At 45.0% G+C, this 115343-nt stretch carries 98 protein-coding genes and 2 riboswitches (1 of these 100 running past the window's edge); of the genes, 41 read left to right on the forward strand and 57 right to left on the reverse strand.

What is annotated here, in order from left to right:
• The coding region (locus BLR43_RS01440; protein WP_167669369.1) for a transposase at window positions 1–263 on the forward strand (263 nt) is incomplete at its 5' end.
• A 13-nt stretch (window positions 264–276) separates the two neighbouring features.
• Here the strand turns inward: BLR43_RS01440 and dapD are convergent.
• From dapD to BLR43_RS01455, 3 genes are all read right to left on the reverse strand, one after another.
• The gene (gene dapD, locus BLR43_RS01445; protein ID WP_058025115.1) at window positions 277–1098 is read right to left on the reverse strand and encodes a 2,3,4,5-tetrahydropyridine-2,6-dicarboxylate N-succinyltransferase; all 822 of its coding nucleotides are present in this window, start codon (window positions 1096–1098) and stop codon (window positions 277–279) included.
• Between the two features lie 247 nt (window positions 1099–1345).
• Window positions 1346–2302 (reverse strand): alpha/beta fold hydrolase, encoded by a 957-nt coding sequence (locus tag BLR43_RS01450; protein WP_093068004.1) that lies wholly within the window; start codon window positions 2300–2302, stop codon window positions 1346–1348.
• Between the two features lie 365 nt (window positions 2303–2667).
• Window positions 2668–3552: a LysR family transcriptional regulator gene (locus tag BLR43_RS01455; RefSeq protein WP_075106643.1), complete on the reverse strand. Its 885-nt coding sequence runs from the start codon at window positions 3550–3552 to the stop codon at window positions 2668–2670.
• 164 nt (window positions 3553–3716) lie between these two features.
• Here BLR43_RS01455 and BLR43_RS01460 point away from each other — a divergent pair, with 164 nt between their 5' ends.
• The 4 genes from BLR43_RS01460 to BLR43_RS01475 all read left to right on the forward strand — a co-directional run bounded on the left by BLR43_RS01460 (window position 3717) and on the right by BLR43_RS01475 (window position 9030).
• On the forward strand, window positions 3717–4856 hold the full coding sequence (locus BLR43_RS01460) for an alkene reductase (RefSeq protein WP_093068008.1): 1140 nt from the start codon (window positions 3717–3719) through the stop codon (window positions 4854–4856).
• A 602-nt stretch (window positions 4857–5458) separates the two neighbouring features.
• Window positions 5459–6478 carry a TAXI family TRAP transporter solute-binding subunit gene (locus BLR43_RS01465; protein WP_093068013.1) on the forward strand — a complete coding sequence of 340 codons (1020 nt, stop codon included), beginning with the start codon at window positions 5459–5461 and terminating at the stop codon, window positions 6476–6478.
• Complete coding sequence (locus tag BLR43_RS01470; RefSeq protein ID WP_093068016.1) at window positions 6456–7016, forward strand: DUF1850 domain-containing protein; 561 nt, start codon at window positions 6456–6458, stop codon at window positions 7014–7016. The genes BLR43_RS01465 and BLR43_RS01470 overlap by 23 nt, the downstream gene beginning before the upstream one ends.
• On the forward strand, window positions 6988–9030 hold the full coding sequence (locus BLR43_RS01475; protein WP_201587703.1) for a TRAP transporter permease: 2043 nt from the start codon (window positions 6988–6990) through the stop codon (window positions 9028–9030). The genes BLR43_RS01470 and BLR43_RS01475 overlap by 29 nt, the downstream gene beginning before the upstream one ends.
• A gap of 128 nt (window positions 9031–9158) precedes the next feature.
• Here the strand turns inward: BLR43_RS01475 and lipA are convergent, their stop codons facing one another.
• Both lipA and BLR43_RS01485 read right to left on the reverse strand, forming a co-directional pair.
• Window positions 9159–10202: a lipoyl synthase gene (gene lipA, locus BLR43_RS01480; RefSeq protein WP_093068020.1), complete on the reverse strand. Its 1044-nt coding sequence runs from the start codon at window positions 10200–10202 to the stop codon at window positions 9159–9161.
• A gap of 117 nt (window positions 10203–10319) precedes the next feature.
• A complete protein-coding gene (locus BLR43_RS01485; RefSeq protein ID WP_093068025.1) occupies window positions 10320–10730 on the reverse strand; it encodes a carboxymuconolactone decarboxylase family protein in 411 nt (136 codons plus the stop codon).
• A 335-nt stretch (window positions 10731–11065) separates the two neighbouring features.
• Here BLR43_RS01485 and acnB point away from each other — a divergent pair, with 335 nt between their 5' ends.
• Complete coding sequence (acnB, locus tag BLR43_RS01490) at window positions 11066–13669, forward strand: bifunctional aconitate hydratase 2/2-methylisocitrate dehydratase (protein ID WP_093068028.1); 2604 nt, start codon at window positions 11066–11068, stop codon at window positions 13667–13669.
• A 229-nt stretch (window positions 13670–13898) separates the two neighbouring features.
• Window positions 13899–14342, forward strand: a complete 444-nt coding sequence (locus BLR43_RS01495; protein ID WP_201587712.1) for a PACE efflux transporter — start codon at window positions 13899–13901, stop codon at window positions 14340–14342.
• A 120-nt stretch (window positions 14343–14462) separates the two neighbouring features.
• On the opposite strand, the gene BLR43_RS01500 is transcribed toward BLR43_RS01495, so the two are convergent.
• Window positions 14463–15260, reverse strand: a complete 798-nt coding sequence (locus BLR43_RS01500; protein WP_093068033.1) for an enoyl-CoA hydratase/isomerase family protein — start codon at window positions 15258–15260, stop codon at window positions 14463–14465.
• 372 nt (window positions 15261–15632) lie between these two features.
• Between BLR43_RS01500 and BLR43_RS01505 the strand changes: the two genes are divergently transcribed.
• Window positions 15633–16445, forward strand: a complete 813-nt coding sequence (locus BLR43_RS01505) for an alpha/beta fold hydrolase (protein WP_093068037.1) — start codon at window positions 15633–15635, stop codon at window positions 16443–16445.
• A gap of 129 nt (window positions 16446–16574) precedes the next feature.
• Here the strand turns inward: BLR43_RS01505 and BLR43_RS01510 are convergent, their stop codons facing one another.
• The 7 genes from BLR43_RS01510 to BLR43_RS01540 all read right to left on the reverse strand — a co-directional run bounded on the left by BLR43_RS01510 (window position 16575) and on the right by BLR43_RS01540 (window position 24813).
• Window positions 16575–17654 (reverse strand): HpcH/HpaI aldolase/citrate lyase family protein, encoded by a 1080-nt coding sequence (locus tag BLR43_RS01510; protein ID WP_093068042.1) that lies wholly within the window; start codon window positions 17652–17654, stop codon window positions 16575–16577.
• Between the two features lie 70 nt (window positions 17655–17724).
• Entirely contained in the window at window positions 17725–18906 is a 1182-nt protein-coding gene (locus tag BLR43_RS01515) for a cysteine protease StiP domain-containing protein (protein WP_093068045.1), read from the reverse strand.
• A 102-nt stretch (window positions 18907–19008) separates the two neighbouring features.
• On the reverse strand, window positions 19009–19827 hold the full coding sequence (locus tag BLR43_RS01520; protein WP_093068049.1) for an HAD hydrolase family protein: 819 nt from the start codon (window positions 19825–19827) through the stop codon (window positions 19009–19011).
• 42 nt (window positions 19828–19869) lie between these two features.
• A complete protein-coding gene (locus BLR43_RS01525) occupies window positions 19870–21186 on the reverse strand; it encodes a phosphoribosyltransferase domain-containing protein (protein WP_093068053.1) in 1317 nt (438 codons plus the stop codon).
• Between the two features lie 48 nt (window positions 21187–21234).
• On the reverse strand, window positions 21235–22323 hold the full coding sequence (locus tag BLR43_RS01530; RefSeq protein WP_093068056.1) for an NYN domain-containing protein: 1089 nt from the start codon (window positions 22321–22323) through the stop codon (window positions 21235–21237).
• Window positions 22324–22383: 60 nt separating this feature from the next.
• Window positions 22384–23607 carry a S1 family peptidase gene (locus BLR43_RS01535; protein WP_093068060.1) on the reverse strand — a complete coding sequence of 408 codons (1224 nt, stop codon included), beginning with the start codon at window positions 23605–23607 and terminating at the stop codon, window positions 22384–22386.
• A 66-nt stretch (window positions 23608–23673) separates the two neighbouring features.
• Window positions 23674–24813: an ATP-grasp domain-containing protein gene (locus tag BLR43_RS01540; protein ID WP_093068064.1), complete on the reverse strand. Its 1140-nt coding sequence runs from the start codon at window positions 24811–24813 to the stop codon at window positions 23674–23676.
• 293 nt (window positions 24814–25106) lie between these two features.
• On the opposite strand from BLR43_RS01540, the gene BLR43_RS01550 reads away from it, so the two are divergent.
• On the forward strand, window positions 25107–26354 hold the full coding sequence (locus tag BLR43_RS01550) for a TerD family protein (protein WP_093068068.1): 1248 nt from the start codon (window positions 25107–25109) through the stop codon (window positions 26352–26354).
• Between the two features lie 152 nt (window positions 26355–26506).
• Here the strand turns inward: BLR43_RS01550 and BLR43_RS01555 are convergent, their stop codons facing one another.
• The 12 genes from BLR43_RS01555 to queC all read right to left on the reverse strand — a co-directional run bounded on the left by BLR43_RS01555 (window position 26507) and on the right by queC (window position 40191).
• Window positions 26507–27115 (reverse strand): TerD family protein, encoded by a 609-nt coding sequence (locus tag BLR43_RS01555; RefSeq protein ID WP_058024749.1) that lies wholly within the window; start codon window positions 27113–27115, stop codon window positions 26507–26509.
• Between the two features lie 57 nt (window positions 27116–27172).
• A complete protein-coding gene (locus tag BLR43_RS01560; protein WP_093068073.1) occupies window positions 27173–27925 on the reverse strand; it encodes a TIGR00266 family protein in 753 nt (250 codons plus the stop codon).
• Window positions 27926–28135: 210 nt separating this feature from the next.
• On the reverse strand, window positions 28136–28711 hold the full coding sequence (locus BLR43_RS01565) for a TerD family protein (RefSeq protein WP_093068076.1): 576 nt from the start codon (window positions 28709–28711) through the stop codon (window positions 28136–28138).
• Window positions 28712–29473: 762 nt separating this feature from the next.
• On the reverse strand, window positions 29474–30394 hold the full coding sequence (locus BLR43_RS01570; RefSeq protein WP_093068079.1) for a glutaminase: 921 nt from the start codon (window positions 30392–30394) through the stop codon (window positions 29474–29476).
• 229 nt (window positions 30395–30623) lie between these two features.
• Window positions 30624–31685 (reverse strand): DUF475 domain-containing protein, encoded by a 1062-nt coding sequence (locus tag BLR43_RS01575; RefSeq protein ID WP_071001908.1) that lies wholly within the window; start codon window positions 31683–31685, stop codon window positions 30624–30626.
• Between the two features lie 222 nt (window positions 31686–31907).
• Window positions 31908–32483: a TerD family protein gene (locus BLR43_RS01580; RefSeq protein ID WP_058024753.1), complete on the reverse strand. Its 576-nt coding sequence runs from the start codon at window positions 32481–32483 to the stop codon at window positions 31908–31910.
• A 259-nt stretch (window positions 32484–32742) separates the two neighbouring features.
• Window positions 32743–35037: a bifunctional 23S rRNA (guanine(2069)-N(7))-methyltransferase RlmK/23S rRNA (guanine(2445)-N(2))-methyltransferase RlmL gene (gene rlmKL, locus BLR43_RS01585; RefSeq protein WP_093068083.1), complete on the reverse strand. Its 2295-nt coding sequence runs from the start codon at window positions 35035–35037 to the stop codon at window positions 32743–32745.
• A 175-nt stretch (window positions 35038–35212) separates the two neighbouring features.
• Complete coding sequence (locus BLR43_RS01590; RefSeq protein ID WP_227674252.1) at window positions 35213–36397, reverse strand: mechanosensitive ion channel family protein; 1185 nt, start codon at window positions 36395–36397, stop codon at window positions 35213–35215.
• A 147-nt stretch (window positions 36398–36544) separates the two neighbouring features.
• Window positions 36545–38035, reverse strand: a complete 1491-nt coding sequence (locus BLR43_RS01595; RefSeq protein ID WP_093068090.1) for a dihydrolipoyl dehydrogenase — start codon at window positions 38033–38035, stop codon at window positions 36545–36547.
• A 116-nt stretch (window positions 38036–38151) separates the two neighbouring features.
• Window positions 38152–38649: a peroxiredoxin gene (locus BLR43_RS01600; RefSeq protein ID WP_075106620.1), complete on the reverse strand. Its 498-nt coding sequence runs from the start codon at window positions 38647–38649 to the stop codon at window positions 38152–38154.
• Between the two features lie 187 nt (window positions 38650–38836).
• The gene (locus BLR43_RS01605) at window positions 38837–39166 is read right to left on the reverse strand and encodes a hypothetical protein (protein ID WP_093068095.1); all 330 of its coding nucleotides are present in this window, start codon (window positions 39164–39166) and stop codon (window positions 38837–38839) included.
• A 275-nt stretch (window positions 39167–39441) separates the two neighbouring features.
• Window positions 39442–40191 (reverse strand): 7-cyano-7-deazaguanine synthase QueC, encoded by a 750-nt coding sequence (queC, locus tag BLR43_RS01610; protein ID WP_201587727.1) that lies wholly within the window; start codon window positions 40189–40191, stop codon window positions 39442–39444.
• A gap of 309 nt (window positions 40192–40500) precedes the next feature.
• Between queC and ttcA the strand changes: the two genes are divergently transcribed.
• On the forward strand, window positions 40501–41643 hold the full coding sequence (gene ttcA, locus BLR43_RS01615; RefSeq protein ID WP_093068104.1) for a tRNA 2-thiocytidine(32) synthetase TtcA: 1143 nt from the start codon (window positions 40501–40503) through the stop codon (window positions 41641–41643).
• 105 nt (window positions 41644–41748) lie between these two features.
• Here ttcA and BLR43_RS01620 read toward each other — a convergent pair whose 3' ends face one another.
• From BLR43_RS01620 to ccoN, 6 genes are all read right to left on the reverse strand, one after another.
• A complete protein-coding gene (locus BLR43_RS01620) occupies window positions 41749–42330 on the reverse strand; it encodes a FixH family protein (RefSeq protein ID WP_093068108.1) in 582 nt (193 codons plus the stop codon).
• 193 nt (window positions 42331–42523) lie between these two features.
• Window positions 42524–43936 carry a cytochrome c oxidase accessory protein CcoG gene (gene ccoG / locus BLR43_RS01625; RefSeq protein ID WP_093068113.1) on the reverse strand — a complete coding sequence of 471 codons (1413 nt, stop codon included), beginning with the start codon at window positions 43934–43936 and terminating at the stop codon, window positions 42524–42526.
• 419 nt (window positions 43937–44355) lie between these two features.
• A complete protein-coding gene (ccoP, locus tag BLR43_RS01630; RefSeq protein WP_071001899.1) occupies window positions 44356–45501 on the reverse strand; it encodes a cytochrome-c oxidase, cbb3-type subunit III in 1146 nt (381 codons plus the stop codon).
• Window positions 45501–45680 carry a CcoQ/FixQ family Cbb3-type cytochrome c oxidase assembly chaperone gene (locus tag BLR43_RS01635; protein WP_058024764.1) on the reverse strand — a complete coding sequence of 60 codons (180 nt, stop codon included), beginning with the start codon at window positions 45678–45680 and terminating at the stop codon, window positions 45501–45503. The genes ccoP and BLR43_RS01635 overlap by 1 nt, the downstream gene beginning before the upstream one ends.
• The gene (gene ccoO, locus BLR43_RS01640; protein WP_093068117.1) at window positions 45680–46318 is read right to left on the reverse strand and encodes a cytochrome-c oxidase, cbb3-type subunit II; all 639 of its coding nucleotides are present in this window, start codon (window positions 46316–46318) and stop codon (window positions 45680–45682) included. Before ccoO ends, BLR43_RS01635 begins: the two co-directional genes overlap by 1 nt.
• A gap of 9 nt (window positions 46319–46327) precedes the next feature.
• Window positions 46328–47809: a cytochrome-c oxidase, cbb3-type subunit I gene (ccoN, locus tag BLR43_RS01645; RefSeq protein WP_071001897.1), complete on the reverse strand. Its 1482-nt coding sequence runs from the start codon at window positions 47807–47809 to the stop codon at window positions 46328–46330.
• A gap of 855 nt (window positions 47810–48664) precedes the next feature.
• Between ccoN and BLR43_RS01650 the strand changes: the two genes are divergently transcribed.
• The gene (locus BLR43_RS01650; protein WP_071001896.1) at window positions 48665–49054 is read left to right on the forward strand and encodes an SCP-2 sterol transfer family protein; all 390 of its coding nucleotides are present in this window, start codon (window positions 48665–48667) and stop codon (window positions 49052–49054) included.
• 176 nt (window positions 49055–49230) lie between these two features.
• Here the strand turns inward: BLR43_RS01650 and BLR43_RS01655 are convergent, their stop codons facing one another.
• Complete coding sequence (locus BLR43_RS01655) at window positions 49231–50202, reverse strand: hypothetical protein (RefSeq protein ID WP_093068121.1); 972 nt, start codon at window positions 50200–50202, stop codon at window positions 49231–49233.
• A gap of 449 nt (window positions 50203–50651) precedes the next feature.
• On the opposite strand from BLR43_RS01655, the gene BLR43_RS01660 reads away from it, so the two are divergent.
• The 3 genes from BLR43_RS01660 (at window position 50652) to BLR43_RS01670 (ending at window position 53086) form a co-directional block, all read left to right on the forward strand.
• Window positions 50652–51887, forward strand: a complete 1236-nt coding sequence (locus tag BLR43_RS01660) for a lipoprotein-releasing ABC transporter permease subunit (RefSeq protein ID WP_071001894.1) — start codon at window positions 50652–50654, stop codon at window positions 51885–51887.
• A 44-nt stretch (window positions 51888–51931) separates the two neighbouring features.
• Window positions 51932–52612 carry a lipoprotein-releasing ABC transporter ATP-binding protein LolD gene (gene lolD / locus BLR43_RS01665; protein WP_093068124.1) on the forward strand — a complete coding sequence of 227 codons (681 nt, stop codon included), beginning with the start codon at window positions 51932–51934 and terminating at the stop codon, window positions 52610–52612.
• A 168-nt stretch (window positions 52613–52780) separates the two neighbouring features.
• The gene (locus BLR43_RS01670; RefSeq protein ID WP_058024771.1) at window positions 52781–53086 is read left to right on the forward strand and encodes a hypothetical protein; all 306 of its coding nucleotides are present in this window, start codon (window positions 52781–52783) and stop codon (window positions 53084–53086) included.
• 68 nt (window positions 53087–53154) lie between these two features.
• Here BLR43_RS01670 and BLR43_RS01675 read toward each other — a convergent pair whose 3' ends face one another.
• A complete protein-coding gene (locus BLR43_RS01675; RefSeq protein ID WP_223335218.1) occupies window positions 53155–53730 on the reverse strand; it encodes a DUF2062 domain-containing protein in 576 nt (191 codons plus the stop codon).
• Between the two features lie 298 nt (window positions 53731–54028).
• Between BLR43_RS01675 and BLR43_RS01680 the strand changes: the two genes are divergently transcribed.
• The 4 genes from BLR43_RS01680 to BLR43_RS01695 all read left to right on the forward strand — a co-directional run bounded on the left by BLR43_RS01680 (window position 54029) and on the right by BLR43_RS01695 (window position 60141).
• Window positions 54029–56986, forward strand: coding sequence for a ComEC/Rec2 family competence protein (locus BLR43_RS01680; RefSeq protein WP_227674253.1), 2958 nt, complete (start codon window positions 54029–54031; stop codon window positions 56984–56986).
• Between the two features lie 196 nt (window positions 56987–57182).
• A complete protein-coding gene (gene sppA / locus BLR43_RS01685) occupies window positions 57183–58238 on the forward strand; it encodes a signal peptide peptidase SppA (RefSeq protein ID WP_071001891.1) in 1056 nt (351 codons plus the stop codon).
• Window positions 58239–58392: 154 nt separating this feature from the next.
• The gene (locus BLR43_RS01690) at window positions 58393–59283 is read left to right on the forward strand and encodes an alpha/beta fold hydrolase (protein WP_071001890.1); all 891 of its coding nucleotides are present in this window, start codon (window positions 58393–58395) and stop codon (window positions 59281–59283) included.
• Window positions 59284–59352: 69 nt separating this feature from the next.
• Window positions 59353–60141 (forward strand): CPBP family intramembrane glutamic endopeptidase, encoded by a 789-nt coding sequence (locus tag BLR43_RS01695; protein ID WP_071001889.1) that lies wholly within the window; start codon window positions 59353–59355, stop codon window positions 60139–60141.
• 66 nt (window positions 60142–60207) lie between these two features.
• On the opposite strand, the gene dusA is transcribed toward BLR43_RS01695, so the two are convergent.
• The 3 genes from dusA to BLR43_RS01710 form a co-directional block, all read right to left on the reverse strand.
• Window positions 60208–61191, reverse strand: coding sequence for a tRNA dihydrouridine(20/20a) synthase DusA (gene dusA / locus BLR43_RS01700; RefSeq protein ID WP_071001888.1), 984 nt, complete (start codon window positions 61189–61191; stop codon window positions 60208–60210).
• Window positions 61192–61300: 109 nt separating this feature from the next.
• Window positions 61301–62605, reverse strand: a complete 1305-nt coding sequence (locus BLR43_RS01705; protein ID WP_093068129.1) for an MFS transporter — start codon at window positions 62603–62605, stop codon at window positions 61301–61303.
• 222 nt (window positions 62606–62827) lie between these two features.
• Window positions 62828–64471 (reverse strand): phospholipase D family protein, encoded by a 1644-nt coding sequence (locus BLR43_RS01710; protein WP_071001886.1) that lies wholly within the window; start codon window positions 64469–64471, stop codon window positions 62828–62830.
• A gap of 437 nt (window positions 64472–64908) precedes the next feature.
• Here BLR43_RS01710 and BLR43_RS01715 point away from each other — a divergent pair, with 437 nt between their 5' ends.
• The 4 genes from BLR43_RS01715 to BLR43_RS01730 all read left to right on the forward strand — a co-directional run bounded on the left by BLR43_RS01715 (window position 64909) and on the right by BLR43_RS01730 (window position 68812).
• Window positions 64909–66201 carry an O-succinylhomoserine sulfhydrylase gene (locus BLR43_RS01715; RefSeq protein ID WP_071001885.1) on the forward strand — a complete coding sequence of 431 codons (1293 nt, stop codon included), beginning with the start codon at window positions 64909–64911 and terminating at the stop codon, window positions 66199–66201.
• Between the two features lie 80 nt (window positions 66202–66281).
• Window positions 66282–66611, forward strand: a complete 330-nt coding sequence (locus BLR43_RS01720; RefSeq protein ID WP_025651278.1) for a YbaB/EbfC family nucleoid-associated protein — start codon at window positions 66282–66284, stop codon at window positions 66609–66611.
• Between the two features lie 118 nt (window positions 66612–66729).
• Window positions 66730–67323 (forward strand): recombination mediator RecR, encoded by a 594-nt coding sequence (recR, locus tag BLR43_RS01725; RefSeq protein WP_071001884.1) that lies wholly within the window; start codon window positions 66730–66732, stop codon window positions 67321–67323.
• Between the two features lie 136 nt (window positions 67324–67459).
• Window positions 67460–68812 carry a ribonuclease D gene (locus BLR43_RS01730; protein WP_227674254.1) on the forward strand — a complete coding sequence of 451 codons (1353 nt, stop codon included), beginning with the start codon at window positions 67460–67462 and terminating at the stop codon, window positions 68810–68812.
• Here the strand turns inward: BLR43_RS01730 and BLR43_RS13555 are convergent.
• Complete coding sequence (locus BLR43_RS13555) at window positions 68805–68963, reverse strand: hypothetical protein (protein ID WP_156770969.1); 159 nt, start codon at window positions 68961–68963, stop codon at window positions 68805–68807. The two genes, BLR43_RS01730 and BLR43_RS13555, sit on opposite strands and share 8 nt — an antisense overlap.
• Window positions 68964–69017: 54 nt before the next feature.
• The gene (locus BLR43_RS01735; protein ID WP_227674255.1) at window positions 69018–69722 is read right to left on the reverse strand and encodes a lipase family alpha/beta hydrolase; all 705 of its coding nucleotides are present in this window, start codon (window positions 69720–69722) and stop codon (window positions 69018–69020) included.
• A gap of 349 nt (window positions 69723–70071) precedes the next feature.
• Here BLR43_RS01735 and BLR43_RS01740 point away from each other — a divergent pair, with 349 nt between their 5' ends.
• Window positions 70072–70455, forward strand: coding sequence for a hypothetical protein (locus BLR43_RS01740; RefSeq protein WP_093068134.1), 384 nt, complete (start codon window positions 70072–70074; stop codon window positions 70453–70455).
• 113 nt (window positions 70456–70568) lie between these two features.
• Here the strand turns inward: BLR43_RS01740 and gcvP are convergent, their stop codons facing one another.
• The 4 genes from gcvP to gcvT form a co-directional block, all read right to left on the reverse strand.
• Window positions 70569–73466 carry an aminomethyl-transferring glycine dehydrogenase gene (gene gcvP, locus BLR43_RS01745; RefSeq protein ID WP_093068138.1) on the reverse strand — a complete coding sequence of 966 codons (2898 nt, stop codon included), beginning with the start codon at window positions 73464–73466 and terminating at the stop codon, window positions 70569–70571.
• 85 nt (window positions 73467–73551) lie between these two features.
• A complete protein-coding gene (locus tag BLR43_RS01750; RefSeq protein ID WP_093068143.1) occupies window positions 73552–74310 on the reverse strand; it encodes a nitroreductase family protein in 759 nt (252 codons plus the stop codon).
• 315 nt (window positions 74311–74625) lie between these two features.
• Window positions 74626–75006 (reverse strand): glycine cleavage system protein GcvH, encoded by a 381-nt coding sequence (gene gcvH, locus BLR43_RS01755; RefSeq protein ID WP_071001880.1) that lies wholly within the window; start codon window positions 75004–75006, stop codon window positions 74626–74628.
• A 119-nt stretch (window positions 75007–75125) separates the two neighbouring features.
• Window positions 75126–76307 (reverse strand): glycine cleavage system aminomethyltransferase GcvT, encoded by a 1182-nt coding sequence (gcvT, locus tag BLR43_RS01760; protein WP_093068147.1) that lies wholly within the window; start codon window positions 76305–76307, stop codon window positions 75126–75128.
• Between the two features lie 150 nt (window positions 76308–76457).
• A riboswitch (glycine riboswitch) is annotated at window positions 76458–76606 on the reverse strand.
• A 66-nt stretch (window positions 76607–76672) separates the two neighbouring features.
• Window positions 76673–76811, reverse strand: a riboswitch (glycine riboswitch).
• A gap of 260 nt (window positions 76812–77071) precedes the next feature.
• Here gcvT and BLR43_RS01765 point away from each other — a divergent pair.
• The 4 genes from BLR43_RS01765 to BLR43_RS01780 all read left to right on the forward strand — a co-directional run bounded on the left by BLR43_RS01765 (window position 77072) and on the right by BLR43_RS01780 (window position 80775).
• Window positions 77072–77392, forward strand: a complete 321-nt coding sequence (locus tag BLR43_RS01765; protein WP_071001878.1) for a YcgL domain-containing protein — start codon at window positions 77072–77074, stop codon at window positions 77390–77392.
• A 276-nt stretch (window positions 77393–77668) separates the two neighbouring features.
• On the forward strand, window positions 77669–78337 hold the full coding sequence (locus BLR43_RS01770) for a hypothetical protein (protein WP_227674256.1): 669 nt from the start codon (window positions 77669–77671) through the stop codon (window positions 78335–78337).
• Between the two features lie 308 nt (window positions 78338–78645).
• Window positions 78646–79494 (forward strand): AAA family ATPase, encoded by an 849-nt coding sequence (locus tag BLR43_RS01775; RefSeq protein WP_071001877.1) that lies wholly within the window; start codon window positions 78646–78648, stop codon window positions 79492–79494.
• Window positions 79495–79551: 57 nt separating this feature from the next.
• The gene (locus BLR43_RS01780) at window positions 79552–80775 is read left to right on the forward strand and encodes a vWA domain-containing protein (RefSeq protein WP_093068151.1); all 1224 of its coding nucleotides are present in this window, start codon (window positions 79552–79554) and stop codon (window positions 80773–80775) included.
• Between the two features lie 156 nt (window positions 80776–80931).
• Here BLR43_RS01780 and BLR43_RS01785 read toward each other — a convergent pair whose 3' ends face one another.
• The 6 genes from BLR43_RS01785 to BLR43_RS01810 all read right to left on the reverse strand — a co-directional run bounded on the left by BLR43_RS01785 (window position 80932) and on the right by BLR43_RS01810 (window position 87714).
• The gene (locus BLR43_RS01785) at window positions 80932–81741 is read right to left on the reverse strand and encodes a phosphodiester glycosidase family protein (RefSeq protein WP_093068155.1); all 810 of its coding nucleotides are present in this window, start codon (window positions 81739–81741) and stop codon (window positions 80932–80934) included.
• A gap of 74 nt (window positions 81742–81815) precedes the next feature.
• Window positions 81816–83639, reverse strand: coding sequence for an FMN-binding glutamate synthase family protein (locus BLR43_RS01790; RefSeq protein ID WP_093068160.1), 1824 nt, complete (start codon window positions 83637–83639; stop codon window positions 81816–81818).
• 121 nt (window positions 83640–83760) lie between these two features.
• Complete coding sequence (gene rtcA, locus BLR43_RS01795; RefSeq protein WP_093068163.1) at window positions 83761–84864, reverse strand: RNA 3'-terminal phosphate cyclase; 1104 nt, start codon at window positions 84862–84864, stop codon at window positions 83761–83763.
• A 343-nt stretch (window positions 84865–85207) separates the two neighbouring features.
• The gene (locus BLR43_RS01800) at window positions 85208–85666 is read right to left on the reverse strand and encodes a DIP1984 family protein (RefSeq protein ID WP_071001872.1); all 459 of its coding nucleotides are present in this window, start codon (window positions 85664–85666) and stop codon (window positions 85208–85210) included.
• An 11-nt stretch (window positions 85667–85677) separates the two neighbouring features.
• Window positions 85678–86406: a hypothetical protein gene (locus BLR43_RS01805; RefSeq protein ID WP_071001871.1), complete on the reverse strand. Its 729-nt coding sequence runs from the start codon at window positions 86404–86406 to the stop codon at window positions 85678–85680.
• Between the two features lie 75 nt (window positions 86407–86481).
• Window positions 86482–87714 (reverse strand): RtcB family protein, encoded by a 1233-nt coding sequence (locus BLR43_RS01810; protein WP_071001870.1) that lies wholly within the window; start codon window positions 87712–87714, stop codon window positions 86482–86484.
• A gap of 286 nt (window positions 87715–88000) precedes the next feature.
• On the opposite strand from BLR43_RS01810, the gene BLR43_RS01815 reads away from it, so the two are divergent.
• The 6 genes from BLR43_RS01815 to BLR43_RS01840 are packed head-to-tail and all read left to right on the forward strand — an operon-like array spanning window position 88001 to window position 94220.
• Window positions 88001–88888: an alpha/beta hydrolase family protein gene (locus tag BLR43_RS01815; protein ID WP_167669370.1), complete on the forward strand. Its 888-nt coding sequence runs from the start codon at window positions 88001–88003 to the stop codon at window positions 88886–88888.
• Between the two features lie 45 nt (window positions 88889–88933).
• On the forward strand, window positions 88934–90595 hold the full coding sequence (rtcR, locus tag BLR43_RS01820) for an RNA repair transcriptional activator RtcR (RefSeq protein ID WP_071001868.1): 1662 nt from the start codon (window positions 88934–88936) through the stop codon (window positions 90593–90595).
• Window positions 90596–90613: 18 nt separating this feature from the next.
• A complete protein-coding gene (locus BLR43_RS01825) occupies window positions 90614–91603 on the forward strand; it encodes a Hint domain-containing protein (RefSeq protein ID WP_093068166.1) in 990 nt (329 codons plus the stop codon).
• A 29-nt stretch (window positions 91604–91632) separates the two neighbouring features.
• The gene (locus BLR43_RS01830; protein WP_071001866.1) at window positions 91633–92454 is read left to right on the forward strand and encodes a hypothetical protein; all 822 of its coding nucleotides are present in this window, start codon (window positions 91633–91635) and stop codon (window positions 92452–92454) included.
• A gap of 29 nt (window positions 92455–92483) precedes the next feature.
• Entirely contained in the window at window positions 92484–93467 is a 984-nt protein-coding gene (locus BLR43_RS01835; protein WP_093068169.1) for a Hint domain-containing protein, read from the forward strand.
• A 57-nt stretch (window positions 93468–93524) separates the two neighbouring features.
• Window positions 93525–94220 (forward strand): haloacid dehalogenase type II, encoded by a 696-nt coding sequence (locus BLR43_RS01840; protein ID WP_071001863.1) that lies wholly within the window; start codon window positions 93525–93527, stop codon window positions 94218–94220.
• A 96-nt stretch (window positions 94221–94316) separates the two neighbouring features.
• Here the strand turns inward: BLR43_RS01840 and BLR43_RS01845 are convergent, their stop codons facing one another.
• Window positions 94317–95222, reverse strand: coding sequence for a LysR family transcriptional regulator (locus BLR43_RS01845; protein ID WP_083328836.1), 906 nt, complete (start codon window positions 95220–95222; stop codon window positions 94317–94319).
• 236 nt (window positions 95223–95458) lie between these two features.
• On the opposite strand from BLR43_RS01845, the gene BLR43_RS01850 reads away from it, so the two are divergent.
• Both BLR43_RS01850 and dld read left to right on the forward strand, forming a co-directional pair.
• On the forward strand, window positions 95459–97162 hold the full coding sequence (locus BLR43_RS01850; RefSeq protein WP_093068174.1) for an L-lactate permease: 1704 nt from the start codon (window positions 95459–95461) through the stop codon (window positions 97160–97162).
• A 26-nt stretch (window positions 97163–97188) separates the two neighbouring features.
• The gene (dld, locus tag BLR43_RS01855) at window positions 97189–98931 is read left to right on the forward strand and encodes a D-lactate dehydrogenase (protein ID WP_025645843.1); all 1743 of its coding nucleotides are present in this window, start codon (window positions 97189–97191) and stop codon (window positions 98929–98931) included.
• Window positions 98932–98975: 44 nt separating this feature from the next.
• On the opposite strand, the gene BLR43_RS01860 is transcribed toward dld, so the two are convergent.
• Window positions 98976–99806, reverse strand: coding sequence for an IclR family transcriptional regulator (locus BLR43_RS01860; RefSeq protein WP_093068178.1), 831 nt, complete (start codon window positions 99804–99806; stop codon window positions 98976–98978).
• Between the two features lie 205 nt (window positions 99807–100011).
• Here BLR43_RS01860 and BLR43_RS01865 point away from each other — a divergent pair, with 205 nt between their 5' ends.
• The 3 genes from BLR43_RS01865 to BLR43_RS01875 all read left to right on the forward strand — a co-directional run bounded on the left by BLR43_RS01865 (window position 100012) and on the right by BLR43_RS01875 (window position 102949).
• Window positions 100012–101196, forward strand: a complete 1185-nt coding sequence (locus BLR43_RS01865; RefSeq protein ID WP_093068181.1) for an acyl-CoA dehydrogenase — start codon at window positions 100012–100014, stop codon at window positions 101194–101196.
• Between the two features lie 217 nt (window positions 101197–101413).
• Entirely contained in the window at window positions 101414–102631 is a 1218-nt protein-coding gene (locus BLR43_RS01870) for a CaiB/BaiF CoA transferase family protein (protein WP_093068186.1), read from the forward strand.
• Between the two features lie 102 nt (window positions 102632–102733).
• Complete coding sequence (locus tag BLR43_RS01875; RefSeq protein WP_071001858.1) at window positions 102734–102949, forward strand: hypothetical protein; 216 nt, start codon at window positions 102734–102736, stop codon at window positions 102947–102949.
• A gap of 8 nt (window positions 102950–102957) precedes the next feature.
• On the opposite strand, the gene BLR43_RS01880 is transcribed toward BLR43_RS01875, so the two are convergent.
• Window positions 102958–103722 (reverse strand): IclR family transcriptional regulator, encoded by a 765-nt coding sequence (locus BLR43_RS01880; protein WP_071001857.1) that lies wholly within the window; start codon window positions 103720–103722, stop codon window positions 102958–102960.
• Window positions 103723–103946: 224 nt separating this feature from the next.
• Between BLR43_RS01880 and BLR43_RS01885 the strand changes: the two genes are divergently transcribed.
• The 3 genes from BLR43_RS01885 to BLR43_RS01895 all read left to right on the forward strand — a co-directional run bounded on the left by BLR43_RS01885 (window position 103947) and on the right by BLR43_RS01895 (window position 108588).
• Entirely contained in the window at window positions 103947–105410 is a 1464-nt protein-coding gene (locus BLR43_RS01885) for an NAD-dependent succinate-semialdehyde dehydrogenase (protein ID WP_071001856.1), read from the forward strand.
• A 177-nt stretch (window positions 105411–105587) separates the two neighbouring features.
• Window positions 105588–106847, forward strand: a complete 1260-nt coding sequence (gabT, locus tag BLR43_RS01890) for a 4-aminobutyrate--2-oxoglutarate transaminase (RefSeq protein WP_071001855.1) — start codon at window positions 105588–105590, stop codon at window positions 106845–106847.
• 301 nt (window positions 106848–107148) lie between these two features.
• Window positions 107149–108588 (forward strand): APC family permease, encoded by a 1440-nt coding sequence (locus BLR43_RS01895; RefSeq protein WP_093068191.1) that lies wholly within the window; start codon window positions 107149–107151, stop codon window positions 108586–108588.
• Between the two features lie 88 nt (window positions 108589–108676).
• Here the strand turns inward: BLR43_RS01895 and BLR43_RS01900 are convergent, their stop codons facing one another.
• The 6 genes from BLR43_RS01900 to BLR43_RS01920 form a co-directional block, all read right to left on the reverse strand.
• Window positions 108677–110050: an NAD-dependent succinate-semialdehyde dehydrogenase gene (locus BLR43_RS01900; protein ID WP_093068195.1), complete on the reverse strand. Its 1374-nt coding sequence runs from the start codon at window positions 110048–110050 to the stop codon at window positions 108677–108679.
• Window positions 109983–110360: an agmatine deiminase family protein gene (locus BLR43_RS13765; protein WP_227674257.1), complete on the reverse strand. Its 378-nt coding sequence runs from the start codon at window positions 110358–110360 to the stop codon at window positions 109983–109985. The genes BLR43_RS01900 and BLR43_RS13765 overlap by 68 nt, the downstream gene beginning before the upstream one ends.
• Window positions 110361–110427: 67 nt before the next feature.
• Window positions 110428–111804 carry a glycosyltransferase gene (locus BLR43_RS01905; protein ID WP_093068198.1) on the reverse strand — a complete coding sequence of 459 codons (1377 nt, stop codon included), beginning with the start codon at window positions 111802–111804 and terminating at the stop codon, window positions 110428–110430.
• A 153-nt stretch (window positions 111805–111957) separates the two neighbouring features.
• Window positions 111958–112830 carry a TIGR03915 family putative DNA repair protein gene (locus tag BLR43_RS01910; protein WP_071001852.1) on the reverse strand — a complete coding sequence of 291 codons (873 nt, stop codon included), beginning with the start codon at window positions 112828–112830 and terminating at the stop codon, window positions 111958–111960.
• Between the two features lie 318 nt (window positions 112831–113148).
• Window positions 113149–114417, reverse strand: coding sequence for a putative DNA modification/repair radical SAM protein (locus BLR43_RS01915; protein WP_071001851.1), 1269 nt, complete (start codon window positions 114415–114417; stop codon window positions 113149–113151).
• A 237-nt stretch (window positions 114418–114654) separates the two neighbouring features.
• Window positions 114655–115343: the 3' portion of a hypothetical protein gene (locus BLR43_RS01920; protein ID WP_071001850.1), read on the reverse strand. It continues 214 nt past the right edge of the window; the window shows 689 of its 903 coding nt (coding positions 215–903); its start codon lies off the right edge, out of view; the stop codon is at window positions 114655–114657.

Here is a 115343-nt window from a genome sequence, read left to right on the forward strand (position 1 = left end):
CATTGCTTGCTGATAGAGCCTTTGACACGGATTGGCTACTGCTAGACTTAGAAGAGCGTGGTAGCAAAGCGGTCATACCCCCTAAAAGCTCTCGTTTAAAGCAACGAGATTTCGATAAAGAAATGTACAAGTGGCGTCACTTAATCGAGAACTTCTTCTGTAAGCTGAAAGATTTCAAGAAAATTGCCATGCGTGCTGAAAAAACGGATGAGTCGTTTGCTGCTAATATCTATTTAGCAGCGACGATTATCCATTTACGGTAATTGTCAACACACCCTAGTCTAAACGTAATAGCTCATTCACAGCAGTTTTTGCACGCGTTTGCGCGTCTACCTTTTTCACGATGATGGCAGCGTACAAGCTGTGTGTGCCGTCTTCTGATGGTAAGCTACCTGGTACGACAACAGAGCCTGCTGGTACACGGCCACGATGGATCTCGCCAGTCTCACGGTCATAGATGCGTGTAGATTGACCAATATAGACACCCATAGAGATGACAGCGCCTTCTTCGACGATCACGCCTTCAACGATTTCAGAGCGCGCACCGATAAAGCAGTTGTCTTCGATGATGGTTGGGTTGGCTTGTAACGGTTCTAATACGCCACCAATACCAACACCGCCTGATAGATGCACGTTTTTGCCGATTTGCGCACATGAGCCAACGGTCGCCCACGTATCAACCATCGCGCCTTGATCGACATACGCACCGATGTTGACATAAGAAGGCATCAATACCGCACCCGCTGCGATATATGAACCTTTGCGAGCAACGGCTGGTGGTACCACACGGACGCCTGCTTCTTTGAACTGTGCTTCGGTCCAATCTGCAAATTTCGTTGGCACTTTGTCATAGAACTGCACATGCTCGCCCGCTGCTTGAACGTAGTTGTCGTTCAAACGGAACGATAGCAGTACTGCTTTTTTGGCCCACTGATTGACGACCCATTCGCCATCTTTCTTTTCGGCAACGCGTAGGCTGCCGTTATCTAACTGCTCGAGTACTTGCTCAATTGCGTCACGCACGTCTTGTGGCATGTTGCTTGGGCTGTATTCGTTGCGGTTTTCAAAAGCTTGTTCGATGGTTTGTTGTAATGACATAAAGATTCCTAAAATAAGTAAAAGGGAGAGGTGACTCGTATTTATAGTGACATAACTTGGGCGGACCCGCTTAAAATACAATACTTGTAAAATATGGACGATTGTACAAGATAACTGGGCCAAAAAACTTGCTTGCCATATTGTCGCTAATTTGACCACTTTTAGCAAACAAGTTCAGTATTTCATTATGGCAGTGCTTGAGGAAAAGCGCTCACAAGACTGCTCAAGATGAATTGTTTATCGTGCTTTAAGCGTCTGGTGCAATGTTTTTTATCCACGCTAAAATGTCTTGATAAACCGTTTGATTGTCTGTTTCGTGTAATACTTCATGGCGCATATTGGAATACAGTTGAATGTCAACATGGTTAAATTTTTGTTTATGTAGGCGTTTGACCACGCGGCGAATACCGCGTCCCATGTTACCAATAGGATCATCTTCACCGCTGATAAATAGCATTGGGAAGTTTTTGGCAATGGTGGTGGCCCAGCCTTTATTTAGTCCAGTATCCATCAAAGTAAATAATGTCATAAAGCCATTATTGGTAAAGTCAAAACCAGTCTTTGGATCAGCTTCATAGGCTTCAATATTTGCAGTATTTTCACTCAACCAAGCAAACTGTGAGGATGCGGTGCGTTCCTTTAGTTGACTGTTCAATACCTTATTCATGGTATTGGCAAGTACTGAGTTCGGCTGTCTAGGTGCTACTTTTGCCAATACTTTATTGATAGGTAGCAAAACTTTGGTCAATGGATTGACGTCTGCTGAGCCCATTAATATTGCGCCTGCAAAATTATGCGCATGATGCTTAAGTACGTTACGCACGATAAACGAGCCCATGGAGTGGCCCATCACAAAATGCGGTACATCGGGGTGACGTGCTTTTAGGCTATCTGCCATGACAATCACATCTTTTAGCAGCGACTGCACGGGATGCTCTTCACCAAAAAACCCTAAATCTGCTTTGGTTTTGATGGTTTGACCATGACCAAGATGATCATAGGTTGCGACAGCGATGCCATTGTCCGCCAAGAACTGTGCAAAATCTGCATAGCGACCACTGTGCTCTGCCATCCCATGCACAATCAATAGCGTCGCGCTGATGGCAATATTTTTGTCACTTGGCTCAAAAAAGTTGTGGTGCAAGTAGTGAGTGTTGTCGGAGGAGAGAATGTTATCATTACTGGTATCGAGAGTGTTACTCATATAAGCTTCCTTGACAGGTTTTAATGGTCTATAGTCAATCCACTATAAAAGCGTTACAGCGTTAACCTTGCTTGAATTATGACAGATACATCTGCACTCGGTTGCCTTGTACCGCTCTTAAATTGGATCAACTATATATTTTTTATGGATCGTTATTTCAAAAATGTCGATCAGTTAGGTGGCGTCGTTATGATTTTATTTTACTAGGCGCTGATTGGTCGACCATTTTACCTTATTTTTTTGTGTCACGTGACAGGGTAATGAAATCTATATTTGCTAGCACCATTTAACGACAAAAATGAATGTGATCAATATTCTCTACGCCATTTTTAAGTGGGATTGGCTATACTAACTACTCCTACCCATTATAAATCTCGTAATTGCTCGATTAGCCAACGGTGAATGCCACTGTCATTGGTACGTGGATGCCAAGCGGCTATTATCTTAAAGGTAGGCGGTAGGGCTTCTACTTTAAGCGCTTTAACTTTACTGTTTGGCAGTAGTCGCGCGGGATAAAAAGCAATCATGTCAGTGGTATGCAAAATATCTGGCACAGCTGAAAAGCTAGGCACTGACATCACAATGTTTCGCTTAAGCCCTTTTTCGGCAAACCACTGATCATGAGAACCGCGCAAGTTGGCACGCGAAGGCGATACCACCAGCTGCGGGTGTGCTGCAATTTGTGCCAGTGTTAACACCTTTGTTGCGAACTCGTTTTTATAACCTGTAATGCATAAATGTTGTTCTTCAAACAAAGTGACATAAGATAAATTATCAGGGATAAACTCTGGAAAGGTAAGCAGTAAATCAAGTTCGCCTGCCGCAATAAGCTGATTGATGTTGTCTGAGGCAAAATCTCGCACTATCAATTTTAAGTTAGGCGCTTCACGGCGCGTTAGATTAAACAACTGCGGTAATAATGCCTGCGTCGCATAATCGGTCGCACTAATCGTAAAAACACCTTTATAGGTTTGCGGCGTAAACACATCCGGCTCCAAGAGCACCTCTAACTGTCTTAATATATCGTTAATAGGTTGCTGCATCGATAGTGCTTTTGGTGTGGGCACCATGCTATTTCCTTGACGAATAAACAGACGATCATCAAATAGATCACGTAGCTTACGCAGCTGCTCACTGATAGCTTGTTGGGTTAAGCCCATTTTGCGTGCAACTTTTGATAGGTTCTTTAGATCAAGCAATGCCTGTAGCACTCTGAGCTGTTTGATATCAAGCCGATTTATACCATTCATCATCTGTACCATTAATAATTGTATCTTCAACAAGAAAACGTTGTTTCTAATTGTACCTCTAAAACTTTATGCTTACTCATATTACTTAAGTGATCAATCAAACCTTAAAACAACGGATAAATTTCAAGTAATAAGCCTATCTGTTTGCTATAAAAGAGAATGTTATGAAACAAACTATTCCTAATACCAGTGCACTGTTTTCGCCTGTAAAACTTGGGCCTTATACGCTTAAAAATCGTATTGTGATGCCACCATTGACGCGCTCTCGTAGCACGCAACCTGGCAATATTCCTAATGATTTAATGGCAAGTTATTATGCCCAGCGTGCTTCTGCAGGCTTTATGGTGACGGAGGGGACACAGATCGAACCTAGAGGCCAAGGTTATGCATGGACGCCAGGTATTCATACGCAAGCACAAATTGAAGGCTGGAAAAAAATCACGCAAGCGGTACATGCCAAGGGCGGTATTATTTTTGCTCAGCTATGGCACGTTGGCCGTGTGTCTCATACTAGCTTACAACCCAACCAAAATCAGCCTGTAGCGCCCTCTGCTATTACTGCTGATAATGTCAAAGTATTCATTGAAACAGGTCCAGGCGAAGGTGCTTTAGCTGATCCAAGTGAGCCGCGGGCACTGAGCACAGAAGAGGTGAGCGAGTTGATAACGATGTACGCTCAAGCCGCTCGCAACGCCTTAGAAGCGGGTTTTGATGGGGTAGAGCTGCACTGTGCCAATGGTTATTTAGTGAACCAGTTTATCTCTGAGCATAGCAATAAACGTGATGACCAGTATGGTGGCTCGCTAGCGAATCGTTTGCGGTTCCTAAAAGAAGTGGTTGCTGCTGTGAGTGATGTGGTCGGTGCTGATCGTTTAGGCGTCCGTTTTGCGCCTTTGTTTGCTAGTACCGGTGAGGATCGTGTGTACTTAGGGCTGGTAGAATCAGATCCTCATCATACTTATATTGAAGCGGTTAAAGTACTTGAGAAAGCGGGCATCGCTTATTTGTCCATTGCAGAAGCTGATTGGGATAATGCACCTGATTTACCAGAGCCCTTTTATCAAGCGGTTAGAGCTGAGTTTTCAGGACGTATTATTTATGCGGGAAAATACACTGTAGAGAAATCGCTCAATATGTTATCTAAAGGTTATGGAGATTTATTTGCTTTTGGTCGTCCTTTTATTGCTAATCCTGATTTACCAGAGCGCATAGCTCATCATTGGCCGCTCAATGAGGTAGATCCAGCCACAATGTATGGTGGCACGGAAATAGGCTATAGCGATTATCCTTATTATCAAAAGTAGCTATTGAAAAAATAAGGCCATTCGTGGCCTTATTTTTTTATAAAGTGAATACTGGATTATGAAAATAATCGAAAATGGCGTAGATAATCTTAGTAGTGTTAAACATTGGCGACAAATTAATGGCAAAAAATAGCGAACGGTTAATCTTTAAGTCCTCACACAAAAAAGATATCGTTCGCTATGCCTCGCACCATGCTCAAAGATGAACACTGGACAAGACTGAAACCTATATTACTAGAACTTAATATCTATGTCATACTTCAAGCGAGGTTAACGCTGTAACGCTTTTATAGTGGATTGACTATATACAGCGTAATGCATGCACATAAACCGTGATAAAGGTTTACAACAGCATCGAAATTTGGTTAAATAAAGTTGAAACTAAGTTTCACATAGCGAAACAATATAAGTTTTGGCTATGATAAAAGATGCAAGTATTTTCTCAAAAAGCCTGAAATATAAGGCATTGAAAGCAAAAGAGAAAACAGTCTTTTGTTTATTTATCACAAAAATTGCTATATTATTACTCAGGTGTAACGGATTAATACCTATATATTAATGCCGTTTATTGTATTAAATCGATTATTTCAAGGATGAACTTAATGCTCACTTCTCTAAAATCTCCCTTACTTTTTTCAGCGATATTAAGCGCCATGCTAGGCTTAACCGCCTGCTCATCGCCAAGCTCAGAAGGCAATGAGACGGCTGCTGCGGATAGTACGTCAGCTGATGCGGCTACCGATACACTCGATACTAAGTTCCTAACCATTGCCACAGGCGGTGCGTCTGGCCCTTATAACATCATCGGCACTGCATTGTCCGAAGTCTATGTAAAAAACTTTGGCGTTAACTCAAAGACACAAACCACGGGCGCATCGGTCGAAAACGTCAATCTATTGACCCAAGGCAAAGTCGATATGGTCTTGGCGCTCAGTGATGTGGTCACGGACGCGGTCGAAGGCAAAAATAACTTCGATAAGCCTATTGACAACATCCAGCAAATTGCCGTTTTGTATCCTAACGTCGTGCAAATCGTGACCACGAAAGACACGGGTATCAAAAATATTGAAGATTTGAGAGGCAAGCGCATCGCAGTTGGTGATCAAGGCTCTGGTACCGAAGTCAATGCGCGAACCCTACTAGAAGGGTTTGGTATCACTTATGATGACATCACTGTCGATTACTTGAGCTTTGCTGAAGCAGCTGATGGTATGAAAGCGGGCAAGATTGAAGCCGCATTCTTTAGTAGTGGTCTGCCAAACTCATCGCTTATGGAGCTAGAGCAAGGCGTGGATTTGCAGTTGGTTACTATTGATCAAGACAAGCTAAAAGAAATCATTGCAACCAAGCCTTATTTCAATACCTTTGAGATTCCTGCTGGTACTTATGGCAATGATGCTGCGATTCCAACTGCCGCAATCATGAATGCGCTATTGGTGAACTCTGATCTGTCTGAATCTGATGGCTACAAATTGACTAAGGCGTTATTTGATAATCTGGACGGTCTAAAAACGGCACACCAAGCGGCCAACGATATCAGTTTAGAAACCGCTCGTGACGGTATGGTTGCCCCAATCCATCCTGGCGCTAAAAAGTACTATGACGAACAAGCCGCCAAATAATTTATTATGGTTATCGACTGGCGCTGCAGGACTTGCCGCGCTGGTTTTTTTGACCCTATGGATAGGTGTCGCGCGTCAGTCTGTGGTCGAAGTGCGTGTTGCGATAGCGGGTAGCGACGACAAGGTATGTTATTTCACTGACCCTGACTTTCAGCTGCGCTGGATACATTCTGTAGAAAAGCAGTGGTGGGAAGAGCAGTACCAACGCATAGAAAAAAGCAGCACAGAAGAGGCTATGCTACTCCTCACCACCACATACTTTGAAGCATTTGGTGCTGGTACGCCTTCGACCGAACCCCTGGCCCCCATACAAAAACTTGGCTATCTGGGTTACCAAATCAATGAAAAACTACCTAGCCTAAATTGGGTAGTCTCTAGACTGACCAAAGGCGAGATCGATTATACTGGTCACCGTTTTTTGATTCATCAGTGGGTGCCGGATTATTCTGAAGTGGTGATCATGCCTAAGACGTATGGTTTAATTGATAGATTTAAAAAGGACTTGTGTCATGAACTCCCAAGTGACGGATCACGGTAGCGTGAATACCACGCCAGATGCCAATGTTGATAAAGATGCTGATGCAGATGCGATCAACAAAGCAGTACTGGAAAAATATGACCGAGAGTCAATCACACGTCATATTACGCAAGGGCCAGTAAAGTATTTCATTGCTGGTATTTGTATACTCTATTCACTTTTTCATCTTTATATTACCTTTAACCCGATGCCTGCATTGCTACAGCGCTCTGTACACGTCGGTGTTGGTTTTGCCTTAATTTTCTTGATTTTTCCCGCCAGTAAAAATAGCAGTCGCAGTCGAGTCGCTTGGTATGACTGGATTTGGTTTTTATTGTCTTTATCTGGTATGAGCTATTTGATCTACGAATATCAAGACATTGTGACCTCACGTGGTGGCATGGCCAATCCGCTTGACGTGATATTTTCGCTGATCACGGTGGTCTGTGTGCTAGAAGGCAGTCGCCGTATCACCGGTTGGATTTTGCCAATATTGGCAGGGATATTTTTGGCCTATCCGTTTGTCAGTCACATGGATTTCATGCCTGATAGATTGCTGACTCGTCCTTATGACATGGGCGATATTTTTGGTCAATTATTCCTAAAAACCGAAGGTCTTTATTCTGTTGCGATTGGCGCGTCAGTGACCTTTATCTTTTTGTTCATTCTCTTTGGTGCATTCTTGGCACGCTCAGGAATGGGACAGCTGTTTAATGATTTGGCATTAGCCATCGCAGGTCACAAAAAAGGAGGACCTGCAAAAGTCGCGGTGATTTCTAGTGGCTTTATGGGCAGTATTAATGGTTCTGCATTATCAAACGTGGTAAGTACGGGTGCCTTTACCATTCCATTGATGAAAAAGGTTGGTTATCATAAAGATTTTGCAGGCGCGGTTGAGGCCAGTGCCTCGGTTGGCGGACAGATTTTGCCACCGATTATGGGAGCCAGTGCGTTCATTATGGCGGAGACCACTGGTCTGCCGTATAGTACGATTGCGCTTGCCGCTTTATTGCCTGCGATATTGTACTACTTAGGGGTCATTGCACAAGTGCACTTTCGCGCTGGACGTCGTGACCTAAAAGGTATCGCCAAAGAGAGCTTACCCGCGGTAAAAGAAGTGTTAAAAGCTCGCGGTCACATGCTATTACCGATTGTCTTTTTGATTTTCTTATTAATCAGAAATGTACCTGTGGGATATGCAGCTGCTTATACGATTGGTTTTACCGTGGTAATCAGTATGCTACGTGCTGAAACACGTATGAGCTTCTCTGATATTTTGGGTGCATTAGAAGACGGTGCGCGCCAGTCGCTCGCGGTTATGGCGGCTTGTGCAGTCGTCGGTATTATCATTGGTGTGGTCAGTCTGACCAGCTTTGGTACGGTAATGACATCTTCTATCGTGACCTTAGGCGCAGGGTCATTGTTCTTTACGCTTATTTTGACGATGTTAGCTTCAATGGTCTTGGGTATGGGGCTACCTTCTATTCCTGCCTATATCATTACCGCGACCATGGCAGCCCCGGCATTGGCAGGGTTTGATATTCCAATCTTGTCAGCGCATATGTTTGTCTTCTACTTTGGTATCTTTGCCAATATTACTCCGCCTGTGTGTCTGGCTGCTTTTGCTGGTGCGGGTATATCCGGTGGCGACCCGATGAAAACAGGGTTCTTGTCGCTCAAACTGGCACTTGCCGGATTTATCGTACCATTTATGTTTATTTATAGTCCGACGATGCTCATGATAGATCCGACGGGGCTGGCTGTCACGGCAAAAGATTTCCCGCTACCGCCTATTTTGGATATTATCACAGTCGTTGTGACCTCAGTGACAGGTGTGATTGCATTAAGCTCAGCGCTTGAGGGGTACTTCAGAGGTGAGATGAATACCATAACCCGTATCATCTTAGCGATTGGTGCCTTGTTATTGATTTATCCTGAGTTGATGACAGGTATCGTAGGCGGTGTGATTGTACTTAGCATTGCGGTATTCAATATAAAGACAAGTGCGGCACCAACGCCGACAGTGAGTGTTTAGTTTTAGCCACTGATATTAGAGTAAGTCATAAAAAAGGGTGAATAACAAAATATGTTATTCACCCTTTTATATTTTTAGCTATTATCTTTAGTACTTTGATATTGGTTTAACAACAATCAAATCAGCAATTAGCAGCCAAGTTTGCCTTCCGCTTCTAATGCTTTTTTGCTGCGGATAGGTGCTGGGCAATCTTCGCCATAGTACTGACGATCAGCAAAGTAGCTTGAGCGTACCATTGGGCCTGCCCAAATGTTAAAGAAGCCAATCTTTTTGCCGTAGTCCATATAGCGTTGGAACTCGTCTGGATGGACATAACGGTCAACAGGGGCATGGTTCTTACTAGGCTGTAGATACTGACCAATCGTGATCATATCGACGTCATGCGCTTTTAGATCATCAAGTAGCGCATAGACCTCTTCTTCGGTCTCGCCGAGGCCAACCATAAAGCCGCATTTGGTCGCGATATCAGGGCGACGTTCTTTATAAATCTTAAGCAAGTCGAGTGAATGCTGATAATCAGAACCTGGACGGAAGGCTTTGTATAGACGTGGCACGGTTTCAATATTGTGGTTAAACACATCTGGCGCAGTCTCTGTCAGTAAGTCCAATGCAATATCCATACGACCACGGAAATCGGGTACAAGGATCTCGATCAAACAATTTGGGCTAAGCGCTCTTGACTCGTTTAGCACTTCTACAAAATGTCCAGCACCGCCATCTTTTAGATCATCACGATCGACAGACGTAATCACGGCGTATTTAAGACCCAAGCCTTGAATGGTTTCAGCAGTGTGGCGCGGCTCATCTTTATCAAGCTCGTTCGGGCGACCATGACCGACATCACAGAACGGACAGCGGCGAGTACAGATATCACCCATAATCATAAAGGTGGCGGTGCCGTCACCAAAGCACTGCGCAAGATTCGGGCAAGCGGCTTCTTCACAAACAGTATAGAGCTTTTGTTCGCGTAGTTTGGCTTTGATACGCGCCACCTCGGCAGGTGAGGACATTTTTACTCGAATCCAATCCGGCTTTTTCTTCGCTTCGACTGTCGGGATTACTTTAATTGGGATGCGCGCGACTTTATCGTAGCCACGTAGTTTTTCGCCTTGAATGGCTTTTTTTGGTTTTACTCTTGGCGCAGGAATATGGGTTTGTACGGCAGTAGTCATAATCAATGATCTCTTAACCCTTTATAGTATAAGGGTTTATGGAATTATCAGCATGCTTTATAGGTGTCTTTATTATAACAGATATTGCGCTCAGGGTTTATTATTCAACCTTTTGTGCTATGGCTTTTTGTTTAAGTTGTCAATATCTATACCCATCTCATTAAACACTTTGATAGCCGCGCGAAACGCTTCTTGCGTGGCAGGTGCGCCGCAGTATGGGAGGCTATGCATCAGCACTTCGCGAATCTCAGCGACGCTAGCGCCATTATTAATAGCGCCTCTGATATGTCCTTTTAACTCATTTGGGCTTTTTTGCGCAATTAAAAAAGCAATGGTAATCAGTGAGCGATATTTGCGTGGTAGTACTGACTCATCTTGCCATGTGCTGCCCCACGCGTGCTCTATAATCCAGTCTTGCAGCGGCTGAGTAAATCCAGTCGCCGTATCAAGCGAGCGTTTGACATGTGCTTCACCCATCACTTCTGTGCGTACCTTGAGGCCATTATCATAGTTGGTGTTGCTATCCATATTGGCTGTCCTTTGATGTCTTATAGAAATTTCTGATAAAAGCGTATAACAGTCATATGGTGTCTGCGCACTCATAAAGCAAGTTTTTATCAATCAGTGCAGGTACGTAAATACGAGCGATCATAAGGTGTGCAATCATATTATTGATGGGACTATTTTTATAATAAATGTTGGATATGGCCTTACTATGAGCCTTTTGAAGGCTCAGCCATTAACATTTAGAGCGTTTTAAGCTATGATTGCACGGATAATTATTTTCTATAGTATATAGACGCAGGCGGTCATGCTGACTACCCACGTAATGTGCTAAATCCCAACTGACGAGGACGACTATTGTGTTAGAAGCTTATCGTAAACATGTCGAAGAACGTGCTGAGCTAGGAACGGTTCCGCTACCATTGAACGAAAAACAAGTAGCAGAGTTGGTTGAATTACTAAAGAACCCGCCAGCGGGCGAAGATGCATTTTTGATGAACTTGCTAGAAAACCGTATCCCTGCTGGTGTAGACCAAGCAGCCTACGTCAAAGCGGCATTTTTGGCAGCTATCTTAAAAGGTGAGACGTCATCACCATTGATCAGCAAGCAAAAAGCGGTTCAAATTTTAGGTACGATGCAAGGTGGTTACAACGTTCAGCCATTGGTTGCAGCGCTAGATGACAGCGAAGTGGCTCAAGATGCTGCTGAAGCATTAAAGAAAACTTTGCTCGTATTTGACGCGTTCAATGACGTGACTGAAAAAGCCGAAGCGGGCAACACCATTGCTAAAGAAGTCGTTCAATCTTGGGCTGACGCAGAATGGTTCTTGAATCGCCCTGAAGTACCAAAGAAAACCACTTACACGACGTTCAAAGTCACTGGCGAGACCAACACGGATGACTTGTCGCCAGCGCAAGACGCATGGAGCCGTCCTGATATCCCACTGCATTCATTAGCCATGCACAAAAACTCTCGTGACGGCATTACTGCTGACGAAGAGGGAGTGCGTGGTCCAATGAAACTTATTGATGAGCTAAAAGAAAAAGGCCACCCACTTGCGTACGTTGGTGACGTTGTCGGTACCGGCTCTAGCCGTAAGTCTGCGACCAACTCAGTGCTATGGCTGATGGGTGAAGACATTCCTAACGTGCCAAACAAACGTGGTGGCGGTCTAGTACTGGGTAACAACATCGCTCCGATTTTCTTCAATACGATGGAAGATTCTGGCGCATTGCCAATCGAAAAAGTAGCTGTCGATAAGCTAAACATGGGCGATGTGTTTGACATCTATCCACATGACGGCAAAATCACCAAGCATGACTCAGACGAGATCATCTCAGAGTTCAAACTAAACTCGCCAACGCTACTTGATGAAGTGCGTGCTGGTGGCCGTATTCCATTGATCGTTGGTCGTGGCCTCACCAACCGTGCGCGTGAATACATGGGTCTTGGTCACTCAGACGTGTTTGCTAAGCCAGAAGAGCCAGCCGATACGGGTAAAGGCTTTACGCTAGCGCAGAAAATGGTTGGTAAAGCGTGTGGCCTAGAAGGCGTACGTCCAGGTATGTACTGTGAGCCTAAGATGACTACGGTCGGCTCTCAGGATACGACTGGCCCAATGACACGTGACGAGCTAAAAGACTTGGCATGTTTGGGTTTCCAAGCGGATCTCGTGATGCAGTCATTCTGTCATACTGCGGCTTATCCAAAACCAGTTGACGTTGAGACTCAGCACACATTACCTGACTTTATCATGAACCGTGGTGGCGTCAGCTTACGTCCAGGTGATGGTATCATTCACTCATGGTTGAACCGTATGCTACTGCCAGATACCGTTGGTACTGGTGGTGACTCACATACTCGTTTCCCAATGGGCATCTCGTTCCCAGCAGGTTCTGGTCTGGTTGCTTTCGCAGCGGCAACTGGTGTGATGCCACTTGATATGCCTGAATCTGTCCGTGTTCGTTTCGTTGGTGAGCGTCAGCCTGGTATCACCTTGCGTGACCTCGTACATGCGATTCCTTATCAAGCGATCAAAGAAGGCTACTTGACGGTTGATAAGAAAGGTAAAATCAACGAGTTCAACGGTCGTATCCTTGAGATCGAAGGTCTAGAAGATTTGACCGCTGAGCAAGCGTTCGAGCTGTCTGATGCGTCTGCGGAGCGTAGTGCGGCTGGCTGTACCATTACCTTGTCTGAAGATTCAGTAACTGAGTACCTAAACTCAAACATCACGCTGCTTAAGTGGATGATTTCAGAAGGCTATGGCGATGCGCGTACCATCAGCCGCCGTATCGAAGCCATGCAAGAGTGGCTTGCGAACCCAAGCCTCATGCGTGCGGATGATGATGCTGAATATGCTATCGACATCACTATCGATATGAGCGAGATCAAAGAGCCTATCCTTTGCTGCCCGAACGATCCAGATGATGCCAAGACCTTGGCAGACGTGGCTGGTGATACCATTGATGAAGTATTCATTGGTTCATGTATGACCAACATCGGTCACTTCCGTGCCGCTGGTAAATTGCTACAAGACGTACCAGCAGGTAGCCTCAAGACTCGTCTATGGATTGCACCGCCTACTAAGATGGATGCACGCCAGTTGATGGAAGAAGGTTATTACAACGTCTACGCACAAGCCGGCGCTCGTACTGAAATGCCAGGTTGTTCACTATGTATGGGTAACCAAGCACGTATCGCACCGAAATCGACTGCGGTATCAACATCAACGCGTAACTTCCCGAACCGTCTGGGTCAAGGCGCGAACGTATACCTAGCATCTGCAGAGCTTGCAGCAGTCGCTGCAGTACTCGGTAAACTGCCAACCAATGATGAATATCAGCAGTACGCTGGCATGCTAAACAGCATGGGTGATGAAGTCTATCAATACATGAACTTCGACCGTATGGAAGACTATACGGAAGAAGCAGACAAAATCAACGTTGCTCAGTTGACCTAATTTTGGTTAAAAATTGAGTTAGCCGTTTTTAAGTAAACAAAACCCCGTATCGTCATGATGCGGGGTTTTTGTTATGAAGGCACCAGCTGATTTTTTATACTATCTTATGTATAATATAAGTGCAGGCGGAAACCGTGGCTCTGCACTCAATTTATCTTTTCTATCTCGGGACGGACCGATACTTTGATACGCACTTCTTTGTTTAAATACAGGTGCTTTGGAGTTTTGGTTGATTACTTTATCCCCACTCAAACGCCGCATTGTCTATGTGGCTGTTTTCGAGATTGTCGCAATCATCTTGTCTACCTTTGTATTAATGAAGCTGAGCAATAGCGATGCGTCAGAATCATTGCCCGTTGCGATGATGGTCTCTCTAGCAGCCGTTATTTGGAACTTTCTATATAATACTGCTTTTGAAGCATGGGAGCGTCGCAGGCATATTGCGTGTCGTACGTTATGGATACGTAGTGCTCATGCGTTTGGTTTTGAAGGTGGGCTGGTGTTGATCTGCTTGCCACTATATATGGTTTGGTATCACGTTGGCTTGCTCCAAGCGTTTATGATGGAAGCTGCCTTGCTAGTGTTTTTCTTAATTTATAATTTCGTATTCACCTTTATTTTTGACAAGATATTTACCTTACCGTATCACTATAAGTCAGTATCTGCTTCTTAACCGCAGACATAAACGAAAAGAGGGCTACCATATTGGCAGCCCTTTTTTTTGATACTATAAATAGCGAGTTATTTGGTTATGAATAAATTTAGCCGTCAAATCAACCCGCTTACTACTCAATCATTTACCTTGATAAACTGGTTTGCGCTTTTCAATAAAGGCGCTGACGCCTTCGATAAAGTCATCGGTTTTTGCCATCATGGTCTGCTGCTCCACTTCCATATCTAATGCCTCGTTCAAACCCATAAACGCGTGCACATTGAACATATGTTTCATAGAGGCTAGGGCTTTACCTGGCAGCTGGCTCAATCTTAGAGCCAATGCTTGAACGGTGGCGTCTAGCTCTTCTGCACTAACCACTTGATTGACGAGATTTAAGCGTGCCATATCTTCTGCTTTTAGCTTATCACCCAGCATCACAAGCTCAGTGGCTTTTGCTGTACCAACCAATTGATTCAATAAATAAATACCGCCTGCATCTGGCACTAAACCAATATTGACAAAGGCTTGGACAAACTTTGCATTATCCGCTGCGATACGAAAATCACAGGTAAGCGCTAAGTTCATGCCAGCCCCTGCTACGGCACCTTCTAATTTGGCAATGATGGGTTTATGGACATTACGTAGCTTTAAGCTGACTTCGCCTGCGCCTTCTACCATGCCCTTTAGTTTGTTTGAAATAATGTCCTTGTCCAATCCTTCAGATAACATCTCTTTGATATCGCCGCCACTTGAAAAATTACCACCAGCGCCTTGCAAGATAATGACTCGTACTTGATCATCAGCCGCTGCTTTATCTAGCGCTATTAACACGTTGTTTTTTAGTGGCGTGCCAAACGCATTTAAGCTTTTTGGATCGTTAAACGTAATGGTGGCAATGTGATTATTCACTTGATAATCAACGATAGACTGTGACATTTGAGATTTCCTTATTTTCAATGACTGTGTTAAGCAGCGATTTTTGGTACCCGTATAAAAGACAGCGGGACAAATTGATGGTAATAAATAACGCAATGCTGATTACTATAGCAGCTTGCGCGCATTATAAAAGCAGGTTTTGTGGGCGCTTAGGACACATCTACATGGCGGTTAGCTCTTTGAGTTGCTCGTATAAACTGCCGCGCCTGTATGAACAAAAAGAGTGTATGAATAAGATACAGATAATACGCATGGTTCATAAAAAGGTGAGTTCCTGACTTATTAATAGATTATGCTACTATGCAGGTAGCGCGCTAGGTCATGCGCAGCCCAACTGATTAATCAAAGTTTTCACCAAACAAGGAAGTGATTATGCCAACAATAAAAGTCAACGATGTCGATATCTATTATGAAGACAGCGCGCCCAATGATACGCAAAAACCCGTTATCGTGTTTGCCCATGGTCTGCTGTGGAGCTCGCAGATGTATGACAAGCAAGTGGCGTATTTTCAAACGGACTATCGCTGCATTGCGTTTGATTTTCGAGGGCAGGGTCAGTCACAGATTACCAAATCTGGCTATGATATGGAGACATTGACCGAAGATACGCTAGGGTTACTTGACGCACTCGCTATTGCTAAATGTCATTTTGTTGGGTTATCCATGGGCGGGTTTGTCGCTCAACGTATTGCGCTTAAGCGACCGGAGTTGCTGTTATCATTAACGCTACTTGAGACGTCAGCCGACCCTGAAGATCCAAAAAATGTCCCGCAGTATCGTAAGTTAGTCAAAGCCATTCGCTGGCTTGGTATGAAGCGCGTGAGCAATAAAGTCATGCCCATTATGTTTGGCAGTACCTTTTTGGCCGATAAGCTGCGCAAATCTGATCGCAAACAGTGGCTCACGATGCTGCAAAGCAATCGTAAGGGTGGTGTCGTCAAGGCGATAATGGGGGTCATCGATCGCACTGGCACTTATGAGCAACTGGGTGATATCACGACACCGACATTGATTGTAGTCGGTGATGAGGATGCAGCGACGCCTTATGAAAAGTCTGAGCGTATGCATTTTGCTATTGCCGGGTCAAAGCTTGCCATTATTAAAGGCGCAGGTCATACCTCAACAGTGGAGGAGCCTGATCAAGTGAACCGAGTGCTCAGTCAGTTTTTGACAAGCTGTGCGTAATGCTAAGCTGCTGAGGCAAATTCGCATAAAGTCAGACTGTTTTGGCAGTAGGTTATAACAATTCATAGAAAAGCCGCTACCAGTCATTGATAGCGGCTTTTTTTATCCTATTATGCTCAATACTGACGATTACATTCGTGAGCTATATTGGTTATGACCATCATCAATGGTGCCAAAAGCTTCTGCACGATTGACAATTTCGGTCGCCCATGCCCGGTGGGTTGCAGGTTCGAGCATGGTATTATTGTACTTAAATACGGCCTTGGCCTCAGAGTGCAGGATTGCCTGTGCTTCATCCAATGTACTGAGTGGCACACAGTAGGCTTGCTGCACCAGTGCAATTTGGCTTGGATGAATGACCGTTTTACCGACCAGTCCCAAACTGACATCATGATTTAGCTCCTGCATAAAAAGGGTTGGCTGATCTAAATACTCAAATACAGGTGCGGTGAGATAAAAACCATGCGGTACAAAGCAGCCAAGCAGCTGATAGGCAAGGGTGCCGATAGGCGTGTCATAGACAATGCTATTCTTTGGACGACGCAGGCGCAATGCGGCAAATAAGTCATTACCCCCGATACGTAGCGCAAACACTGGCTGACTAAACGCTTCTTTAAAGGCAATCGCCAGCTCTTGATTGTGACGCGGATTGAATAATGCAGCGGTTTCAAGTGTCGGCATCAGCAGATGGTCAGCATTGAGGTTCTGACAGGCCATGCGCCAATTGGATAAGCTATACATATCGACCTTTGGCATGACAAAACCATCGATAAGATCAATATGAGCATAGTCAGCTAATTGCTGTAGCATCATCGGACTACGCGGACGTATAAAAACCAGTGGACGTGTTGGATGCTGAGTATGAATAGCAGCAGCTCGCGATGGATCATTGATGCTATTGACATGCTCAGCCCACGTACCCAGTAGCGTGCGCAAACGCTCAAGTGCCAACTCCACATCTTCATTACTAACGGCATCTTCTAAACAGATAATAATACTATTGATCGTTGGTAGCTTGTCGCGCTTGATGACTTGCCAGATATCTTGGCGAGTGGCAGGCATATATAGGCTAGCACCCAGCTGGTAGGGGTGGTGCGTGTGCGGTCTGACCATCGCATGACGCTCAGTAATCAGATGCACATAAGACTGGGTATCATAGGACTGAGTGTCAAGGTAAGTCGCTGACTCGTTGTTTGTTATATCTGACATAGTTGGCATCATAAATAGAGGGATAAAGGGCAAGCGTTCAATCGCGCTAGTGGTGCTCAAGCCAAAAGCATTAACTGTCTTTGGAGCGTTGCTTGATAAGGGTGATGGCTTGATAAGGGTATATTTTATCACCTAATACCTCAATAGTGATGCCTCGCTGCGCACATAAATGACGCAGTAGTATGGTATCGGGATGCGCCGCGGTCGCGAGCAATATACGCTCGGGATCGCGGCGCAAGATAGCGCGTGTTGCCTCGGCGATAGTCGGCTTAATACGGTTATGATTGGTAATGTCATAGTCCGTGGCGAGCGCATCTATTAACGCTGCCGTCTGGTAGCGCGGCTGCTGATAGGTTGACAAACGCTTTGGAAGTGTGCTCAGTGAGCGTCTGGCTGCATCAACATGATCAATAAATGCCACGCTATGGTCTACCTCTATTAAATCCTCATAAAAGACACTGCGGTGTAGCCCAGATGACGGCTCGGTATATAAGCTGCGTGAAATCAGTCCTGATACGGTACTATTTAACAAACCCGATGGAATTAACCAATCTTCCGCGCTCGCGGCGAGCCAAGCAACGCCCGCTGGATCGGCAAGAGTCAGTAGCGGAATGACATCAGCACCTTGATGAAAAATATTGGCAAAGCTGGTGTGAATGGGATCGCTAAATGTATCTAAGCTACGAGCCAGCTCTTTATAAATCGCGCCTTTACCTGTCCAGCCATCGACAAATACAATCGGACTGTTTGGGTAAGCGTCAAGCAGCATTTGTAGCGCCACAGTATCTAGCCCGCGATCACGAATGATACTGATGCCATAATGTATACTTGGCAAATGATAGCTGCTATCTGTGTCAGATAACGCACGCTGCAATAGCACACCAATCGGTAGACCTGCCCGTACCAAACTGACCAAGACTAGCGGATGCTCGTCACTGACATCATGACAAAAGACATGATGTAGGGTATGCGCTAAGCGTGCGATATCAGTTGCGGCTCTCTTGCCACCTTGCGCTAGTGCCTGTTGGTATAGCTCTTCATGCATCGCGGTAGGCGCTTGCTCCAAGGTCAACATATCAGAGTAGTGACGTTGCCCACTTTGAATGAGTGCCTCTTTTTGACTGACGGGCACATCAGCAACAGCGTCTTTATCGACGATATCGAGCAGGACGGTCACATCGCTGGCAAGGTAGCTACCTGAGCCGTAATTGTTTAGATTGGCTCTGTTGGTCTGTATGTTAGGTAAAGTCATAGTATGAATAATAGCACTCGTGATGATAAAAGAGAGGTTCTGTGTCTGTTTTTTGGCTAATTTTCTGGGCCGATGTTCTAGCCCAAATAATTAGACAGATGGCTAAGACGGATACTGCTCATGCATCTGACCGCGGCTTGGCATACCGTACCAGTCAAGCAGCTGCAAAAAAGGCAAATCTGCCAAGCTATCACCAAAACCAAAACTGGGACGCTGATGGTCTAAATGATTGTCTAATAAAAACTGTACAGCATGGCGCTTGTGTACCGCGTGCGGTAATATCGCTAGATTATTGGCATTCACATGCACATAAAAATCTTGCTCAAAATCGCGTATTAACGTGGGCAGTTTTTTGGCCAGTTCAACTAATGCTTGATGGTCTTTTTGCGCGTGTTTGATCGCTAGATAAATCGTTAATTCTTCATTTACAGACCCATTATTAAAGCTATCGACATGCGGCGTAAATACCAAATGACTCTGCTCACTTTTGCTATGACTAGCAAACAGCTCGCTTAGTTGGTTTAACTTATCTTGCAACGGTGCAAGCTTGCTATGCATATGTTGCTGCCACGCGCTTAGTAACTGCCCATCAGCCGTTAAAATAATGGCACCATGGGTCAATACTTGCCAACTGTCGAATGGTAGTTTCACGCGTTTGATCTCACTGCGGTCACGTGCTGTTACTACGATCAGTTCAGTACTATTAAGTAACCAGTTAAAAAAAGTCGCTTGGCGCTGACTCATAAAGCTTAGTGGCTCGTTTTGCTTGTTGACCGTTGCACAAACCAAGTGTTCTGGCTCTGCCGTCGGCACTTGCCAAGCATCAATCTTGCGCTGGGTCTGAAAAAGTGTATCGTCCAAATCCATTAAGGCATAGGGTTTGATAATATCGGCGCTGGGCTTAAAAAATGGGATAGTCATGACATCGTCCATAAACAGTAAGTATGAAAGTTAAAGAATGGCTTAAGTCGTCGGACTTACCACCAAAACATTATTCAAACCGCGCCACACCGCATCGACGCTATCAGCTGCTGTCTCCACACACAACACAATCAAGTCCCACTCGTCAGGGTCAACATTATAAGCAAAGTTGGTCATGCCCAGCCCATAATTATCATGAAAGCTCAGCATGGTAGTAATGGCCCCGCCAAGCGCAATCGGTGAGCGAGTTAATGCACTAAATTTCACGATAGCCTTTGTGTCAGCTTTGAGGTTTTGAGATGTTGTCTCAAGCCATTCCGCCAACAAAAACGGCAACCAAACAAACTCATTGCTACCCAACACCAATATTTTTTTGGGCAATTGAGTGACATCAAAGCTGTCTTGATTATGGAAGCTTGCAAATGCAGCCTGAAAGCTCGAAAGATAGTTGTCAAACCCATCTGTGCTATTTAATGTGGGAAAACGTCCCCAGCTACCTGTAAATCCAAGCGCTTGACTACCAGCGGCAGTGGTATCAACCGATGGCATGGTGATAGGCTCTGGGTTGGGCGCGTCTGTCCATTGCCATGCGCCTGACAGTAAGTGATGGCGATGAAACTCAATACCAGTTAAGCGATCTGCCATACGCGCAGGCTTAAGATCATCTGTCTGCTGGTTTGTATTTTCTTGATCCAATGACCAATCAACCAAAGTCGTTAGATGTACTTGCTCTAGCTGAGTGAGCCCTGCATCACGTAAGGCCGTGACGACATTGACACAAGTATTGCCTGTTGAGGCTTCATCATCGACCATAATCAGCGTTTTGCTGGTAAGCAGCTGCTCTTGCGTGGCAATGTCTGTGCTTTGATAAATCAAATGCTGGCTGGCATGACTATGATCTTCATTAAACGTTGTTAGTAACGCTTCGGAGTTATTGTCACTATGCTGCGTGTGACGCGTAGAGTTTAGCAATAACGCATTTGGATAACGTGTTTGTAGTGCTTGATGCACGCCAGCGGATAGACCCACTGCTGTCTCTGCCATACCAATAACTAAAATTGGCTTGGGTAAATCGCTAGGAACTAAATTGGCCAAGTCAGTAAACGCATCTCGCATCGTGCTGGGTGCCACGGGGATATGACGGCCCAATACTTTGGAGACAAACAAAAACGCCCGTTTTGGATTAATACGCTGAGCAAAACCAAGCAGATCTTCTAATTGATAACTGTCGTTTTGTTTCAAGCTATTTTTGTTAGCCCTTGAGTTGGTCTGATAGGTCAGATCAAGGGTGCCGCGAGGTAGGGTGATGCTGCGTTTATAGGTTTTGTTAGAAGTTATATCTTGATTTGTATCATTCATTATTTCTTGTTGTCCTATGTATTATCAGATTTTGTTTGTTGCTAGTGTTTACTTAGCTTTATGACGTACATAGAGCGTAGAGTTTACCGTTTTGGTTTCAAATATTCCGATATTTCTAATCATGCTAGAGAGTCTGGCATAACCGTAATTTTTAGGATCGAAATTTGGGTAGTGTGTTTTTATGGCGTTGCCAATCAAACCCAAATTCACCCAGCGCTCGTGGTCGGCTTTCGGGTGATCGATAATGGAAGCACGCAGACTATTTAATAATTTTGTATCACATTTTAGGCGACTCTCATTCCAGGTTGACGTGACATTGCCGTTTGGTGCTACACTGGACATTGGCAATGTACCATTTTTTAGTTTAATAGAAATGACTTTGTTCACAGTACGGATGTCATATAACGCCATTGCTATAATTAATTCTGAAAACTTTGCATAGCCATATCTATCTAACTTGATATTTGTATGGTGTTGTTTAATCTGGCTGGCAAGATAAGATAAATTTGACCAGCCTTTGGCAGAATTTGGGTCTTCTTTTATCAGCTTGTTTAATATGCTAATAAGATGTGTCTGCTTTTGAAGTGCTTTGGTTGTCCATTTTTCGGGTGATGTTTTGGATTCGGCGACAGGCAGCAATGGTTTTGTCTTAGTATCAAAGCTAGGCGTGTCTTTGTGCTCGCTAATGGGTAGTGCTTTTGGTAAAGGTACTAGATCCTCCACGTAGTAAAAACTGTCACAGGCTTGTGTGAATGCTTTAACGGTCTGCTTTTTACCGAAACCAAAGACTTTGATACCATTTTTTCGTATGCGTAACGCCAAAGCAGTGAAGTCACTGTCACTAGATACTAAGCAAAAGCCGTCATAATGACCACTATGTAATAAGTCCATAGCTTCAATAACTAGACCAATATCAGTCGTATTTTTACCTTTAGCATAGGCGAAATGTTGTATTGGGTCGATAGCATGTTTTAAGAGTGCTTCTTGCCAACCTTGAATATGTACATTGCCCCAGTCACCATAGACTTTTTTGCAAGTAACATTACCGATACTCTCTATCTTACGTAAAATATAATTAATGTTATTAGCTGAAGCATTATCGGCATCGATAAGAACGGCTATGTTGTTGAGTTTCATTGATATAACAGTCCTTGATTAATACCGTTTTTCTTTTGATCTTATCATTGTAGTATGTCGTTAACCCTGACAGCCTACCAGCCATAATGCACCGCGACTTTGCTTGCTGAGTTGCGGTGTGGTCAGAGGCGTGGCACTTGTCAAATCAGACGTATTCTCCAAACTGATACCAGCGCTCGCAAGCAACGCAGATAATAACTGAAATTTCACCGCGTAGTTCATGTTTTGTGCGTGTTCATGAACGAGACTGGCAGTCACCATGCCGACGACCTCACCAGTTGGTAGTAGTAAAGGACTACCACTAGAGCCAGGTTGAATGGGCGCGGTAAACTGAAGGTAACGAATATCATCTTTTAAGCCCGTTAGCCCTGAGATACAGCCTTGTGTGACTTGTAGTTGACTGCTTAGCCCTGATAATGGAAATCCTAATGTAGTAATGGTCTCACCCAATATGTCACTGCATTGCTGTGCCAATGGTATATGGCTGGGCAGGGGGTCACTGACTCTGATAATAGCGGAGTCGCTACCGATATCACTGAGCACGACTTGTGCCTCGCGATCAGGCTGACCTTGCTGGCGTATGCCAATCATTTGAGCTGACTCAATCACATGATAGCAGGTGAGCAAGTGGTGCGGATCAATGGCAAACGCCGTCCCTGTCCATGTCTCACCTGCCTGCACGTAACGAGGCGGACGCATTTCATTGTGAGGGCAGGCTTGCTGTTGCTGTGCTGCTTGGATACGTGCATGTGTGTTGGGTGGACGAACATCAAGACTGACTTGTACTCGCTTTTCAAGACTCGTCAAACCTTGGGTCGAAGCTTCGCCAAGCGCTCGGCATTTAAATTGTCCGTTACGCTGATATATCTCTAGTATAATAGCCGCTTTCACATGGCGTTCGCGCGCTGTAAAGTCATAGCCGATTGCGCCATCATTGAGCAGTAAGCAAACATTGCTTAGCTCAACTGCAGGCAAGTTCAGGCTAGGCTCATCGTAAGCATAAGCAATCAGCTGTAAAAAATGCACACCTTGTTGCTCAAACAATTTGAGTAGATTAAGCTGCCATTTGCTTGGGTTATTGGTATCATCTATCGTTGCCCAGTCCTTGGGTTCATGTAAATAAGCAGGACTACAAACAGCTTTGCGGTTTGCATCTAATGGCAACCACAGCAGTCCAAGATCCTGTCCAAACTTAAGCGGAGAAGTGCTAGAAAATGCGACCGAGCAGCACACGTCTGCGATAACAGCATTGGCGCCTAACACGAGTGTGGTCTGTGCTGTCATCGTCTACCTCTTATTGGATATATACTCGGTTGTCAGTCGTTCTTTATGTTGCCTGCTTATTTTTACTTATTCAGCAGTATCTTCAATTTTTACGCCTACCATAATGGAGCGTACTTGACAGGGTGTTATTTGTTGCATGAAATCAGCCAGTGTTGGTTTATCAGTTAGACCAAGCCAATAGCCAAAGCCGACCTGTGTCAAATCCACACCGCTATGCGTCGTGTAACCAATACCACCAGACGGGCGGCTATTGATCTCAAGCACACGGTGCTGACCCTCATCATCGGCTTTGGTCTGCACACTGACGATACCGTCACAGCCAAAGGCTTTAATCAATGGAATCACGACATCCATGACAGATTGCTCATAGCCAATATGCTGGATTTTGCCGGTTTTATAGCGCGTGACGGCTGCCAAGACCTCACCATATTCACAAACCACATCAATAGAGTACTCTTGCCCTGACAAATACGGCATAAGCAGCATAGGAATAGGGCGCTCACGTACCATTAGACTGTTGGTATAGGCATTGATAAACTGCGCGGTATTGATTTTTTTCTCTTCGGTAAAGTACAAATGCTCAAAACTATCGTAGTGCTCATCAGGTTCTTTACCTGAGTCCAAGCGCCAAAATCCTTGAGCAAAAATACCAACAACTGGTTTGACACATAGGGGCTGATGACCGTGTTCGGCAAGTAATGCTTCCAGCTCTGTCACATTATCAAAGCGCCAAGCATCAGCGACGGGGATATTGTGCTGGTGACACTGTTGCATAAAGGAAAATTTATCTTCGATCGACTCTAGCGCGGCTACGCTGGTTGCCCCTGTAAGCAAACGAATACCAGCGGCATCAAACGCCTCACGATGCGCTTCATAATCGACCCCATTGCGCCCCGTTAATAATACTTTAACGTTATTTTCTTTGGCGTGTTCCAAGACGAATTGCCAGCGAGGTATAACAGGCTCAGTTGTCTCTTGTGCCTCATCGTCTACGGTCGCGACAGATGGCTCACGATACACGCTATCCGCAAATTCAAAAATTTCAGGTCGGTTATGACGGTGTGAGGCAATAATATTAAAAGGGGTGCTAGATTTGCTTTTTAAGTTCTGTAAGCTCTCTAACATATCACGCTGGCTGGATTGACCCTCAGCTAACCAAGCAGCTATTGATGTGGAGTGGACGCTATCGTTAGCAAGGTTAGTCATAATTCTCTCAGCGTTATTATCATATGTAGGGAGTTGGATGAGTGGATACGGTTATTGAAAACTGGCGGCAGTATAGTCAAAATTTGATCATTCAGCAGCATATATTATATACAAATGGCACAGGTTATAAATGCCCCTGATGAAATAGGCAAAAGGATTTGTAAGAGTGATCTTGTAGCTAGTAGCGCGGTTGGCCGGTTTAAAATGTTCATAATATTCATGCTACTATATGACGATAGTGAGCATGCCAATGACAACAACGACAACATAATAAAGAATCTAAAGGACGTATGATGAAACAACCTCAGCAACTGATCGCAGGTGCCAATGCACCATTACCAACTGATAATATTAGTGTTCGCATCTTAAGCCAAAACGCCATTGATTGCGCCGCTTATCGTCTGACGACTGATGGCAAAGTACGCGGCGATGGTGACATGATATTTTATGGTCAGAAACGTAGCGATGATGGCAATGTTAGTTTTCGTGGTCACGACAGTGACGGATTTTTTGATATCAATTTGCCCGCGCAGCCTGCGAGTATTGAAAAAATCGCTTTGGCATTCTCTAGCGAGCAAACGCTGGCACAAGTCGGCGATGTCGATATTCAGGTACTACAAGGCAGTCAGGTATTGATGACTTGTCAGCTGAGCAGTGCTGGGCGTAATGAAAAAGCCATTATTTTGGCGGAGTGTTATCGCAGACAAGGCAACTGGAAGTTTCGCTTTATCGCGCAAGGATTTAATGGCGGCCTAAAACCGTTGTCGGAGCACTTTGGCGTTGAGATTGCTGATGATGCGCCAGCACCCCAAAATACAACGCAAAATCAGGCTCAGCTGATTAATACGCAAAAAGCAGACAATACCTCTCAAGCGAGTACTCCGCCACCGATTCCTGCGACCCCGTCGGTCAACCTAAACAAAATCACTTTAACCAAAAATCAGTCCAGCATCAATCTGAAAAAGCGCGATGATTTTGGCAAAATCTCAGTGAACTTAGACTGGAACCAACGTTCAGATGGTAATAAGTCAGCACCCAAGAAAGGCCTATTGGGTGATCTGTTCAAACAGCATCAATCAAGCGGTATCGATCTAGATGTTGGCGCGATGATTCATCTAAAAAACGGCGAAAAAACCCTGATTCAAGCACTGGGTAATCGCTTTGGTAGCCTGCAATCAGCGCCTTATGTATGCCTGCGAGCCGATGATAGAACGGGGCAGGTGAGTGGCGGTGAGTGGCTTGATATCAATGGTAAGCAGTGGTCACAGATTGAGGAGGTATTTATCTTTGCCTTTATTTATGAGGGCGCGCCAAACTGGGAAAAAACCGATGGCGTCGTGACCATTCATGTACCCGATCAGTCACCGATTGAGACCCGTTTAACAGAAGGGGCTAGTAACTTGCCGATGTGTGCCATCGCGCGTTTGGTCAATCAGCAAGGCAGTATCAATGTCGAGCGTATCAATCAGTATTTTAAAGGGCATCAGGAGATGGACAAAGCCTTTAACTGGGGATTTAGCTGGAAGCGTGGGCGCAAGTAATGGTTTGAACCATACTAATAGAATAGAAAGCCCATGAGCACAAAAGCGACTGATTAAAAAAAGCCAGCCAATCTATTGATAGACGGGCTGGCTTTTTACACACTAAGTCAATGAATCAGATAAGTCGTTATCCAATTAAAGGCTCAACTCAGTTATGCGTGCGGCGTAATTGCAGGCATTAAATCATGGAAGGTGCGACCAGACGCAGTCTCGCCAATAGCGTGCATTTTCCATTCATTGTTATGCCGATAGACTTTTGCCATCACCATAGCAGTATGTCCACCTTGCGCTGATAAGTTGTAGCGAGCTACTTCGCTGTTGTTATTGGCATTAACGATACGGCAAAACGCGTTTTCGACGGTCTCAAATGTCTGACCCGTAAAGCTATTGACCGTAAACACTAGCGAAGTCACGTTGGCTGGGACTCTTGAGAGATCAACGTTGATGACTTCATCATCACCATCACCGTCGCCAGTACGGTTGTCGCCTGTATGCACGATACTGCCATCTTTTGATTTAAGCTGACTGAACCAGATAGCATCGACCGCTTGTTTGTTTGCGTCAAACATAATGCACGAAGCATCCAAATCGATAGAATCGCCGCCGCTACCACCGCCGAATAATTTACCTAAAAAGCCACCTTTTTTGTCTTGTGGATTTTGAGCGACATCCCAACCTAGACCTAATTTGACTTGAGTCAGCTCGCCGCCTGCTTCTTTGCTTAGGGAGATCTTCTGTCCCTTTTGTAGACTAACTGCCATGTGAGTATCCTTATAATAATTGTGAGTAAAACTGCTTAAACATAGTTCTAAAAAACGCTATAAGATATTATCTAAAAAACCACCGCCGCCGCCGCGTCCACCTGAGCTCGTTCCTAAGACACTCTGCAGCCAACCTTGATAGCTGTCACGATTGCGCGAGCAAATAATGACTTTACCGCTTCCTGAGAAGTTCAGAACCATACCCTCGCCACTGGTGACCGAGTTGATGATATTACTCATGATGCCTTTTTTCTTACTGGTCGAGACTGACAGTTTATAATCGAGATTTGAATCCCAGCAAACCACATGACCATTATCAATAATGACATCTTTGTCTGGGGTGACCTCAATCTCAAACAATGAGCCAAAACCAGATACCACAACCTGACCTTTTCCTTGCGTCTGCATGACCATAAAGCCACCAGTATCACCGAATACCGCACCGCCCAGATTACGCTGAATATTGGCTCTGATATCAACGCCAGTTTGCGCCGCGACAAAAGCACCATCACTCAAGGTATATTGCTGTGATCCCACCTCGATGATTTGCATATCGCCATCTAGTGTGGGGGCAAGCAAACAGTCGCCTTCGCCATGGACTGCTTCAATCTGCTGTTGAAATAACGATTCATCATTGGCAAAGCGGCGCATAAGCGATTGCATCAGTCCACCTTGTAGCTTACCTTTTAGCTCAAGGTTAGACTCCATCATTACCATTGCATTGGCTTCACAATAAATTGAATCACCTTTTTTGAGATTACAATGCAAAAAAGGCTCAATAGTACCGATTAAACTGAATGTTGCGGCCATGGGGTGCAAATCCTTATTCTGATATCTTTAATAGGTGCTCTTAATGTGGGGGGAATAGACCTATGTGTTTTAGCGTTTTTATATTGATGAGCCTATTAAATTTAAAGCCATCAAATGCGTTAAAAGGGCACACTTGATGGCTTATAAATATTGCAAACCAATATTGGTTTGCAATATTTGGCTCGTTAGACGTTTGTGTATAAACTGGTATTACACGTTTACGCCGTAAGACGCTGCTAATGGTCCAAGACCACCGCTGAAACCTTGACCGACGGCACGGAATTTCCAGTCACCGTTATGACGATATAGCTCACCAAAGATCATAGCCGTTTCAGTGCTGCCATCTTCTGATAGGTCGTAACGGGCGATTTCAGATTGACCATTATCATTTACAACACGGATATAAGCATCGCCAACTTGACCGAAGTTTTGGTTACGTGCTTGGCCTTCATAGATAATCGCACAAATGGCAACTTTGCTCACGTCAGCTGGGATGCTCGCAAGATTTATTTTGATTTTTTCGTCATCGCCATCGCCTTCGCCAGTACGGTTATCACCAGTGTGCTCAACGGCGCCATTGTCTGACTTTAGGTTATTAAAAAAGATAAAATCTTGATCGTTACGGACTTTGCCTGCTTCGTTGATTAAGAAGGCAATAGCGTCCAAATCAAACTCTTGACCGTCAGTTGCGCGTGGATCCCAGCCTAAACCAACTGTGATGTTGGTTAAACCTGGTGCTTCTTTTGATAAGTTTACGTTGCCGCCTTTTGTTAAGCTAATAGCCATACAAATACCCTTTGGATTAATAATTAAGTGGATTGGGTCGAAAAAATAAATTAAAAGTTGTGCAGTGACTGATATGAAAGGACAACTGGTAAAGAACCCAGCTGTATACCACGTCCTGCATATCATTACGTTTTACTATACTAAGCGTTTGCTCACTAAGCAAGGCGTATTTTGTGCGCTTACTATATGCTTACTATATGCTTACTAAGCGACATAATAACCCTGCATTTTTGATACTTTTTAATCATCTTAGCAATAGTGGTTAACGTATTGTTATGCAAAGGTAAATTATTTAATGGCTGTTTCCTTTGGATTAAGCCATAGAATGAAGAGAAACCTACCCTAAGTTGCAAAGTCATAACCAAAAAAAGCGGGTCGTACCAGATATGTTGGTACGACCCGCTATAAGCTTGACAACTCAATAAAATTTAAACGTAATATTGTACTGAATAATCCATTAGGGCGTGTTGAACATTCGCAAATAGGCACTGCTGATCGCTAAAATTGTCCCAGACAAGGCACAAAGCGACGATAATGCAGATGCCTTAGCGAGATTTGTAACGCAGTATGGGGCAATTTTAGCATCAGCCCCAACGATAAAAGCAGGGGACAGGACTCTTTTTTGCCGCTTCATCGTTAAAAATAAGCGCTTAGAATGACTAAACTTATTATTTTTAACATCGAGTCGCCTAAAAAATAGTCGCTGTCAGTGCCATGGTCGAATGTTCAACATGCCCTAATAAAAGTATTTAGATAAAGTTTTTATTCGGCAAAAACCGACCAGCCTGTTTCTTGTACAAACAGCTCTAATGCTTTCAACCCAAGCTTGGAGTTTCCGATATGATCCAGCCCTGGCGACCAGACAGCGATAGAGCCTTTGCCGGGAGCTATGGTCAAAATACCGCCACCAACCCCATTTTTACCAGGCAAACCGACGCGATAGGCAAACTCACCAGACCCATCGTAATGACCGCACATCATCATTAGCGAGTTAATCCTTCTTGCGCGGTGCTCGTTAATTACACGTACCCCTGAGTGCTTATCAACTCCGTTAGAGACCAAGTACAGACCAGCGCTGGCTAATTGCTGACAATTCATCTCAATCGAGCACTGATGAAAGTAAGTACCCAACACCTTATCCACATCGTGCTTGAGACGACCAAAGGATTTCATAAAGTACGCAAGCGAGGCGTTGCGGTCTTTGTGCGCCATCTCAGACGCTGCCACTTTGTGGTCAAAACGGATGGACTCATCGTCCGTAATAAAGTGCACAAACTGTAGAATCTCAGCCAATATTTCTCTAGGTTCGTGACCCATCATGATCGCATCCACCACCGCAATGGCACCAGCATTGATGAATGGATTGCGCGGTCGACCAGTTTCATGTTCTAACATGACGATTGAGTTGAAAGGATCACCTGAGGGTTCACGACCAACGTGTGTCCAAAGCCCATCGCCCAATTTGCCAAGTGCGATGGTTAGAGTAAATATCTTGGAGATACTTTGGATCGAAAACAGAGTGCTCGCATTGCCTGCTGTATACATCTTTCCGTCAGGTGTCGCTACTGCAATACCAAACTGGTTTGGATCTACATGGGCCAGTTGCGGGATATAGTCCGCTACTTTTCCACGATCGGTTTCAAGTGCCATCTGTGCGGCAATATCATCAAGAATCTGTTGCATAGTGGTTGAAGGGTCTCATTTTTGGTGAGCAATTAAAGGACGAAGATTCTAACCGAATAACGTATAGTAGTGATGAAAAAATTGTATGTGAAGCAAAATACGCATGTATTTTAGCGATAGGTAAGGATTCGCTGTGTGACTAATGCCTGCCATTATAACGCAAAAAAGCAGGCCATATCTGATGATACGACCTGCTCAAAGCTATACAGCATCATGCGAACAACAGGTGCTAATTAAGCCTTGCTGCTTCCGCTTTACGATGTTTCAGCGACGCCCATAATGCAAAACCAATAAAGGCAATACCGATAAGACCAGTAATAATTTCTGGTACATGGAACTTCACTGACAACAGCATAATGATGGCTAAGGCACCGATGGCGTAATGTGCGCCATGCTCAAGATAAATAAACTCATCAAGCGTGCCTTTGTCTACCAAGAAGATAGTCATAGAACGTACGAACATCGCACCAATGGCAAGACCAAGCATGATAACAATGACATCATTGGTAATGGCAAATGCGCCAATCACACCATCGAAACTGAATGAAGCATCGAGGATTTCTAAGTATAAGAAACCAATGATACCGCCTTTCATGATAGCGCTGGTTGCGGCTGCGCCACTTCCTTCGTTTTCTAAGTCTTCTTCGAGATCACCTTCTAGCATACCAGAGACAACCTGTACACCAAGGTATACTAGAATGCCCCAAACGCCAGCAATGAGCACAGCACTTGACTGCTCTGCACTGGCCCATGATACCGCAATCATTAAGACGATAAGCGCAACAAATACGCTCATCGCATCGACTTTGCCTAGCTTGACCAAACGGCTCTCAAGCCAGTCAAACCAATGGACATCTTTGTCATCAAAAATAAAGTTCAAGAAAACCAATAGTAAGAAAATACCACCAAATGCTGAAATTTCAGCATGATGTGCCATCAATCTGGCTGAGTATTCTTGAGGATTGTTCAAGGCCAAATCGATCACTTGCATCATACCAAGGTCAGCGGTAACCGCAACGATGACAATAGGGAAGACCAAGCGCATACCGAATACCGCAATTAAAATACCCACGGTTAAAAATATCTTTTTCCAAAATTCGTCCCAGCCCTTAAGGACTGAAGCGTTGACCACCGCGTTATCAAAAGATAACGAAATCTCCATGACGGCCAAAATAGCGGTAATCGATAGCGTGGTTATCATCCCACCCATACCGCCATGTGAATATCCCCACCATGCCGCTATTGCTAAGGCAATGATTGTGAAGATAATATCTAAATAAAAATGTCTCATGACACATCCTATCTGGTTGCGTAAAGCTGGTCTATTATAGACACAAGCCGCAAAAAAGTGGTTATTGCTAACCACTTTTTATGCATAATTTTAAACGAAACGTAAAGCATTACTAGTCATTGGGGCATTAAAAATTGTGACTATTTGCAACGATGCTCGCTTGATATCTTGGACGTGATAATCGGAATGGCTGATAGCCCAAATGCCAATAAAAATAAGGCTCTAGATATCAACGCCGTACTGATGACACATCGCCTGTAAGCCACCTGAATAACCTTGACCTACCGCGCGGAACTTCCATTCACCGTTATGGCGATATACTTCACCGAATACCATGGCTGTCTCAACAGAGTAATCTTCTGCTAGATCAAAACGTACCACTTCAGTACCGGTTTCTTCGTTAACAACGCGGATAAAGGCATTGGCTACCTGACCGAAGTTTTGGTTGCGAGTAGCAGCGTCATGGATAGTCACCGTCACGACTACTTTATCAACGTCAGCAGGTACTTGGGTTAAGTTTACTTTGATAACTTCATCATCACCATCGCCTTCGCCAGTACGGTTGTCACCTGTGTGCTCGACCGCGCCATTATCAGATTTCAGCTGATTATAGAAGATAAAATCATGGTCGCCGCGCACTTTACCTGCACCATTTAGCAAAAATACGCTGGCATCAAGATCGAACTCAGCACCAGAGGTGGCGCGCTCATCCCAGCCTAGACCGATTAGTAGCTTGGTCAAATTTGGATCAGTTTTCGTTAGCGATAAGTTACCGCCTTTGTTAAGTGATAGAGCCATGGTGTTATCCTTGTTATTAGACGTTAGAGATTTAATGACATAAAAGGCGATGCTTACGCTATCACTGCGCAAATCCATCGCCTAGTAATGCTCTATCATAACAACAAAAAATGACCCAATCAAAGCCGATTGGGTCATGGTTATATTTCATATACATTGGCCAAAAAACTTAAGTTTCAGGCAGTTACGTTACTCATTATAGCTACCTTGTTCATGGCATTTGCCAGTATAGCAGCATTGCTCACTCATAAATGCTTATCTATAGACTCTGACGATGACGAATCTCAAAGCTTTGATGAATAGGTTTTTTGATATTAAAATCAAAGCCGATCGTCTTTTGGGTGATATTAATAATATCGTAGCGCTCGACTAACTGCTCATCTAGCTCAAAGCGAGTGAAGTTATTAGAAAAATACAAGACGCCATCAGAGGTTAAGCGGTTCATGGCCCGATTGATCAGAGCTGCATGATCACGCTGCACATCAAAGGTGCCTTGGAACTTCTTCGAGTTTGAGAACGTCGGTGGATCAATAAAGATAATATCAAACTGCTCGGTATTGTCCTTGATCCACTCAAAAATATCGGCGGCAACGAATTGATATTTATTGCGGCTGACGTCTAGACCGTTCAAGGCAAAGTTTTGTTTGCCCCAATCTAGGTAATTCTGTGACAAATCAACGCTCGTGACTTTTTTGGCACCAGCAAGTGCAGCATGGACACTCGCTGTACAAGTATAAGCAAACAGATTCAAGACAGATTTGCCGTGACTGTTGTTTTTGATTCGGGCGCGCATATTACGGTGATCGATGAACAGACCCGTATCTAGATAGTCGGTAAAGTTAACGTAAAAATAAGCACCATCTTCGCGGGCGACATGAAACTTGCCGCGTTTTTCTGTGGTGTTCTGTTTACTGTACTGATCGTTACCAGACTGACGGGCACGCGTTTTGATAAAGATTTGCTCACGATTAATATCAAACACTTCACGGATACCCATCAGCGCGAGATTAAAGCGTTTTTTGGCTGTTTCAGGTGGAATAGTCTTAGGCGGTGCATACTCTTGCACGTGGGCATAATCGCCGTATAAATCGATAGCAACCTTGAAGTCAGGCAAATCGGCGTCATAGACACGAATGTTACTGACATTGTCTTTTTTCGCCAGTTTCTTAAGCTTGGTCAGGTTTTTTTGTAGACGATTGACAAAATCTTGTCCGTCTTCTACGTCGATCTCACGCTTTTCAAAACGGCTGACAAGATTGCCTGTCTGTCCAGCGATAAGCGTTCCGTAGCGGAAATAGACGGTGATCGCGCCATTATGACAGCGTAACGTTTTTGGTTCTTTAATCGGTAGGATATCTACTTGCTCGACACGAGCAGCCAATATGCCAAGCATTGGATCGATACCGCTGCCAGCAAAGCTGTCTTGCACAATCAGGCCAATGGCTTGATACAGTGGCTTGATCATTTCTTCATCACCCAAACGCTCACCATAAGGCGGGTTGGTAATGATTAAAGGATTACTCAATCGACCGGCATCCACGAGCGGTTTTAGGGCGCTACCAAGTTCATCAAGCGCACGCTGTTCGATGTCTAGTAGCGGAAGCAAATCTTGAAGTCCTGCCGCGATGAGGTTTTTTTCGGTTGCGATAATCGCGCCATTATCAGCATCAAAACCCAACACAAGCGGCAGCGTATCTGGTTGCTCAATGGCAATCTCTAATGCTTCGCGAAAACGTGTCTGTGCATCCTCAATCATCTCCTGCCATAGCGTCTCGTCATGATGCTGCCACTCATAGAAGCCAAATTGATTGGCCGCTTTGTCGATACCTACAGCATAATCACAGTGCATGAGTAGCGCTTCGATAAGGAAGGTACCAGAGCCACACATTGGGTCTATTAACGCATTATAGTAAGGTGCATCGCCTGCATCGTTTTTCTTGTGCCAACCAGCGCTATAGAGTAGGGCGGCTGCCAAGTTTTCTTTTAATGGGGCTTCTGTCATAGCCACGCGATAACCACGGCGATGCAAACTGGTCCCTGATAAATCTAAATACAGCTCGGCCTGTTTGTCATTGACGGTCGCAAAAATAGAAAAATCTGGGTTTTTGCTATCGACATTCGGACGGCTGTCGTACACTTCGTTGAAGGTGTCCGCAATGGCGTCTTTGACACGTAGCATGGCAAACTGCTGGCTGACGGCAACGCGCTTATCGACAGACAGACGGATGGCAAAGGTTTGCTCTAAGCTAAACTGCTCAGTCCAATTGACGGATTTTGCCAAACCATATAGCTGCTCTGCAACATCGTATTCTGCATTGATGTTTTTGCGTTTGATGAGCATCAATACCCGCGAAGCCACACGTGACCAAAGGCAGATGGTATACAAGTCGCGTAAATCACCCGTGACGGCAAGACGACCAGTACTCTTGATTTCGCTATCAATACCGAAACTTGTCAGCTCAGTCTGCAGCGGTGCCTCAAGCCCATCGGCACAAGTAATGATAAGATCAAGCGACAATGTAGAAGAGGGTGCAGCTGCGGTTTGTTCGGTCATACGGATACCTGTGGGCTAAATTGACAAAAGAGGCAAATAATAAAATAGATGTTTTAACCAGTAATTTTACCATAATTCACGGTAGGATGGTTCAAAGTGGCTATGTTTAAGGTGCGATAGGTTTAAGGTACGATAGGTTTAAGGTGCGATAACTAAATACATGAAAATAAGTCAGCTACTCATCCTTTGCCAATGATCCCTTTCCTGATACAACTTGAGTGGTGGTTGCAAAAGGTTTAGTCGCGATAGGGTAGTCGACGTCTTTTGGCATGAGCAGGCGCATATGTGGATAAGGCGTCGAGATATTGGCCGCATCAAAGGCAATTTTTATCTCTTCTTGTAGCACTTCTTTGATTTTGGGTATACGTGCCACGGCTGCTGGCTTGACCCAAAAACGCACGATAAAAAATACGCCATACTCTCCGATTTCGGCCACGGTCGCTGAGGTCTCAGGACGATTGAGTACTGCATCGGTATTGCTGAGTACTTGCAAAATCTCTTTGCGTGCAATCTCAATATCATCTTCGAAGGCAATACGCACGCGAATATCGAAACGTATAAAGTTTTTGGAGGTTAAGTTAATCACTTCTGAGGAGGCGACATTAGAGTTTGGAATAATAACAGTAATATTGTCTCGAGTTAGGATATGGGTAGTGCGCAAGGCAATAAGCACCACGCGTCCCTCATTATCATTGATGTGAATCCAGTCCCCAACTTGAAACGACTGCTCCAGCAAAATAGTGATACCGGCGATAAAGTTGGCAAGCGTCGATTGAGCAGCGAAACCGACAGCTAAGCCGACAATACCCAAACCTGCAACTAACGATACGATATCAAAACCAAATTGTGCCATCACGCTGGCAAGCCCAAGTACCAATAGGAGCACCGACAAGATATTTTTGAGCAGCTGCTCTATCGAGGCGTTGAGTCCATAATGCTGTAGGACTTTATGAATAATCTGACCAGACGACGCCCACAGTACGTAGTAGATACCAGCCCACGTACTTGCTTTTGCTGTTGCCTTGATGGTTTCTGGTTCAAAATTTATTTGACTCATGATCGCTATCAGACTGGCGACAATCCAAACGTAACGTAGCGTTGAGCGGGCAATCTTGGTACGGCGATCGTTTAAACGAATCTTAGTTTTACTTTGTCTAAGAATATAATTGGCCAACCAATAAAAAAATCCCAATACCGCAAGCAGTATTAGGATCTTTATGCCAGTGCTAGCAAGCTCTACTGCTTGAGAAGACCAGTTGAGTGTCTCTTCGTCTATAGAGCCACCAAGCGCAAGGTAGAGGCTAGTATGCAGGTCACGAATGATTTCTTTAAAAAAGTCGGTAACACTAGCGATTGGCATTTTTTCGTCCATGCAGGGTGTGTTTATACAAGGTTTGATAAATGAGGTGTCCGGTCACACGTCACCTCAAGTTGTCTAGTCAATCAAATATAGCATGAGTGATGACTAAGCCTAACTCTATTTTTTAGAGCAAGGCCTAACTGTAAATTAAAAATTGTCTTCTTGCGCGTCTTGAGATTGATAGGGTATCTCCATTTTGTCCTGCACATCACGGAGTGCCGTACGCAGTCCTTCTAATATCGTAGGGTGATAAAAAGGCGTGTCAAGCATCTCTTTAATGCTCAAGTCATTGGTAATCGCTGTGGCTAATATATGACCGATATACTCGGCATCAGGGCCCACCATGCTCGCGCCTAATATTCTGTCGGTTTTTTTGCAGGCATAGATATGTAGCAGACCACAATTAACGCCCATCACACGGCTGCGCCCTTGGTTGTCAAAACTGACGCGACCAATCACAAATTCCAGCTCAGGGTCTTTTTGGATCTCGGGTAGAGACATTCCGACATTGACGATTTGCGGTGAACAAAATACGATAGAAAATGGGGTGGCGGGCGGGCGAATATAAGCATCTTCGGTATTTTCACAGACCATGTTGCCAGCACTATAGCCCTCATCACTCGCTACATGCAGTAGAGGAATGTGAGCATTGGCGTCTCCAACGATATAGATATCTGAATCACCAATTTGCCCTGTTTTTTTACTCAACTTTTTCGGGCGGTTTTTGTCATCAAGCTCAACGCCTAAGTGTTCGACACCCAACTGCTTGATGTTGTTGCGGCGACCAGTCGCGACCAAGACACAGTCGCCTTGCCATTGTCTTGACTCACCAGCACTGTCTTCATATTCAATAAACGCAGTTTGAGTGTCTTTATTTACGTTTTGACCCACATCAGTAATCTTGCTTCCCAAGTGCATGGTAAGCTCATGACTTAAGCACTCGATGGCTTTTTGGTTGATGTCATTATCCTTGAGACCAGCAACCTGTTTGACTCGGTTGAGTAGCGTAACCTCTACGCCCAAGCGCGTAAATGCTTGTGCAAGCTCTAGACCAATGGCTCCTGCGCCTACTACTGCCATAGATTTGGGTAAGTCTGTAAGCTCAAACACGCTATCAGAGGTGAGCATCGTGTCACCCAGTTTATCAGCCCAACCGTCAGGTATAAAAGGTGAGCTGCCAGTTGCCACAATGATTTGCTCTGCGGCAATGAGCTCATCATTGACCTCGATTAGTCCATGCTCATTGATATGAGCACGCCCATCGATTTTTTTGTGATCAGGCCAGCTATCTACTTGTTTTTTGATGTAGCTTGCAAAATGACTGCGCTCATCACGCACGCGCTGCATCACTTGCTTGCCATCTATTTTTACCGTGGCATGAACCCCAAAGTCGCCAGAATGGTTGGCATCGTGTGCACGGTCAGCGGCTGCAATCAGCAGTTTGCTAGGCATACAGCCGACAGTGACACAGGTAGTGGTCCAAAACCCTTCATTGATAATGACGACATCGTCTTTAATTTTGCTCGCTTGGCGAAAGGCATTTTGACCAGCCGTGCCTGCACCGATAACGGCAACAGAGACGTTGCGCGTGATTTTTTGCGGTGCCTTATCAGTAGTAGTACCAGACTGTTTATTCATATGATTCTCTAGTAAGAAGGGATTATAAGCGTATGTGTTGACCAGTGACTCAGAGCCTTATATTCGCGCGTTTTATCGTTTTTGCGGCAAAAATGTACTCTGTTATAACGATCAGGTTATGGTGCCAATATGCTGAGTAGACGACTGGTGTAATCTTTGGCACGTAAGTTACGCTGTGCGTGGGTCAGCTTGCCTTCTTTATCAAATACAAATGCTGATCTCACCAGTCCCAAAGTAATGTTGCCGTACATGTTTTTCTCTTTAATGACTTCAAAATACTGGCATAGCTTCTCATCAGCATCACTGATAAGTGGGATCTGCAAGTCATATTTATCGATGAACTTCTCATGTGACTCAACGCTGTCACGAGAGACGCCAATAATGTCATAACCTAAGTCATCAAAATCATGAAGATGTGAGGTAAATTCCGTCGCTTGCGTGGTACAGCCTGGTGTATTGTCTTTAGGATAAAAATAGAGAATAAGACCTTTGTCGGTATTGGCAACCATCTCTTTGAGACTGATCTCATCATGGATAAAGTTTCCGGCAAGTTTGCGTACGATGGTCACTGGAAAGTCGGGTAGGTTGATCGTTTCTGTTGTTGGTTTTGCCATGGTAAAATCCTTATTGATTTTGGTTATGTATATTGGTTTTTTTGATGGTTTAGATAGGGTTTTATTTATCGTCTTCTTATTATAGGCAGATTGGTAGCAATAAATAATCAGTTTTACACTTTGCTCATCCATTGGTAACAAAAAAGACTGGCAATGGCCAGTCTTTTGTATATCAAACAAATAGTAATTAAGCAGGCTTTTGCGGCTGCTTCAAGTCTAAGCCGACTGTGCACTGCTGCAGGTTTTTTTGCATGGTCTTGACGTATGGCAAGCTTGAAGGATCTTTTTTGTCTTTTGCGTAGCTCTCAATCTCCCACATCTGACCAATCGTCATGTTGCTACGCACACCGATAGTGCACTTACATAACTTTGTCGCATCACTTTTACTAGCGACTTTATATTTAACTGCGCCATCGACGCATGAGTTGATATTACTTTGCTTAATATCAGTAGCATTCGCCTGCGGCATTGCGAACGTGGCAGCTAAGGCTAGGGGGAGTAATGGCAATAACTTCATAAATATCCTCTTACAGATAGTGTCAATTTTTGACTCTGGTATTCAATGTGATTTTATAATCAACAGACAGCTGGATCACTGATATGTGAGTGACTGAATCATTGGTGATATCTCATGTAACCTATATCACATGTAATCTATTCAATTGGCAAAAATGATTGTCCATACCATAGCAAGTATATTGATTAAAATACAATGTCGACGTGCTGTGTTAATGCAAGCGAATGTTTCGCTAATGTTGATTGATGCCGCTGTTTGATAAAAAGTCAGTATCTCTATCCAGCTTGGTAATGAGTAGGGTCAGTGACGCCAGCTTGAGCAAAGCCTTGGCGACGTAGCGCACAGCTGTCACAAACGCCGCAAGCAAGTCCGTTCACATCGGCACGGTAGCAAGAAATCGTTTGTCCATAATCAACGCCCAATGATAGACCAAGCTCAATAGTTTGAGCTTTGGACAGCTTTTGTAGTGGGGTTTGGATAGACAAGCGATGACCGGTAACGCCCGCTTTTGTCGCCAGATTGGCCATGTGCTCAAATGCTTCGATATACTCTGGACGGCAATCGGGATAGCCAGAGTAATCGACTGAGCTGACCCCAATGACGATATGATTGGCATCAGTCACTTCAGCGACGGCTAGCGCATAAGACAAAAAGATTGTATTACGTGCAGGCACATAAGTATTCGGAATGGCATCGTTATCGATCTCATCGCGCTTTTTATTAGGGAATTTGTCGGTATCGCCGTCTGGTACGATCATGCTGTGATCGGTGAGTGATGAGCCACCAAGCTGGGCGATATCAATATCAATGATTCTATGATTGACGCTTGCTGTCTCAGCAATGCGCTTTGCTGCGACAAGCTCACTATTATGACGTTGCCCATAGTCAAAGCTGACCGCTGTCACCGAGGCATAGTGCGCCTTTGCCCAATACAAACACGTCACCGAATCGAGACCACCTGATAAAAGCACCACGGCATTTTGGTTTTTGTGAGGAGTATCGTTGCTGTTGGACGCTTGATTCATTGAGGGGTTCTGCAAAGTAACGTTAGTCATAGTGTTATCTATTATTGGTTTACGAAAACGGCTATTTTAGCAAAAATACGGCTATTACAGAACCATGAAGCGATCAATCACGCGTCACTAAAGCGACAAAGCCATGCTAAGCAGTATTGCAATAAAAATAAAGTGCGTATTACTGTCATCTTTTCAATCTGTTAGCAATATTTGTTATAATTGCCGCTTTTAAAGCATCGATAACCCTACCTCATTGATCGTGCTTTATCGCAAACTACTTTATAGTAAAATCATCCTTATAAAGATATTGAGTAACTTATGACCCCAGCAACCTTATTTACGCCAAACATTCCTCCTAAGTTTGATGAGATGTCTGATGAATCAGACTTTAATCGTTATGTTTTAGAGGCTGATGCTGAAGAGGGTAGCAATGAAGATATCGTTGATGAACAATCTACTGACTCACAATCGCCTACTGAATCTGCGGCTTTTCGTAAGCTACAAAAGAAGCTTCGTCGCCAAGTCTCTTGGGCCATTCGTGATTTTAATATGATCGAAGACGGCGATGTGGTGATGGTCTGTGTCTCGGGCGGTAAAGACAGCTATACCTTGCTGGATATTTTGCTCCTACTAAAACGTATCGCCCCCATTCATTTCGATATCGTCGCAGTCAATCTTGACCAAAAGCAGCCCGGCTATCCGGAAGATATTCTGCCTGCTTATCTAAACGAGCAGGGCATTGCCCATTATATCTTGGAAAAAGATACGTATAGTATTGTCAAAAGTGTGGTGCCAGAAGGCAAGACCTATTGCTCAGCGTGTTCACGTCTGCGCCGTGGTTCGTTGTATGGTTTTGCTAAGCAGATTGGTGCGACCAAAATCGCCTTGGGTCATCATCGCGATGACATGCTGGCGACTTTCTTCTTGAATTTATTTCATGGCGGCGCGCTCAAATCCATGCCGCCTAAACTGCTGAGTGATGACAAGCAAAACCTGCTGATTCGTCCATTGGCGTATGTCGAAGAAAAAGACATCATCGAGTATGCCAAATTAAAAGAATTCCCGATTATTCCTTGTAATCTGTGTGGCAGCCAGACCAATCTACAACGTGCCATTATCAATGACATGCTACGCGAATGGGATGACGCTCATCCGCAGCGTTTGGCGTCTATCTTTAAGGCAATGCAAAACGTAGCGCCATCACAGTTAGCGGATCGTGAGTTGTTTGACTTTGAGACACTCAGTCTTGATCGTGATAACGACGAGCGTTTGTTTGAGGGGGATAATATTCAATCAGGGCAGACCGACAGTCTGGCTGAGATTGGTTTGCCGGTATCACCAAAGACGCAAACGTTCAATCCTAAGTTTGCTAGCGATAAGCCGTATGCAACAGAATCAGACAATGCTGTAACAAGTAGAACTACACCTCAGAAAATTCCAACAATTAACCCACTTATTTAGCATCTCATGAGCGAATACTGATCGAGTAACCCATAAAAAACCAGCCATTCATAAAGAAAAGGCTGGTTTTTTTAAATGTAGATATTAGGGCATAGCTTAATAATATTAACTTTTAGCAAAGACAGATAAAGGTTTAAAGCTAACCTCTGAGCGCGGAAGCTTGGCAACATCTTGCATACGCCAATCGTCCTTGCCATCGTTATTCACTTGCAGGTAATATTTGGCTTTTACCGAATCAAGATTTACTTGGGCGCTGTATTTATTGCCTTCAACATGCTTTAGCACGACGTCACGGTCTTTTTTGATATCGGTGGCATGCGAGATTGAAAGATTAAGCGTATCGGGATAAGTAAGTGGCTGGCCGTTCAATAGCTTGCCTGACTGCACACTTTGCTCAGGATAATTGAGATAAAACACAACATCGCCATTATCCGCAAATTGCATTTTGCCATGCAAGTCCAAATCATAAGCAAGCTTGTCACGTGAGACGTCATGATAGAGCGTCTTCCCATCCATATACCAGTCGTCACGTACCACGCTGTCGCGGATCTGGTAAGAGTAGTAGACAAACCAGATACAAGCGATCACGACCGCAGCTGGCATGCCAATCACAAAAATCATAACCATGTAATTCTTGTACCATGGCTGAGTATCTTGATGTTTAAAATTCGGTGCTGGATTAGACATAAAATACCTATTCATCAGATACTTATTTATCAAAGATCTGCTTATCAGATATCGACAAATGGTATCAACGGACAATTTGACGGCTACCTGCTGCCAATTTAATCATAAATCATTCACCCGATAGCCTTTGACTCTCAAAGTCGCTGACTACCGAATGATATAAAGGAAACTAAATAATCAGTTCAGTGATGAATTACTGACCTTGAGTCGTAAAGACGTTTTGCTTACTGACTTTGTACTTACCGTCTTCACTGGTCACATTTAACGTCACTGGCGTTTGACCAAATTCAATCACATCAGGGTCACCGTAAATACTGACAGGCATATCGAAGCTTTCGCCTGCTTCTAAGGGTACATCGTTGAAGCGCAGCTCTAAACTCAGACCCTCTTGCGGTGCGAGCGTTATTTTATAATTGTGAGGCTCTTGGGTTTTGTTGGTTAGCTTGACGATATAGCTGTTCTCAATCATGCCTTGGGTATTGATAGATGATAACTGGTTACGATCACGGCGGATATCAATCTCTAGCGGCACGCGGTCTGTCAACGCATAGATAACCCCGCCACATAGCACTGCCAATAGCGCCAAATAAGCAAATAATCGTGGACGAAATACACGGCTTGGTTCTTTTTCGACCAGCTGACGCTCGGTTGTATAACGAATCAGCCCGCGTGGATAGCCAACTTTGTCCATAATCTCATTACAAGCATCAATACAGGCGGCGCACTGGATACAGGCAACTTGCAAGCCATCACGAATATCGATACCAGTGGGGCAGACCTGCACACACATGGTACATTCGATACAGTCACCCAGCTCTTCAGGGTTTGTGCCTTTTTTACGCGCGCCGCGTGGCTCACCACGCTCATAGTCGTACGATACGATCAGCGTATCTTTATCAAACATCACACTTTGGAAGCGGCCATAAGGACAAATCTGTACACACATCTGCTCACGCATATAACCTGCATTGGCATAAGTGGCAAAGGTAAAGATAAACATCGATATCCATACCCATGTTGGCCAGTCAGGAAAAGGAATCAGCCCCACGGTCTGCCAGCTATGATAAAGCGAATCTGTACCTGCCACATAACTGACAAAGGTTGCTGCTGTAATCACAGAAAGTACAAACCAAATCGCATAGACTACCGTTCGCTTGAACACTTTACTCGCGCTCATAGGCGATTTATCAAACTTCATGCGCTTATTGCGATCACCAATGACCCATTTTTCAACGTACTGGTAGAGATGCGTCCAGATGGTTTGTGGACAAGCATAACCACACCAAACGCGGCCAGCATATACAGTCACCATAAACAAAGTAAACGCTGCAATAATGGCAAATGCGGCAATAAAATAAAAATCTTGAGTCAAAAAAGTCAAACCAAAAATATAGTAATGCTGTGAGGGAACATCAAACCATATTGCTTGTCTGCCATTATAACGCAGCCACGGCAAAATTAAAAAAGCGGCCAAAAGGGCATACATCGTGATGACACGAATATTTTGATAAAACCCTGTCACAAACCTTGGATGTACTCGATGCTTGGTGGCATCAAGATCGACCTGCTGTACGGGGATTTTATTAGATTGTTGTTGTGCTGACATAAACGTGCCTCTTTAAAAAAAGAATCAGTCTGCTGGCATGATGAACAAATACCTCTCGCCGTGAAGTATATGAATGTATGATGTTATCAATGTCAGTAAATAATGGATAGCGACTTAAATAAAAGTCCTCTAGTACACTTACTAAATAATTGATTATAAGTGGGTTATTAGATCGAGCTAAGACATCATCAGTCTGGCTCGTTAGCCATTTTGAAAACAGCTATTCTAACATTCTCCCTACTAACAATGGGGTAATAATCGTAAAAAGCAAGCACTATAGATCATAATAATGTCTACTGAGAAGTATCTGTGATAGCGACTATTAGGTAAATTCTGCAAAAATAAACGAAAAAAGGAGAACTGTACTGACAGTCCTCCCTTTATTAAATCTCATCCATGTACAGTACGGCAATAGTGTTTTAGTTAGCAGTAGCTTCTTTGGTCGCTACTGGCTGAGTCGCTGCAGTATTTGCCATCGCAGTTTCAGGTGCTTTGCCAGTTTTGTCCGATAGTGAGTAGACGTAAGCGGCAAGTAGCATGATACGCTCATTACCTAGCTTCGTTTCCCACTGAGGCATTACACCTGCGCGGCCATAACGTAGCGTTTCACGAATGGTCTCGCGATCACCACCATATAACCAGATATTATCCGTCAAATTCGGTGCGCCAGCTGAAATCATACCTTTACCATCTGGTCCATGACAAAGAACGCAGTTGGTCGGCTCATGAAAAATAACTTTACCTTGAGCAACTTTCGTTTGATCAAGATCATAGTCATTTTGGTTGCCTGATAGTGATAAGACATATTCAGCGACCGCACGTATGCCGTCTTCACCAAGCTGATCACGCCATGCTGCCATACCACCAACACGACCATTGTGTAGCGTGGTCAAGATGTTACCGGCTTTACCACCATACAACCAATCATTGTCAGTCAGATTAGGATAGCCTGGGGCACCCTTAGCATTCGAGCCATGACATACTGCACAGTTCTGTAAGAACAAACGGCTACCAACTTTTAAAGCATTTGGATTTTCAGACAGTTTTTCGACATAAGGTGCAAGTTCTGTGACCTTCTCATCGATTTGTGCCTGTAGATCCGCTGGTGGATTGTCACTGCGACGCATGGTCGCTTGTAGCTCGTTTAGCGTCGCTAGTGTCGCGGTTGCGCCTGCTGCATCTGCTTTAACCAAGATATTCTTTTCAAAGTTATCTGTAAATACTTTGTTGTTGCTCTCAAGCTCACTGAACAGCTCGTTTTTAGAAGTCCATGGTACATCTTCACCATCGACTTTTATGGTTGCAAGACCGTTCCAGTTTCCCGGAAGCATGGCTGGGAAAAACACCCAGTAAACCACGCCCCAGACGATTGAGCCAAAAAATATCACTAACCACCATTTAGGGAGTGGTTTATCGTATTCTCGGATACCATCGTATTCATGACCAGTGGTACCGTCTTCTTCAACCTCTGGCTTGTATTTTAATACAAACAGCAGAACGCCAAGAATGAACGCCCAACAACCAAAACTGATTAGCGTAATCCAAGAACTCCAAAAAAATGTCATCATTTATCCTTATTGCGCTGCTCTTCAGACAGAGATCTAATGTCCTCGTCATCAAGCGCAAGTTGTGCATCTTCTTCGAAGCGTTTTTTGTTTTTTGGCGAATACGCCCACCATGCAACGCCTACGAAGGCAATAAAGGCAGAAACGGTCGCAATTGTTTGTAATTCACCAATACCCATTAGCGCTGTCCTTCCATTGCGGTACCTAACTGCTGTAGATAGGCAACCAAAGCATCAAGCTCAGTGGCGCCAAGTACGGCATCTGGAGCACCTTCGATATCTTCTTCAGTATAAGGCACACCGAAGCGATCACGGAATAGACGCATTTTAGCTTGAATGTTCTCACCATCGACTTCGTTCTCGGCCAACCATGGGAAACCTGGCATGACTGACTCAGGCACTAGCGAACGTGGACTGATTAGATGCTGCTTTTGCCAATCTTCAGAATAACGGCCACCAACACGTGCTAAGTCTGGTCCAGTACGTTTCGATCCCCATAAAAACGGGTGATCCCACGTCGACTCAGCGGCACGTGAGTATGGTCCATAACGTTCAACTTCTGCACGTAGTGGGCGAACCATTTGCGTATGACAAACGTGACATCCTTCACGGATATAAATATCACGACCTTCAAATTCAAGCGCAGTCCAAGGCTCCATAGCGGGAAGGGGCTTGTTCAAACCGCCTTCCTCAGGACTGTCGTTGTTATAAATCAAAGGCACGATTTCAACTAGCGTTGCAAAACTGATAGCAATGACGATACCAATGACTAACAAGCCTGTATTTTTTTCAATAATTTCATGCGGTGTACCAGCCATGATCGCTCCTTATACGTTAGCTGTCGAAGGTTTTTCGACACTAGGTTCATGATCCGTTGGATCAGCGACATCTACAGGCTTACCTTCTGGCATTTTGAGTGTTTTATAGCAGTTATAAGCCATAACAAACATACCCGATACATATAAGAAGCCACCAAAAGCTCGGCCAATATATGGGAAATGCGAGAATTCAACAGTATCAACGAAGCTATATACCAAAGTACCGTCTGGGTTAGTAGCAAGCCACATCATGCCTTGGCCGATACCTGAGATCCACATAGACACGATATAGAAAATCGTTCCTGCAGTCGCCAGCCAAAAATGCGTGGTGATTAAGCTGATAGAGTACATTTTGGGTTTGTTATAGACACGTGGTAGCAGTACATATAGCGAACCAATCGTAATCATACCAACCCAGCCAAGTGCGCCTGAGTGTACGTGACCAACTGTCCAGTCAGTGTTATGCGATAAAGCATTTACTGTCTTGATTGACATCATTGGGCCTTCGAACGTCGACATCGCGTAGAACGACAACGCCACAATCATAAAGCGAATGATCGGATCGGTACGTAGCTTATCCCAACTACCTGATAGCGTGAGTACACCGTTAATCATACCACCCCAAGAGGGTGCAAATAGAATGATGGAGAATACCATTGCCAATGACTGCGTCCAATCAGGAAGCGCTGAATAATGCAAATGGTGACCACCAGCCCACATATATGAAGCAATCAATGCCCAAAAGTGAACGATAGACAAGCGATAAGAGTAGATAGGACGACCAATCTGTACTGGAACGAAGTAATACATCATGCCAAGGAAAGCTGCCGTTAAGTAAAAACCTACCGCGTTATGCCCGTACCACCACTGGACCATGGCATCAGTTGCACCGCCAAATAGCGAGTAAGATTTGAACGCACTAACAGGGATAGCCATGCTGTTTACGATGTGTAGTAGTGCAATCGTAATAATGAAGGCGGCAAAGAACCAGTTAGCCACATAAATATGTGAGGTTTTGCGTTTGATGAGTGTACCAAAAAATACAATGGCATAAGAGATCCATACCAAAGCAATTAAGATATCAATAGGCCACTCAAGCTCAGCGTACTCTTTACTTGACGTCAAACCTAGAGGAAGGGTAATAACAGCAGAAACAATTACTGCTTGCCACCCCCAAAAGGTAAACCAAGCCAAATATGGCGCAAATAAGCGCGTCTTGCAGGTACGCTGAACGATATAGTAAGACGTTGCGAACAAGGCACAGCCACCGAACGCAAAAATCACCGCATTGGTGTGCAGTGGTCTTAAATGACTAAAGGTCAGCCATGGAATGTCAAAGTTTAGTGATGGCCATGCTAACTGTGAAGCAATGAACACACCAAGACTCATGCCGACGATGCCCCAAACGACAGCCATAATCGTAAAAAATCTTACGATAGTAATTTCATACTCACGGTCAACTGGGGCGACTGCTGTGTTTTGTAAACTCATTGGATGATTCCTTTACAGCCCGAATTATCAACAGAATTAACCAACAGTCCGCATTATAGATATTATAAAAACTTATAAACCTACAATAGCTACAGTACATAATGTTTTTTGACCTTTTATCACCATAATCTTATTAACTATCAATTTAGGCTTTGATTTTATATCAGTTGATACTGATGGATAAAATGAGGCGCTTCGTGCACCTTGTTTACAGCCAATCGATAGTAGGATTGTTAATACATCATCAAGATAAATAAAAAGACGCGCCGTTTTTGAGCATCAAACATCTTATGAGGCTAAATATATATCTTAATTATTACGAAAAAATCTGTACTAATGAAGATAGATACCCATATCTATAGGGCTATAAAAACGCACTGACCATAGATGTATGCTAGCGGCGGCTGACAAAAAACATGTTTATGTAATGTTTGGTTAAAACTCCCGACTCTGTTTAAGGGTATTGTAACGCAATCCTAATTAAATATCATCAGAACTATGCGGCAAAATACAAACTCTTTGGTATAAATGATAGCGAGCAACTTATTATTATTGCGCTACTTGCTTATTTTATACACAATTTCGTCACTATTCTAGATGCGTGTTTGCATCAAACTAAGACAAACGTTGCTAAATATAATTGTGATATTCGAAAGGAATTTTGTAACAATCGTACCACTAGCGGCACAAATAGGTTTTACTTCTCATCAAGTCGCCCCTTATAATGAGCCTAAACATATTTAATGCCCGCATACTTGTGGGCTATTAATAACAGGCATTTTAATAATTTGCTAGTCAGGTTAATGCGTAAAATAGCAGCGTTAACCCAACAAAACACCCATTAAGGATAATAATATGGCAGTTTTTTTGACAGATGAATGGTTTGAGCAAGTGGAGAAAATGGGCAGTGAGGCGGGTGAGTTAAACTTGCCACCAGCACTTGCTAATATGATTGTTAACCTAAAAGTATCTGATACTGACAAAGACATCGAAGCCAACTTTGCCGATGGTTTATTACATCGTGGTCTAAATAGTAACGGCACGACGACTTTATTATTAGATCGTAGCATTCTACAGTCTATCATCACTGATTTTGACACCAATCAAATTATGGGTGCTTTCATGAGCGGTAAAATTCGCGTTGAAGGGGATATGTCGCAATTGATGGCAGTACAGACTGCTCGTCCAAGCGCTGAGCAAAAAGAGTTGTATAAGCGTATCAAATCAATGACGACGATGGCGTAGGTCTTATATTGAGTGGTTTGTACTCAAGCCATTGATATACAATTCACTCAGATATACAAAAGCCCCTATTTAGGGGCTTTTTATTTGCTCAAACATTCAACTGTCATAACAGCGGGACAATCATCTGTTTATCGGACTACTGTCTTGTTTCATTAGATTGTATCAATTTAATTTTATCAGCTGGCTTTAGACTGCGCCGAAGCTTGCTGATTCTCTTTATATATCGCTGCCTGCAACCAGACATTGGCTTGTACATAGTCATGCACTTTAATACTGGCGGTCTCTGGCGTATTAAGCGCACCAATACGTACGACAAAGGGATCTGCATCCTGCTCACGTAATGTCACTACATCAAACAAAATGACAGATTTATCGTTAAATATCGTTTCTTGTTTGCCAAGCACTTGACCTTGACACCAAGCCTCATCTTCTTGCCCTAAAGTATCGCCAAATAAATAAGCACACATGTGTCCTAAGTTGATTTCGACCGGTGCCATTTGTTCTTCGGTTTCAGGTTTCCATTCACTGATTTGCGCTTGCAGATCGTCTGGAATTTTTCCGTCATTAGCCGCGACGATATCGTTAAACGCACGATGATAGCGGATAGATTCTTGGTCTTCTACCATGATGACTTCGTTTTGCTCACTGAGCTTAATCTCGTGCGCCCATGCGCTAAAGTTAACGAAATAAGACGTATCGCGCTGATACAAATGACGATTGGTCGTATAGAGCTGATCAAACGCATAAATAATGCTGCCATCAGCCGTGCGTAAGCGTAATACCGCATCGTGTGAGTTGTCATTGACAATGACGCGCTCGATTTTACAATCAAGCCCATAAGGACTATCAACACAAGGATAAGCATTGATGAAGCGCTCAGGCTTACCGTCTTTCATTGCGAGTACTTGATTGATATGGCAGGGCTTGTCTTCTGATAACAACAAACAGCTGTCTTTTGCACTGACGTTGTTGTTCAGGCCTTTAGGTATTGCCGCCACTTCAATCATTTTTTGTAGCCACTCTGGCACATCCTTGCTCATATCATCGGTCAAAATACGCCAATGATCGCCATGACCTGCAGACTGCTCATCGGTCAGTGTGATCTTGGTAGGAGTTTGAATGTTTTTATATTGATAATTTATGGTCATGAAAATACTCAAAATTAAGTCAGCGTGGGGTTTGTGTCTAATACTGTAGTGCGATGGTTACTTACGTGCCATTCAGTATTTCAAATAACTGGTTTATGATGTCAGCGACATTACCAGCAAAGTGTGAACAAACCACAATGAGGGTTAATGACAATTGTCTTTAGCATATAATATATAGGTATTGACATATCTAATAGCAAGGCCTCTATAAAAAATAATAACAAAACCCAGTTTTTTGGTAAAAAATACTCTTAGTATCGGCTAATGACTGGCACATATTGGCTAAATTGTGTCAAACTAGCTCCCTTTTGACGGCTGTCCTCGGCTCGTCTGATCTCCTGTTTTGTGTTTGATTTATATGTGAGTAGTAGCAGCTGTATGATGCATTTACTACTGCTCGTGATGCAACCTATATAAAGTCGCACGTAGATAAGATAAAGAGTTTGAATATGTTTCGTCCTTTAGCGTTATTTATCGGCTTACGATATACCCGAGCAGAGCGCAGTAATGGCTTTATCTCCTTTATATCCCTGATTTCAATGATTGGTCTGACGCTTGGGGTTGCCGTATTGATTACGGTGCTATCGGTCATGAATGGTTTTGATCGAGAATTAAAAACCCGTATTTTGGGCATGGTGCCGCAAGCCACCGTGGTCTCAACTGAGATTATCGGTGATTGGGAGCAGCTCGCTGATAAGATTAAGGAAGATCCAGAAGTATCAGATGTCGCCCCCTTTATCCAATTGCAAGGGATGCTGACATCAAACGGTCAGGTCGCCGGGATTATGGTGACTGGCGTCGAGCCTGAATACGAAAAAAACGTCTCTATCATTAATGATCATATGGTCGAGGGCAGTATTGATACCTTGCAAAGTGGTGACTTTAGCATCGTATTGGGTGAAGAGATGGTGCAGTCTCTGGGTTTACAGATAGGGGACAAAGTAACTCTAGTGCTGCCAGAAGCCTCGCCATCGCCAGCCGGTGTGATACCGCGGTTTAAGCGCTTTACTTTGACAGGTATTTTTACCATCAGCCCAGAGGTAGACAGTCTGATGGCGTTCATCCCGATGGGTGATGCAGCAAAACTGCTGCGTCTGCCAGAAGGGGCGCAAGGCGTGCGCATGAAGCTCAATGATATCTTTACTGCGCCGATTGCCGCAGAAAAAGCCGCTGCTATTTCTCCTCAGCAGTTGTTCCCCAATGATTGGACGCAGACGCACGGCAATCTATTTGGTGCAATTCAGATGGAAAAAGCCATGGTTGGTTTGCTACTATTTTTAATCATCTTAGTTGCCGCTTTCAACATTGTCTCAAGTCTTGTGATGCTCGTCACTGACAAAAAAGCAGATATTGCCATTCTAAAAACCTTTGGTGCGTCTCCTCGTTTGATTACCCAAGTCTTTATGGTACAAGGCGTGGTCATCGGTGTGATCGGTACCGTTGCTGGTACGATATTGGGTGTGATATTCGCACTCACCGTCAGTGATATTTTAGGCTTTATTAATCAAGTCTTTAATTTGAATCTGTTTGATGCTTATTTTGTGAATTATTTGCCGTCAGAGTTGCGTTTACTCGACGTGGTATTCATTACAGGTGCCTCATTTATATTGAGCTTTTTGGCAACGATTTATCCAGCACGCCGAGCGGCTAAAATTCAGCCTGCCCAGACACTACGTTATGAGTAATTCAATCGCATAAATATCGACATAAATAAAATAAAGGAAGCGCTATGTCTGCCATTTTAAAGGCGACCAATATCAATAAAATATATGATGAGGGAGCCGTTAGTACGCAAGTATTGACGGGCCTTGATCTGACAGTTCATGCTGGTGAGCGCATTGCTATTGTCGGGACCAGTGGTTCAGGAAAAAGTACCTTGCTACATTTGCTTGGTGGTTTAGACACGCCCACGAGTGGTGAAGTCTGGTTACATGGTCAGTTATTAAATAGCATGAATGAGACCGAACGCGGCGCGATGCGCAACAAGCATTTGGGTTTCATTTATCAGTTTCACCATTTGCTAGCAGAGTTTACCGCAGTCGAGAATGTTGCGATGCCTTTACTGATGCGTCCAGAAGTATCAACAACTGACGCTCGCAAGCAAGCGATTGAGATTCTCGAAAACGTCGGTCTAAATCATCGGTTGATGCACAGACCGGGTGAGCTATCAGGTGGTGAGCGTCAGCGCGTGGCGATTGCGCGCGCACTAGTTACCAAGCCTTCGCTTATCTTGGCGGATGAGCCAACTGGTAACTTGGATTATGACAATGCGCAAAGTGTCTTTGGATTGCTATCAGAGCTACAAAGCACTATGCAAACAGCACTTTTGATGGTGACACATGATCGCAACTTGGCGGCGCTTGCTGATCGTCAATTATTGCTACGTAATGGTCATTGGGAACAGTATTAACGTCTATATATGTTGAGATTTTCAGATGAATATAAGTGTCATAAATTAGCACTTATAAGGGTTGTCCTAACGAAATATATTGTTGTATTATCAAGTAAATATCTCATAGCAAAAGATATAGAAGCTTGATTAACTAGCTGCTATGTCTATTTTATAGGTCTCCGAATAATGAACAAAGATGACAATCCAATCGCCGCTTTTGGCAGTGCTGAAGAAGGCGATGAGCCGTTAAAGCCTTATATCGATCCAACCTTGTTTGACACCATCGATAGACAAGAACAAAAGGATCTTATCACACCCGTGTTTGATGCGATCACTTTGGCTGGGGTTGACTATGATTTAAAGGTTCAAGACAGCGCGACAGGTAAGCGTTATACGCTCTGTAAAAACGACGAGGTTATTGAGATCGTCTCTATGGATAAAGATTTTACGGATAAGCTTATAGATGCCATAGAAAGAACCAAAGAAGAGTGATAGCTCTTGCTTCAGACGCTGACGTTGTACTGTTTAATATTAATACCGTTTAATGATGTTAAACGGTATTAATATTTAGGCGATTTATCATCAGGTTTTTGCTGACGTTTTTGCCAACTCACGACCGTCTTGTAACGCCAAATCGCTTTAAAAGCAAGTCCACAAACGATGCTGGTTATAATCGCTAAAATCGTTAGCCCTATACAAAATGCTGTAAGCGATACAGTGCCTTTATAAGTAATAAAAGGGTTGGCGCCATCTGATAATGCCCATAAGCTAAAATCAGCAATCATTCTGCCGATAAAGCGCAAACTGATCACTGGTGCATCAATGATTTTTGCACCGATATAATACCCAGCATAAAAGATAGGCAAGCTGGTGACTGGATTGGTAATCCACGTTAGACCGAGAGCCATAGGCACATTGGCTCGAAAAATAAGTGAGCCAATCAAAGCCAGCAACATCTGTCCTGGCAGTGGAAAAAATGCGCTAAGCACGCCAATATAGACTGCTTTATTTAAGCTATGGCGGTTGAAGTGCCATAACCGAGGATCTGCCAAATGCGGGGCGAACAGTTTTAGGGTGCGACTTTCTAGGATTTTTTCCGGTGTAGGAAGCAGGTCTTTTAGACGTTTGTGGGGCACAGTATCGCCTTTAATCGTTAACGACAGTCCGCTCAATTGTATTGATGGGCTGGTATAAAGTAATATTATGGATAAAAAATACCGATGAGAATACATAGAGTGGTGATGGTAGAAAGCCATCATTTTAATATGCCTCATCAGTATAGGGTAATATAAATATAAATGCTATTGCCTCACAGATATGATGCTTCAGTCGCTTCTAAAATGTCGATAAAAATGGCTGCTCTGGCGCCTTATTATCATCAATAACTGGCGTTAGCTGCATTATAATATTTTGCTCATCAAGCAAGGAGTGCTGGTGTATTGGTTAGTTGGTAGCCTGGTAATTATTGCTATGATGGGTGTGTTGGCAGTTGCAGATAATGTGGCGATGCCGATCGACATGCCTTTATTGAATGTGGTCAGCGCCACAGGTTTGCTTTGGTTGCTTGTCATATTTGCTATTATTCTGCTTAGTGCTACTCAACTTAATAGCCCTTCAGTAAATACTCAAAGTACCAATAAAACGCGTTCTGTCAGCTCACCTAATGATGTTAAATTGTCACTTTTTAGCAAATACTTCTTATTTGGTCTATTAGCCATTGGGTTGGTCGTGAGTAGCGCGCTACAAGCGCTAGTTGCACATCAGCAAGCCGAAACGACCAAAATTACTGACTCTATACGTGTACAAGCACTCGTTCGTATCGAAGGGATAAGTGACAGTGTATATGATGCCAGTACAGATAGCGGCTATCGACAAGTAGCAGTGGTCACGCATTTAATGCCATTAGTCGCTGAGTTGACTCCCCAAGATTTGGCAGATAGTACAAGGAATTATTCGAAGGAAGAAAATAATAGCCTAAGTAAAAGCTATAGTGACAATTTTGAAAAAAAACCCAATAATCATATCGAATACCGAGTATTGCTCAATGCCTATCCAAAAAACACATCAAATAATGACTCGTTCTCAAATTTAAATGATTTGCAGCCAGGCGATGAGCTATTTATGAGCTTGGCACTGGTACCATTGTCTACCTCCAAGCAAGCAATAAGCAACCCGTCTGGTTTTGATGGTTATCGCTGGTTGCGAGGTCGACACATTGATGGTGTGGCAAATATACTGGCGGTTAGTGCGTTGACTGTCAGCAAAAGCAATAACGATGAAGCTTTACAACAAGCATCGACGTCTGACTCTTATTTCCAGCGATTTCGTACTCGTATTGATATAGGACGTTGGCAATTAAGAGATCATTTCTATAGAGATTGGCCTGCACAAACCACAGCAGAGCAGCAGACCAGAGCTGTCACATTGAGTTTGCTCACAGGTGACCGTAGCTTGATCAATCGCGACACCAAGGATCTATATCAACTGGCGGGTATCTCGCATTTGCTTGCAATATCAGGGACACATGTACTGTTTTTAGCCATTGTATTGGGCGGCGCCGTTGTGTTGCTATTCAATCGACTGTGCCCAGTGGTTTATCGCTATATGCCACGCTGGCAGGTGCGTTGGTGGGTAATGATTGGTGCTGCTTTTATCTATGCACTATTTACAGGTTTTGATGTGCCTGCGGCACGTACGGCGTGGATGCTACTGGCTATCGGCTTGGTGAGATTGACATTGCTACCTATCAGTACCATGCGTGTGTTGTTAGCATTAGCTGTCTTGATGGCATGGCAAGATCCGTATGTATTGTGGCAGGCAGGGTATTGGTTGTCCTTCATCGCAGTGGCGCTGTTGCTCAAATACGAAGATACCTCGTATCAGCGTACTACAGAGGCTTTGAGATCATCGTACGACGAGCATAGGAGTAAGGGCAATAGAGTGCTCTATCATGCTCTGCGAGCTGGACGGCGTATGTTCAAGCTACAGTTTTGGTTGTTTCTGACGTTATTGCCTATTACGCTGCTCTTATTTGGTAAAGCATCATTGTGGGGACTTATTGTCAATTTATTTGCGATTGGGCTGTTTGGGTGGGTGATTGTACCGCTCAATCTGTTAGCAGGGCTTTTTTACCTGTTATCACCCACGATAGCTGACAGCATTTGGTCTTTAGTAAGTGCCATCGTCGGCAATCTACATGAGTTGATTGGTTGGCTGACATCATTACCAGCATTAACAGACGCATGGTTGTATACGCCAGTTAATATGGCGATATTGCTCATGGTGTTGTTAAGTATAGTACCTTGGCTTTTGCCAAGAGGGCTGCTCAGTCGCTGGTTGGCACTGCCTCCACTGACGCTGTTAATGATGACGGTGTATGCCAATCAGCAGTCAATGATAACAATGCCGACGTTATATATTTTGCCAACGGGTGATCCCTATATCAGTGCAGCCTTGCTACAATTCCCTTTACATAACCAAAGCGTTAGTAACAGTAAGGATAGATCTTCACTTGCGAAAGACAATACCAGCTGGCTGTTTTTGGCTGATCATAGACCAACCGCAACACGGACCATGCCAAGCAATCTCACAGCGGATAAACTATCTGTATCTTTAGAGCAGCAACTGGGCAGTTTGTCAGTCGATAAACTAGAAGGCATCATAGTGCAGAGCAGTAGCACCGTACTGACTGACACGTTGAATGCCAGTGAGCAAAATATGGTCGTTAGCGCCAAAAATTCTGAGTTATTACCGCTGGCAGTTGCGCAGTTAAATCAGCAGCTACCTGTCAGTCAATATTGGCAAGCGGGACGCTCCGAGCGTTGGTCTGCATTCCAGCAAGCCTCTAAAATAGCAGCTCAGTCTAAAGGTAAGACGAATATCAGTGCGCAAGGTTGCGAGCAAGGCAAAACATGGCAGGTGGCTAGTGGTGATGTATCCATCCAAGCAATGACAGGCTGGAGCGAGATAGGTGATACTAGCGTGTGGGACTGTACAATTGCGATTGATAGCAGCGTACCTATACAAGTTCTAAGATACAACGCAGCCGATCCGCTAAAGTCATTATCTGTAAACTCTCAAACGAAAATAGCAGATAACCAGTTAGATACGGATCACAAAAACTTGTCTCTATCACGGCTTGTTTTAGATACTGACACCCATCCACGTGTTTGGCAGATGTGGTCATTATTATGTTCAGCTGATTCGAATAACGACAGTATGAGGTTTAAAAACATCACATGGCTTGGTCATAGTGCATCACAGATGACAACTGATGTCATAAGTCGTCAAAGCATCAATGATATTATCACCTATGATGACAAACCTTTAGAAGCGTCTTTATCGCTGAATATAATAAACAACGGTGTTGACGCAGAAGCGATGAGTCCTTAAAAATATTGCTTATACTCGCAGTGTTACAATATGGTGATATTTCACAGTTATACTATTGAACCATTATCGAAATACCACCATACTTAGCAGCCTATTAATACCGATGATTGACACGGCGAGGAGATATTTATTTTTAGCCGTATCTACCAATATCATCTTTTTATTGTTTTAGATTGTTTCTGACTTAGGAAGTTATATGCCCAACTGGCCACCAGACCCAAACAAACGTCCTGATAATTCGGCAAATCAGCCAACGCCAATGCAGCAACCAAACGCGCCGAGCGGACAAGAGTGGAAAGTACTGGAAAACACCTTATTAGCTAGTGTGGTTGAGCAGCGCCGTGCTCGTCGCTGGAGTATTTTCTTTAAACTGTTGACCTTTGGTTATATATTATTGATATTTTTGACCATAGGTCGCGGATGTAGTGGTTCGCCAACAGGTATGGATGCCGTTGATACTAGCTCGCCGCATTTGGCAGTGGTTGAGCTGCAAGGTGTGATCAGTAATGATGATGTGGCCAACGCTTACGATGTCAATGAGGCATTGACAGACGCTTTTGCAAATAGTAACTCTAAAGCGGTGGCGTTAGACATTAACTCACCTGGTGGCTCACCGGTACAGTCTGATGAAATTTGGCAGACTATGATGGATCTGCGTAAAGAATATCCCGATAAAAAGCTTTATGCTGTTATCGGTGATATTGGTGCTTCAGGTGCTTATTATATCGCCTCTGCCGCAGATGAGATCTATGTCAATCCATCGAGCTTGGTTGGTTCTATCGGTGTCATTATGCCAAGTTACAATGTCAAGGGCCTAATGGACAAGGTCGGCGTAGAAGATCGTACTATCACTGCGGGTGAGTACAAAGACATCTTGAGTTTGTCGCGCCCATTGACTGACTACGAAGAAAAACATGTCGAAGGTGTGCTTGCTAATACGCACAAGCATTTCATCAATGCCGTCAAAGAAGGCCGCGGTGATCGCTTGAAAAATCCTGAACAAAACAAACTGTTTTCAGGACTGTTTTGGACCGGTGAGCAATCTATCGAGTTAGGTTTGGCAGACAAAACGGGCAGTATTACAAGCCTCAGTAAACAATTGGATCTTGATACGATCATCAGCTATAGCCCAACCGATCCGTTCCAAATGTTTATGGATCGCTTTGCGGTACAATTGGGTGCAGGCATTGGCTCTAGCATGAGCCTTGATGGGTTTTTGCCCCAAGAAGAAGGTAATGCAAAAATGCGTTAAGCGTTTAATATTTTAGATATACTGTGTATGATTGTTGAGGCTGAGCATATAATTATGCTCAGCCTCAATTGTATATAATGCTAAAAACTACCTTAATATGAAAGACAGTTGAATTATTAAAAATAATATATAAACCATCCCACGAGAGCCTGTTATGAGTGATGAAATCAATTTGCAGACCTTTGCTGCGCTACCTGTCTCCAAGATAACAAAAAAGCCTGTGCTACATTTTGCCCATGCCAATGGCATGCCAAGTGCTGTCTATGAGCCGTTTTTTGCAGGATTGTCCGCATTTTTTACGATTGAATATATTGCCATGTTGGGTGACACGCCGGATTATCCCGTGGATAATCATTGGCGCAGTCTGACGCAGCAGGTGATCGATAGCGTAAAAACTGCCTGTGAGAAGCATAGCGTCAGTCAGGTGGTGGGCGTGGGTCATTCACTTGGCGCCATGTGTACCTTGCAAGCAGTGTACCGTGAGCCTAAGCTGTTTGCTCAAGCAGTGCTCATGGATCCGCCTTGGATTTATGGCAAAGTTAGCTTGTTATGGCATTTGGCAAAGACAGTAGATAAATTGCCTCTTACGAGTAAGCGTTTGATGGATAAATTGTCACCAGCGGGTATCTCTAAGCATCGCCGTGATGTGTGGGACAGCCGAGCAGATGCGTACGAAAAAATGCGGCACAAAGGATTTTTCAAAAACTTTGATGAGCGCAGCTTCCAAGGCTATATCGATCATGGCTTGCATGAGCGCGCGGATGGTAAAGTGACACTGGCCATTCCTAAAGCTAATGAAGTAGAAGTGTTTCGTACCAATCCTTCTTGGTATTGGCTGACGCCCAATCGTGGCCCCAAAGTGCCTGTTACCTTGATTATCGGTCAAGACAGTATCTTTTTGAAACGTCGGTTTCCCCAACAGATAAAGTCGCGCTTGGGCATACCTTATGAGACTCATGAAGGGGGGCATATGTTCCCACTTGAGCACCCAGAGTCTGTATCGCAGCAGGTACTAGAACTGATTAAGCGGCAACTATCAAAATAAAAGCAACGTATCGTTATGTAGGCTTGTGTCTAATACAAGCTGACAGCGTATTTTTTAAGTGACATATATATGCCAAAAAACGTGACAGCTTTACCGGATATCGCAACCTCGTCTGAGCGTCCGCCATTATTTTCACGCGTTGGTACATTTATGCTGACGGTAGGGATGGTGCTTGCGTTTTTTATCAGTCAATTGGTAGGCGTCTATATCGCTGGCAAGCTGGTATTACCTGCGACCAAAAATGCTTCGATGGGCGATATCTTCTTTTTTGGCAGTAACGATGGAACAGTCGTGAGCTTATCAATACTCATAGGCTGTGTGCTGCTGATGACAACCAGTGTTCTCATTATTCGTATAAAAGGCGGGGAATGGCGACAGTATTTAGCATTAAAGCCGTTTTCATTTACGGTAGGTATGGGCATGCTAGGATTGCTGTTGATATTTATGATAGTCAGTCAGGCGCTGACTTATATGCTGGATATGACGCCGCTGGTATTTGTCGACCCTCTATATCAGTCTGTTAGTTCAGTGTGGCTGCTGGTCTTTGCAATGGTCGTCGTTGCACCTATTTACGAAGAAGTGATCTTTCGTGGCATATTATGGTCAGCCATCAAAGAGCAGTTCACCGCACCGTCATACTCTGTGCAGCACGGTGCGATAGTAGCAAGTATCGTGACCAGTTTGATATTTGCCACTATCCATGTGCAGTATGGCATTTATGAAATCAGTACTATTGTGGTTTTGGCATTCATATTTTGTTATGCACGTATCAAGTCAGGGTCGCTATTACTGCCAATCGTACTACATATCGTTAATAATGGCGCAGCAATGTGGCAGTATCTTGCGCAAGCGGCGTAGATAACATGCTAGCCACGACAATGGCTAGCATGTGAATTCTATCAAGCCAGTTATATCAGCATTTAGCTATGCGTCAGGATTTAACAATAATACTTCATCGGCTGCTCGTTTAATGTCATCGAGCGTGAGCTGAGGTTTGCCGCTCAATGCTTGCCGCCATTTGCGTGCACCCATCAATCCTTGAAACAATCCTAGATAATGCCGTGTCATCGTGGGTAGTGCTTCGCCTTTGGCGATTTGTTCTTGTAGATAAGGGTAGAGCTGCTCTAAAATCTCTGAGCGCTTAGGTATTGTTTCGGGTGCTGCCTCGTTCCATAAGCTATTGGCCTCTGCTAATAGATACGGGTTGTGATAAAACGCCCGACCAATCATCACGCCATCGATATGTTGCAAATGCATTTTTATGTCTTCAATGGTATCAATACCGCCATTGATCTCAATATCAAGCTCAGGAAAGTCTTGTTTTAGACGATAGACATCCTCGTAGCGTAGCGGTGGTATCTCGCGGTTTTGCTTAGGACTCAGCCCTTGTAGCCACGCGGTACGTGCATGAACGATAAAACGCGTACAGCCAGCCGCCGCAACGGTCTGCACAAAATCCACCATAAACTCGTAACTGTCAAAATCATCGATACCGATACGGTGTTTGACCGTCACGGGGATATCGACTGCAGCTTGCATGTGCTTGACCAAGTCAGCCACCGTTTTTGGCTCTGCCATTAGACAGGCGCCTATCTTGTTGTGTTGCACACGATCAGAAGGGCAACCAACATTGATATTGACTTCATCATAGCCGTATTGCTGAGCAAATTCGGCGCATTGTGTCATCTCACTGATATCTGCTCCGCCAAGCTGCAATACCAGTGGATGCTCAAGTGTGTCAAAGCGTAGGTGACGTGCGCGGTTACCGTGTATCAATGCACCGGTGCTAATCATTTCGGTATACAGGTACGTGTGCGGGTTAAATAGTCGCGCAAAGTAACGATAGTCTGTCGTTGTCCAATCAATCATTGGCGCAACGGAGAGGCGTTTGTTGGTCATATCAACCATGGTTATCAAGCCTTAATATCTGTGTCTTAAACAAATGGATAAGGTGCAATGAGATATCTCATTGCACCTTAGTTTTAAACATCGTTCGAATTAGTGACTGATCTATTATTTATAAAATAACATGATCAATCTTTTTGAATTCAGGCAAATTATAGAAATAAAGCCCCATAATAATACCGATAGAGCCCACAAAGGCAATATATAGCGCTGGCGAGAAACTGATGAGTGTCGTGGCGTAACCAAGACCAAAGGGTATCAGCACACCCACGATACCGTAGGTAATATTATAACAAAAAGAAATGCCGGTGAGACGTACATTGGTCGGAAATAGCTGCACTAAAATGGCAGGGATCATGCCCATGATACCGGCACAGAACCCTAGCAATGCATACATGATTAAGATATAGTCGCCACCCGCCTGCAGATGATAAAAGAACGCCAGTGTTTGAGCGATAAGTAAAACAGAACCAATGACCAAAATTTTACCAAAGTTCTCATGGGTCGAGATCATGCCATAAAAGACACAGCCAAGAACCATAAATACGATGCCCAAGCTATGAGAAAAGCTAAACAAATCACTGTCTAAAGTAAAGTTGATTTCTATTAGTTCTGGCAGTAGTAGGACAATGACAGAGGTGATACTAGATATCACTATAGTCAGTACCATACTGACAAAGATAGAATGTTTGCAGCGCTTGAATAATACCGTAAATGGTCTACCTAGATTCTTACCAGTTTTTGGCTTATCTAACGCCAAGAAAAACGGAGTCTCTTTAACCAATCGCCATACCAACAATGGCAGACAGGTTAGTAAGGCGCCAACAAAAAACGGCAAACGCCAGCCATAATCAGTCAGCTGTACGGTGGTCATAAAGTCAGTCAGCCACAGAAAAAACGCATTAGAGAACAGTACACCTACCAAAAAGCTAGCCGTAACGTAGCTACAAGCCACTGACAAATACTGCCGAGGGACATGCTCCGCCACAAATACCCAAGATAGCGGTGCGTAAAGACCAAATGCCATACCTTGTATGATTCTCAGCAATATGAATAACGCAGGTGCAAGCGCACCCCACTGCGCATAAGTAGGCAGACACGCCATTGCGAGCAAGCTACCTGCCGTAACGATTATGCTCAGGAAAAAGGTCGGCTTTCGACCTTTGAGATCACCATAACGCCCGAACACAATACCACCAAATGGCCGAGCCAAGTAACCAATGACAAACAGCCCCATTCCTTGCAGCTTAGCAACCGTAGGATCGTTATTAGCGGGGAAAATAGCAGCTGAGACAATGTCTGCAATGTACAAATAAATCAAGAAATCAAAAAAGATTACAGCGCTGACAAAGCTTACGAATATGACTGTATTTTTGTCTTTTTTAGACATCAGGGCGTATTGAGAACGAGTCGGCATAATAGATCACGCATCCACGGAGTAAAGTGGTCATTAAGACGATCATCGTTTAGATAATCGGCCATGATAAAAACCGGCAAATCAAAGTATATAAACAATGATTCGCCGGAACAGTAATTTTGTGTATTGTAATAAGAACTTTGATTACAGGATTTGGCTTTTAACAAAAGCAAAACTGCACATCCTGCAATTTTAGGGACTATTTAGAAAAGAGTTTACATATTACAGTAGCCAGTCAATGGGTAACCAAGACATAATAGTAAGCCAGATATGATCACTCATATCGACCCGTGGCTCTGACTCGTAAACGACTTCTTTGCCATCTTCCATGGTGTGCCACTCCAAGCTACCGTTGTCTAGCAGCTTAACTTCATAAGCTTGGTTTAGTAAATCATCACTCAGCGCCCCATGCAGCTGTCTTGCCAACTCATCATCATTGATGATGACGCCCATCTCAGTATTGATATTGGCAGAGCGAGGGTCAACGTTGTAGGAACCGATAAACACTTGATAGTCGTCTACCGCAAACGTTTTTGCATGTAGGCTGGTTGATGACTGACTGCGTGCACGCCAGAGTTTATTGTCACGTTTTTCTTCAGCTGCCGTTGATTTTAGCTCGTATATTTTTACGCCTGACCGCAGCAGGCTAGGGCGCCATTGACTATAACCAGAATGAACAGCGGTCACGTCGGTCGCATCAAATGAGTTGGTTAATATTTTGATATCAACGCCAGATTTGGCGAGCTTCACCAAAGTATCGACCCCATCTTTGGTCGGGACAAAATAAGACGAGATGATGGTCAGTTTTTTGGTTGGGCTACCGAGTAACGTACGCAGTTGATGCACCAAGTTGGTCTCAGATGAGACGCTTTTGGACAGCTTGCCAACATCGTCACTCAAAAACTGCATGTCTGTCCAACGAAATGGTACACGCTTGTTGATCAGATCAGTGTCTATCGTCGAGTCTTTGATGGCGGCTTTATAAACCGTCAAGCTACTGCCTTCGTTATTTTCCTCATCTATACCCAGCTTGTCTAATGCCTTCAAAAAATCAGGCGTGACGTCATCGTCGAACTTGGCTAAAGTTTCGATGTCAAACGACAGTGGCGATGACCAGTAACTGGCAAAGCTATTATCAATGTCTGCGACGACTTTACCAATCAGTAAAACATCCAAATCCGCAAACTGGCTGCTTTGATCGTTACTCATGTACTCATTACCGATATTACGTCCGCCGATAACGGTAATCTGTTTATCAAACGTCATGCTTTTATTGTGCATACGGCGATTGATACGCGGCAAACCTGTGACGTAGTTCAATGTTGAAAACTTACGGTGCATTAATGGGTTGATGATACGCACCGCGATATTAGGGTGGCTCGCAAAACGTAATAGGTGCTGATCAAACTTTGCACTGTTATTAAAATCATCCAACAACAAACGCACGATCACACCGCGCTCAGCCGCTTCCCACAAGTCTTTTAATAGCAGTTGGCCAGCCTGATCATTATGCCAAATATAATACTGCGCATCGATATTGCGCGTGGCCATACCTGTTAAGATACTACGGGCGGCAAACGCATTTGCCCCAGTGACGATCGGATGATAGCCTGACAGATCAGGATGAATCTCATTTTGTGCTGTGATGGCGGTCACTAGATCAGTATTGTTGGTTGTAGTCGCTGTATTTTGCTCAATCTTTGGGCTGTCTTCTTGTTGGTATAAAGCATTGACTCGCGCTGATAACGCTTGGCTCTCAGGTAGATGTGGCTGTTTGGGTAGGCTCTGGCAAGCGCTCAGACCTAAAGTCAGCCCAAGTGTCAGACTCAACGATAAGCTGCTTGGTTCTATACTGAACATCGACATAACGAATTTACCTTGATGAGCCTAAATATACTGATAAATAAAATGCATGGATAAGTAATTTACTGAAATTGTTCATCTATTTTTAAGGATGATAGCATTGATTGGACGGTCTATAAAAATATCACCAACGCCAAAATTCAAATCGTCGCTAAGCTTAGCAGCTGTTAGCATATCTGCCTATTATAAATACGTTATTTTTGTTAGGTTTGACGATTGAGTTTATCGTGATTTATTGTCGGTTAAGCGGTTAAGTCTGCATAATGGCTGTCATATTGAACATCCAGTTATTTTAATAGGCAAAATTAATAATTAGAAGTTATCTGAAACCAGATGTGTGGAATAAGTCGGCATGTTATGATAACGCTGATGAATTTGCTTAATAATCAAAAAAATAAGCAGTCCTTTTATACCAACCAAAACAAAGCAACGGAACGTCTATGAGTCAGTCGCAAACGAAAGATGAGAATAATTTGAACCAAAAAAACTCAAACGATGGGTTAGATCCAAACTGGCGTAACGATGCCTTAGATTTAGGATTAGATTACGGTATGCAAACTATCGCCGTGCGCGCAGGTCAGCATCGTACCGATGAGGGCGAGCATTCAGAGCCGATTTTTACGACCAGCTCTTATGTTTATCAATCAGCCGCTGATGCTGCGGCACATTTTGACGGTACAAAGACAGGAAACGTTTACTCTCGTCATACCAACCCAAGCGTCCGTACTTTTGAGCGTCGTCTCGCCGCGCTAGAAAACGGTGAACGTGCGGTTGCAACGGCCTCTGGTATGGGTGCAATCCTGACCATGTGCTTGGCATATCTAAAAGCGGGTGACCATCTGCTCGCTGCCAATCAGTTATTTGGCTCGTCTATTGGGCTGTTTAATAACTATATGGCCAAGTTTGGCGTTGAAGTTAGCTATGTTGATTGCTTTGACAATGAGGCATGGGCCAATGCCGTTCAACCAAACACCAAAGTGATCTATTGTGAAAGCCCAAGTAATCCACTGGCGCAGATTTGCGATATCGGTTATTTGAGCACGCTTTGCAAAGCCAATGACATACTACTGGTCGTTGATAACTGCTTTGCCACGCCAGCATTGCAGCGCCCTCTAGATTTGGGTGCCGATGTCGTTATTCACTCTGCGACCAAGTACTTAGACGGTCAGGGCCGAGTACTTGGCGGGGCGTTGGTTGGTAGTGACAAACTCATGCAAGAAGCGTTTACCGTAGTGCGCTCAGGCGGTATCAGCATGAGCCCGTTTAATGCTTGGGTATTTACCAAGGGGCTTGAAACGCTAAAACTCCGAATGCAAGCGCATTGTAACAATGCCAATCAAGTCGCAGAATTTTTGGTCAATCATCCTAATGTCAGTACCGTACATTTCTCCGGCCTAAGTGACCATCCTGCACATGAGCTCGCCACACGCCAGCATCATATGAAAGACGGTTACGGTGCTATCATGGGTTTTGAAGTCAAAGCATCTGACAGCCGCGATACGAAAGAAGCGGCTTGGCATGTGATTGACTCGACTCAAATGGTCTCTATCACCAACAACTTGGGCGATGCAAAAACCACGATTACGCATCCTGCGACGACCACGCATTTTCGCCTAACCCCTGAGGCGCGTGCTGAAGCTGGCGTGAAAGACGGTCTGATTCGTCTATCAGTCGGTTTGGAAGATGTCGAAGATATTATCAAAGATTTGGCGCGTGGTTTAGACAGTTTGTAAAGATAGCGGTATAATGCCGTCAGTATTTTATTTTACACTTTAAAGTATCCCATTTATTATTATAAGACAAAGAGGCAGCTATGAACATTCAAGCATTGATGCAACAAGCACAAACGATGCAAAAGAAAGTAGAAGCAAACGTTGAAAATGCTAAGAAAGAGCTTGCGAACAAAGAAGTTCAAGCAGAAGCGGGCAGTGGTCTGGTTAAAGTCACCATGACTGGTCGCCATGTGGTCAAGCGTTTGACCATCGATCCAAGTCTGCTAGAAGATGAGCCAGATATGATCGAAGATCTTATCGCTGCCGCTATCAATGATGCGGTGCGTCAAGCGGATGAGCTATACGAAGAAACCATGGCTGGCGCGACCTCAGGTATGGGTCTGCCACCAGGTATGCAAGGTATGTTCTAAGCATTAAATACTTTAGACTGAACACAAAAATGGGGTTGTTATCGGCACGATACGACCCCATTTTTATAGCTACGATTTATAAATTTAGTTAAATAAAGTCAACTAAAGGAAAGCCACTTTGCTTACAGCCAAATTTGATCAGCTGGTCAAACAGCTGCGTATATTGCCAGGCGTCGGTCAAAAAAGTGCCCAACGAATGGCGCTACATTTGCTTAGTAAAAAACGTCCGCAAGGCATGGCGCTTGCCCAAGCACTAGATGAAGCCATGCGCGATATCGTTGAATGTCAGCGCTGTCATAGCTTTAGTGATGAAGCGGTGTGTCCTCTATGCCAAGACCCTAGACGTGATGATGGGCTGCTGTGTGTGGTCGAGACAGCAGCAGATGTGATGGCAATCGAGCAAACGGCAGGGTATCGTGGTCGCTATTTTGTGCTTGGCGGACACTTATCCCCGATTGATGGAATCAGTGCAGATGACTTAAATATTGATCAGCTGGTATGGCGAGTCAAACAAGAGCCTGTTGAAGAGATTATACTGGCAACAGGTACGACGGTTGAAGGCCAGACCACCGCACATTTTATTAGCGAGGCCGTCAGTCGTCATGTCAATAAAGTCACACGTTTGGCACAAGGGATACCGATGGGCGGCGAGCTTGAGTATCTAGATAGTATGACGCTGGGTCAAGCCATGCAAAACCGCTCTTTTTTATAAGGTTTTGCTGACATCAAAGTCTTACCCATTTCATTTCGTGAAATTGTTATAATTGCTTTATTATTGTTCTCCTTTTTCATTTTATTAAGACGCAGTATCGCGTTTTATTTTCTCCTATTTATGCAGGTATCTGCCCGTGTCCAACAACGTTTCAAACGCTTCAGTCAAATCAAACCCTTCAGTCAAATCAAACCCTTCTGAGATTACTGATAACTCATCACAAAAAGCAGCTAATACTGAGATGACATCAGTGGCGACACCTTCGGAATCAAATGATGATGCACTGGATGTTGATGCAATTGATATCGATGCACTGTTGGATGTCGCTGATGCTGTTGATGTCACATGGGTGCGTGAGCAGCACCAATTGGCTGAGGTGATCAATGCCTTGGCAACTTGTGGCCGCGTCGCACTAGATACTGAGTTTATCAAACGCGACACTTACTATCCGCGTTTGGCACTCGTACAGTTAAATACGGGTAATCACGTGTATTTACTAGATGCGCCTGAGTTGCAACTGTCTGAGCTGTGGGAGGCCTTGCGCCAAGTCGATGTGGCCATCTGGCATGCTTGCGGCGAAGATTTAGGCATTTTTTATCTGCTATCTGGTTGTCCACCATTGACCAATATTTTTGATACGCAAATTGCGTTGTCTTATTTAACCGGTCAATTACAAATGGGCTATCAGCAGGCATTGGCAGATCAGCTAGATATGCATATCGATAAAGAGCACAGTCAGTCTGATTGGCTCCAGCGCCCGTTGACAGACGAGCAAGAGCAATATGCCATCGATGATGTGCGTTATTTGCCAGCGCTGTATCTCAGTATCGAACATGCGCTTAAGGCACAAGGCCTATACGATTACGTCTGGGCGGATTGTCAGCTCTACGCCAGTGATTTGTATGACTTGCAGCACGTCGAAGATGAAGCGATGTATCTGACGATGGCAGATTATCGCTATAACTCACAGCAAATGGCGATACTCAAAGGGATTGCGACGTGGCGAGAAGAGCTGGCACGTGCGACCAATCAGCCGCGTACGTTTATCATCAAAAAGCAAGCGGTACGCGAGATCGTCACTGAAAAACCAAACAGCATGCGTGAGCTGGCGCACAAAACGACGATGCACCGTAGTATGCTGCGTCTCTATGGTGAAGAGCTGCTTAAGATAATAAGAAACGCCAAAAACCTACCACCTGCCGAGCATCCAGCTTGTCTTGTGCCGCCATATCGCTCAAAAAACAAAATCCTGTCAAAAGCAGTGCAGCAAGCGATTGATGATCACGCTAAGGCTATCGGCATGCCTAGCAGCGTTTTAATGCGCAAAAAATGGCTAGGACAGTTGTATGAAGTGATTGCTCTTGATAAAAATCTCAGCGAACTGCCACAAGGTCTCAAAGGTTGGCGCAATGACTGGGTCGTCCAGACGTTGATTCCAGTGATCAGCAAGCATAAAACTGAATTGCAGCAAGGGATGGGTATTAGATAGCAAATACAGCCAACTCAAAAAATTGATGCCTAATTTCACATTGCTTGTTTTTTAAATCAATTTTTTTTAAATCAATCAATGGCAGCATCAATTTTCTCTCTATCGATAAATGGCCGTTTTGACAATCTTGCTTATACTTTTGCTCGGTCATATCTATTCCATTATTCGCTGTCATCTAGAGCATTTTAGGTATTAAAAATATGCCCTAGCGTTCAAACTCACCATTTTCTAAAAAGTAAATCACTTGCCGAGCCACTTCTTTATCGACCAGCATGCCTGTATGGGTCACAGGCAGTACGATATGGTCGTTGGCGCAGTCAAGACGTGTTTCGCTGACGTAAACTGTACCATCATGAGCACAGTTTTCTGTGGCTGCTGATTCGCTTTCTTTATTCAGTTTGCGATTATGATATTGCAAAAAAGGTTGTCCTAAGCCGCGCGGTTTATCGCCTGCAATCACGCCTATATGAATATGTTCAGGACAGGACGTCGCTGTACCATCGAGCGCATCAGCATAAGATCGTCCTACAATTAAAGGGCTCAAACGCCATACGTAATCCGCGCAAACACTTCCCACATGCGGCGTGCCCAGCGTGACGCAGCGCCCAATTTGCCACTTGGGATAATTGGCCAAAAAATCACGAATAATCAATCCACCCAAGCTATGACCGACCAAATCTATTGGCTGATCAGGGTTGTGGTTGGCACTCAGCCACTCATGTAGTCGCTGGCTGTTGGTTTTGATACCGTCGCGCATGCTGCGATAGCTGTATTGATGGGTGGCAAAACCTTGCGCTTGTAAACGCTTCGCTAATGGACGCATCATCCAAGTCGTTTGATGCAAACCATGTATCAAAATCACAAGGTTTTTTCGTTTAGGCGCTTTTTGTGCCATGTCTTTTTGTTGCATAACAATATCCAAATGAGTAGCATTATAAGATTTTTTTATCGACGCTTGTTTATAAAAATGAGCGGATAGACAGACATCTTATATTAGCGCTTTAGGGGTAAGGGTTGTCAAATTATCTAAATTTTTAATTTCAATATTAGCTATTTTTTCGCTGTCAGGTTGTACTACTTATAGTGAATTCAGTATAAAAACGATACAGTGGGACTGGGATAAATTTTACGCAGCATCGAGCAGCGTAGGCACAGCACGAAAGGAGAATTTAGACCAGTTCCACCTTGATATATAATGTATCTGTTTTATTTAGGATTGACTATATAGAGTAGATAGAGCACTAATTGTTAAGGTGGAGATGCCAGAAATGATAGTAGTAAGCGAACCTATACCAGCTAAGACACCTCTACAAATTGCTACTTGGTCCCCAACTAAATATGATGGTCGATTTACAGCGATGACAGCGGGATATTTGACAGTTATTAATAACTATCTTGCTTTAACTAGAGATAATGAAGAAGTAATGACACAGGACAATACTCTTTTATTAGTATTAGCGAATACTTTCTTTTCGTGGGAGGCGGATAAAGAGATTATGTTATTTGAAGGTAAGTCCTATAAGGTCGGCGATGCGCTTTATCTTGGTGGTGCGGCGTTTACTTATCCCAATGCTAATATTACAGATCAGATAAAAGTGAACTGGATAGACTGTGGCTTGAATAAAGGATGGTTGGGCGGTTAAGTCTCATTGATAGTGTCAAAATTTAACAATGCATGCATAAAACAAAACCGCCAAATCAGCGACTGATTTGGCGGTTTTTTATAAAATAAACGAGCAGTTATCGAAAATGATCATTACATATAGTTTTCGATACTTGGGCAAGAACACATAAGGTTCTTGTCACCGTACGCATCATCGACGCGTGCCACACTTGGCCAGAACTTGTTTGCACGGATGTAAGGCAGTGGGAACGCAGCAGTCTCACGGCTGTATGGATGCGTCCATTCTTCATTAGTAATCATAGCAGCCGTATGCGGTGCATTGACCAATGGGTTGTCTTCTAGCGTCCAGTTGTCTTCGCCCGCTTTTGCTTTCATCGCTTCAGCTTTGATAGATTTCAGCGCACTGATAAAACGATCCAACTCCTCGACAGACTCAGACTCTGTGGGCTCAATCATCAGTGTGCCTGCGACTGGGAAGCTCATCGTTGGTGAGTGAAAACCGTAATCCATCAAGCGCTTAGCAATATCGCTTTCAGTGATGCCAGTCTCTTCTTTTAACGGACGAATATCGATGATACATTCGTGAGCCACGCGGCCGTTTTTACCTGTATATAATACAGGGTAGTGGTCTTTTAGCTGGGCGGCTACATAGTTAGCGTTTAGCAGGGCAAGCTCGGTTGCTTTTAGTAGGCCATCGCGGCCCATCATAGTGATATACATCCATGAGATAGGTAAGATGCTCGCTGAACCATAAGGCGCAGCCGATACCGCTGAGCAGTCTTTTTGCGCGTTATGCACAGGGCTTAGCGTATGGTTTGCCATGAATGGTGCCAAATGCGCCTTCATACCGATAGGACCCATACCTGGACCGCCGCCGCCATGCGGGATACAGAAGGTTTTGTGCAGGTTCATATGTAGTACATCAGCACCAACGTCTGCAGGCTGCATCATGCCTACCTGAGCATTCATGTTGGCGCCATCCATATAGACCTGACCACCGTGCTTGTGAGTCAAATCACAGATATGACGGATGCCTTCTTCAAACACGCCATGAGTCGATGGGTACGTGATCATTAAAGCGCCCAAACGCTCGCTGTGCTCTTCACACTTGGCGGTTAAATCCTCAATATCAACGTTGCCGTTTTCATCGGTTTTGACCACGACGACTTTCATACCCATCATCATGGCAGTAGCAGGGTTGGTACCGTGCGCTGACATTGGAATGAGGCACACATCGCGATCGGTTTCGCCCAATGACTCATGATAACGGCGAATCGCGAGCAGACCAGCATATTCACCAGAAGCGCCAGAGTTTGGCTGCATAGAGACATCATCAAAACCAGTGATGGCTTTTAATTGATCTTGTAAGCTATCGATCATCGCAATATAGCCTGTGACTTGGTCACGCGGTGCGAATGGATGCACATTGGCAAACTCAGGCCAAGTAATCGGTAGCATCTCACTGGTGGCATTCAACTTCATGGTGCAGCTGCCTAGTGAAATCATGCTGCGGTTCATCGCTAGATCTTTGTCTTCAAGCGACTTTAGGTAGCGTAGCATTTCATGCTCGGTATGATGCGAGTTGAATACTGGATGAGTCAAGATGTCATCCGTACGCAGGTGTGCGCTGTCAAGTGAGATGCGAGCGGTTTCAGGTAGATCGTGTGACTTGTTGACGAATAACTGAGTCAATACGCCAAAATCTTGCTGATCACTGGTTTCACTAAAGGCAACGCTCAATTTGGTGTCGCTTAGACGCCATAAGTTGTAGCCAACGTTGTCTGCATTTTTAAAGATTTGCGTAGCTAGCTTCTCTGAGCCGCAATCAACCACGACTGTATCGAAGAATTGATCGTGTACCACGCTTAAGCTGCTGTCATTCGCTGCTGTGATGGCATCAGCAAAGGCGGTGGCAAACGCATGGATACGAGTCGCAATACGCTTCACGCCACTTGGGCCATGATAGACGGCATACATACCAGCGAGATTGGCGAGCAATACCTGCGAAGTACAGATGTTTGAGTTGGCTTTTTCGCGGCGGATATGCTGCTCACGCGTCTGTAGCGCCATACGTAATGCGGTATTGCCTTGTGCGTCTTTAGATACGCCAATGATACGACCAGGTGCTGAGCGTTTTGCTTTATCAGAGAATGCAAAGTAAGCAGCATGTGGGCCACCAAAGCCCATTGGAATACCGAAACGCTGTGTGCTACCTAGTGCTACGTCCGCACCCATATCGGCTGGTGATTTTAATAACACCAAGCTCATGATATCACTGACGACACTGACGTAAGTCTTGTTTTCTTTTACGGCCGCGATGACGTCTGTTAAGTCTTTAACGTCGCCTTCTACGCCAACATACTGGAATAGCGCACCGAAATAGTCGCCTGATTTGGCCGTTTCAAAATCACCCACGACCACGTCCCAACCAAAGTATTTCGCACGAGTATTGATGACATCTAGCGTTTGTGGATAGACGCGCTCATCGACGAAGTACTGCGTTGACTTGCTTTTGCTTACACGCTTTGACATCGCCATGGCTTCTGCTGCTGCCGTTGCTTCATCAAGCAGTGACGCACCAGCTAATTCAAGACCAGTCAAATCGATACAAACTTGTTGGAAGTTCAGCAATGCCTCCAAACGACCTTGAGCGATTTCTGCTTGGTAAGGGGTATAAGCGGTATACCAGCCTGGATTTTCAAGGACGTTACGCTGAATGACGGCAGGCATACGAACCGGAGAGTAGCCTTGACCGATATAGCTCTTATTGACGGTGATGTCATCTGCCATCGTGCGTAGTTTGGCAAGTGCCGCATGCTCACTCATTGCCACTGGCAAATCCAATTCTTTGTGCAAACGTACCGGCTCAGGCACAGTGTCATTGATAAAGCTTTGCATATCTTTATAACCAACAGCGCTGAGTAGGTCAGCTTGCTTGGTTTCGTTCGAACCTAAGTGGCGATAGACAAATTCAGCTTCGTTGAACAATCCTTGAAAGGTATCAAACGATGGGTTTTGAGAGATAGTCATGACAATCCTTGGTTAAGGGAGTAATAAACAAAATAGCAATTAAGAAAACATTGTGAGCAGTTAAGGAAACACTGTGAGCGGTACGTTATACGTAATGCACAAACTGTTTTTGGTCAAAGCGGAATTGGGTGTTGTAAACGCCATTGTCAGCACGCTCGCCTGCGCCAATCATCATAACGATATGATGGTCGTCGCTAAGATTGAGCAACGCTTTCATGGCAGGCTCATCAAAGCCGCCCATAGGACAGCTATCAAAACCATGAGCACGTAGTGCCAACATTAGGTTTTCGGCGGCAAGCGCGGTGTTATTGGTTGCCCAGTTTTTGGTGTCTTCAAACGTATAGTAAGGCGATTTGAGAGGGCCTTTGACGCGTCTGACCACTTGCGTTGCGCCCCATTTTGCAGCGGATATCACATTGGCAGGGCCGCGCAAAAAGTCCAGCGTGACGACTTTGTTGTAGTAGTCTTTCACTTTCTTAGGGACTGGCTGATCAGGGTATTCGCGCAATATTTGCTGAGCATGCTCATGCCAGATGTCGGTGCGAGCAACGATAGCGATTAAGCGCGCCGATGTTTTTGCCGCGTTTTGGTTCATACAGTTTTTGATGGCGCGTTTACGATTATCAGCATCATCGATAACATAAAACTCCCACGGCTGTAGGTTGCTAGAGTTTGGTGCTAGCATGGCCAAACGCAGACAGTCTGCCAGTACGTCGTCAGGGATGGGCGTGTCAGTAAAACGGCGCACGGAACGGCGTGATTCTACGATATCGCGAAAGGCTTGTAGCTGCGGTGTATGGTTTGGTGTGGCGATGGGGTCTTTATTATCGGTGTTGGCATTCATATTAGGATCCATGCTGAGAATTGGGTTATCAGTTTGCGTCGTTATTGATAGCACGTATTCATTGGGATTCGAAGAGGTGATCAATACGAGTCAATGAGATAACGCTTGAGAGCAATAACATCGGACGATAATGGTTTTTGGTGGTCTATATATAAAGCTGCTTTGTTATCAAAGGTGTCATCTATGAATCAACCCTGTTGATAAGAAAGGGGTATCAAATAGGAGATGTAGATACCCGCTTTTGCCAGTATCTACAAGTTTGGCTGCTATTTTGGTTTGGCTACTATCTTTCTTTCTGCTATACAGAGGTGGTTATTATAATTCGCTTTCGTACTCGTCAGCGGTCATCAGTGCTTCATAGTCAGCGATGTTGTCAGGCTTCACTTTAAAGAACCAGCCTTCACCATATGGGTCAGAGTTGATGATTTCAGGATCATCTTCTAGTGCTTCGTTGATAGCGATGACTTCGCCTGAGATAGGCGCGTATACGTCAGAGGCGGCTTTTACTGATTCAACAACTGAGATTTCGTCGTCAACAGCGATAATATCGCCCACTTCTGGTAGCTCAACAAACACCACATCACCCAATAGGTCTTGAGCATGGTCAGTGATACCAACAGTGATCGTACCGTCGTCTTCTAGGCGCAGCCACTCGTGACTTGCAATATATTTTAGCTCTGCTGGGATGTTGCTCATGGTCTCTCTCTCCTAAATGATAGAGGTTAATTAACAAAAATAATGGAGGCTGGGCGTATCGTCGTTTTTATCATTATGTCTAAAACGACAACGCGCTCTAATAATAAGATTTATAAGACCTACGAGTCAAACTGTTGCTTGCCGTTACGGACAAAAGGCAGCTTCAATACCCGTACATCGACGAATTTACCTTTGCCGCGTAGATCGACCTGTACGTGATCATCTTCTGATAAGCTGGCAGGCACGCGAGCAATCGCGATGGAGTTTTTTAGGCTAGGGGAGAATGTACCGCTGGTGATAATACCAGTTTGCTCATTGTCAGTGCCCTGATTGATAGTCACTGTCATGCCTTCACGCAATACGCCGCGCGTGGTCAATAGCAGACCTACTTGCTTCATAGCGGTGTTGTCTTCTTTTGCCTGCTTGCGTTTGCTGACCAAAGCGTCACGGCCGACAAAGGCACGGTCGTCTTTAAGCGCTAGCGTCCAGCCCATATTGCACTCGTAAGGGCTAATGGTCTCGTCCATGTCATGACCATAAAGGTTCATGCCCGCTTCCATACGCAAGGTATCACGTGCGCCAAGACCGGCAGGTTTGATGCCATTTGCTTTTAGCTGCTCAAAAAAAGCAGGGGCATCATCGGCATGCATAATGACTTCGACGCCATCTTCACCAGTATAGCCAGTACGAGCCACAAACCAATCGGTGCCTTCGATATCGGTCAAGTCAGCGCCAACGAAAGGTTTTAGCCCAGCTAAGGTATCTGCCCAGTTTGGTTTGGCTTGAGCCAGTTTCTCAATAGCATTTGGACCTTGCACGGCGAGCATGGCAAGCTCAGGACGCTCGGTAATCGCAATATCAAAGCCTTCAGCGACTTTATTAAACTGTGCTAAGTCTTTGTCACGAGTGGCTGCATTGGAGACGATACGGTACTCAGTTTCCTCTGCATTCATCAGATAGACGATCAAATCATCGATGACGCCGCCTTGCTCATTGAGCATGCCAGAGTACAGCGCTTTACCAGCGGTAGTGAGTTTGTTGACATCATTTGCGAGTAGTTTTTGGAGCCATGCTTTAGTATCTGCGCCTTTGATATCGGTCACTACCATATGTGAGACATCAAACATACCGGCATCTGTCCGTACCGCGTCGTGCTCTTCGATTTGTGAACCGTAATGAATTGGCAATTCCCAACCAGAAAAATCGACCAATTTGCCCTCACTATCAAGATGAGACTGGTAAAAAGGGGTGCGCTTAGGGGTTTGAGTGCTGCTAGAGTCTTGAGAGTGGGTATCAGTCATAACAAATCCTTATGTGTACATCAGTCGTACTCGGCAGAGTAGAGTGGTGTGCAACGTAAAAGTAGCGAGAAGCAATATTGCATCAAAGGGTGACACAGAAAGCAAAGATAAAGACGTAGGCCAAACAGACGCTGAACGTCGGTTTAAGCTAAAGCCCTATCTGTCCTGTGACCTGAGATTTTCAACACGAACCATCGTTTACGAGCAGTTATTTAAAACCTGCGGTTGATGATAGCGTATTTTCTCCCCTTCGGTGGGTAAGACGTCGTCCGTACTTACCACTCTCCAGATTTGTTATGTCTGACGTTTGATAAAGTAGTGCGCTATGAGCGTGATGCTAGCAAACACTACCAAACAACAGTGACATGTGTTTTTCAGTCCTTTTACCTGAGCGATTGGCAGGGTGGATGCGCCTTCGGTGGTCGTATGGCAGTTGTCAGTTTGTATCACCAATAGGGTTTGATACAAAATCTGTGCCGACAGACTCTCTCCTGAAAAACGCTTTTATTATGAAAGGTTCAAAGCGCTTTTACAAGTCATCACCGCCATTAAAACAAATAAATTTGGCAAAAATGTGTGCTCATTAGGACATTTGCTCACCAAAGACGCTTAGCAAGATGGTGTTTTTTATCTCTATCAGCCGTTTTGAGAATCAATAAAATGATGTATGGGCGCAAAAATTACCATAGCAACACGCAAAGCGACTACTGGTGTTTGCCTGAAATATGCTAACCTACGACCATAGTTTCTGATAGGTGGTTTTTATGCATTGCGATATTTATAAATTTCCCAAACATGACGACATGTATGTATATATTGCGCGCCCTGAATATCCTGATGATACCGATGAGATCAAAGATTGGCTTGGCGTACTGCCAAAGGACTTTCGTGCAGGGTTGGGCCGTAGCCAGTTTGTCATGCATCTTGATTTGGCGGCGACGCCCACTCTGGCGCGTGTTGATAAAGAAGAAGTACTGGCAAAGCTAGCGTCCCAAGGTTATTTTGTGCAGATGCCACCGCAAGATGTCATGCGCCGCCAAGCAGAGCTACGCGCTCGTGAAGCGCAGGACAATATCTACGACTAGATACATTTTACCACTAGATAACATTGACGATTGGTACGCTTATTGATAAGACGGTTGTGGCAAGATGATTGAGAGAATGGTCTTTACAATGCCATGGACAAAACACTCATGACACATTTGGTCACATGCATTTGGGTAGAAAGTCGTGATAAACTGACACCCCATGACATCCACATAAAAAAATACAGATAGAAACGCACATGATGTGTGCATCGATACTGTATTTGATCTTATTTTGGTACGACAGAACGCACCATACACTGCTAGGCACATAACGTGTCAACGGTGATAAACGCAGGTAGTGAAACACGTATGGATTGGTTAAAAAATATTTTGCACAGCTTACCATTAGAATCTATTAGTGACATTCTCGGTGAGATTGCTATTTGGTGGGGCCAAATGGTGAAAGATGTACCGCCCGCCGATTTGCCAATGTATGCGTATCTTGGTGGTTCCATTTTGGTATTGGTGTTATGGTTGCTAGTCGCTCGCATATTGCCAAAACCACTGGGCGGTATGAGTTGGATGATACTGTTTGCAGTGTTATTGGCACCCGGCACAGCGCTTGGTGACTCTAGTGAAATTGCACCAGCCAGTATCAGCGTCGTCTACGCTGTTATGATGAAGGACTTTGCAGGCGCGATTGCCAATATGCTGCCAATATTGGTGGTACTGGTCATCGGTTTGTTTATCGGTTTTATGTGGCAGCTGATACGCGGCGCATTCGCATCGAGCTTGGACAAAGCCCGCAGCCGTACGGCAGAGGATACGCAAGCGACAATGCAACTGACGACCGGCAGTTATTTGGCAGAAGGTTCTACGTTGACTGAGCAGTCTGATGATACGGCCCTAGCCGCTAAGCCTGAGAGCAGTAATACTAAAAGTCATGTTGACTTAAAAAAACAGAATGGCTTGTCTAAGAATACTGATGCTGACAATCGCTAAAACGCTGAAGTCTGTTTGTACGGTGTAATAAATAAGCAGGCGAGCCAGTAAAGTAATCGAGTAATGATAAAAAAAGACACCCATGCGTGTCTTTTTTTATGCCAAATCGTCTGGCAACCTTATGAATTATTGAGAATTATGAGAGGCACCCAACCATTGCTCACAAAGGCGAACGCATGAGTATTTTGGCAATGCCTCAGGCTGTGCTAATCTAATTTATCTTTTATTCATTATCAAATTTTTAGTTCTACTTATTTATAACCATATATTCATAACAATTTATCTATAACAACAATCGAGACCTGATTATGAACAAGCAAACCTTTACCGGCACTCAAAATTATATCGCCACAGACGATTTACAACTGGCAGTGAATGCGGCCATGACATTACAAAAGCCGCTCCTTATCAAAGGTGAACCTGGTACGGGCAAAACCTTACTTGCCGAAGAGGTTGCTGAGAGTCTAGGGATGCCACTGATTACGTGGCACATCAAGTCGACGACTAAAGCCGAGCAGGGTTTATACGAGTACGATGCGGTATCGCGCCTACGTGACTCGCAGTTGGGTGATGACAAGGTTTATGAGATTGGCAATTACATCAAGCCGGGCAAGCTGTGGGATGCCTTCACTAGCACCGAGCGCAGCGTACTACTAATCGATGAGATCGATAAAGCCGATATCGAGTTCCCTAATGACTTGCTGCATGAGCTCGATAAGATGTCGTTTTATGTGTATGAGACGGGCGAGACCATTACCGCCGCGCAGCGTCCAGTAGTAATCATTACATCAAACAATGAAAAAGAGCTGCCCGATGCGTTTTTGCGTCGTTGCTTCTTCCATTACATCGACTTTCCAGAAGAGCAAACCATGCGCCAAATCATAGAGGTGCATTTCCCCGATATTCAGGAAAAATTGGTCAACGACGCGTTGGATATATTCTACAAGCTGCGCAATATCCAAGGCCTTAAAAAACCACCATCAACGTCTGAATTGGTCGATTGGTTGACGTTATTGCTCGCTGATGACATGGCGCAGGATGAGTTAGAAGAAAACTTACGCGGCGAAAAATCCATTCCGCCATTATACGGTGCATTGCTGAAAAACGAAGCCGATGTGAATTTACTACAGCGTTTTGCCAATATGATGCGTCGTTAAGCGCGTCTAAGTGTTCAGTGCTTTTTTTGTTTTACGTCAATCAGTGGTGCGTCTCTTATGTTCATAAAACTATTCTATACCTTGCGGACTTACGGCGTACCAGTCAGTACGCGTGAGCTGCTTGATCTTAATGCCGCGTTAGATAAGGGCCTGATGATGCAGCCGCATCCTGAAGATCCAGCACTGGCGACTTTTGCGAGCCGTGAGGATATGTATCGGCTGATTCGGCTGTGCATGGTCAAAGACGAGCGCCATTTTGATAAATTTGATCGGGCAATGGCAGACTATTTTGAAGGGGTGGATAGTCTTGATATGGATGCGCTGTTGGCCAAGCTGACGGATGTGCCTAAAGAATGGCTGGATCTAAAGCTCGACCCAAAAAATCTAACCGAAGAGCAAAGACGCCTGCTCAAAAAATACGGCTCGCTTGAGGAGCTGATGAAAGCGTTAGAGGAGCGGTTACAAGAGCAAAAAGAGCGTCACCAAGGTGGTAGTAAATGGGTAGGGACAGGCGGTACCTCGCCATTTGGTGCTTATGGCGACCATCCAGAAGGGGTGCGCGTCGGCGGTGAATCGCGTAAACGTAGCGCGGCGAAAGTTTGGGAGCAGCGTAAATATCGCAATCTTGATGATGATAATCAGCTTGGTACCCGCCAAATCCAAATGGCACTACGCAACCTACGTCAGTTTGCGCGGACAGGCAGCGCTGACGAGCTCGACATTCATGAGACCATCAAACGTACTGCCAAAAAGGGCGTGCTTGATATACATATGCAAGCCGAGCGCCGCAACCGTGTCAAAGTATTGATGCTATTTGACGTAGGCGGTAGTATGGACATCCATGTCGAAGCACTTGAGAAACTGTTCACTGCGGCAAAGAATGAATTTAAAACATTAGAGTTCTTTTATTTCCATAACTGCTTGTATGACTATGTGTGGAAGGACAATAATCGTCGCCATAGTGCACCGATGCCCACGTTTGAGCTACTCAATAAATATGGGCGCGAGTATCGCGTCATCTTCGTCGGTGATGCATCGATGTCGCCGTATGAGCTGATGACCGTGGGCGGTAGCGTCGAGTATATGAACAATGAAGCCGGTATCGTATGGCTAAAGCGTGTGCTGGATCATTTTGACAAAGTGGCGTGGCTCAATCCTGAAACCCCAAGCTATTGGCAGTACACGCAAACCATCGTTGAGATCAAAAAGCTATTCGAAGATAAGATGTATCCGATGACCTTGCACGGTGTTGAGGAGATGACCCAGTATATGGCGCGGTAGTATTAATCTATATCGGACGAGTAATATGAAAAAAGCACTTAAGACGATGTGATCGTTTTAAGTGCTTTTTTATGTTAATTTAAATGCTTTTTTATGTTAAGTAGTGCCAATTTTGAGAAGGCATATTAGTGACAAATGCTATGGTGACGATAGATGCTAGCTTTTGTTTTCAACCAGTCCAATCATCACACCCATCTCTTTTTTGTCTTGCTTATCGATACTGGGTGCATACAGTGCTGAGGCAATGCCGCCATCCAAAAACAGCGCATTTGGACAACCTAGCTCGTCTTTGAATAGAGTCGCAAACTGATAAAACGTCACAGGCTCGTCTGTATTGACGAATTGTATGCTGCCATCTCGGCAAATGCCTGCACCATTACGCAGTTTGATGGATGTGCTATCAGGATTGAACTGCGGATGTATCTCATCATTGATGACTAGCATAGGACCAGATTGCGTCGCATACCAAGGCTGTGCGTTGCCATTGTTTATCTGTTCATCTAAGGCGTGGCTTTCGGTGATTTGTACGTGACCAGTTTTGTCCCACCACATAACGCCATTGGGTAATAAATGAAAATTGCCACCACCTTCTTTTAGATTGAGCGATTTGACTTCTTCGCCTTTGATGACGGTGTAACCAATTGGTGCATAGTTTTCGTTGTACATTCCTGCATTCATGGCAAAGTTTAGAGTTTCAGTCTTTGGTAAAGTGGACAACAATGTATCAAAGGTTAGTAGTGGTTGGTCATTAGAGGCTTGCCAAAACAGCTGCAGTGAATAACGATCGCTTGTTAATCCACTTGCATCCACACGGCAGACGCTATAAGTAAATGGCGAGTCTTTTGTCTGACACGACCAACTGTCTGTATCGAGGTTAGTCGTGTCAGTGTCTGTCTGCTGGCAAGCGCTAAGGCCAAGTGCAAGCACTATCAATGATAACAATAAGGTCAAAATGGAGGTTGGCATCAATCACACGTCTTTTAACATAGTGGTATTTGTGGTTTGCTACTGATTCATATATAAATCTTGGGTACTCGCTTTTAGTCGCTACTGGGCGGATAGTCACGGAAGGTGTTATTCACATTGCCGATGAGCTGCCCGCCATCGGTTGTGATCGTATGATCGGTGCTGTAGGGGGAGCTGTATCCAGCGCGATGTTCGGTTGGTGCGCCAGTCTCTTTACCTTTATCACGAGAGTCTTTGTTATAAGCAATGAGCGCATCATTATTGGCTAAGAAACTATCAGGATTGGCCATCACCCACATTTGATTGAAAATATCCGCACGCGCGCTATTATCAAGTAATGCGCCCTTATCCGTAAAGTAGAAAAACTTAGACAGTAGCTTAATCTGCCCGTCATCTAGACGGCGGGCGATATGATAAGGTTGTAGCTGACTCGGATGCTGTAAGCCCACCGCGCCGACGATACTGGCCAATGATTTGAGTGTGTTTTTATGGAAGCTTGCCACACGCTCTGCTTTGCTAGGGACATCGAGCGCCTTTTGACGGTAAGGGTCTTGGGTAGCGACGCCCGTTGGGCACGTATTGGTATGGCAAGAGCGCGACTGAATACAACCAACCGCAAACATAAAGCCACGCGCCGAGTTACACCAATCGGCACCTAGCGCAATCATCCGTGCAATATCAAACCCTGAGACAATCTTGCCACTGACGCCAAGTCTGATCTTGTCACGAATGCCTGCACCGACCAAAGTATTGTGAACAAGCAAAAACCCTTCGACCATCGGCATGCCGACATTGTCCATAAACTCAACAGGCGCCGCACCTGTACCGCCTTCGGCACCATCAATAACAATAAAATCAGGATAGTTGTCCGTCTCGATCATGGCTTTGACAATCGCCATAAACTGCCAAGGCTGACCCACGCATAGCTTGAAGCCAACAGGCTTGCCACCAGATAATTCGCGTAGCTGCTGCCAAAAGGCGACAAGCTCACGCGGTGTACTAAACGCGGTGTGCGAAGCGGGCGAAATACAGTCTTGACCCGTCGGCACTTGGCGAGTATCGGCAATCTCTTGAGTGATTTTGCTCGATGGCAACACGCCGCCTTTACCCGGTTTGGCACCTTGCGACAGCTTGATCTCGATCATTTTGACTTGTGGATCGACAGCTTTTTCGGCGAAAGACTGTGGGTCAAAATTGCCTTCGGCATCACGGCAGCCAAAATACCCTGTACCTAACTCCCAAATCAGATCACCACCGAACTTACGATGATAAGGGCTGATCGCGCCTTCGCCCGTATCATGTGTAAATCCGCCTATTTTTGCGCCTTGATTGAGTGCCATAATGGCGTTTGCGGACAGACTGCCAAAACTCATCGCGGAGATGTTGAATACCGACATATCATGCGGCTGCTTACAACGCTCGCCGCCAACAGTGATACGAAAGTCTTTGTTTTCTAACGGCTGGCTAACGGCGGATTGCAAAAACCATTCTTTACCATGAGTATAAAGATTGTCTAGCGTACCAAACGCATTGGTATCGCTGACGTTCTTTGCCCGCTGATACACTAGCGCGCGCTGCTGGCGTGAAAATGGCACCTGCTCTTTGTCATCTTCAAGCAAATACTGACGAATCTCAGGACGAAAATCCTCTAGTACGTAGCGTATATGTCCTGCTATCGGGTAGTTTTTTAGCACTGAATGCTTGGACTGAATCAGATCATAAATACCGAGTCCTACGCCAAAACCTCCAATCACAATTAGCCAACCGTGCATCAGCAGCAATCCGGCTAATAATAGACAAATGGCTGCACCCAGTGTGCTATAGCGCAGCAGCAGCCCGACAAAATACGGCGAGCTGGTTTTGGGTTCAGGGTTCAGATTGGTACGGGATTCAGGCATAACGAGGCTCAACAGTCACTGTAAATATAGATAATACGTTCAAATTTGTCGCGTACATCATACACTGATGCTATCGCCAAGTCGGTATCATTGGGTAACAGTATACTAATGCTGGCAAATTTTAGCAGGTGATTCTGACTAATATTTGCTCATCCTCTATAGCATCAAACGTGATCGCAACGGGTAAAAACTGCTCAATGAGCCATGCTTGGGTTTTGCTATGCTCGCTAATAACCCGCGCGCTAAACGCACCGCCGCCTGCTAAGGCTAACGGTAATAGCAGCTGATCGGTCAAATATTCATCAATCAGCGCATCGGTGTCAAACAAATAACGCTTTACTAAGCCTGACAAACGACCACCTATCTTTTCTGCTGAGCTGCGTTTTTCTCCTAGTAATGTAAATATTTCAGAGTGATATTCTTTGTGATTTTGGATACTAATACTCTCGTGAGTGACTTTTGCATAGCAGGTATTGCCTTCACCAATGCCGTATAATTTATTACCGCGTGTTGTGATAAGCGCCTCATCCATACCCGCTTCAATCAACGCGGCTTTGGCGCTGGCAAGCTCACGCAGGCAGATATCGTATTCTAGATTGAGCACGCTTGCGACCAGCTCCGTGCTGACAAGCTTACCGCGTTCCGTGAGGTCTAATCGTGAAGCATTAGCACGGCGCACAAATGGCGCAACAGTTGCTTTAATCGCGCCGCCGCCGATAGGGGCAAAGCCCGCTTGCACGCACTCAATCTCGACCTGCATGCCGAGCTTGGCAAGTAGCGGCACAAAGGCGTGCTGCAAAAAGTCGGTGGTTGGCGCTAACGGATTGTGCGTGCCGCCTATGATGGTAACGGTGGACTTGTTGCTTGAGTCAGCATTGGCAAAGAGTAGGGCAGGCAGTAGCGTCTGTAACACCAGACTGGTACTGCCTGCCGAGCCGATATCGAAGGTATAATCGCCCGCTTGCACGGTGCTTGGCGTAAAGGTGAACGCCATACTACCTAAATGAGCGCCCGATACGCTAGCGTTTGATATCTGTTGTGACGCTTGTACACACATCAAATGCTGACGCATCAATCCGGGTTTGGCGCGTCCAGCACGAATATTGGTGATTTCAATCGGTGTGCCTGTGAGCATCGATAATGACAGTGCCGTACGAATGATTTGTCCACCGCCTTCGCCTGTGCTGCCGTCGATTTTTAGGGCTTTACGTGTTGATGCTGGCATGATAAATGTCTTTATGATTTGTAAGACTATTGATTGGTAGTGTCGTTAATGGGCATAATAAAATGCTTCCCAATACTTTTCGGGTCGCATTTAAAATAAGATTGAAACCGACTGTCAGTGTCTGGTGGTAAGGTCTAAATGGTGCATTGTGCCAAGTGCCATGTGCGGGGCATAAGTGGTAAAAAATGCGCCTGCCCACAACGCGTAGCAGCCACGACAGTATATTTTCAACCCCCTGCTGTGGGTCGCGGGGTCTGACACTCGCCCAGTCGATTTCAAAAGGGTGGTCTGTCCATTATCAGACAGACAAAGCTAAAAAAGGTTTAATGAGCTAGGTAAGCGCCTAGTCCACAAGGTCAATTTGCCAGTTGTTGGCTTGAATGACAATGTTAAGCTGACGTAGCTTCATGGCAATATCGTCCGCCTGCTTTTGCAATGCGCCGACCGAGACCATCACTTGCCATTTAATCTCACGCGGGCTATAGCGATCGACCTCGGTTTCGGTCGCGGCTATCGACTCGGTCAATAGCTTGTGGCGCATCTCAAGGGTGTCGCGCTCAACGAGCAGCGCCAGCATCGATTGATTGTTGTCCGTCAGCGCCACCGCGTTGGTACGCTGGATACGGGCGATAAGCGCGGACAGCTCGGTAATCAGCTGGCTTGCGTCCATCAATAGCTGATTGGGGTCTTCGCTTGGCGTATCGCCATCTTGGACTTTTACATTGCTGCGAATGCGTCCTTTGATTTGCGCCAGCTTTTTTTGCATATCACTGCGGATAAGTAGGGCTTCTGCGAGTTTCATTTTAGTTTTCCTTAAATTCTATTTTTCATTCTAATGAAATGTTTCATAAATGAAGAGGTTATTTCAAGGATAAACTCAACTTCTTCTTCGATAACTTGAGAGTCATGTTTGACGTAATCGTTTTGATACTTAGTAAAATAATCAATTAGCTTTACAAACATATTTACTAGTTCTCGGGAGCCATTATTCCTCTTAATAAATGTACCAATATCAGTAAGCTGATTTTCTAAAGACTTGGAATTTCCTAGTATTTCTTTTACTAATAGCTCTAACGATAGTCGAAGGTCATCTAACAAGTTTCTCTCAAATATATTTCCTTTATATTTTTCTAAAGCATAGTTATATTGTTCTAGGGATTTAGTATAGTCATCTAACCAAAATCTAGTTTCATCTACTAAAATTTCATTGACCGTGTCTATGTCAGTATTCAAACCTTTAAAGCGTGTCAACAGCTTGATCTTAAGATCTCTAACTTCAGGTAAGTCTTTAATTTCCGGATGCTCGCAAAGTTCTTTTATGATTTTAAATTGTTGTTTAGGGTTAAACGAGCTTAAGTTTTTCTTTAAGGCATACCTTTTATTAGGTGTGGATACTGTAAAGGGATAACTTGTATAAGGAATATCAGTGTTATAGTCAACTGCGTATGCTGCAAATAAACTAGCAATTTTAGAGCCTGATAAGCCTTTCTCGGTGCTACCTAGAATATCACCTGCTGTTTCAATAAATGTCTGGGGAATCATATTTAGCCTTATTTTTTGGATTAATTAATATAGGTTAAAGTAATATAATTAACTGATTTTTTTAAATATTTTGGTTTAACCCTTCACACAAACCACTTGCCGCAAGGTATGTACCACTTCCACCAAGTCACTTTGTGCGCTCATCACGTCTTCAATATTTTTGTACGCCGCTGGGATTTCGTCAATCACGTTTGCGTCTTTACGACATTCTACGCCTTTGGTTTGGGCGATTTGGTCATCAATAGTAAAGACTTTTTTCGCCTCAGTGCGTGACATCACGCGACCTGCGCCATGCGAGCAAGAGCAAAACGATTCTTCGTTGCCTTTACCTTTGACGATAAAGGATTTTGCGCCCATCGACCCTGGGATGATGCCGTATTCGCCGACGCGTGCGCGCACTGCGCCTTTACGCGTGACAAAGACTTCCTCGCCGTAGTGCTCTTCTTTTGCCACATAGTTGTGGTGACAGTTGACCGCTTTTACCGCAGCATCGAACGGTTTTGGCACGATGGTGCGTAGCGCTTGGATGGCTTTTTCCATCATGATTTCGCGGTTTTTAAAGGCAAAGCGCTGCGCCCAGCCAACCGCAAACCAATAATCGTCAAAATGTTCAGTCCCCTCAGCAAAATACGCCAAATCTTTATCAGGCAGGTTAATAAACCATTTGCGCATGTCCTCACGCGCCAGCTCAATAAAGTAGCGCCCGATGGCATTGCCCACGCCGCGTGAGCCTGAATGCAGCATAATCCACACCTGATTGGTCTCATCAAGGCACACCTCAACAAAGTGATTGCCTGTACCCAGAGTGCCCAAATGCTTTAGATTGTTGGTGTTTTTTAGTTTGGGATGCTTTTGGGTCAGATAATTAAAATCATCGACCAGCGTACCCCAGCCATTCATCACGGTATCATCAGGGTTCGCCCACGCGCCCACGTCACGGCGCGAGCCGCGACCGCGTGTCTTGCTGCGTCCATGCGGAATGGCTTTTTCCAGCTCGGTGCGCAGACCGTGCAGGTTGTCGGGCAAATCATCTGCGGACAGCGTGGTCTGCACCGCCATCATGCCGCAGCCGATATCCACGCCGACCGCTGCTGGGATAATCGCTTCTTTGGTCGGCAGCACCGTACCGATGGTCGCACCGATACCGACATGGACATCAGGCATCACCGCGAGCCACTTATAAATAAAGGGCATCTGTGAGGCTTTAATCAGCTGGTCGTGGGCTTTTGGGTCGACAGGCACGCCTTTGGTCCATAGGCGGATAGGGGTGCCACCGTCTTGAATGATATTGTGATTGATAGGCTGCATAGTGTCTCCTTAGTTTTTTATAAAAATGTTCTGTCTGTACTTTATATACTGCTAAGGGTGTGCCAGTTTTTGGGAAAGATAGTTTTTATTTTTATAAGCATTTGATATTGAATAATAAAAAACATTTTAAATTCTTTTTTTATAAAAAAATGGACTTTAATCAAGTAAATAAAGATATAATTTATTCTATAAATATAGCTTTTATTCTATAAAGGAATTGTGTGTAATGGTGAAGGTTCAATATAAAACAAAGCATAACGTTGTCTCTAACAAACGCTTATTCAGCATGGCGATTTTACTAGGCGTGAGCATCAGCAGTTGTTTTGCTGCGCCGTCTTTGGCATCGCTACGCGGCAATTATCAGACCTCGATACAAGTTGCGCCCACCATGCAAATGCCATTGCCCAAGCCGCCCGCAGCCCTATTTGACAGCGTGCGCTATGACAGTGACGGCATGTCGCTCGCCGCCTTTGTCACGCCCGATCCAAACGATGGCGACAAGCATCCTGCTATCGTTTGGATAACGGGCGGTGAGTCCAACACGCTGGCGGACTTTTGGCGCAAAGGCTCAAGGCAAAATGACCAAACCGCCAGCCCATATCGTGATGCTGGCGTGATCATGATGTTTCCCACCTTGCGCGGTGGCAATGACAATGCGGGCAATATCGAAGTGAATTATGGTGAAGTCGATGATGTCATCGCGGCGGCAGAATATTTGGCGACCCTGCCATATGTCGATAGCAGCCGTATCTATTTGGGCGGGCACAGTACGGGCGGCACGCTCGCGCTATTGGTCAGTGAGGTGGCGAGCAGCACGCATCCTGAGTTGTTTAAAGAAGTGATTAGCTTTGGCGCTACGCAAGAGACGATGTTTTTGCAAGAGGTTGACTTTACTGGTGATGAGCAACGCGAAATGGATTTGCGTGCGCCTGCAAACTGGACGAATGATATTCGCATGCCGACGTGGATTATTGAGGGCAAGCGTGACGGTAACTATCGCGACCTAAAGCCGATGTGTGATAAGAACAAAAGCCCCATGCTGCACTGTGCGTTTATTGCACGGCACGAGCACTTTAGCGTGCTGTATCCGTTGAATCGTCACCTTGCGCAGCAGATTATGGCAGACGAGCCGTTGTCTATTGACAGTATGAAGTCGTGGGCAATCAAAAAGTAACATCAAAACCAATAAGCCAAGCGCATTATTATGAGTAAAAGCAACATGATTAAATGTCATAAAACCGCCGTTATCGGCTTTCTCGGTACGACCTTGGACAACGGCTTTAATGACAAACGTTGGCAGCGCTGGCGGCCGAGCGTCAGCCTGTGCCTGCATGATGACCTGCTGGTCGATGAGCTGCATATCCTCTATAGCAAGCGCGACAAGCGACTGTTCAACGTCATCGTTGATGATGTGGCGCAGGTCAGCGCCAATACCAAAGTCATTGGGCATCGGGTGACGCTGGCGAGTCCGTGGGATTTTGCCGATGTCTATGCTGAGCTGTATGACTTTGTCACAGGCTTCGCCTTTCGTGAAGACACAGACTATCTGCTGCATCTGACCACAGGGACGCATGTGGCGCAGATTTGCTGGTTTTTGCTGGTTGAGGCGGGGTTTTTGCCTGCCGATTTGATTCAGACCTCGCCGTGTCCCAAGCCTGACCAATACGACCCACAAGGGCGCTATCAAGTCATTGATTTGGACGTGTCGCGTTATGACAGTTTGCGCGCGCGTTTTGAGGCCGAAAAAGCCCAGCATTGGCAAACCTTACAAGCCAATCTTGTTACCCAAAACGCCGCCTATCAACAGCTGATTGCTGATATTGAAAAAGTCGCCACGCGCTCCAACGCGCCGATTTTATTGATGGGCGCGACAGGGGCGGGCAAGTCGCAACTGGCAACGCAAATCTATACGCTCAAGAAAAACAAAGCCAACAACAAACAGGCACTCGGCGCGTTCGTCGAAGTCAACTGCGCCACCTTGCGCGGCGATACGGCAATGAGCGTGCTGTTTGGTCATGTCAAAGGCGCGTTTACGGGCGCGGCGTCGAGCCGTGAGGGGCTACTCAAATCAGCGGACGGTGGCTTGCTGTTTTTGGATGAAATCGGCGAGCTGGGGCTGGACGAACAGGCGATGCTCTTGACTGCGCTTGAGGCGCAGCGCTTTTATCCGCTCGGTAGCGATACGCCCATTGATGTGTCGTTTCAGCTGATGGCAGGGACGAATAAGGATTTGCGCCAAGCGGTCGCGGACGGCGAATTTCGTGCCGACTTGTTTGCGCGTCTGAACACGTGGACGTTTTTTTTACCGTCGTTAAAAGACCGTATCGAGGACTTACCCGCCAATATTGATTACGAGCTGGCGCGTCTGGGCAGCGAGCAGCAGTACCAGTACCGCTTTGAGCCTGAGGCGCGTGCGTACTTTGAAGACTTTGCCATGAGTTCTGAGGCGACGTGGCAGGGCAACTTTCGTGATTTAAGCGCCAGTATGACGCGCTTAACGACATTGTGCGAGGGCAAAGTGATTCGTATGCCCGATGTTAAGGCAGAAATCACCCGCCTTAAGCATCTGTGGGCATTACCTAGTAGCGCGCAACATCAAGTGGACAAGGCGGATACGCCCAGCCTAACTGAGCAGCAAGCGCACGCAGATACGGTGCTGAGCCGCCATCTATCAAGCGACGACAAAGACGCGCTCGACCCGTTTGATGCGGTGCAGCTGGCGTATGTGATTGAGGTCTGCTATCAGCACAGCAGCCAAGCGGCGGCAGGGCGCTATCTGTATGCCAACTCCAGAAACCAGCTAAAAAGTAACAATGACAGCGACCGACTGCGGAAGTATCTGCTAAAGTTTGGGCTGAGGTTTGATGGATTAAAACGATAATATTAAAAAGGAGAGGATATGAATAACACAGGATTTGTCGCAGGAACGCTCGTTCATACGGATAAAGGGTTAGTGCCGATTCAGGATATCAAAGTGGGCGATCTTATTTTATCAAAGCCTGTACTCTCTAAGCCCGAAGGTGGGGTCGGTGATATCGAGTACAAACCCGTACTTAGCACCTTTAAATCACCCAATAAGAAACGCATCTTTAAAGTTGAGTATTTTAATGAGACCGCTGATGCGCGAGGAGAAGAGGGTAGCAATTATATCTTATGCACCAGCAATCACCCATTTTGGGTAAAAAGAAATCCTGAAGATTTAGAGGGTGAGTGGTTATCGGCGGAGCGCTTGCCAGCTGGATATCTAACCTCTGCTCATGGCGATACGATTGCGCTTGATGATTACTCGTTCATCCCTGTGCGTACCTTGCCGAACTTCCCTGAAGGCTGTGCCTATCTACAAAGTATACAAGATAAAGACTTTTGGGAGGAAGATGGTCTGGTTCAGTTTGTGAAGTTTTCAGATAGTGGCTATCAGTATGTGAGCTTGGCGGATACAAAAGAAGCATTTGAGCATGAGATTAAAACATTGAACTGGAAAACCTCTGATGCTAAGTTGCTTATCAATCAAAAAGCCCCCTTCTTAGTTGACTCGGAATTATATAAAACTTTGAACATTCGCTTAGCACAAGATACGGCTCCTCATTCTCATTCAGTAGAAAGCTATATAGAATTTGTCAACGCACCTTTAATGTTTAATGGCAAGGTAGTAAAAGACAATAAGATTTCTGATGAATCTCTATACAAAAAAGCAGTAAGTAATCTTAGAAAATATGGCAATGCAACGGGTTTAACAGAGGAAAGTATCCATGAGCAAATGGAGAACTACTATGACGCTTGCCCGAACCCCTACGAGGACTATGTTTATAATATAGAAGTCGCTGATACACATACCTATTTTATAGGAGAGCAGGCTATATGGGTACATGACGCCAGTTTAAATAGCTAACCATATCAATAATAAAAAAAGGAAAACTCATGAATAACACAGGATTTGTCGCAGGAACGCTCGTTCATACGGATAAAGGGTTAGTGCCGATTCAAGATATCAAAGTGGGCGACCTTATTTTATCAAAGCCTGTACTCTCTAAGCCTGAAGATGGTAGCGGTGACATAGAGTATAAGCCTGTGGTCAAGACCTTTGTGCATGAAGACAAAGAGATGTGGATCGTGCGTTTAGAGAAAAATCTTGAGAAGTTTAATAAAGATCGAGAGATGGTTGATTATCAAACATACAAGTCAGCTAGTCGCTTTAGTAGTTTTCTAGCGACGCTCAATCACCCTGTTTGGGTAGTCGGTGCCATGGAAAACCCACAGGAAGATATTGAGTTCTATGACCAGCCTCACTTTAAACGTGTGGATGAACTACAGCAGTATGAAATTGCTGTGAATACCGATGGCGTAATGTATACCGTTGAGCGTGTGCAACCTACCTATCAAGTCGCTAATGATAATTTAGAATTCAATCCAAATTATTACTGGTATCAAAAACATTATCATGAAGACTACTACGATGATTATGTACAAGATGCCGAAGCGCATATGCTCGACTACAGCGAAGTAGAATATAAGGGTATGGGATATGTTGATGACATTAGCTTTTATCAGGAGAAAGGCTATTTGGGCCAACATATTGAAGATAATGGAGGCACCATGCGGATGTTCAATCAATTGACCAACGCGCAAGGTGAACACATTTTATATCAGGCAACCGTCTATAACTTTGAGGTGGCAGACAACCATACCTACTTCATTGGTCGCGTAGGACTATGGGTACATGACGCCAGTTTAAATAGCTAACCATATCAATAATAAAAAAAGGAAAACTCATGAATAACAGAGGCTTCGTTGCAGGCACGCTCGTTCATACGGACAAAGGTCTAGTACCGATTCAAGATATTAAAGTCGGCGACCTCATTTTATCAAAGCCTGTATCCTCTAAGTCTGAAGATGGTAGTGGTGATATAGAGTACAAACCCGTACTCAGCACTTTTAAATCACCCAGTAAGAAACGCATCTTTAAAGTTGAGTATTTTAATGAGACCGCTGATGCGCGAGGAGAAAAGGGTAGCAATTATATCTTATGCACCAGCAATCACCCATTCTGGGTAACTCGCCAGCCTAAAGATTTAGAGGGTGAATGGCTATCGGCGGAGCGCTTGCCAGCTGGATATCTAACCTCTGCTCATGGTGATACGATTGCGCTTGATGATTACTCGTTCATCCCTGTGCGTACCTTGCCGAACTTCCCTGAAGGTATAGCTTATACTCAAAGTATTGAGGAACATGACTTATGGGAGACAGACGGTCTGGTTCAGTTTGTGAGATTTACGGATGATGGCTACCAGTTTGTCAGTTTAGCCAATACAGAAGAAGCGTTCAAAGAAGAGATCAAAACCGTTAATATGCAAACTTCCGATGCCAAGTTGGTTATTAATGAAAGGGCACCTTTTATTGTAGACCCTGAGCTTTATAAAACATTGAATGTGAGGTTTAGTCAAGATAAAGATCCTGCTACACACACAATTGGTAAGTTTATAAAAGAAATGTATTCGCCTTTAATTTTTGATGGAAGGGTAGTCAAGGATAACAGTATTGGTGATGAAAAGTTATTTGAAAAGGCTCTAGCTAACATTGAAAGATATGGTAATGCAACAGGATTGTTAGAGAGCAGTATTCACGAGCAGATGCAACGCTATAACGATGTCTGTCCTAACCCTTATGAGGATCATGTCTATAATATAGAAGTGGCAGATCATCATACATATTTTGTTGGACACGATGCGGTGTGTGTAAACGCTACAAACTCGTAGGCATCATCCATGCTAACCTAACCCAAAACCACAATAACAATAATAATAGGAAAACGCATGCCCACCGACACCCGCCCGATTCTCGTCTTTGATGTTAATGAAACCTTGCTCGATATCAGTACCCTTACGCCTTTATTTAGCCGCCTTTTTAATGATGGCAGCATACTGCGCGAATGGTTCGCCCAGCTGGTGCTGTACTCGCAAACCCTGACCTTATCAGGACTGTATACGCCGTTTGGTGAGATTGGGGTCGGCGCGCTGCGGATGGTTGCTGATATTCATGGCGTTGAGATTGCCGATGCCGATATTGACGAGCTAAAGACGCGCATGGGCAAGATGCCCGCGTATGCCGATGTCGTGCCCGCGCTGACGCTGCTTAAGGAGGCAGGCTTTCGACTGGTGACCTTGACCAATTCAGAGTCCAGCGAGTCACCGCCACCGCTAGAAAAGGCGGGGTTGAGCGAATTTTTTGAGCGCTCATTTCATATTGAGGCGGTGCGTCAGTTTAAACCCGCACCTGCGACTTACAATCTGGTCGCCGAGGCACTGTCTGTGCCTACATCCGAGCTGTGTTTGGTCGCTTGCCATCTGTGGGATACGATAGGCGCGCAGGCAGCAGGCTGTCAGGGCGCGTTTTTATTGCGTCCGCACAATGCGTTATTGCCCGCCAACAACGTACCAACGCCCGATTATATGGCGGATGACTTACGCACATTAGCGCAGCAAATCATTGCGCAAAACACCGACTCATAACGCCCAAAAAGAAACATCAAACAAGCCATCCAAACAGGTGGCTTTTTTATATCTGATAAAACAGTTGGGTGTGAGGCCGCTTATAAAACTAGTGCTTTAGCAGTAGTAGGCTTCTTTGTCTTTTAGCGCGTCTTGCAAATAAGCAACCAGTTGTTTGAGCTTTTGGTCAGGCTGGCGCGCTTTGGGATACACCGCGTACATACCCATGCGCTTGCGCGTGAAGGGCTGCAAAATCTGCGTGAGGCGCTGCTCTTGTAACGCGTTATAGACCAAGGCTTGCGGCAAAAAAGCAATGCCCAAATCACTAAGCGCGGCGTGCTTGATAGCGCTTAAATGATTGCTATAAAAGCGTCCATAGACAGGCAACAGCAGCTCAGCACCATCCTCATATAACGGCCACAAGTCGCTACTGGTGTTATCAAATTTATAAATCAGGCAATCATGATTTTGCAGTTGGGCGGGGGTTTGCGGCGTACCATATTTGTTGAGGTAATTTTGGGTGGCGCAAATCACCCATTGACTGTCTATCAGGCGTTTGACAATCAAGGAGGAGTCTTCAAGCTCCGCCGTTCGGATGGCCAAATCAAAGCCATCTTCGACCAAATCAATCAAACGGTTGGTGATGTATAGCTCTACGGTTATCTCAGGATATTTTTTACAAAATTCAGCGATAGCCGTGCTGAGTAGTAAGTCAGAAGAGACCACAGGGGCGGTGACGCGGATATAGCCTTTCATGTTTTCGCCGTAGCCTGTGACAGCATTTTCCGCTTCTTGAAAGGCAAGCTGAGCCAATTTGGCTTTGTGATACAGCGTTCGGCCGGCATCGGTCAAGCTGAGTTTTCGGGTGGTTCGGTAGAGCAGTTGTGCATTTAAGTTGGCTTCTAGGCGCGCGATACGTTTGCTCACTACAGAATTGGTCAGCGCCAGTTTGTCAGCAACTTTGGAAAAAGAGCCTTCATCGACTACCAAAACAAACAAAACCATGTCATCAGCTTTAATCATACCGATTCTCTAATCAGGGTAATATATTTCGTATTATAGCAAAAAAGGAAAATAACCTTGTCTGATCATGCTGTTTATCTTTGCACTTGTAAAGCGTAGAGTGTGTGAATTCTACCCTAAGCACAATGAGGCTGTTAATCTGAGCGATTGAGTGGCTGTATGTAAGGACTGTGTTTAAGGGCGGCGTTTAAGAGTGGTGTTCAAGGATGCACAGACGATAACAGGGAGAGGGAATTTTGAATCAGACTGTCTATGGGTTACTTGCCCTATTGCCAATCATACTCAGTGGCATATTTCTTATTGGTCTACAATGGTCGGCCAAAAAAACCATGCCGATCATTTTGGCGGTGACTGCCGCGCTCGCACTTTTTATTTGGGACATGACGTTTAACCGCGTGTCGTCCTCTATTCTTCAAGGGACCGTGATTACGATATCGGTATTGTGGATCGTATTTGGTGCGCTGTTCTTATTAAATACTCTAAAACACACGGGCGCTATAGCAGTGATTCGTGCAGGTTTTATCAACGTATCGCCTGACCGCCGAGTGCAAGCCATCATCATTGCATGGTGTTTTGGTACGTTTTTGGAAGGTGCATCGGGCTTTGGCACACCGGCTGCAATTGCGGCACCGCTGCTGGTCGCGATAGGGTTTCCTGCATTGGGTGCGGTGCTTATGGGGATGATGATCCAAAGCACGCCCGTATCGTTCGGGGCGGTCGGTACGCCGATTGTTATTGGGGTGAATAAGGGTCTAGATACCGTGGCCATCAGTGCGCTGCTGGCGCAAGAAGGCATGCAATGGGAAGAATTTTTACAACTGATTACCACCCAAGTGGCGATTATTCACGGTGTGATTGGGACGTTTATGCCGCTGCTGATGGTGATGATGCTCACCCGCTTTTTTGGTAAAAATAAAAGCTGGAAAGAAGGCTTAGCCATTTGGCCCTTTGCCATCTTTGCAGGGTTGGCCTTCACTGTACCTTACGCTTTAACGGGCATTTTCTTGGGTCCTGAATTTCCATCGTTGGTTGGTGGACTGGTCAGTGTGGCGATTGTCATTCAGGCGGCTAAAAAAGGATTTTTGGTACCAAAGACCACGTGGGACTTTGAAGCCAAAAGCAGCTGGCCAAGCGATTGGATGGGTAAACTGGTGGTCAGCAAAGAAGATGTGGCCACCCCAGCAGGCAAGACCATGTCTACGCTGATGGCATGGTTTCCTTACTTGCTAGTGGCGCTGCTACTGGTGTGTTCGAGAATGTTTGCTGGCTTTAAGGACTTGCTCAGCACCGCCACGCTAGACTTTAATACGATTTTGGGCGAGGCCGATATCAGTGCAGGTTTTAGTCCTTTATACTTGCCCGGCGGCCTGTTGTTAATCAGCGCCTTAATCGCAGCTTTTGTGCAAACTAAAAATCCAACGCGTGCGCTGGGTGATGCTTTGAGCGAATCAAGCAAAACCGTCTTAAGCGCTGGGTTTGTGCTTATTTTTACCATCCCTATGGTTCGGATTTTTATCAACTCTGGGGTCAATCTATCCGATGTCGCGAGTATGCCAGTTGCCAGTGCTGAGTTGTTTACAGGCACGTTTGGCAACGCCTTTCCGCTGATCAGCTCAACCATCGGTGCTCTAGGTGCGTTTATCGCAGGCTCGAATACCGTGTCAAACATGATGTTTAGTCAGTTCCAGTATGAAGCGGCCATGAGCTTGCACATCTCGCCCTCACTCATCATCGCAGCACAATCGGTTGGCGCCGCGGCGGGTAACATGATTGCCATTCACAATGTGGTGGCCGCATCAGCAACCGTTGGGCTGCTTGGGATGGAGGGCGCGACGCTGAGACGCACCATCTTACCAACCATCTATTATGTGTTGTTCAGTGGCATCATCGTTATGGCAGCCATTTATCTCTTTGGCGTTCAAGGACCGCTAACCTTATGAATGCACAGTAAAAAAAAGAGCAATTAATGAACCGTTATCGATCGACCGCCTCCTATACAAGCCAGCTACCATCAGATCAGGTGTTGGTTAAATTGACCAAAATACTGGGCGCTGCCAATATACAGGCAGATCCAGCAAAAAATGAGCACTACCGCATGGGCTGGCGCTCAGGCGGCGGTAGCGCGCTGGCAGTGTTGTTTCCGCAAACGCTGCTTGAGATTTGGCAATGTCTGGAAGTGTGTGTTGAGGGCAACTGTATCATCATCATGCAGGCGGCCAAAACAGGTCTGACAGAAGGCTCAACGCCCAGCGGTGATGACTACGATAGACCCGTGGTGGTGATCAATACGCTGGCGATAAATAAGCTGTATTTGATCAATGATAATGAGCAAATTATCAGCCTACCGGGTACGACTTTGCATCAACTGCAAAACGAGTTAAAAGCGGTCAATCGAGCGCCGCACTCGGTGATTGGCTCCTCAACTTTGGGCGCGTCAATCGTCGGCGGTGTCTCCAATAATTCAGGCGGCGCGCTGGTCAAACGAGGCCCTGCTTACACGGAGCTGTCGCTGTTTGCGCAAATCAACGAGCACGGTCAGCTGGTACTGGTGAATCATTTAGAGGTCGATTTGGGTGATACGCCTGAAGAAATCCTCACCAATTTACAAAACGGCTATTTTGACAAGTCACAGTTATCCCAAAGCAACAAACTGGCCTCAGACAAAGAGTATGTCGCCCGAATACAGGATGTCAATGCCGACACGCCGAGCCGCTTTAATGCGGATAAGCGCAGGCTGTATGAAGCCAGTGGCTGTGCAGGCAAGTTGGCCGTTTTTGCCGTTCGCCTGGATACGTATCCCACCGCAACCAAAGAGCAAACCTTTTATGTCGGTAGCAATAGTGTGTATGAGCTGGCACTACTGAGACGACAAATACTATCGAGCTTTAAAAATGTCCCTGAAGTGGGCGAATATATGCACCGCGATATATTTGATGTGTCTGCCAAGTACGGCAAAGACACCTTTTTGAGCATCAAGCATCTGGGTACCAATGCTTTGCCCAAGCTGTTTTCTATCAAAGGCAGTATTGATGCCAAACTGAGTAAATGGTCATGGGTGCCCAATCATTTGACCGATAAAGTTATGCAAATGATCGCCCAAGTATTGCCGCAGCATTTGCCCAAGCGCATGCTTGAGTACCGCAACCAGTATGAGCATCACCTGATTATCAAAATGAGCGATGAGGGCATCTATGAGGCACAGTCTTTTTTAGAGTCGTTTTTTGCAGACTCAGAAACGGGCAGTTATTTTACCTGCACGCAAGCTGAGTCAGACAGCGCCTTTTTGCATCGCTTTGCTGCCGCAGGGGCCGCCATACGTTATGAAGTCATGCATGAAGAGACCGCCGGAGAGATACTGGCGCTCGATATTGCTATCCCGCGTAATACGCTTGATTGGCTGGAAAATTTGCCTGAGAGCATCACTCAGCACTTAGAAAAAAAGCTGTATTACGGTCACTTTTTTTGTTATGTGTTTCATCAAGATTATATTTTAAAAAAGGGCAGTGATGCCAAGCAGGTCAAAAAGATGATGCTTGAGCTATTAAACAAGCGCGGTGCCAAATACCCTGCTGAGCATAATGTCGGCCACTTATATGAAGCCGAACCTGACTTGCAGCAATTTTATGAGCGCCTAGATCCTACCAATACTTTTAACCCTGGTATCGGTCAAATGCCAAAAACCAAACGCAACTGCGCGTGCTGTTTATAGCCATTTATAATGGTGATGAAACTTGAAGTGACAGTCGCTTACTTTTACGCATCACCACCGCCAATCCGCTCCGCCAATGCCTGCAATTTTGGCACTATGATTGCCGCATAGTCGTCCGCTTCCCAGTTGGCACTTGGTACACTGGCATTAAGCGAATAGGCGTATTGCCCAGTCGCGACATCATAGACGCCAACCGCGACTGCCAAGATATCAGTAGAGAACTCCCCATCAGAGACGGTATAGCCGTACTGCTCATAGTGCTGGGCTGCTTGAGTGAGCGCTGACTGTGCGTGAATGTAATCTTCATCAGATAAATTCTCTTTCAAATTGCTAATAATCATTGCCTTTCTCGCTTGAGAGCTTACTGCATAAAAAGCCCGTCCAATGGCAGTACGTGCCACCGGCACCGCTGAGCCAACCTGCAAGTTGACCGATAGGCGTGCAGGACTACGACAGCAGGCGTGATAGCGCATCTCTCCTTCAACTTCGGTCGCTAGATTTACCGATACCTCATTTTCGCTAGCGAACTGCCGTAATAGTGGCTCAGCATAGGCCACCATGTCATGACGACCCCATGCGGTCGCGCTTAGGCGTACTGCACTGCTGCCCAGTTGATACTGTCCGTGCTCATTAGTACGCAAAAACCCAAGCGTGGTCAAGGTATGAATCAGGCGACTAATGGTCGCTTTTGGCAGTTTGGTCATCTGACATAGTTGCTGATGGGTAAGGCGCTCATGGTGTTCAAAGGCAGCCAGTATAACCAATCCACGACCTAGTGCCGTCACAAACTGTCGATCGTTCTCTTCCTTGCTTTGACCCATCAGGTGATCCATTCGTCCGAGTAGTGAGGTAGCTGCCGATGTAGATGTTGTCATTTTATCTCCATTTCTCTTAATGATTATCTCTTTTGATGCCTATTTTTTAATAAAGGTTTACAGGATGGCAAAAGTTTGTTTAAATAGTTTTATATTATGAAACAAAGTTTCGCACAGCGGAATAACAAAGTCAATAACTTGTTAAACCAAATGAGGTATCAACCACTATTCGTCAGTCAGGATGACTGATATCAAGGAGAGACACATGGCAACATCGACTAGCCCACGCTTTGATTGGGAAGATCCTTTCTTATTACGCGACCAGCTTACTGAAGAAGAGCGCATGGTCACCGACAGCGCCCGTCAATTTTTTCAAAAGGAATTGATGCCCGGTATTATCAATGCCAACCGTAATGAGCATTTTGATCGTAATATCATGCGTCAAATGGGTGAGATGGGTCTGCTTGGCGTGACCATCGAGGGCTACGGCTGCGCAGGTCTATCGAGTGTGGCTTATGGTCTGATTGCCAAGGAAGTGGAAGCGGTCGACTCAGGCTACCGCTCAGCGATGAGTGTGCAGTCAAGCCTTGTGATGCATCCGATCTGGGCGTATGGCACTGAAAAGCAAAGAGAAAAGTATTTGCCAAAACTTGCCACAGGTGAGTACGTCGGCTGCTTTGGTTTAACTGAGCCTGATTCGGGATCTGATCCTGCCTCAATGTCGACACGTGCGCGCGCCGTTGATGGTGGTTATGAGCTGACGGGTAATAAAATGTGGATTACCAACAGTCCTATCGCGGATGTGTTTGTGGTCTGGGCAAAAGATGATGCAGGCGAGATTCGTGGTTTTGTCTTAGAAAAAGGCATGAAAGGCCTATCTGCGCCGAAAATCGAAGGCAAGTTCTCACTACGCGCCTCGGTCACCGGTGAGATCGTCATGGACAAAGTGTTCGTTCCTGAAGCCAATGCTTTCCCAGATATCCGCGGTCTAAAAGGGCCGTTTGGCTGCTTGAATAAAGCGCGTTATGGTATCGCTTGGGGCAGTATGGGCGCGGCAGAGTTTTGCTGGAAAGCGGCGCGTCAATACACGCTAGATCGCAAGCAGTTTGGTCGTCCGCTTGCCGCCACCCAACTGGTGCAGTTAAAGCTTGCCAATATGCAAACCGAAATCAGCTTAGGTCTACAGGCCGCGCTACGTGTCGGTCGTTTGATGGATGAAGACAACGCTGCACCTGAGATGATCTCCATGATTAAGCGTAACAACTGCGGTAAAGCGCTCGATATCGCTCGTATTGCCCGCGATATGCATGGTGGTAATGGCATCTCTGATGAGTTCCACATCATCCGTCACGTGATGAACTTGGAAGCCGTCAATACTTACGAGGGCACGCATGATATTCATGCGCTTATCTTAGGCCGTGCACAGACAGGCATTCAGGCGTTCTTTTAAGTATTTTTAGCTAAGAAAATTTAACAAAGTGGTACTTCATGACGTACGTTGCTGCTTGGCTTTTTATCAAAAAGAGTATCGACAGTGGCGTACGTTTTTCAGTTGTTACTCACCATTTATTTAACAGTGTGTCATTAAACAACGCAAAAAACTAAATGATGAATAGCAATTTTCTAATCAGAAAATCGAAGAATACGCCACAGGGTAAGGGGGTTTCATGGCAGATATAACTGATATGATGGATATACCAAAAGGTGCATTGCATGGTATCAAGGTCCTCGATTTATCAAGAGTGTTGGCAGGTCCTTCTTGTACGCAAGTGCTCGCCGATCTGGGCGCAGACGTCATCAAAGTTGAGCGTCCACATATCGGTGATGAGACGCGCCACTGGGCACCGCCAACCTTCAGCGATGACACCTCCGCTTATTACGCTACCATCAATCGTAACAAAAAATCACTCACGGTAGACATCACCACGCCAGCAGGGCAGACCATAATCAAACAGCTCATCGCTGACAGTGATATTTTGGTAGAGAATTTCAAAGTCGGTGGTCTCAAAAAATACGGTTTAGATTACGACAGCCTCAAGCAAGACAATCCGCGCCTGATTTATGCGTCTTTGACAGGGTTTGGGCAGACAGGACCAGATGCCAAGCGTCCCGGTTATGATTATATTATTCAAGGGTTGTCAGGGTTGATGAGTATCACAGGACCAAGTGATGGCGAACCACACAAAGTTGGCGTCGCAGTGATTGATTTATTTGCAGGTTTACAGCTGACGATTGGTATCCAAGCGGCGCTATTGGCGCGTCAACATACTGGCGTCGGTCAACATGTCGATGTCGCACTCTTAGACAGTGCGCTGTCTATGCTGGCCAATGTCGGCATGAATCATTTGGCTTCAGATAAGATTCCACCAAGACTGGGCAATCAGCATCCCAACATTGTGCCTTATCAAGTATTTGCGGCTAAAGGGGAGGCGCACTTTATTTTAGCGTGCGGTAATGATCATCAATTTGCCAAACTGTGCAACGTATTGTCAGTTGATTGGCATCTTGATACGCGTTTTGCGACCAATCCTAATCGCGTTGCCAATCGTGGGCTGCTTTGTGCTGAGCTGACTAAAATATTTGCCAAACAGCCTCGGGCTTACTGGCTTGCAGCTTTGGATCAGGTCGGCGTACCTTGCGGTGCGATTCACAACGTCGCCGAAGCTTTGGCGATGCCGCAAGCACAAGCGCGAGAAATGATCGTGAGTTTCGCTCAGCAAGGCAGCCCCGTTCGCGCCCTTGGCAATCCCATCAAATTATCGGCATCCCCTGTCAGCTATCGCACACCGCCACCGCGTTTGAGCGAGCATACCGATAGTACGCTTGCTGATTTAGGCTACGACAGCGAGATAATCGCCAAGCTAAAGGCGGACGGCATTGTTTAGTTCAATGCTTGCCACAGTATCTTTACAGTGATAAATACTAAAAAATGGAATTTTTAAACAAAACAAGCTAAACCAAGTAGTGTAAAACAAGGAATGTTAAGCATGAAAATATATAGCCATGAAAACCTAAGTCTGTATAGACCGTTGCCCTATTTTTCTTATGGCAAGATGTTTGAGCCGCTGGAGATACCAGAGCGTATGGTGGAATTGTTAAAAGAACCAGCAGCATTGGGTTTAGAGGTTACCGCTGTCACCGATATCGGTATCGCGCCCATATTAGCCGTTCATGATAATGAATCTTGCAACTACGTCACATAAGCAATCAATTATGAGTCAGCTATAAAGCCCAAATGCCGCTCAATCTGTTCGGCCAATTCAATCAATACCGCACTGACCTCAGCCCGTTTGGACTCATACTCTCCTTGCAGAAAACTCACTGCCATGCCAGCGACCGCCGTGCCGGATGCATTACGAATATACGTGCCCAAGCAGTACATCCCATCACGCAACTGCCCATTATCGAGCGACACTCGACTTTCCTGAATCACCGCAAGCTCAGTGGATAAATCCGCAAAGTTTTTGACGCCATGTTGGGTCATGGGTGTGGGGAACTTTTCTTTATACAGTGACTTTATGCTATCCATCGACAATGTGGATAGCATGGCTTTGCCTGTCGCCGAAAATACCGCAGGCACGCGCACGCCTGCACGAAAGGTAAAACCAAGCGGGGCAGGTGATTCATGGCAGGCCAAAAACACCACTTCTCCCAAATCCAGTTTTGACAACGTCACCGTGTGTTGCAGTAGCACCGGATACTGCACGATCAAATCCTTAAACAATCGTACAACGCCTTGCTGCTGCTCGTACTTTCCCGCCCAATACATTAGATATGAGCCCAAATAAAAGCGGCTTTCAGGATCTTTATAAATGACGTGCTTGGACAGTAGGCTCTGCAAAATATTATGCGTAGAGCTGCGAGGAAGCCCCAATTCTTTGGCAATATGAGCGGCTGTCAGCGGCTGGGCGCTATCGGTAATCAAGTCCAAAATCTGAAAGGTTTTGTCTAAGGCAGGTACGGCAGTCGAGCTCATAAGTAACCTATAAAAGTAAAATAAAATGAAAAAGCACAAGATAATTATCAAAATAATGCGATTAAGGGTTGCAAATCACGACATATCGTTCTTATAATGATGTCTCGTATATAGAATACGTGTTCAGTATATTGAACAAAAAAACAATTATCAATCATTATCTCATGACTACTATTATATCCACTCTTATAAACATACCTATATGACAAGGAAGGAGCGTTAACATGTCAAATACGCTACAGTTATCCAATCCAGACCTACTCAAACAATCTTGTTTTATCAAAGACGGCTGGTATGCTGCCAGTGACGAGGCGGTACTTGAAGTCAATAACCCATTCAACGACGAGCTTATCGGTACCGTGCCTAGCCTCACGACCGATGATGTCAATGACGCCGTTGCCTATGCTCATGAAGCGCAAGTTGCTTGGGCGGCAAAAACGGCTAAAGAGCGTGCAGAGCTGTTGCAAAAGTGGGCGGATCTCATTGATGCCAATAAAGAAGATCTTGCGATCATCATGACCGCTGAGCAAGGCAAGCCGCTTACTGAGTCACGCGGCGAAATCGGTTATGCCAATAGCTTTATTCGCTGGTTCGCCGAAGAAGGCAAGCGCGTTTACGGTGATGTCATTCCTGCCAATAGTACGCAATTACGTCACGTCGTGCTCAAGCAGCCCGTCGGTGTTTGTGCCGCCATCACCCCTTGGAACTTTCCAGCGGCGATGATCACGCGCAAAGTCGCTCCAGCGATGGCAGCAGGCTGTACAATTATCGTCAAACCAGCCACCGAAACGCCATTCTCAGCATTAGCATTGGGCGCTTTGGCAGAGCAAGCGGGTATTCCTGCAGGCGTGCTCCAGATTGTAACGGGCAAATCATCAACCATTGGTGAAATCCTAACAGGCGATGCACGTATTCATAAGCTGTCGTTCACAGGCTCTACAGAAGTCGGTCGTACGCTAATGGCACAATGCGCGCCGACTATTAAAAAGCTATCACTCGAGCTGGGTGGCAACGCGCCATTTATCGTTTTTGATGATGCTGATCTTGAGAAAGCGGCGGCAGGCCTTATCGCTTCCAAATATCGCAATGCGGGTCAGACCTGTGTGTGCGCCAACCGTGTCTACGTGCAAGACAGCATCAAAGATAAGTTCCTAGACGTCTTTGTCAAAAAAGTCGCTGAACTAAAAGTAGGTAACGGCTTAGAAGAAGGCGTCGATATTGGACCGCTTATCAACAAAAAAGCGTTAGATAAAGTTCAAGCCCTGCTAAAAGACGCCTTAGATAAGGGTGCCAAATTGGTCACGGGCGGTAGTGTCAATGACGCCTCAGAGCTGACGTATAACCCAACCGTTATTACCGATATCAGCAGTGATATGGATATCGCCTCTGAAGAAATCTTTGGACCAATTGCGACCATATTTACCTTCAAAGACGAAGCAGAAGTGATTCGTGCTGCCAACGATACCATTTATGGCTTGGCCGCTTACTTCTATAGTAGTGACTATGCACGCTCATGGCGCGTCACTGAAGGGTTAGAGTACGGCATGATCGGCCATAACACGGGTTTGATTTCTACAGAAGTTGCCCCATTTGGCGGCGTAAAACAGTCTGGTTTTGGTCGTGAAGGTTCAAAATATGGTATCGAAGACTATATTACGACTAAATACTGGTGTTCTGACATCAGCTAATAAATAACTCGGCTAGCATTTAGCAGAACATTCGTTTAACAAAAAACTTAACGAAACATTTTAGATGTCGAATGGTGTTTTATCTTAAACAAACATCCCTCGATATCTAAAAGGTATCAACTGAACCGCCAATCACTAGATGGCATTTATGTTACGAACACAGAAAAGGACATTCCCATGACTACCAATCAGTCATTACTTGAGCGCCGCAAAGCTGTTTTACCAACAGGACTTGGGGTTGCCTTTCCTATCTTTGCAGAAAAAGCAAAGAACTCAGAGATTTGGGACATTGAAGGCAAGCGTTATATCGACTTTGTCGGTGGTATCTCAGTATTGAACACCGGTCATAGCCATCCAAAAATCACCCAGCGTGTGCATGAGCAGCTCGACAAATTTACGCACACTGCGGCGCAAATGATCAACTATGAGTGCTATGTGGATTTGGCAGAAAAGCTGTGTGAAAAAGCACCGATCAGCGGTGATAAAAAAGCGTTCTTTTTGACTACTGGCGCAGAAGCGGTCGAAAACTGCATCAAGATTGCACGTGCTAAAACGGGGCGTCCAGGTGTGATCTCTTTTGTTGGTGGCTGGCATGGTCGCACCATGATGTGCATGAGCCTGACTGGTAAAGTACTGCCATACAAAAAGAACTTCGGCCCAATGCCAGGACCTGTGTTCCATGCATTGTTCCCTGCAGAAGAGTTGAATGTGACCGAAGAACAAGCGCTACATAGCCTTGATATGATCTTCCAAGCAGACATCGATCCGAGTGAAGTGGCAGCGATGATTGTTGAGCCAGTCCAAGGCGAGGGCGGTTTCCATCAGGTAACGCCATCATTTGCCAAAGCACTACGCGAGATCTGTGATGAGCATGGCATCGTGCTTATTTTTGACGAAGTACAGTGTGGTTTTGCTCGTACAGGTACGTTGTTCGCCACTGAACAGTTAGGCGTCGAGCCTGATTTGATGACTGCCGCGAAAAGCTTGGCGGGTGGTTATCCTATCTCTGCGGTCATCGGCCGTGCTGATATCATGGATGCGCCGCAAGTCGGCGGCTTAGGTGGCACTTACTCTGGTAACCCGCTCGCCTGTGTGGCTGCGCTTGCTGTCATGGAAGTGATCGAAGAAGAAAACTTACTGGAGCGTAGTATCGAGATTGGCGATACCATCGCGTCGTTCTTAAAAGGCTTGAACCTAAGCAGCATCGGTCATATCCGTCATAAAGGCGCGATGCTAGCGTTTGAATTGATTGATAGCGAAGGCAAACCTGATGCAGCAGCAGCAGCCAACCTAAAAGCAAAAGCATTTGAGCAAGGCTTGCTACTAGCGTCTTGTGGTATGTATGGCAATGCTATTCGTGTGATGGTGCCATTAACAGTTGAAGACGAGGTGCTACAAGAAGGTCTTGATATCATTAAAGATATCCTTGCAGCTTAATAGTTATCGAGTGTCATAAAATTTAGCGATGGATCGCTTCTAATCAAACATTGATTTTGATTGAAAAGTTATAGTGAAGATAACGGCAAGGTTGCCCTTATGACACTCACATGGAGTGTGATTTTAAACGGCGCCTTGCAAGTCAAGGCGCCGTTTTTGCTATGTGAATATCAAACAACGAGCAATCGGCTTTCTTTGGCGGAAACGATATACAGTAAATATGATGGGTATTACTCCATTAAATAGAAATAGTGTAACCATAAAAGGTTCACACGGATGACACACAGACAAGGAGTAGGTTATGTCTGAATTAAAGAAAACGTTAGGTGTGTTCGATATCATTGCGCTGGCATTCGGTGCGATGGTTGGTTGGGGCTGGGTCGTGCTGGCGGGTGGTTGGATTATCTCGGCAGGCATCTGGGGCGCAATCAGTGCATTCTTAATTGGCGGTCTTGTGGTGGTTTTGATTGGCGTGACCTATGCTGAATTGGCGGCATCTATGCCTATCACAGGAGGCGAGCACACGTATACACACCGTGCACTGGGGGTAAATATATCCTTTATCTGCTCATGGAGTATTTTATTTGGTTATTTTTCCGTCGTTGCTTTTGAGGCGGTGGCACTGCCAACCGTTGTCGAATATGTCATTCCCAATTATAGTCAAGGCTATCTTTGGAATGTCGCAGGCTGGGATGTTTATGCCACGTGGGTAGCTGTCGGTATGCTTGGCTCCATCATTGTCACCTGGCTCAATATACGCGGTATGGAAGTCAGTGCGTGGTTCCAAAAGTTGGCCGTCGTCGGTATTTTCTGCGTCGGTATCTTACTATTCGTTGGTGCGTTATTATTCAATCCTGAAACCTCCAACTCAGTACAAGCACCAAACTTTATCGGTGGTATGGGCGGTATCATGACGGTGATGGTGATGGTACCGTTTTTATTCGTGGGCTTCGATGTGATTCCACAAGCCGCAGAAGAAATCAACCTAACGCGTCCAAATATCGGCAAATTTTTGATTGTCTCTATTATCATTGCCGTGCTTTGGTACGTGGCTGTCGCTTGGAGTGTGGGCAAAACCCTGCCGCTATTGCAAGCACAAGATTCAACATTGGCGACTGCTGATGCGATGACCAACGCTTGGAATGGTAAATGGGCAGGTACGCTGCTGGTTATCGGCGGTGTACTGGGTATTTTATCAAGCTGGAACGCGTTTCTTATTGGTGGCAGTCGCTTATTGTACGCCATGGGTAAAACGCACATGTTGCCACAGTTCTTGTGCAAGCTACACCCTAAATACAACACCCCGGTCAATGCGATCTTGTTGATCGGTGGCCTTGCAACACTAGCGCCATTATTTGGTCGCAAAATGCTCGTGTGGATTGTTGATGCGGGCGGCTTTGGTATCGTTATCGCTTATACTTGTGTTGCATTGTCATTTTTAGTGCTACGCTACCGTGAGCCTAATATGATACGTCCATTTAGAGTACCAGCAGGTAAATTGGTTGGTGTCATCACAATCGTACTCAGCCTTGGTATGTTGGCGCTTTATCTGCCAGGTATGCCGTCGGCATTGGTTCCTATCGAGTGGTGGATTTTCCTTGGCTGGACGGTTCTTGGCGGCGCAATGTATGGCTATGCGTCAATGAAAAACCCTGGTAAGAGTAAAGAGATTATGGATCATGAGCTGCATGAGCTCAAAATCATTAATCAACAATGGTTAAAAGAAAATCCATATAAATAATAGTCTCATTTTAGACAGTTAACTACCTTAAAAAGCCTAACGTCAAACGTTAGGCTTTTTTAGTGCATACAATCAAGTGCTTATACGATTAAGACTTATCACGGATAAGCTTATAGTTTAAGAACTCAGTGATACCAAGCGTACCAAGCTCGCGACCAAATCCTGAACGTTTAACGCCGCCAAATGGGGTATTGGCTTCGGTACCAGACGGCGCGTTGATAGTGACCATGCCCACTTCTAATTTATCAGCAATATCAGCAGCTAGGGCAGCATCTTGCGTTTGGATAGAAGCACCAAGACCAAAAGGCACATCATTAGCAATCTTGATAGCGTGATCGACATCACGAGCCTTGTAGACGACAGCGACAGGACCAAACAACTCTTCACGGTAGACATCCATTGATTCAGTGACATCTGTTAGTACCGCAGGTTTGAACCATGCACCAGGCTTATCTTTGACCAGTCCACCTTCTACTAGGACCGTCGCGCCTGCTTCAACGGCACTATCTAACTGCGCTTGCAGATTGACCGCGGCAGCCTTTGAAGACATTGGGCCGATAAAGGTTTTTTCATCAAGAGGATTGGCCAATGTCATACCACGTACAGCATCAGTAAAGCCCTCAACGAACTTGTCATAGACAGACTCAAGCACGATTAGGCGTTTGGCGGCGTTACAGGCTTGGCCGGCATTACCAAAACGACCAGAGATCGCGCCTTTTATCGCTTGTTTGATATCGGCATCTGCTGCAACGATAAAGGCATCGGAGCCGCCAAGCTCCAACACGACTTTTTTGAGTGCGCCGCCTGCTTCTTTGGCAACGGCTTGTCCAGCGCGCTCAGAGCCAGTGAGTGAGATACCTTGTACACGCTTGTCATGAATAATAGTCGCTGCCTGCTCGTTGGTGGCAAAGATATTGTTATAAACACCTTCAGGTACGCCGACCTCTTTGAACATATCAGCGATAACTTCTGCAGTCTTAGGGCATTGAGGCGCGTGCTTTAAGATAATAGTATTACCTGCCATAAAGTTTGGCGCGACAAAACGTGCCACTTGATAATGCGGATAATTCCACGGCATGATACCGAGTAGAACGCCAACAGGACGTTTTTCTACCGAAGCTGATCCTGAGTCAACGTCAATGGTATTCGGCGCGAGTAGCTGCTCAGCATTGTCTGCATAGTAACGATAGATCTCAGCGACCAGACCGATTTCACCCTTGGCTTGTGCAACGGGTTTACCCATCTCACCCGTCACGATACGAGCCAGCTCGTCTTGACGTTCCAGATAGCTATCGGCAATTTTATGCAGTAGTGCACTGCGCTCGCTTAGTGAAACCTGACGCCAGTCTTGATAGGCGTTGTCAGCCTGCTCGATGACTTGCTGGATGTCTTGTTCAGTGGCGGTAGGGTAAGTGGCTTCTAGTTCGCCAGTGGCTGGATTGTTGATTTGATAATCGCTCATACTTTTTCCTTATTTTTAGCGTGTTTTTGGGTTTAAAATCCATTTTTGTGTTTATGCTTATATTTTCAGTTACTGCTATGCTTTCATTTGCTAATAAGTGCGATTTATTATGGTTCATTGTAATACAATGAATATTACCGCCGCCATAGACAATCTCTTTTATGCGTACTCCCACTACTTGATGCTGCGGAGAGATTTTTTCAAAGTGCACATACACCAATGACTTATTAGGCTCGTGTTCTGTAACTTTAAACTGAATACTCATCTTAATACAGATTGAAAATGCCACTTCCATTGCTGGAAATGGCATTTTTTTGCTTAATACATCTCATCATGACTGAGATTGGCTCCTGCACAGATAGAGGTAGGCAGTCAGCTTATGACTTTTGATCAGCGTCAGGTGCTTCTGATTTGATATCTACTTTTGTTGTTTCTTCTACTTTTATTTCATCTTCTATTTCTGGCGATTCCGCTTTACTTGCTTTTTCTTTGATCAATTTGACTTTTGGGCGTTTGGGGATGGGTTCGACATGTTTGACCGCCGCACCAAAGGCAGGTTTATAGGTCTTTTTAAGGCTTCTTTTGGTTCTTCGTACGGCGAGCGCATCGGCCTCAGCCTGTTCTTCTGCCAGCGCAGTATCGTACAATCCTTGGTATACCGCGATTGTCTTTTCGATCATCTCACGCATGGTGAATTTGTTGGTCATCTCAGGTCGCGTCACACTTTCTAATTGATTGCGCACCGCTTTACATAACGAGTTGGCATTGTGTTCTTTTACCAAACCTTGCGGATAGAGCGGTTGTAAGATTTCGCTAAAGGCGGCTTTATCCCAGCCAATGACAGGTGTGCCCAAATGAATCGCTTGCAGGGCATTAATGCCGATCGATTCTGGTTCATTGGCAAGTGCCATAACGATATTGGCCGCTGAGAGCCATTCACGCATGTCATTACGCTTGCTACCCACATAAGTAATGCGCTCAGCCAACCCCAGACTGTGAGTACGTTGACGAAAGTCTTCATGAGCGACATCACCATCTTTATCATCATCGTCCATAATGATGACATGAATATTGGGAAATTGCTCTTGTAGATTGCCCAAGATATCAATCAGCCATTCTTGACCATACTCATTGCCAATGACCGTTGGAAATACGAGCCACTTCTTATGCTCAAGCTCAGGATATTCCGCAAAGGTATGACGCAACCAATAGACCGATGGATTGTGCCGATAAGGATAGCGCCGAGTATCAATGCCGCGGTAGATACGCGTGATGACTTTGGGATCGGCTTCCTCGCGGCGCAGTCTTCTTGTTAGATATTGGGTGACGCTATCAGAGACCGTTATAATTGTATCGACATTGAGCAATGCTTGAGAGTATTTATTGATAGGATAAAACCCATACATGGTCGAGACCAGCTTTGGGAAACGCTTGACCCGCGCTCGGCGCAATGCTAAATGCAATATCCATGCAGGGGTGCGCGAATGTACATGAATGACATCAGGCTCATACTTCTCAATCAAATGCCGTAGTGCTGAAACTTGCAGCAATGACAGCCACGATTTTTTGTTCATGTGGACTTGATGATAGTGATTGCCATCACGCTTGAGCCGTCTGACCAAGTCATTGCTCTCATCAGCGCTAGAAACAATGATCGAGGTATGCCCGTTTTTGACCAGTGCGCGCCCAAGATGAAAAATACCGCGCTCGGATTCATCATGCTTCAAAGACGACAGTAGGCGCATCACTTTCATAATAACATAGGTCACAGGTTAGGAGGATCAAGCTGCTATTGTCAGTTAAAAGCGCATAAAACTCAACCATCAAGATAAAAAGATGGCGTCAGATATGTGGCTTTCCAGCAGATATGAGCATAATTTTCTTGGCTCAAAACTACTCAAATGTATTTAGCGGCGTTTTTGTAGATGCTCAGCGTTGGGCAATACTTGTTTTTCGCTTAAGTATTTCCAATATCGCTGCGGTAGATATTGCCTGTGTAGCTTGGGATTTTTGCGCTCCTTGATATTGACGTTGGTAAAGTAGCCTTGCCAAAACTTTTGATAACGCTGCTCATCAGGGCTATGAATGCTGGCAGGATTGCGTAGTACCGCATCATCAAGGTCGGTGATGGTTTGTAGCGGCGCGGGACGAGTAGGCGTGCTATTACTTTTATCATAATAAATGCCGTAGCCGCGTGTCAGATCATAAATCGCCCAGTGCTGATCTTGATAACGCTGACGAAAATGCTCCCCAATCAGTGGCAATACATTAAAATCAGGCTCGACCCGTGCAAAATAAATATCATCGGTCGTGTGCTCAAAACGTACAAAGGCCTCCATGCGATGTTTTTCACGGCCGACGGATTTGACCGTCTGTACCAGCTCTAACACATCCAAGTGACCAAGATCTTGCATGATATTTCGGCTAGGGTAGTCAATGGCATACTTAACCACACGGAATAAAGTCGTGCCGATATCGTCCTTTTCTGATAAAAACCCCCACAAGATATTGCGCATACCTGAGCGACCAAGCAAGCTATTTAGTTTAACCAATACGCGCTCTGCGTTGTCTGCATCCGTTGCGACGCTAATCGCTTGCGCAATCAAGGAGGGTATATAACAGTCTTGAGCGGTGAGTTTGAGTGAGGCGTCTTCTTGCAATCGATTGGCATAGACATAAAACACCGCGCTGAGCCAGCCCTCAAAGCTTGGCTCATACAGCACAATGCTGGGCGTTAACTGACCGATAGTATAATTGTCGTTTTGCACAAGTGCTGACATGGTTTATCCTGAAACGATGTGAAATGTATTTTGGCTCGCCATAAAATGTATGTAAGTATTGTCAAATGCTACTGGGGGATATTTTTCTTGCGTGCTGTTCGCATCGCGTGACAGAGGCTGCAAAAAAGAGTCCTGTCCCCTGCTTTTTATCGTTGGGGCTGATGCTAAAATTGCCCCATACTGCGTTACAAATCTCGCTAAGGCATCTGCATTATCGTCGCTTTGTGCCTTGTCTGGAACAGTTTTAGCGATCAGCAGTGCCTATTTGCGAATGTTCAACACGCCCTAGATTGATTTATATTTATGACAATGCCAAATTTAAAACAACGCTAGCTGTCCGCTACGTTGATCTTTAAACTTGGTCTGCGTTTGCGCCAGTACATACTGACGGAAGTTATCGCGTGTCAAATGGGCAAGGTGCTCGTTTTTGCCAGTGGTTGCGATAAAATACTTGGCACGGTTGACCGCGGCTCCCATCTTTTTTAGATGATAGAGCGTCAACTGGTTAAATTTGCGCGCTTTGACGATTTTTTTGGCCGTCTTGGTACCGATGCCAGGGATACGCACGATCATCTCATAAGTCGCTGTCTGAATATTGACGGGGAAATGCTCGCGATGGCGTATCGCCCACGCCAGTTTTGGGTCACAGTCTAAGTCCAAAAATGGCGATTCTGGCTCGACAATTTCATGCGCACCAAACCCATAAAAACGCATTAACCAATCTGCTTGATATAGACGGTTCTCGCGCACCATCGGCACAGGGGTCCCAATCGCTGGCAAGCGATTATCAGAGAGCATCGGTACATAACCTGAGTAATAGACACGCTTGAGATCGTAGGTTTTGTAAAAGTGACTCGATAGCTGAATCACTTGCAGATCCGTCTCGTTACTTGCACCGACGATCATTTGACTGGTCTGACCCGCGGGCGTAAATTTAGGCGCTTTTTTGTGGGTTTTGCGACTCTCACGGATAGTTATAATCTCTTCTTTAACCGTTTCCATCGGTGCTTTTAGCTCATCATGTGACTTCTCAGGCGCAAGCAATGCGAGCCCTGACTTAGTCGGAATTTCGATGTTGACGCTCAGACGGTCTGCATATAGTCCTGCCTCTAGCAATAGCTCTTTTGAAGCGCCAGGAATAGTTTTTAGATGAATATAACCGTTAAAACGCTCGCGAGTACGCAGGAGCTTGGCAACTTCGACCAGTCGCTCCATCGTATAGTCGCCACTTTTGAATATACCAGAGCTGAGAAATAGCCCCTCAATATAGTTGCGGCGATAAAACTGCATGGTCAAATCAACCACTTCTTCAACCGTAAAAGCAGCGCGCGGCGTGTCGTTGCTTTTACGTGAAGTACAATACGCGCAATCATAGATGCAATGGTTGGTCAAAAGAATTTTTAGCAGACTGACACAGCGACCATCTTCGGTATAGCTGTGACAGATACCGGTTGCTGAGGCATCGCCTAGAGCGCCGCCTTGGTTTTTGCGAGTACCAGCGGAGGAGGAGCAAGAGACATCATACTTGGCAGCGTCAGCCAAGATATTGAGCTTGCCCTGTAATCTTTCATAATTGATGTTTGCCATAAGTCGGTTGTTACCAATTAATTAACGAGTAACCATTTTACCAAAATATGTATTAAGTCATTGTATTTATAAGAAAATTTAAAAAATAACACGACAGATAGTGTCGTATCCATCAAGAGGTTGTGAGCGAGCATACATGCTACTCGATATGACATACATTAAAAAAGGCCTTGAATATTCAAGACCCTTTGCAACATGATACTGTTAAAGATACGTATTTTGTAGTGAGTGCATTATTTATTGAACCTTGGCACGTATCACGACGGTTTGATTACCATTGGCATTAAGATTTGCTAAGTTCCATTTCAGGCCAGAGTAGTTTTCTTGCACAACAACGGTATTGCCAACTTGCTGAATGGTTTTATAAGTGTCGCCGCCAGTGGTGGCAAACGTTGGTAATGGGCTATTTAACGATACCAGCTGGACGCCGCTTGGCAATGAAACCATAGCATTGATGTCATTAACTGGCTGTGCCGTGGTGTTGGTGTATGTGGTGTGATACTCAATGATATCACCAGGGGCGATATGGTTGGCAGGCACCGCAACTTCACGTCCAGCACTATTCTTCATGATTTTCATGACCTTGGTGTTTGCATTGACGACACCCGGCGTGCTAAAAGTCGGGGTCAATTGCAAGGTATCTAACGTGGTCGTCGTGATTTGATTGCTCACAGATGGATGGATAGATGGCTGGTTAGTGATGACGGTTGTCGCTGGGGCATTCATCACAGGTAATGGAGTAGCGGTAGTGACAGGCAGGGCTTGTGTCACAGTGCTAACTGGCGCCGTGACGACGTCTACCTTGGTGACGCTATTGGTCACTCGATTGGTTACAGGTACGCTTGTGACAGTCGTGCTGCCTTGAACCACAGGAGATTGGCGAACGACATAGCGCGGCACAGTCGTCACTTTTGTCACGGCATAAG

Origin of the sequence: Psychrobacter pacificensis (genome assembly GCF_900101915.1) — a bacterium.
GTDB classification, from domain to species: Bacteria; Pseudomonadota; Gammaproteobacteria; order Pseudomonadales; family Moraxellaceae; genus Psychrobacter; species Psychrobacter pacificensis.

What these genes read in the sequence shown, in the direction of transcription:
- dapD (WP_058025115.1), bottom strand. Translation starts at nt 1,098, where the DNA reads ATGTCATTACAACAAACCATCGAACAAGCTTTTGAAAACCGCAACGAA.
- BLR43_RS01450 (WP_093068004.1), bottom strand. Translation starts at nt 2,302, where the DNA reads ATGAGTAACACTCTCGATACCAGTAATGATAACATTCTCTCCTCCGAC.
- BLR43_RS01455 (WP_075106643.1), bottom strand. Translation starts at nt 3,552, where the DNA reads ATGAATGGTATAAATCGGCTTGATATCAAACAGCTCAGAGTGCTACAG.
- BLR43_RS01460 (WP_093068008.1), top strand. Translation starts at nt 3,717, where the DNA reads ATGAAACAAACTATTCCTAATACCAGTGCACTGTTTTCGCCTGTAAAA.
- BLR43_RS01465 (WP_093068013.1), top strand. Translation starts at nt 5,459, where the DNA reads ATGCTCACTTCTCTAAAATCTCCCTTACTTTTTTCAGCGATATTAAGC.
- BLR43_RS01470 (WP_093068016.1), top strand. Translation starts at nt 6,456, where the DNA reads ATGACGAACAAGCCGCCAAATAATTTATTATGGTTATCGACTGGCGCT.
- BLR43_RS01475 (WP_201587703.1), top strand. Translation starts at nt 6,988, where the DNA reads ATGAACTCCCAAGTGACGGATCACGGTAGCGTGAATACCACGCCAGAT.
- lipA (WP_093068020.1), bottom strand. Translation starts at nt 10,202, where the DNA reads ATGACTACTGCCGTACAAACCCATATTCCTGCGCCAAGAGTAAAACCA.
- BLR43_RS01485 (WP_093068025.1), bottom strand. Translation starts at nt 10,730, where the DNA reads ATGGATAGCAACACCAACTATGATAATGGCCTCAAGGTACGCACAGAA.
- BLR43_RS01500 (WP_093068033.1), bottom strand. Translation starts at nt 15,260, where the DNA reads ATGTCACAGTCTATCGTTGATTATCAAGTGAATAATCACATTGCCACC.
- BLR43_RS01505 (WP_093068037.1), top strand. Translation starts at nt 15,633, where the DNA reads ATGCCAACAATAAAAGTCAACGATGTCGATATCTATTATGAAGACAGC.
- BLR43_RS01510 (WP_093068042.1), bottom strand. Translation starts at nt 17,654, where the DNA reads ATGTCAGATATAACAAACAACGAGTCAGCGACTTACCTTGACACTCAG.
- BLR43_RS01515 (WP_093068045.1), bottom strand. Translation starts at nt 18,906, where the DNA reads ATGACTTTACCTAACATACAGACCAACAGAGCCAATCTAAACAATTAC.
- BLR43_RS01520 (WP_093068049.1), bottom strand. Translation starts at nt 19,827, where the DNA reads ATGACTATCCCATTTTTTAAGCCCAGCGCCGATATTATCAAACCCTAT.
- BLR43_RS01525 (WP_093068053.1), bottom strand. Translation starts at nt 21,186, where the DNA reads ATGAATGATACAAATCAAGATATAACTTCTAACAAAACCTATAAACGC.
- BLR43_RS01530 (WP_093068056.1), bottom strand. Translation starts at nt 22,323, where the DNA reads ATGAAACTCAACAACATAGCCGTTCTTATCGATGCCGATAATGCTTCA.
- BLR43_RS01535 (WP_093068060.1), bottom strand. Translation starts at nt 23,607, where the DNA reads ATGACAGCACAGACCACACTCGTGTTAGGCGCCAATGCTGTTATCGCA.
- BLR43_RS01540 (WP_093068064.1), bottom strand. Translation starts at nt 24,813, where the DNA reads ATGACTAACCTTGCTAACGATAGCGTCCACTCCACATCAATAGCTGCT.
- BLR43_RS01550 (WP_093068068.1), top strand. Translation starts at nt 25,107, where the DNA reads ATGAAACAACCTCAGCAACTGATCGCAGGTGCCAATGCACCATTACCA.
- BLR43_RS01555 (WP_058024749.1), bottom strand. Translation starts at nt 27,115, where the DNA reads ATGGCAGTTAGTCTACAAAAGGGACAGAAGATCTCCCTAAGCAAAGAA.
- BLR43_RS01560 (WP_093068073.1), bottom strand. Translation starts at nt 27,925, where the DNA reads ATGGCCGCAACATTCAGTTTAATCGGTACTATTGAGCCTTTTTTGCAT.
- BLR43_RS01565 (WP_093068076.1), bottom strand. Translation starts at nt 28,711, where the DNA reads ATGGCTATTAGCTTAACAAAAGGCGGCAACGTAAACTTATCAAAAGAA.
- BLR43_RS01570 (WP_093068079.1), bottom strand. Translation starts at nt 30,394, where the DNA reads ATGCAACAGATTCTTGATGATATTGCCGCACAGATGGCACTTGAAACC.
- BLR43_RS01575 (WP_071001908.1), bottom strand. Translation starts at nt 31,685, where the DNA reads ATGAGACATTTTTATTTAGATATTATCTTCACAATCATTGCCTTAGCA.
- BLR43_RS01580 (WP_058024753.1), bottom strand. Translation starts at nt 32,483, where the DNA reads ATGGCTCTATCACTTAACAAAGGCGGTAACTTATCGCTAACGAAAACT.
- rlmKL (WP_093068083.1), bottom strand. Translation starts at nt 35,037, where the DNA reads ATGACCGAACAAACCGCAGCTGCACCCTCTTCTACATTGTCGCTTGAT.
- BLR43_RS01590 (WP_227674252.1), bottom strand. Translation starts at nt 36,397, where the DNA reads ATGCCAATCGCTAGTGTTACCGACTTTTTTAAAGAAATCATTCGTGAC.
- BLR43_RS01595 (WP_093068090.1), bottom strand. Translation starts at nt 38,035, where the DNA reads ATGAATAAACAGTCTGGTACTACTACTGATAAGGCACCGCAAAAAATC.
- BLR43_RS01600 (WP_075106620.1), bottom strand. Translation starts at nt 38,649, where the DNA reads ATGGCAAAACCAACAACAGAAACGATCAACCTACCCGACTTTCCAGTG.
- BLR43_RS01605 (WP_093068095.1), bottom strand. Translation starts at nt 39,166, where the DNA reads ATGAAGTTATTGCCATTACTCCCCCTAGCCTTAGCTGCCACGTTCGCA.
- queC (WP_201587727.1), bottom strand. Translation starts at nt 40,191, where the DNA reads ATGAATCAAGCGTCCAACAGCAACGATACTCCTCACAAAAACCAAAAT.
- ttcA (WP_093068104.1), top strand. Translation starts at nt 40,501, where the DNA reads ATGACCCCAGCAACCTTATTTACGCCAAACATTCCTCCTAAGTTTGAT.
- BLR43_RS01620 (WP_093068108.1), bottom strand. Translation starts at nt 42,330, where the DNA reads ATGTCTAATCCAGCACCGAATTTTAAACATCAAGATACTCAGCCATGG.
- ccoG (WP_093068113.1), bottom strand. Translation starts at nt 43,936, where the DNA reads ATGTCAGCACAACAACAATCTAATAAAATCCCCGTACAGCAGGTCGAT.
- ccoP (WP_071001899.1), bottom strand. Translation starts at nt 45,501, where the DNA reads ATGACATTTTTTTGGAGTTCTTGGATTACGCTAATCAGTTTTGGTTGT.
- BLR43_RS01635 (WP_058024764.1), bottom strand. Translation starts at nt 45,680, where the DNA reads ATGGGTATTGGTGAATTACAAACAATTGCGACCGTTTCTGCCTTTATT.
- ccoO (WP_093068117.1), bottom strand. Translation starts at nt 46,318, where the DNA reads ATGGCTGGTACACCGCATGAAATTATTGAAAAAAATACAGGCTTGTTA.
- ccoN (WP_071001897.1), bottom strand. Translation starts at nt 47,809, where the DNA reads ATGAGTTTACAAAACACAGCAGTCGCCCCAGTTGACCGTGAGTATGAA.
- BLR43_RS01650 (WP_071001896.1), top strand. Translation starts at nt 48,665, where the DNA reads ATGGCAGTTTTTTTGACAGATGAATGGTTTGAGCAAGTGGAGAAAATG.
- BLR43_RS01655 (WP_093068121.1), bottom strand. Translation starts at nt 50,202, where the DNA reads ATGACCATAAATTATCAATATAAAAACATTCAAACTCCTACCAAGATC.
- BLR43_RS01660 (WP_071001894.1), top strand. Translation starts at nt 50,652, where the DNA reads ATGTTTCGTCCTTTAGCGTTATTTATCGGCTTACGATATACCCGAGCA.
- lolD (WP_093068124.1), top strand. Translation starts at nt 51,932, where the DNA reads ATGTCTGCCATTTTAAAGGCGACCAATATCAATAAAATATATGATGAG.
- BLR43_RS01670 (WP_058024771.1), top strand. Translation starts at nt 52,781, where the DNA reads ATGAACAAAGATGACAATCCAATCGCCGCTTTTGGCAGTGCTGAAGAA.
- sppA (WP_071001891.1), top strand. Translation starts at nt 57,183, where the DNA reads ATGCCCAACTGGCCACCAGACCCAAACAAACGTCCTGATAATTCGGCA.
- BLR43_RS01690 (WP_071001890.1), top strand. Translation starts at nt 58,393, where the DNA reads ATGAGTGATGAAATCAATTTGCAGACCTTTGCTGCGCTACCTGTCTCC.
- BLR43_RS01695 (WP_071001889.1), top strand. Translation starts at nt 59,353, where the DNA reads ATGCCAAAAAACGTGACAGCTTTACCGGATATCGCAACCTCGTCTGAG.
- dusA (WP_071001888.1), bottom strand. Translation starts at nt 61,191, where the DNA reads ATGGTTGATATGACCAACAAACGCCTCTCCGTTGCGCCAATGATTGAT.
- BLR43_RS01705 (WP_093068129.1), bottom strand. Translation starts at nt 62,605, where the DNA reads ATGCCGACTCGTTCTCAATACGCCCTGATGTCTAAAAAAGACAAAAAT.
- BLR43_RS01710 (WP_071001886.1), bottom strand. Translation starts at nt 64,471, where the DNA reads ATGTCGATGTTCAGTATAGAACCAAGCAGCTTATCGTTGAGTCTGACA.
- BLR43_RS01715 (WP_071001885.1), top strand. Translation starts at nt 64,909, where the DNA reads ATGAGTCAGTCGCAAACGAAAGATGAGAATAATTTGAACCAAAAAAAC.
- BLR43_RS01720 (WP_025651278.1), top strand. Translation starts at nt 66,282, where the DNA reads ATGAACATTCAAGCATTGATGCAACAAGCACAAACGATGCAAAAGAAA.
- BLR43_RS13555 (WP_156770969.1), bottom strand. Translation starts at nt 68,963, where the DNA reads ATGACCGAGCAAAAGTATAAGCAAGATTGTCAAAACGGCCATTTATCG.
- BLR43_RS01735 (WP_227674255.1), bottom strand. Translation starts at nt 69,722, where the DNA reads ATGCAACAAAAAGACATGGCACAAAAAGCGCCTAAACGAAAAAACCTT.
- BLR43_RS01740 (WP_093068134.1), top strand. Translation starts at nt 70,072, where the DNA reads ATGCCAGAAATGATAGTAGTAAGCGAACCTATACCAGCTAAGACACCT.
- gcvP (WP_093068138.1), bottom strand. Translation starts at nt 73,466, where the DNA reads ATGACTATCTCTCAAAACCCATCGTTTGATACCTTTCAAGGATTGTTC.
- BLR43_RS01750 (WP_093068143.1), bottom strand. Translation starts at nt 74,310, where the DNA reads ATGAATGCCAACACCGATAATAAAGACCCCATCGCCACACCAAACCAT.
- gcvH (WP_071001880.1), bottom strand. Translation starts at nt 75,006, where the DNA reads ATGAGCAACATCCCAGCAGAGCTAAAATATATTGCAAGTCACGAGTGG.
- gcvT (WP_093068147.1), bottom strand. Translation starts at nt 76,307, where the DNA reads ATGACTGATACCCACTCTCAAGACTCTAGCAGCACTCAAACCCCTAAG.
- BLR43_RS01765 (WP_071001878.1), top strand. Translation starts at nt 77,072, where the DNA reads ATGCATTGCGATATTTATAAATTTCCCAAACATGACGACATGTATGTA.
- BLR43_RS01775 (WP_071001877.1), top strand. Translation starts at nt 78,646, where the DNA reads ATGAACAAGCAAACCTTTACCGGCACTCAAAATTATATCGCCACAGAC.
- BLR43_RS01780 (WP_093068151.1), top strand. Translation starts at nt 79,552, where the DNA reads ATGTTCATAAAACTATTCTATACCTTGCGGACTTACGGCGTACCAGTC.
- BLR43_RS01785 (WP_093068155.1), bottom strand. Translation starts at nt 81,741, where the DNA reads ATGCCAACCTCCATTTTGACCTTATTGTTATCATTGATAGTGCTTGCA.
- BLR43_RS01790 (WP_093068160.1), bottom strand. Translation starts at nt 83,639, where the DNA reads ATGCCTGAATCCCGTACCAATCTGAACCCTGAACCCAAAACCAGCTCG.
- rtcA (WP_093068163.1), bottom strand. Translation starts at nt 84,864, where the DNA reads ATGCCAGCATCAACACGTAAAGCCCTAAAAATCGACGGCAGCACAGGC.
- BLR43_RS01800 (WP_071001872.1), bottom strand. Translation starts at nt 85,666, where the DNA reads ATGAAACTCGCAGAAGCCCTACTTATCCGCAGTGATATGCAAAAAAAG.
- BLR43_RS01805 (WP_071001871.1), bottom strand. Translation starts at nt 86,406, where the DNA reads ATGATTCCCCAGACATTTATTGAAACAGCAGGTGATATTCTAGGTAGC.
- BLR43_RS01810 (WP_071001870.1), bottom strand. Translation starts at nt 87,714, where the DNA reads ATGCAGCCTATCAATCACAATATCATTCAAGACGGTGGCACCCCTATC.
- BLR43_RS01815 (WP_167669370.1), top strand. Translation starts at nt 88,001, where the DNA reads ATGGCGATTTTACTAGGCGTGAGCATCAGCAGTTGTTTTGCTGCGCCG.
- rtcR (WP_071001868.1), top strand. Translation starts at nt 88,934, where the DNA reads ATGATTAAATGTCATAAAACCGCCGTTATCGGCTTTCTCGGTACGACC.
- BLR43_RS01825 (WP_093068166.1), top strand. Translation starts at nt 90,614, where the DNA reads ATGAATAACACAGGATTTGTCGCAGGAACGCTCGTTCATACGGATAAA.
- BLR43_RS01830 (WP_071001866.1), top strand. Translation starts at nt 91,633, where the DNA reads ATGAATAACACAGGATTTGTCGCAGGAACGCTCGTTCATACGGATAAA.
- BLR43_RS01835 (WP_093068169.1), top strand. Translation starts at nt 92,484, where the DNA reads ATGAATAACAGAGGCTTCGTTGCAGGCACGCTCGTTCATACGGACAAA.
- BLR43_RS01840 (WP_071001863.1), top strand. Translation starts at nt 93,525, where the DNA reads ATGCCCACCGACACCCGCCCGATTCTCGTCTTTGATGTTAATGAAACC.
- BLR43_RS01845 (WP_083328836.1), bottom strand. Translation starts at nt 95,222, where the DNA reads ATGATTAAAGCTGATGACATGGTTTTGTTTGTTTTGGTAGTCGATGAA.
- dld (WP_025645843.1), top strand. Translation starts at nt 97,189, where the DNA reads ATGAACCGTTATCGATCGACCGCCTCCTATACAAGCCAGCTACCATCA.
- BLR43_RS01860 (WP_093068178.1), bottom strand. Translation starts at nt 99,806, where the DNA reads ATGACAACATCTACATCGGCAGCTACCTCACTACTCGGACGAATGGAT.
- BLR43_RS01865 (WP_093068181.1), top strand. Translation starts at nt 100,012, where the DNA reads ATGGCAACATCGACTAGCCCACGCTTTGATTGGGAAGATCCTTTCTTA.
- BLR43_RS01870 (WP_093068186.1), top strand. Translation starts at nt 101,414, where the DNA reads ATGGCAGATATAACTGATATGATGGATATACCAAAAGGTGCATTGCAT.
- BLR43_RS01875 (WP_071001858.1), top strand. Translation starts at nt 102,734, where the DNA reads ATGAAAATATATAGCCATGAAAACCTAAGTCTGTATAGACCGTTGCCC.
- BLR43_RS01880 (WP_071001857.1), bottom strand. Translation starts at nt 103,722, where the DNA reads ATGAGCTCGACTGCCGTACCTGCCTTAGACAAAACCTTTCAGATTTTG.
- BLR43_RS01885 (WP_071001856.1), top strand. Translation starts at nt 103,947, where the DNA reads ATGTCAAATACGCTACAGTTATCCAATCCAGACCTACTCAAACAATCT.
- gabT (WP_071001855.1), top strand. Translation starts at nt 105,588, where the DNA reads ATGACTACCAATCAGTCATTACTTGAGCGCCGCAAAGCTGTTTTACCA.
- BLR43_RS01895 (WP_093068191.1), top strand. Translation starts at nt 107,149, where the DNA reads ATGTCTGAATTAAAGAAAACGTTAGGTGTGTTCGATATCATTGCGCTG.
- BLR43_RS01900 (WP_093068195.1), bottom strand. Translation starts at nt 110,050, where the DNA reads ATGAGCGATTATCAAATCAACAATCCAGCCACTGGCGAACTAGAAGCC.
- BLR43_RS13765 (WP_227674257.1), bottom strand. Translation starts at nt 110,360, where the DNA reads ATGCCATTTCCAGCAATGGAAGTGGCATTTTCAATCTGTATTAAGATG.
- BLR43_RS01905 (WP_093068198.1), bottom strand. Translation starts at nt 111,804, where the DNA reads ATGAAAGTGATGCGCCTACTGTCGTCTTTGAAGCATGATGAATCCGAG.
- BLR43_RS01910 (WP_071001852.1), bottom strand. Translation starts at nt 112,830, where the DNA reads ATGTCAGCACTTGTGCAAAACGACAATTATACTATCGGTCAGTTAACG.
- BLR43_RS01915 (WP_071001851.1), bottom strand. Translation starts at nt 114,417, where the DNA reads ATGGCAAACATCAATTATGAAAGATTACAGGGCAAGCTCAATATCTTG.